Raw genomic sequence first — 108,298 nt, forward strand, 5'->3', positions numbered from 1 at the left:
CAAAACCAATAAGAGCGCTCCTAGCCGAAAATTCCTAAACTTATAAATAGTTAAATCAATAAATGGTCGTTTACTTCTAAGCTGAATAGTGATAAAAATAGTTAGTAATAAAACAATAGTTGCGAAGCAAGTCCAAATACGTATACTATCAAACCAGTCGTAATATTGACCATACAAAATCACATAAGCAATTAAAATTAACACTGTAGTGTAAATCAAAAAACTCCTCCAATCTAAATTAAATAAAGGCAGTCTTTTAGTAAGCAAACGCATGTTTCTTTTTAGACAAAGAAAAAGCAATAAAACCCCAGGAATTTGAATGTAAATAATCGCTAAATACAGTACATTAAAATCAAAATTTTGAAATATATAAGCATTAAGCAAATAGGTAAAAGCATTTGCAATTAATAATGTTCCGTAAAAAACAGCATAGCCCAAAACTCGCGATCTTTCAGAGTGGTATTGTGCGAAAATTAAATTTAGAGAAACACTAATTAAAGCAACAGTAACGGCTCCTCCTAGATATCTAAAAAGCATAAAAACCATTACATTATCAGTAAAATACAGCGTTAGGTTTATTGCCGTAAACAACAAGACACTCATTAAAAAATACGACTTAGAAGCAAAATAGCTAAAAAAACGCCTTTCTAAAGGAAAAAAACTCGCAATCCCAATGTAATACAAAACAATTGAAAATTGAATATCAGTAGGATCCAAACCATAATAACTCGCAGCACTATTGATTCCGCCAATATATCCTGCCAGCATTGCAACTGCAGGCAAAATTGTCAAAAAAATAATAGCTTTGATGCTCCACCTAGGAACCCAACTTTTAAATATGCTTGAAACTTGATCCATTTATAGTTATAATTTAGGGACCAATACCTCAGCATTCATTCCTGCGCGAAGGTTTTTTGTTTTTGCGACAGCATCAGTCAAAAGTATTCTTACTGGAAATCGCTGAATAATTTTTACAAAATTACCTGTAGCATTATCTGGAGGTAAAAGTGAAAAACGAGATCCTGTAGCGGGAGCAAGCGATTGTATTTTACCATGAAAAGTTTCATTTGAGTATGCATCTACATTAATTTCTACCTCCTGCCCTTCTTTCATATTGGCGATTTGAGTTTCCTTAAAATTAGCTACAATCCATTTTCCTTGATCTTGGTCTACAATAAAGCCTAAAGTTTGTCCTTTTTGAATTAATTGTCCCACTTGTAACGTCTTATCACCCATAATTCCGTCAGCAGGAGCAGTAATTACGGCATATGTTAAATTGAGTTTTATACTGGCTACAATAGCTTCTCTTTGTTGCACGGTGGCTTTGGCTACAGCCAATTGAGAATCGGCGTCATTAATTTTTCCTTTAGCTGTTTTATACGAGTTTTGAACCGCTTTATATTCGGCTTTTGCAATGTCAAAACTGGTTTTTATAGCTTCAAAATGTTGTGGCGTAACTGCTTCCTCAGCTAATAATTTTTTGTAACGATTGTACTCTTGTTCTTGCTGCCATAGTTTTGCTTTGGCACCAGCAATACTTGCTTCACTAACTGATGCGCTACTTGTAGTAGTCACCGTATTACTTTCTAAAACTAGCAAAGATGCTTTTGCGGAACTCAACGTCGCTTCTGCTTCTTGCAATTGCATTAAGGTTTCATTTTTATCAATTACTAATAAGGTATCTCCTTTTTGCACTTTTTGATGGTCTCTAAATTTAATTTCTTGGACAAAACCAGTTGTTCTGCTAAGTATTGGATTAATATACTCTTCTACTTGCGCATCATTTGTTTCTTCATAACGATACATTTTTACCAATGTAAAAGCGCCGTAAACCAATAATAAAAGCAATACTACAGCAGCTACACTGTATGTTATTTTTACCGTTATTCTATCAATGCGTTCGTGTCTTTCTGTTTTTGTAGCCATGATTATAGGTTTCCTGTATTTTTTTGTAATTGGTAATAATGTAATTGCTCTGAGATTCTGGCTGAAATAAGTTCAAATTGTGCTTGTAATAATTGCGTATCGGCGTCAAGTAAATCAGTTATCAAGGAAAGTTGATTAAAATAAGTCTGGTTGAGAATGCGGTAATTCTCTGTAGCTTGTTTTATATTCAGCTCTAATTCTTCAATTTTTTCTTGATCTTCCTGATAGCGTTTGTAGGCTTTATTAATGTCTTTTCGCAAATTATCCTGTACATTCTCTTGTGCTAATTTTTGTTCTTCATACAGTATTTTTGCCTCTTCCTCTTTATGGAAATCATGATAAATCGATGAGATATCATACGACAATTTTACCCCTACAACACCTAATAAGTAAGGCGCATTTGCATAAGGATACAGCTTGATTTGCGGATAAGAATAACTATAATCTCCAAACAAACCAATTCTTGGTAATTTATCGGCTTTTAATCCTTCTATATTTAATTTGCTCAAGGTTACTTTTTGCTTTTCTATTTTCTGCAAAGGCGATTTATTTAGTGCATCATCAATAAATTCCTCATAGCTAAGGAGCTTATGGCTGTCTTGAAAACCTATTTCATCAGTAGGCTTCAAGAGTTGCTCATCAGGGTCACCCATAAAAATATTTAATTCCTGCATGGTTAATTGTTCATTATTACAAATAGCGGTCAAAGCCGTTTTTTGTTTAGACAATTGCAGTTGTGCTCTAAGCACATCACTTTTTAAAACTACACCTCCATTATAAAGTTTTTGGATTAGTTTTAAACGTTCTTCGTTTTGATGAATATTCTGCTTTACTAACTTCTCAAATTGTAAGTACAGTTGTAACTTTAAATATGATTCGGCAACCTGATAATGAATAGTCTCTATAGTTTCCTCTTCTATATACTGAGACAGTTCTTGTTTTACAGCTTCTTTTTTAATGTTTGTTTTAAGCTTATGTCCGTTATAAATTTCAAAATAAGCATCTATAGTAGCCCCATAAATAGAATGGTCTTCTAGCGGGATAAAGTCGGCTTTATTTAAAATTCCGTTAGTGAAAACCGGAATATTCGCTAGTTTGCCGTAATTAGCATTAAAACCAATTTCTGGTAACTGCTTGCTTTTTGCATTTTTAATAGCTTCGACACCAGAGGCTGTGTGCAAATGATTGATTTTAATTTCTTTACTATTTGCAGCTGCTTTTTCCCAGACTTCTTTTAAAGTAATAGGAATACTATCCTGAACAACTTCTTGATTTTGGGCTACGGTAGACGATAGCGCAAATAAGAAGGAAGGAACTACCATTTTATAACAACTAAGGTGCATATTTTTCTCTTAAATTAAAAAGCAAAATTGCGATATATTTTTAAGTCTTATTTTACTAAATAAGCCATATATTTGTCAATATGAGCCAGAAACAAAATCATCCAAAATTAGCGCTTCAAGAGTTATCTTTTTTAGAGAAAGTAGATCAATTTCCAAGATCTAGCTATGTATATCACAGTAATGTAGAAGTACGACTAGAAATGCATAGTCACACTAAACATCAATTAACGTATATAGAAGGAGGAGTGGCTTACTTACAAACTAAGGAGAACTCCTATTTCTTGCCTGCACGCCACTTTGTATGGATTCCAGCGGGATTAGAACATTTTATCGAATTACGAACATCGATTACCATGATGCGCAATATTTATATTCCTAATCAGGCTTTGATGCCAAATAATTTTTATTCAAAAATGGGTATTTACCCCGTATCTACTCTAGTTTTAGAGATGATTTCGTTTACCGAAAACTGGAGTGAAAACATCACAAAAAAAGAACCTGAAAAGTATTTGTACATGAAAACCCTAGGTAATGTGATCGCATCAGCTACTAAAACAGCACTAGCAGTTGTGTTACCTACAACTACAAACATTAAGTTGCGTCCTATCCTTAGACATATTTACTTTAATGTAGATCAAACCTTGCAGTTAAAAGATATTGCTGCAAAATTCAGTTTGAGTAGTCGCAGTTTATCACGCCTATTTAGAGAAAATCTAGACATTTCATTTTTACAATACGTCAAGCTTACCCGCATTATATTAAGTATGGAAAAGCTATTGCAAACCGATCTATCAATTAGCGAAATAGCCTATGCCTCTGGATACAATAGTTTAGCCACGTTTAGCAATACTTTCTTCGAAATTGCAAAAGTGCGTCCAAGTGATTTTAGAAAAAAAAACAGAGAAAAGTCAAATTAAGTTGAATAGTTAACTCAAGTATTTTGTCATTAACTGGATTGTAAAAAACAATTATACACTTAAAATAAAACATTTTATTACTACTTGTCTGCTAAAATTTGAGTAAATTTGATAGAGCACATTTCCTTCTAGATGAACATACATTGAGTAGCAAAATATGCAATTAAATAATTATAAAAAAAAATGTAAACATGGCATTTATAGATTATTACAAAGTCCTTGGAGTAGACAAAAAAGCAACAGAGACTGAAATTAAAAAGGCCTACCGCAAAATGGCCCGAAAACACCATCCTGATTTAAACCCAAATGACAAGCAAGCCGAATTAAAGTTTAAAGAACTTAACGAAGCTAATGAAGTATTGAGCAATCCTGAGAATAGAAAAAAGTATGATCAGTATGGTGAAAACTGGGAACATGGCGAAGAATACGAAAAATCAAGACAACAGCAGCAAAGACAACATCAAGGTAATGGCCAACAAGGAGGCTTTAATGGCTTTGGAGGAGGCGATTATTCTGATTTTTTTGAATCAATGTTCAATCAATCTGGTGGTGGAGGTGGTCAACGTCGCAGTCCACAATATAAAGGACAAGATTTTAACGCTGAATTACACCTTGATCTAAAAGACGTATATACTACTCATAAAAGAACACTAACAGTTAATGGTAAAAATATTCGACTTACTATTGCTGCTGGTGTAGAAAACGGACAAGTAATTAAAATTCCAGGACATGGCGCTGAAGGTGCTTCTGGTGGACCAAAAGGAGATTTATACATTACTTTTTCGATTGATAATCATACTGATTTTAAGAGAGACAAAGAAAATCTTTATTCAACAGTTGCTTTAGACTTATATACTGCTGTGCTAGGTGGAGAAATTACTGTAGCTACGTTTGACGGAAAAGTAAAATTAAAAATCGCCGCTGGAACACAAAATGATACCAAAGTAAAATTGAAAGGAAAAGGTTTTCCCGTTTATAAAAAAGAGGGACAATTTGGAGATTTATATATCAGCTATCAAGTATCGATTCCAACCGAGCTATCTGATAAAGAAAAAGAATTATTCACTGAACTTTCTAAACTAAGAACAACATGAATACCGAAAACCTGATAACAGTACATACATTAAGCACTCATTATCAAGTAGAAGTTGCTTTTTTTAATAATTTAGACGAAATAGGACTTATAGAAATTCTAAATATTGATGAGACCCACTACGTACATAACGATGCTATTTATAAAATCGAAAAAATAATACGAATTCATCAAGACTTAGATGTAAATATTGAAGGTGTTGCTATTATTTTAAACTTGCTTCAAAAAATAGATTCCTTAGAACAAGAATTAACAACTGTTAAAAATAGTTTAAGGATCTATGACAATTAATTTTTAGCTATAATGACACTTCATTTAAGTGTCATTATAGCTTTTATTTTTTTTTATATAACACTACAAACATTGTGAAAACAAGTTATTTAAATAGTTTTCATGTTTTAAACCATATAAACTCTTAAAATGTGGTATATTACGCTCATTTACCACACATTAAGCAACATTAGTCGCAATTAAAACTTTAATTAAGGCACGATCTCTTTGCTTTAAACCAAGTTTAAGATTATGAATTACCTAAAAGATGAACTTTACGAATTACTAAAAGAAGATGTTTCAATTTTTGATTTTATTCAAGAATATGCCATTAACGGTATTTCATTTTCTGATTTAGAAAATCCTGAAAAATCATGGATGAATGCCCCCTTTTTTACAATGTTAGGTTATGATTCTAAAAGTTTCGAAAGAAGTCAATTAACACTCCCAAGCTTAATTATATCCGAAAAAAAGTCATCAAATGAAATTGATAAAAATTATATCAATCAAAAAATTATATTTAAAAACAAAGAAGGAAATAACATTATAACCGAATGCAAAGCAATTTATATAAAAAATAAGCTAGGTAACAACAGCCATATTTTAAAAGCATATAAAAAATGTAATATTGTAAGTGAAGCTGCAATATTAAATGAAGAATTAAAAAAGGAATTTGAAAAACTTAAAAAACAAGATGCTTTCTTAGACCAATGCAATCAGGCTGCAAATATTGGATATTGGGAAATTGATTTGGTTAGTCAAAAATTAAATTGGAGTAGTATGACTAAAGTTATTCATGAGACCCCTTTTGACTATATCCCGAATATAGAAACTGCTATTGACTTTTATAAAGAAGGTGAGAATAGAGATCTTATAGAAAAATCTTTTAAAGAAGCTGTTGCAAAAGGGACTCCTTTTAATCATGAACTTCAAATAATAACACTAAAAGGAAATACTAAGTGGGTGAGATCAATAGGTCAAGCCGCATTTTCTGACGGAGTGTGCACACGAGTATATGGAACTTTTCAAGATATAACCGTTGTCAAAGAAGCGAATATCGCTTTAACTACTGAAAAAGAAAAGTTAATAAGTGTTTTAAAGGGAACCAATACAGGAACCTGGGAGTGGAATATTCAAACAGAAGAAACACATCACAGCGAAATTTGGGCTGAAATAATAGGCTATCCCTTAGCTGAATTACAACCAATAAGTTCTAAAAAATGGGAAAAACTAGTACATCCCGATGATTTATTAATTACCAAACAAAAACTAGAAGAATACTTCAATAAAAAAACAGAATATTATAATGCCGAATACCGTATTAGACATAAAAACGGGCATTGGATATGGGTGTTAGATAAAGGAAAAGTAATTAGCTGGACTGAGAACAACAAACCATTAGTGATGTTTGGTACACATTATGACATTACAGAACAGAAGAAAATTAATCAACGGAACATTCATTTTATAGAACAAACACCCACAGCAATCGCTATGTTTGATAATCAAATGAACTATTTAGCTTCCTCAGAAAAATGGAAAAGCGATTACCAATTAAATGATGAAAAAATCATTGGTAAATGTCACTATGATATATTTCCAGAAATAAAACAAGAATGGAAAGCAATTCATCAAAAATGCTTGATGGGTATTCCTGATCATCGTGAAGAAGATGTTTTTATTAGAAAAGATGGAAGTATTCAATGGTTAAAATGGGAAATAAAACCTTGGCATAATGACAATGGATCTATAGGTGGTTTAATTATGTACACTGCTGATATTACGGTAAGGAAACAATTTCAAGAAAAACTTCGTATCAGCGAAGAAGCGTTTAGAGGTAATTTTGAAAATGCCGCTATTGGTATGGGCTTATTAAATACAACCGGACAATGGCTTAAGGTAAATACTAGCCTATGTAAGTTATTGGGATTTCCTGAAGAAGAAATGGTTACCCAAAATTTTCAAAAAATAACGCATCCAGATGATTTACAAGCCGATCTAAACTTATTAGATGAACTTATAAAAGGGAGACGCTCTTTTTATCATCTTGAGAAAAGATTTATATGTAAAAATGAGCGCGTCATAACCACCATCCTTTCAGCTTCACTAGTACGAGATGAGAATCAAGAACCGCTCTATTTTATTGTACAAATCATTGATATCACTGCTCAAAAAAAGGCAGAGTTACAATTAGCCGATACAATTGCAAAAACTCAGGGACTTATTGAAGCTAGTACACGTGTTGCAATTATAGAAACTAGTTTAGATGGAATAATACGGACTTTTAACAAAGGTGCCGAAAATTTATTAGGTTATAAAAAAGAAGAAATTATAGGTATTGCAACTCCTTTATTGATTCATGTAAAAGACGAAATACAAACCCGTACACAAGAATTAACTGTTAAATACAACCAACCTATTGAAGAGTTTCAAGTTTTCACTTTACCCACTGACAAAGGTGATTATGATACTAATGAATGGACCTACATTAGGAAAGACGGCTCTCAATTTCCCGTACAATTAACGATTACAGCAATTAAAAAAAATGAGGTGATTACGGGTTACTTAGGTATAGCAGTTGATATTACTTATATAAAAGAAACTGAAAAAGAAATACAGTCACTACTTACTGTTACTAAAGATCAAAATGAAAGGTTGAAAAACTTTGCTCATATTGTCTCTCATAATTTAAGATCCCATTCTGGTAATATCACGATGATGATGGATTTATTACTTTACGAACAACCTGAAATAGCAGACAATGAAATTGTAAATTTATTAAAAACAGCTTCGGTTAATTTACAAGAAACAATTAAACATCTTAATGAAGTTGTTTTAATGAATAGCGCTATAAATGAAAACCTACAATGTTTAAACTTGCACGATTATGTGGAACTGACAATAGAGAATACTCGTTCCTTAATATTTAACACAAATATTAAAATAATTAATGAGATCCTTACAGAAACGACCATTTTAGCATTACCCGCTTATTTAGAAAGTATTTTACTTAATTTAATTACAAACGCGATAAAATACAAGTCAGAAGAACGAGACAGTATGATTAAAATAAGTAGCACCCAAAAAGAAAAGTTCGTCATTTTAGAAATTGAAGATAACGGAATAGGAATAGACATGAAAAAAAATAGCTCTAAAATTTTTGGAATGTATAAAACATTTCATGATAATAAAGATGCGCGAGGTATAGGACTTTTCATAACTAAAAACCAAGTCGAAGCATTAGAAGGTAAAATTGAAGTAATAAGCAAAGAAAATATAGGAACAACTTTTAAAATATATTTTAAATATGAAAAAAATTGATATAACCTGTATCATAGATGATGATCCAATTTTCATCTTTGGCACCAAAAGAATCATGCAGTCCGTAAATTTTTGCAAAGAATACATGGTTTTTAGTAATGGCAAAGAGGCCTACGACAACCTTAAAAAAATCATACTTAATGATGAGAAACAGCCCGATGTCATTCTTCTTGATTTAAACATGCCTATTTGGGATGGATGGGAGTTTCTAGATGAGTTCATCAAGATACCAAATGAAAAAAAAATTCACATCTACATTATCACAAGTTCAATTGACCCAGCTGACATAGAAAGAGCAAAAGCGTATGATTTTATAAGCAATTATATTGTTAAACCAATTACAATGGATGAACTCAAAAAAATGATGTTCTAATTATACAATCTCAACGTTTTTTTTAAAGTTACCAAAATACACATCTTTTTTAAGCAATTTGATTTTACCCCAAACCAATTTATTTACCTAATCTAAAAATGAGTAGCTATTAAGATAACTCTAGTGACTTTTAATGCTTTATATTTTTATATAATTAAAAGTAAAACAGGTACTTAAAATTAAAGAAACGAAATTCTTTTAATCACGTCTACATTATCAGGATTAAACTTTAATTATAATAAAACTAAAAACTGCAACTTTACTTTTATAAAGCAATTACAATTGCTAAATTTAACGCGGTATAATTCTTTACAAAACAAAAATCTTTTGTATTTTAACAACCAAATGTATTACCTTACATCCCCTACTTTCTAGTAATTCAGTAGAAACAGGAGATAAAATTTTAAAAAAATAAACCATACAATATGACCATCATAATTTCACTTTGTCTACTATTGTTAGTCGCCTATTTGTTTGATCTTACAGCATCAAAGACAAAAATACCTTCTGTAATCTTACTCCTTATATTAGGTTGGTTAGTTAGAGAAGTTACCGTTTTAGTAGATATAGAAATACCTGACTTAACCTCAACACTTCCTATTTTAGGAACTATTGGATTGATTCTTATCGTATTAGAGGGTTCTCTAGAATTAGAACTCAATAAATCTAAAATTGGATTAATTAAAAAATCTTCTATTGGTGCATTTTTACCTCTAATTGTTTTGGCCTTTTCGCTTGCCTATTTATTACATTATTATGGTGGTTATTCTTTTAAAGACAGTCTTACTAACGCTATTCCGTTTTGTGTTATTAGTAGTGCTATTGCCATTCCTAGTGTACGAAATTTAAGCTCAAGCCAAAAAGAATTTATTATCTACGAGAGTAGTTTATCAGATATTTTTGGTGTCGTTTTCTTTAATTTCATTGCTTTTAACACTAGTTTTGGACTTGAAACCTTCGGATATTTCTGTCTTGAAATTTTAATTATTATTGTAATTTCAGTCGTAGCAACCATATTGCTTTCCTTTTTATTGAATAAAATTGACCATCATATTAAATTCGTACCTATCATTTTACTGATTATTTTAATTTATGAAGTGTCTAAAATTTACCATTTACCAGCTTTAATATTCATACTGGTATTTGGATTATCAATTGGGAATTTAGACGAACTAAACCATTTTAAATGGGCGCAAAGATTTAGGTTAGACTTATTGAACAAAGAGGTACATAAATTCAAAGAGCTTATTGTTGAGGCTACATTTTTAGTTCGTGCCTTGTTCTTTATGCTTTTTGGATATTTGATTCAAACCTCCGAAATTATAAACACTGATACTTTAGTATGGGCAGTTGGTATTGTAATTATTTTATTTATTTTACGCTATTTACAGCTCAAATTATCTAAAATCCCAATGTTTCCATTACTTTTTGTTGCACCAAGAGGATTAATTACCATTCTATTATTTTTATCCATAACACCAGAACATACCATTCTTATTGTAAACAAATCGCTCATTATTCAAGTAATTTTATTAACAGCAATAATAATGATGGTGGGACTAATGGTGACAGCAAAACAGCAAGAAGCTATTTTAGAAGAAAAAAGAAAGGCAAAAGAAAAAGCGCTTAAAGAGACGCCAATCACATAATCGACAACTATTTTCACAAAGCACAAAAGCCAGTAGTTACTACAAACTACGGGCTTTTTTTAAATTTAAAAGCTACTTTTTAATTAAATAAAAAAACTCGACTACTTTTTAATTTATAAAGTAGTCGAGTTTGATTCTAAAATTTAATTTGCATTAATCTCATAAGTTTTATGTTCTAAAATAAAAACATGGAGCGCTTTTGAGTAATTTAATAAATAAGAAACGACGTCTTTTTCAGGCTTCATTTCCTTAACAACTAATGATTTTTTAGAGTAAATTTTTGCCATGTTGTATGAATTAATATACCACAATAACGCACTAAACCCTTATATATTGTTAGTTAGTCAAAACAATTTGATGTTTGTCTATTACTTTTCTTAAGTTCAATAAAGCATAACGCATTCTTCCCAAAGATGTATTAATACTAACACCAGTAATTTCTGATATTTCTTTAAAGCTCATATCTTGATACATACGCATAATAAGCACTTCTTTTTGGTCAATAGGTAATTCTTCTAAAAGCTTCCTAATATCAATTTCCACTTGTGCTGAAATCATTTTGCTTTCAATAGTAGGTTCGTTATCTGACATTATAGAAAAAATAGAAAATTCTTCTGTTTCTCTATATAATGGCATTTTTTTGTTACGTCTAAAGTGATCAATAATTAAATTATGAGCAATTCGCATTACCCAAGGTAAAAATTTACCTTCTTCATTATAAGAATTAGATTTTAATGTTTTTATTACTTTGATAAATGTATCTTGAAAAATATCATTAGATACATCTCTATCAGCAACTTTAGAATATATAAATCCATAAATACGAGATTCATGTCTTTTAATCAATATTGCTAAACAATTTTCATTTCCAGCAATGTAGTTTTGTACTAATAAAGCATCTGGGAGTTCTATATTAACCATAGTTATACCTTTTATTTTTGATTAAATTTTGGAGTAATTTTCTCTAAAAAAAGTAATTTTGTGGTATAGGCTAATTGTAATTTATTGTTAATATTGAATTTCAAAAATAGTAAAAAATTTAACTAGCAAGCAAGTAATTTTAACAAAATTTTACAAATAATTTAATTATTCTAAGCAATCCCGCAATTTTAAAGAGCAAACAGCGTTTTAGTAATCTGTAATTTAGGTTCTTTTATGTACTTTATTGGTACACTTTTATATAATCAACAACAAATTCTTGCGGAAAAATTGCATCATTTACATCTGGCCCTCCAAAATTCCCTCCAATAGCCATATTAATTAGAAAATAAAATGGTTGATCAAATGGCCAAACAGCTTCCTTTTTTTCTTCTGGATCAAAACTATATAAAATTTTATTGTCTACATAGAAATCAATTTTTTCATTACTCCAATCAATCCCATAAATATGAAATCCATTTTCTATACCTTCAAGTTCAGTTTTCTTACTATTAATCGTATTTCCATGGCTATCTTCTGTATGTAAAGAGTTATAAACAGTATTTCGTTCTTTCCCTACATATTCTATAATATCAATTTCACCACATTTAGGCCATCCCACTTCATTAATATTAGAGCCTAGCATCCAGAAAGCAGGCCAAACACCTTTACCTATCGGTAATTTAGCTTTAGTCTCAAAATAACCATATTTGAATTCTTTTTTACCTTTTGTACTAATGCGTGTTGATGTATACTTATCACCCTCTTTCTTTGCGGTAATAACTAATTTGCCCTTAATAATTTCATGATTGCCATTCGTATAAAGCTGCCTTTCATTATTGCCCCAACCACAGTTGGGGCAACCATCTCCTAATTGAATGTTCCAAGTTTTCTCGTCAAGTTTTTTTCCAGTAAAGTTTTCTTCCCATACTAATTTTCGTTCTGCTTGTTGTGCAAAACCAAAAGAACTGACTAACAATATTAACATCCATTTTTTCATCTCTTTAATTTTTAGAATATGTAAAATTAGCTTCTAACGTCTTATCAGAACTACCGCCGACAAAAACATTAAAATCACCAGCTTCAGCTTCCCAAACATTATTTGCTGTGTAGTAAGTAAGGGTACTTTTGTCAATATCAAAAAGCACTTCTTTCATTTCATCAGCTTGTAATTCAATCATTTCAAATCCTTTTAGTTCTTTTACAGGACGTGTAACACTACCTATTAAATCCCTAATGTAAAGTTGTACTACTTCTTTACCAGCCACTTTACTATTGTTTTTGACTTGAATGCTTACTGTGATTTTTCCGCTTTTAGTAAAAGTGTCGCTACTTAATTTAAGATTTGAATATTCAAATTTAGAATAGCTTAAGCCAAATCCAAAAGCAAACTGAGGACTATTTTTTTCATCGATATAATGCGACCAAAAAACACTTTCTGGCGCATTCATTGTTGGCCTACCGGTGTTTTTATAATTATAATACATTGGTAACTGCCCTACATTTCTAGGAAAAGTCATAGGCAACTTACCACTAGGGTTGTAATCACCATATAAAACTTGAGCAATTGCATTACCACTTTGTGTACCTAGCTGCCAAGCTTCTACAATTGCTGGGATATTTTCGGCAGCCCATGGGATTGCTAGAGGACGACCATTATTTAAAACTAAAACAATATTTTTATTGAATTTATAAACCTCCTCTAACAATTCTTGCTGTACACCAGGCAAACCAATATCAGTTCTACTTCTACCCTCGCCAGATTGTAGTCCATGCTCACCTAGAACCATTATAACAACATCCGCATCTGTTGCAGCAGCTATAGCAGCAGCAAATTCGCTTTTGTCATTTTTATTAATTTTAGTTTCACTTATAAACTGTGTTTTACCTATTGCCACATCAGCTCCTTTTTTATAAGTAATTTGGTTCCCTACATATTTGTTCATCCCTTCAAGAACTGAAACTGCTGTATTGTCATCAGCTGCTATACGCCAACTGCCTAAAGGGCTTGTTTTATCATTTGCTAATGCACCAATAATGGTAATCTTTTGTCCCGATTTTTTTAAAGGCAGTAAATCATTTTCATTTTTCAATAAAACAATAGATTTTTTTGCCATATCTAAAACAGCCTCTTGAAAGGCTGGCTTACCTACCGCTTCTTTTTCGCGTGCTTCATCACAATATTTGTACGGATTATCAAACAAACCCAATTCAAATTTTACTTTCAAGATGCGTCTTGCAGCATCGTCAATTAAATGCACATCAACCTTTCCTTCTTGCACTAATGCCACTAGATGCGTAACATAAGCACTTGATTCCATATCCATGTCTGATCCAGCATTTATTGCAATTTCAGCGGCATGTTTACTATCTTTTGCAAAACCATGTGACACCATTTCATTGATTGATCCCCAGTCAGAGACGATAAATCCATCAAATTTCCAATCTCTTTTTAAAATATCTCTTTGCAAGTACTTACTTCCAGTTGCAGGAATTCCGTTTAATTCATTGAATGAATTCATGAAGGTACGCACACCCGCATCTGCAGCTGCTTTAAAAGGAGGTAAAATAATATTTTGCAATATTGATTCACTTACATCTACTGTATTGTAGTCTCTCCCTGATTCTGCAAAAGCATAGCCAGCAAAATGTTTTGCGCAAGCCAAAATAGTATTAGTAGCTGATAAATCTTGCCCTTGAAAACCCTGTACTCTTGCTACTGCAATTTTACTTCCTAAAAAGGGATCTTCACCTGCACCTTCCATTACTCTACCCCATCTAGCATCTCTAGCAACGTCAACCATAGGAGCAAAAGTCCAGTTTAAACCTACTGCAGAAGCTTCTTCTGCAGCTACTGCAGCTGATTTTTTAATGGCCACTAAGTCCCAACTTGCCGCTTCTGCTAGAGGTATAGGACTTATCGTTTTAAAGCCATGAATAACATCAAAGCCAAAGATTAACGGAATTCCAAGACGCGTTTCTTCAACAGCTATTTTCTGTAGTGCTTTCACGTCCTTTACCCCTTTTACATTTAGCATAGATCCTACTAAACCTTTTTTCAGGTCCTCATATTTTTTAGCCGCTTGTCCTTCCTTTGGTACGGGTCCAGTAATTTCCCAAAAACCATTGTATTGATTTAACTGACCTACTTTTTCTTCTAATGTCATTAATTTTAAAACCGAATCTACCTTTTTGTCCAGCATACTCGTAGTAGAAATTGAAGTCATAGGTGCAATTATCTTTTGGCTGCAGCCAATAAAAAGCACAACAGACATTGTTAATGACGTAAATAAAATTTTATTTCTCATTTGCTCCATTTATATTTAATAAGTAAAAGGCCGGATAAACCGACCTTTACTATATGATTTATTTATTGATACACTCTAATGTAATCGACCTCCATAGAAGACTGTGTAAAGCCACTATCAATTGCTCCTCCAAACGTTCCACCCATTGCTACATTCATAATCAAGAAAAAATCTTTATTGAATGGTAACGAGCTAGTGTTTGTAACAGTATGAAACAACACATCATCAACATATAGTTTTACTGATGCAGGACTCCATATTGCTTTATAAACATGAAATTCAGTTGCAGCATTAGCAATTGTAGTAGACCCACCGTTACCATTACCACCTGAATTTCCAGGATAATGTAACGTACCGTAAATGGTTGTAGGTTGGCTACCCTTGTATTCCATAATATCAATCTCACCACAACCTGGCCAAGTATTCGTAGCATAATCTTCTCCTAGCATCCACAAGGCTGGCCAAGTTCCTGCACCGGTAGTAAGCTTTGCTTTGATTTCAATTTTACCATAAGTAAATTCAAATTTATTTTCTGATTTCAGTCTAGCAGAAGTATAACCTGAGCCTACTTTTTTAGCAATAATTTTTAAGCTTCCGCCAGAAACAATCACATTATCTGAAGTATTAGTATAAATTTGCTCCTCAGAATTTCCCCAACCATTGTCACCAGTTCCTAAATCGTATCCCCACTTTGTAGCATCTGGAGCTCCATCAGTGTTGAACTCATCTGAGAAAACTAAATTTGTATAATCAGCAGTTGTACTTGATTGAACTGGTTTAGTAGTTGTAAACACGTGGTACCAAGCAGCACCGGCATCATTACCCATAACAGCCCTTACGACCATTCTGTTTTCAGTAAGCGATAAAATTTCATAAGTGCTCTGACCTATATAATAGCCCATAAAACCACCTTCAGAAAAAGTCATCAAAGTACTCCTTGTTTGCGTTGCTGCATTAGTATTTTTTGTTATCACAGATTCTGACAGACTCAATGAAACTGATTTTGTTCCAGTAGCCACATAATCTAAACAAGAATCATCACTCCCTGAACCGCCACCAACACTTAAGTAAGTCGCATTAAAGAACGTTTTTCCTCCATTATCTAAATTAAATTTTAGCTCCCCTGCCACTTCTGAGAAAGTCAATACGTTATCATACAAACAACTACTGCTTGCAGCTCCAGCTTTTTCAAAAGCAACTGCTTGATACCAATAACCAAAATAGTTTTGTTCAGGATTATCATTATTTGGACCAACAGCTAAATGTCCTTTTTCTGAAGCAGAAAAGTACCATTTTTTAGAACTTCCTCCTGATAATAGTTCTTTAGCTTGGTCATCATTAAAAGTACTTAATACGGTAACATCAACAGTAGTATTTGTAGCCAGACCTCCTTTACCAGATGCAATAACAGTCACTGTATAAGTATGAACTCCTACTTTAGTAAAAAGTTTTTGGTATTCACCACTAGGAGAGTTTTCAGAAGTTCCGTCAGGAAAAATGAATTTATACGAGATAGCGTCATCAGCTTTTACGGCAAATTTCACTTTTCCAGATCCATCACCATCTGGCAAATCTGCCGTTTTACCAATTAACTCATACTGTACTTCAAAATTAGAAGGAGCTGTTAACGCCCCAAAAGAGTAATCATCTTTAGAACAATTTACCATCAATAGCAAAGTAAAAATGGTAATTGTATTAAATAGTTTCTTTTTCATCTTGTATATTTTTAGTTAGATTGTTTTATATCATCAAAATAGTAGGTCGTTCCATTACCACCGACATTAAAATCAGGAAATAAAATCACATTATCATAAGCGTTACTCGCACTATAAACACCTCTAGTTGGGTTTGAAAGATCAAACGTAAGTACTTCCCATGAATTGGCAACTGTTGTAGTAGCTTCTACTTCTGCAAAAATACTTGGGTTTCCGTTAACTATTGGTGAAGTAGATACTTCTGTCTTAAATAAAATTTTCGCTCCTACTTTTGGAGACCAAACAGTAACTTTTATAGTTGTACCTTTAGTAAGATCAATATTTCCGTCTAAAGCTAAACTTGCTCCCGCCCATACTTGTGCTCCAGATGGTTTTTCTATTTTCACCACATTGTTCGATACATTACTTCCTGTTTTATCAGGATTTGTAACTACAGAAACTGGTATAGCGCCAAAATCTGATGTGCCAAAACCAACCCAAGGGTATGTTAATGCGGAAGACTCAAAATCAAGAGGCATTTCTATTAAAGCAGTAGGAGTTTTATAAAAATAGATGTTATCAATAAAAACACTTCCTGTAGCCCATGGAGTACCAACAAATTTTAATTGTATAAGATCAGCAACTGTTAAACCTTGGCTTGTAAATGCCGAAATTGGAATATCAATACTATTCCATTGATTGGCAATTAAGCTTTTTACTACTGGTTTTTCGCCATTAGTTTTATTGATTAACGAAGTTTCAATTTGTTCTAAATCTGCAGTCCACACATCCATGTGAATGAATTCCATTCCAGATACATCAATTGTAGTATTTTCAGCTAACGCAATTCCTTGATAACTAAGTTTGATATAGTTTAGCATTTTATCGCCATTTAAATCAAATTCAGTCCAACTGCTTCCTTGTCCCCCTTGTGACCAGTCTGGAAAGTAATTGGTACCAGCAACATTAGTATATTTAGATCCATAAATAGAAATAACATCTGATGCTTGTCTATTAGGTGGTGTCGCGGCAGATGTAAAAGGCTTGCTCACAACAGTTACTGTAAACTCTTTACTATATTCAGTTGTTTTAATAGCAGCACTTTTTGAAACTACTCTAATGGTATACACACCAGGATTTGCATAAGTGTAGGATAATGTTTCTCCATTATTGGCTGCAATAGGGTCCGGTTTTCCTATTTCTCCAAAATAAACCTCATAAAACAATGCATAATCAGCAGTTGCTGTGACATTTACCTGTTTTGATACAGCCAAATCATTTACAATTGTCACTACTAAGTTTTCAGGTGCCTTGAATGAAACTTCTACATTTTGAATCACTTCAGTTGTTTTTCCGTTAAGTGTAGTTCCTATAATTTTGGCATCATAGATTCCTTCTTTATAAACATGCGTTACAGTTCCTCCAGGAGCCACGTATGCAGGTTCAGTCGTTTCATCACCAAAATAAATTTCGTACTGTGTCACGCCTTCTCCACGAGGCAAAAAAGTCACATTTCCAGTATTGTCTTGGGTTACGGTGGTCAATGCAGAAATATTAGTAGGTGCTCCAAGTGTATCTATATCAACTAGATCATTCTCAGATGAGCAACTAAAAACTAACGCTGCCACGATAAGGCTTGTTATGTATTTTATATTTTTCATAATATTTTTTTTTAGTATCCAGGGTTTTGTGTCCAGTTGCCGCTTGCAAATTGAATTTCTTCAATAGGAATAGGGAACAATTCATTTTTATTTGGATTAAATCCTGGAATTTCATTTGTTTTACCTGTACGAACTAAATCAAAGAAACGAATCCCTTCTCCTGCTAATTCTACTCTTCTTTCTTCTAGAATTTTATCATATAATGCCGCTCCAGAAGCCGTAATATCGTGGTTATTATCTCCAAAAGCTCTTGCTCTTACTTCATTTAAATATGTTCTAGCAATACCGTCGTTAGGAGTTGTGCTCTTATTATGTGCCTCGGCGGCCATTAAAAGCACATCAGCATAACGAATTGCTCTATAATTATTTGGACTGGTTAACTTAACATCACCTGCAGCTTCTGATCTTCTTGTTCTAGGAATGTATTTTCTATTAAAATAACCTGTATCTTGATTTTGTTTAGTATACTTAGTTCCTGGGTTTTGAGCAATCCAAGCCACCATGTCTAAAATAGTTACTGCTTTCCTACTATCTCCAGCTTCAAATGCACTAACAATTTTAGGAGTTGGTAGATTAAAGTTGTTTCCATCGGCAAAAACAGGACCTTCGTAACCAAAGGGTCCTGAAAAACCTACAGCCACATTCCCTTCTATTCCTTGCATATAACCATAAGATCCTCCTTCTACATCAGTATATTGAATTTCAAAAACAGATTCTGGACCATTTTCTCCTTCTGCTTCAAAGATGCTTCCAAAAGGAGATAATCCCGCAGTTATTTGTTGAGCAGTTAAATCACTACTTTTAATCAAATGATAATTTCCTGTTTGTATTAATTTATCAAATGTACTAGCTGCTTTATCAAACTTTTTATCATATAAATACGCTTTTCCTAATAATGCTAAAGCTGAACCGCTAGTTGCTCTCCCTTGTTGAGAAGCTGTAGCTGATAAATTTTGTGAAGCATAAATTAAATCTTCTTGAATAGCTGCATAAACTTCAGCAACAGAAGAACGTGGAATTGATTTCTCGTCACCTGTAGAGAATCTAACATCTCCTTTCATGGGAATCCCACCAAACCATTTTACTAATTCAAACTGGTAATAAGCTCTTAAAAAACGTGTTTCAGCGAGTACTTGCGTTTTACCTTCAAAGTCGGTTTTATCTTTAAATTCAAGTATGTAATTGCACCTTTGCACACCCGCAAACATCCAATCCCACAATTTCTTTGTCTCAGCATTCACGGGCGAGTGTGTCATTTGATCCACTTGCTGATATCCAATTACATCTGTAGGGTTATTTCCTCCTGCAAAAGTATTATCAGAAGCGATCTCTCCCATTAAAACATTAACAAATGTAGTTTGTAAAAGGTCATACGCCCCAATTAAAGCATCGTCATAATCCGATTTAGAATTAAAATAATTCTCAGAATCAATTGAATAAGCTACAGGACGATCTACAAAATCATCGCTACAAGAAGTAGCAAATAAAGTAAAGAGTGCTGCACTAGCTATCGTAACAAATATATATTTTTTCATGTTAGTTCAATTTAAAAGTTAATGTTTAAACCTAATAAGTATGTTCTAGGATTAGGATAGAAACCATCATCAATTCCTGACCCAATAACCGATTGAGAAACATTATCGGCATTTGTAGGACCGTAAGATGCACCGGGGTCAAAACCTTTATATTTTGTAAAAGTGTATAAATTATTTACCCCTACATAAAGACGAAGCTTAGTTATCTTAGCTAGTTCAGAAATCTTAGGATTTATAGTGTACCCTAATTGAATGTTTTGAATTCTCAAATACGAAGCATCTTCAACAAAATAATCAGAGAATAATTTATTTGTTGTCGCTGCCGTTGTTACTCTTGGAACCGAATTACTAGTTCCTTCACCTGTCCATCTATCAAGCACATAAGTCAAACGATTGGCATCTGGTGAAACACTTTCATAGTTACGTACCATATTGTTTCCAACAGAAGCAAATGTGTACATAGAGAAATCTAAGTTTTTATAATTTAACTGAACATTAAAACCCATTGTAGCTTCAGGAATTGGATCTCCAATATTAGTACGGTCATTAAAATCAATTTTACCATCACCATTTACATCCACAAAACGAATATCTCCAGGTGATGCTTTTGTTCCTAAAATGGATTGATCAGGTGCATCAGCAACTTCTACTTGATTTTGAAAAACGCCATCTGTTTTTAATCCGTAAAAATAACCAATTGGATTTCCTACTTGCATTCTTGATGGTGCGAGTTGTCCTATTCCAAAGGAACCTCCTTCAATAAAATCAGCCCCATTTATTGCTGTAACTTCATTTTTCAAAAAAGTAACGTTGTATCCAAGACTCATACTGAAATTATCTGAGAATTTATTTTTGTAGTTTACAGCAAACTCAAATCCTGTATTCCTTACTGTTCCTGCATTTATAGTAGGATTAGAAGCTCCTGGAGCTTGACCTCCAAATATACCCGATACAGGAATACTCGGAATTAATAAGTCACTTCTTGTATCTATAAAATAATCAGCAACGATAGTTATTTTATTATTGAATAGATTCATATCTAAACCAACGTCAAATTTCTTAGCCTCTTCCCATTTAAGTAAAGGATTAGGGATTTGTCCAATGGCACGACCATTGGTCAACTCATTATCAAACACGTAGGTAGCTTCTCCTGTTAATTGAGAAATATAACCGTTATTAGGTATTTTATCATTTCCAACTATTCCATAACTTCCTCTTAATTTCAAGAAGTTTATTACTGAGGATTCTCCAAAAAAACCTTCATCTGAAACAATCCAACCAGCTGTTATAGAGGGGAAATACCCTACTTTATTCCCAGGTCCAAATTTTGTAGAAGCATCACGACGAATCATTCCTGAAAACAGGTATTTCCCTTTAAAGTCATATTGAACTCTTCCAAAATAAGACAGTCTTCTCTCGTCATAATTATAATTTGCAACAGGAATTGTTCCTGCTGCAGGAGCTCCATTTGCTAGAGAAATATCTGCAAAATCCCATGAATTATTAGGAACATCAAAACCTGTTGCAGTCAGGCCGTTGCCATATTCTTTAAAAATAGTATTACCAATTACCCCAACAAACTTATGGTCTTTAGCAATTGTTTTAGTATAAGTACCATAAATATCAAAAGAGTAATTATTATCATTTATAGCCCTTTGAGTAACTGAACTTCTAGTGGTATTAAATACTTTTCCGCTACCGTAATCAAGTATTTTTGCAAAAGATCTAGATTCACTATTAGCCGATTTAAAACCAATAGAACTGGTTATAACAAATGCTGCTGTTAATTTATAATCCAAACCAAAATTCCCGCTTATTTGCTTAAAATTAAAATCATTGTATGTATTTTGAGTTTGAGCCAATGGATTAATCATTTCATTACCCAAAGAACCTCCTGGAAACAAGGTATAATTTCCATCAGCATCATAAGTACTAAGTGTAGATGGCGCATTTACCGCATTTAAAAGCACAGAGGCATTACCATTTTCTGGTAATGTTTTTCTATCAAAATAAGTATAAATTACATTTGTTTTTAATTTCAACTTATCTGAGACATCAGCGCCTAAAGATACTCTAGCTGTATTTCTTAAAAATCCAGATTTTGACTCTCCTACGATTCCTTCTTGATCCAAGTGTGAACCACTAACAGAATACGTAATTTTATCAGATCCTCCTGAAAAATTCAAATCGTGACTAATAATTGGAACCCCTTTACTAATGACTTCCTTTTGCCAGTCTGTTCCTTTTCCTAATCCGTTTACAATTGTATAAGGAATAGCGTTGCCGTTATTAGCATAACTTTCATTTAACAGTAAGGCATATTCAGTAGCATTTAATGTGGGTAAAGTTTTTGAGGCTTCTTGAAAACCAAGATATGAATTAAAAGAGACTCTAGTTTTAGAATTCTTTTTTCCCATTTTTGTTGTCACTAAAATAACTCCATTTGCTGCAGCAGAACCATAAATAGCCGCTTGAGCATCTTTTAAAACAGTAATCGTTTCAACATCGTTCGGATTAAGTAACCCTAACTCACCTATGTAACCATCTATTATAGTAAGAGGTGAACTATCTCCATTTGTAGCAATACCACGTATTTTAATATCTAATGCTGCTCCTGGAGAACCTGACTGTGTAGTAACATTCACACCAGATACAGTTCCTTGAAGGGCTTGTTCAATTTTAAGTGGTTTTAAAATTTCAAGTGTTTTACTATCAACTACAGCTACTGAACCTGTTATTTCCTTTTTTTTCTGACCTCCATATCCAATCACAACAACTTCATCTAACGTTTTCGCATCTTCAACAAGCGCAATGTTAATGTTGCTATTTGCACCAGTTACTTTATATTCAAAATTTTTATAACCTATATAAGAGAATATGAGCGTAGTCCCTGAAGTTACTTTCTTTAGAGAAAAAGCACCATCAAAATCAGTGATTGTAGCAATGTTCGAATTCTTAATTTGAATATTCGCTCCTGGTATTGGTAAACCTGAACCTTTCTCCTTTACAAACCCTCCAACATCATAACTTTGGGCAAAACCAAAAGTCGAGAAAAAAAGGAAAATAATTAATAGATAATTTGATTTCATAATTTGTGTTTTTTGTGAATTATAAAATTACAGCACTCACACTAAAGATTCACTAAAAAGAACCTTTACAAAAAACATACAATGCAAAAAAAAGCATCATTAATTCACAATATTATAATAAAACTAAGAAAACAGCTTGTTAAATATGCAGATAAATATTAGCAGTAAACAAAAAAACCACAACAATAACGTTAATGTTGTGGTAATGTATAGGTAATACATCGTAATTGTTACAATACTATACAGACAGAATGTACTCAACAAGTCCTTGTTCGTGCACTAATTCCATTTTTTTACGCAAGCGATACCTTTTAATCTCTACACTTCGTATTGATATATTTAACATAGGTGCAATCTCTTTTGAACTAAGATTAAGCCTTAAATAGGCACATAATCTTAAATCATTAGAAGTCAAAGAGGGGTGCAATACTTTCAATTTTTTAAAGAAGTCTTTATCTGTACTTTCAAAAGCTTCTTTAAAAACACTCCAAGAATCATTTCCTGTAATGTTTTTATTTATGGTAGAAATAACCGATTTGATACTTCTATTTTCATCATTGTTTGTCTTTTTTAAATCTTCTCTTATAAATTCAAGTAATTCATTTTTACTATTTAAATTCATGGTTGATGCCGCTAATTCTCTACTTTTTATATCTACGTCATGGGAGAGTTGTTCGTTTGTTAAACGCATTAATTGTTGCTCATTTTCTAGTTCTTTTATTTCTAATAAAAGGTTATTTTCCTCTATTAGTTTCGCATTTTGTTTTTGATAATACTTTTTATACTCCTTATGAATAATACTAGCTATTATTAAAATAAGAATAAAGTAAATCAATAATGCTAGATTAGTTTTGTACCATGGTTTTTCAATTATAAAATTATATAACACAATTTTTTCGAGTGCTGTATTTGCAAATCTAGCTCTCACTTTAAAATTGTAATCACCAGAAGGAAGATTTTTAAAATTCACTGTTGGTTTTGCACTCCAATCACTCCAATCCTCTTCAAAACCTGTTAATAAATACTGATATTCGGCATTAATATATTTATTGTATTCTGGCACCGAGTAACTAAAAGTGATATTATTTTCATTATAATTAAAAAAACCCTCAGTTGTTATTGCAACATTTTTAGGCTGTTCATTTAATTCATTGATGGTAATACTGAATAAAGAAACCCCATAATCACTAAAGCTTAGCTCATTAATATTCATAATATAATAGCCATCTGTAGTACCAAAAAGATAATCAGAATTTGACATTTGAGCAATATTTTCATAACCCAACATAGAATTTGTCAAAGAAACAGGTATAGGAATACTATTTTTCTTGAGCTGGCTACTCAATTTACTAGAAGAAAAGTAGCTAATATAATTTTTAGAAAATAACCAAATTTTATTAGTTTCATCAACAATCATTTTTCCTGATGTATAGTCATCATTTTCAAAAACGGAGCTTAGTAACGTATCTTTTACAAATTGTTTTGTTTTATTATTCAACTTAAAAACGCCCTCCTTATAAGCGTAATAAATGGCGTTATTGAACTTTATCAAGCATGCATTTTTTCCTTTTTTAGGATCTGCATATCTTTTAATTGCCTTTATATTCTTCAATTTTTGATCACAAACTAAGCGATATACCCCTTTATATTCATGGCTAACATATATTTCATTGCCTTTACTTATTTCAAAATATTTTGAGGAATAATCAAACCCTTTTATTTTATTCTTAAAAACCCACTGATTATTCACTTTCTGCAACACTGAAATTCCGTAATAATTCCCTTGAAGCAATAACGATTTGTCTCCTGGAACTGTTTCAAATTTCCAAGTTCCTGATTTAGAAAAAACAGACTTGGCAGTACCATTTTCGATAATAAAAGTACCTGTATCGTGGCCGCAAAACAAGGTTTTTTCATATTCAAATAACGACCAAACTTGTCCTTTAGTCCCTTTTACAATAGTAAAATTCTCATGAGAATTGTATTTTTTATAAAACAATCCTTGATTTGTACCTACATATATTTTTCCGTTAAAAAGCTTCGCCGAATATACTGTTCCTAATACGCCGGTATCATCTACATAACTCTGTATTGGCGACTGCATGTTGATGCAGTTAATTCCGTTATCTAAACCTACCCATAAATTTTTCTCGGCATCTTCAAATAAAGAAAGTGCGGTATTATTACTCAGTCCTTGATTTTGCGAAATATGATATTTTATTTTTCCTTTATTTGATAAAACAAAAATCCCATTAGAAACAGTTCCTATCGCATAACTACCATCCGATAGCAACTGACTACTATACACGCTACTATTGGCTAGTTGTGCATCAGCCTCAGTAATAAACTTAATAAGTTTAGTTCCTAATATTTTATAAAACCCTTCTGTTTGAGTCTGAATTAAAAGCCCGTCATCTGAAGAAAAAACATTTACTATTCTGTTATTTTTTAAAATTAAACTATTCGAAATCAACTTACTCTTGCCACCTTCTATTTCGAATAAATCCCCAGTAACGGTTTGGAAATAAATAGCATTTTTAGTCCTAAAAGATCTAAATATTCCTGAATCAGGTGTAATAATCTTAAAGGAATTTGTTTGCAGGTCGTAAATATAAATTCGATTTAAGGATTGAAATAAAACCCAATTTTCGTAATTTAATATATTCCAAAACTGTTCATCATCTAGAATTTTATTTTTTATTTTTTGACTCAGTGAATAGTAGTTTAACCTGCCATCAGTATTTCTTTTCCAAAAACCAAACTCCATATAGCAGCCCGTAAAAACTTTTCCTTCAATTACCTTAACTGACCTAATAATGGTTTCGTTTGAAGAAGGGTAAAGTTGCCAGCTAGCACCGTTATATTCTAAAAGTCCTTCATTATTAGCAAAAAAAACATATTGACTGTCATCCTGAGAGATCATCCAATTTTGATTTCCAGCATTATAATTTGTTGGTGTATATTTTACTATTGGCGGCAACTCTTGAGCAAATACAAAAGCAGTCATTAATAGTAATAAGTAGGTTATTTTTGTTTTCAAATGAACTATTTTTTTTTTTAGAATGTGGTAAAAATAAAACTAAAAAGACATAGCTAAAAACAAATTGGAATATAATAAGTATACAAACATAATTTTACAACTATTATCTTAATAAAATGTAAGTATATAACTTAAATTTGTGATTTGTTGAATCCTTTTTCTCTGCGTAAAATTCATTACTTTTGTAGAAATACAATTTTTTATGCAAGTTGAGTTTTCAAAATTAGATCCAAAGAAAAATATCATTATAAAAGGCGCAGAAGTACACAATTTAAAGAGTATAGATGTTGCTATTCCAAGAAATAAACTTGTTGTTATTACAGGACTTTCGGGTTCTGGTAAATCCAGTTTGGCTTTTGACACCCTTTACGCTGAGGGGCAACGTCGTTATGTAGAAAGTTTATCTTCTTATGCAAGACAATTCCTTGGAAGATTAGATAAACCAAAAGTAGAATACATTAAAGGTATCGCTCCCGCAATAGCAATTGAGCAAAAAGTAAATACCACAAATGCCCGTTCAACGGTAGGAACATCTACTGAAATTTACGATTACATCAAGCTTCTATATGCCCGTATTGGAAGAACTTTTTCTCCTGTTTCAGGAAAAGAAGTAAAGAAAAATACCGTAACCGATGTAGTTGCTGATGTTAAAAAATTAGAACTAGACAGCAAATGGCTACTCTTAGCTCCTATTCATCTTGAAAAAGGCCGAAAATTAGAAGACAAACTTAAAGTATTATTACAACAAGGTTTTGCAAGAATTCTTGTTGATAATGAAATGATTCGTTTAGATGATTTGCCAACTGGATTGAATAAAAAAGAACTATTTTTAATCGTGGACCGAATTGTTGTTAAAGAGGAAGAGGAGTTTTATAACAGACTTGCTGATGCTGTACAAACTGCTTTTTTTGAAGGAAAAGGCATTTGCTATTTACAAGAAATAAAAGCTAATGAAAGACACAGTTATTCGAATAACTTTGAGTTGGACGGAATCACTTTTTTAGAGCCCAATGTCCATTTATTTAGTTTCAACAACCCGTACGGAGCCTGTCCAGTTTGTGAAGGGTATGGAAACATAATAGGTATCGATGCTGAATTAGTTGTCCCTAACACTACACTATCTGTTTTTGAAAACGCTATTTATCCTTGGCGTGGAGAAAGCATGAGTTGGTTTCGCGATCAATTAGTTAATAGTGCTTATAAATTTGATTTCCCTATTCACAAACCTTATTTTGAATTAACAGAAGCGCAAAAAGAATTAATTTGGACAGGAAACAGTTATTTTCAAGGTCTGAATGATTTCTTTAAAGAATTAGAAGAAAAAAATTATAAAATACAAAACAGAGTCATGCTTTCTCGTTACCGAGGAAAAACCAAATGCTATTCCTGCAAAGGAAAACGTTTGCGAGTAGAAGCCTCTTATGTGAAAATAAATTCAAAAACAGTCTCTGAATTAGTTGATTTACCTATCAAACACTTAGTTGATTTTTTCAAAAACATAACATTAGATGTTTATGAAAAGCAAATTGCAAAACGTTTGCTAATTGAAATCAATAACCGTCTCTCTTTTTTAACAGAAGTTGGTTTAGATTATCTAACACTAAACCGGAATTCTGCAACTCTCTCTGGTGGTGAGTCACAACGTATAAATCTTGCTACATCATTAGGAAGCAGCCTCGTGGGTTCAATGTATATTTTAGATGAACCAAGTATTGGCTTACATCCCAAAGATACTGAGCGCTTAATTAAAGTATTGCTCTCCTTACGAGATTTAGGAAATACGGTAATTGTAGTAGAACACGATGAAGATATCATGAAAGCAGCCGATATGATTATTGATATTGGCCCAGAAGCAGGTACTTTTGGTGGAGAATTAGTAGCACAAGGAACTTATGATGAAATATTAAAATCGACCTCGCTTACTGCTCAATATTTAAATGGTGATTTAGAAATTGCTGTTCCTAAAAAACGTCGTCCTTTTAAAAACTTCATTGAAATAAAAGGCGCGAGAGAAAACAATCTACAGAACATTGATGTTGTTTTCCCATTAGATGTTTTGACCGTAATCACAGGTGTTTCAGGAAGTGGAAAAAGTACCTTAGTAAAGAAAATTCTTTTTCCAGCCATGCAAAAAAAGTTAGAAAATGCTGGGGAAAAAGCAGGGCAATTTAGCGAATTAACAGGTTCTTTTTCGCAAATAAAACACATTGAATATGTAGATCAAAATCCTATTGGTAGGAGTTCTCGCTCTAACCCAGTAACCTATATCAAAGCGTATGATGATATTAGAGATTTATTTTCTAAAGAAAAACTATCTAAATTAAGAGGGTACTTACCCAAACATTTTTCTTTTAATGTAGATGGAGGAAGGTGCGAAACTTGCAAAGGGGAAGGTACAATTAATGTTGAAATGGTTTTCATGGCCGATGTTCAGCTACCATGTGAAACTTGCAACGGAAAACGATTTAAAAAAGAAATTTTAGAAGTAACGTTTGAAGGTAAAAACATTCATGATATTCTTACGCTAACAATTGATGATGCACTTACTTTTTTTGATAAAAACAAACAAGCTAAAATTACTCAAAAATTAAAACCATTACAAGATGTAGGTTTAGGATATGTACAGTTAGGACAATCTTCATCAACATTATCTGGTGGTGAAGCACAAAGGATTAAACTAGCCTCTTTCTTGGTAAAAGGCGCTACTAAAGACAAAGCATTATTTGTTTTTGATGAACCTACCACAGGATTGCACTTTCACGATATTAAAAAATTATTAGCTTCCTTTGAAGCTTTAATCGAAAAAGGTCATTCTATTTTAGTTATTGAACACAATCTAGACCTAATAAAATGTGCCGATTGGATTATTGAATTAGGTCCTGAAGGTGGCGAAAATGGTGGTAAATTATTAGCTGCAGGAACACCTGAAGCCATTGTAAAAGACAAAAAATCAATCACAGGTTACTATTTAAAAGACAAACTATAATAATATTAATCAACAAGTAAAAAAAAATAGCCTAATACATATTTGTATTAGGCTATTTTTTTTACTTAAAACAGTAAGTATTAGTTGTAACATTTATCTTCAAAGGCGTTTCCGTCTTCATCAAGACCAACTAATATTCTTATTTCTCTTGAAGAAATAAAACTTTTGTAAATCCAAGCAATAGAACCTATTCCTAGGGTAACACATGAAAATACAAAATAGATATTATGATTAATTTTTTGCTTTTTCTTTGACAAAACAGCAAAAGGCAATTTATCATTCCTCTCCTCAATTACAAAACCCTTACTTATTTTATCCCTTAGGATCTTAGAAAATTTCACTGAACTTTCCTCGTTAATAATTAGTTGGCTACTCATAATAATTTGTATTATTTAGTTTCAACATTGTTCTATCTAGTCAAACAGTATTGATATTACAAAATTAAGTTCTTAGTTGGTCTCCCACAATACCCACTTTTAGTGATATTTTAAAAAAAACACTAAATATTTATGAGTAGAAGCTAATTTTCTCAACAAAAATATTAATATACCTTATTATAAGTCTTACACTTTACTATTATAAGTTTATAAAATTACAACTTATGGACTTCTTTAATTAAACTATTACCATAGCTATTTATAAAATAATTATTAATAATAAGTTGTCAATGATTATACTATTTTATTCCAAATTTCTTTATCAGGCCATTTAGAACACCGTTAATTTCCTTAGACACTTTGAACTTATAATTCAAATAAATATAAGCTATAGTTACTAGTATGGATTTAAGACCAATGGCTATTATGGGATACAATGGAAACTCCCAGAAATAGAATGCTAAAAACAAGATAAAAGTGACTATTAAAGAGGTTACAGTCTGTTTTGTAAAAGGATATAAATGCATCCTTTTAACCACAAAAAGCAATTTAGCTAAACTATATAATGTTATAGACAATAATGTCGCAAAAGCTGACCCTAGTATTCCGTACAATGGTATAAAGATCATATTTAAAACTATTGTAATAAACACTAAGAATAGTCCCAAAAACAGCACCATACGATAGTATTTAGAGTTGAATATAATCGCATTATTATTCCCTAAAATTAAATCAAAATACTTAGACATACCAATTAAAAAAACAACTACTATTCCTCCACTATATTCTTTTGGAACTAATTCATATAACTGATTAATATTTACAAAAATGCAAAGCATTACAAAACCACCTACAACTTGAAGATTAATGGATGTCTTTTTATACAAATCATTCAATTCTTCATACTTATTTTCATGCATTAATTTGGCTGTAATTGGGTAGACAATTTGGTGCATGGCACGACTTGGAACCGAAATCACTAGTGCAATATAGGTTGCAACTGAATAATAGGCTATATTCTCAATTACCATGTATTGATTAAGCATTAACTTGTCTCCATCCAAAAGTAAATTAGCCACACTACCTGAAAGGATGATATAAAAAGTATATTCTAAAATTGCTTTTACATTAGACGGAATCGTAAATTGAAATTTAGGTTTCTTGATTTTGAAAGCATAAAACATAGTAATCACTAAGGCTAAGAAATAAATTCCAGATGTTACATAAACAAAATCAATAACAGTCATCCATTTAAAATAAACCCCGATTAAGGCAAACAATGAAAACAAACGCAAACCTACCTCTTTTATAAAATTTCCAAAAACGGAATGCATGTGTACTCTTGCCCAAGCATAAAATATTTCAAAATAGGCCATACACAATCCTGTAAACGGAATCAACCAAATAAATGTCTTTACTATTGGATTTTTTTTAGATACAAAAAAAACCAAATCATCAAAGAAAAAAAGTCCGATAAAAGCTAACGGAATACATAATAATAATGGAAATAACACTGTAAAAGACAAAAACCGTTCTCGATCTTCTTCAGTATTATATTGGGAATAAAATTTAACCAGTGTATTCTGCATACCAATAGCAAAAAGAGGCATGATAACATTAGCCGCAGATAATATATAATTTGTTACAGCGTAATAAGTAGCACCAAGAAAAATTGGATATAAATAAAGTGTATTTATAGCTCCTACACCAAAACCGATGTAAGTTATTATTGTGTTTTTTAAGGACTGATTTAATACTATTCCCATTAGTAATTAGAGTGAGATAAATATCTCTTTATGTTATTTATTAAGCAGTTTAACCAATTCCATAGTTAAGTTTTTTCTAGAATATTGTTGTAATCCTACACCGTTAGACCGTAGCTTACCTTCTAAAAACAGATTGTAATATTCTAGAATCACCTTTTTAAGTTTTTCTTTCTCTGTGTAATCAAAAAACACCCCAGTATTGGTTTGTGTAATAATTTCGGAAAAATCAGAATCTTTAGGTCCTATTGCTACTATTGGTCGGTTAGACACCATGTATTCAAATAATTTTCCAGGAATAATACTTTTTGTATCTCGAGAGTCAATTTCGATAAGTAATAAAACTTGTGATTTTTTTTGGTGTTCAATCGCTTCTGAATGGGAAACATATCCTAAATTATTTAGATAATTATTCAATCCAAACTGCGCTATCGTTGTTAATACTTCCTGACTGATCGCCCCTATTAACTTTATTTGTAAATCATCTTTAAAAGTGGGTATTTCTGCAAGTAATTCTTGAATAGACTCCCATAAAATTATTGGATTTCTATCAGATAAAAAAGACCCAATATGCGCTAGCGAAAACTTAGTATCTAAAGCTTTACTTATCACTGGCTCCACATCATAACCATTAGTAATCACCGTTATTGGTTTAGTAGTAATCGCCTGGAATTCAGTTTTTGTAGTTTTACTCGTTACAATAATCTCATCGGCAGTATTCATTACTTGCTTTTCTAATTGCTTGTGTTTTTTAGCTGCATACTTTGACAACCGCAAAGACTTATGGTATCCAATGGTAGTCCATGGATCCCGAAAATCAGCAAACCACTTAACACCTGTTTTTTGTTTTAATTTAAGTCCAATAAGGTGTAAACTATGTGGTGGTCCTGATGTTATAATGGTATCAATATTATTATCGACAATGTATTTTTCTAAATAAACAACAGATGGTTTTACCCAAAATATCCGAGCATCTGGAATAAACAAATTTCCTCGAATCCAGAGAAAAACTTTGTCTAAAAAGGATTGTTTCTTCTGATTTGGAATTATTCCTGAGCTTATTTTCTTGGTTTTATTTTTCGAAAAAAAAGAAGCCAACTGATACGGCTCGAAAATTTTATGTTTAAGAACAATCGCTTTTTCCGAAACTTGATTCAGCAAATCATTATCTATAATAGGATAAGTAGGGTTTTCAGGAATGTAAACAATGGGTTGGAAATTAAAATCTGGCAAATATTTGACAAATTTCAACCACCGTTGTACACCTGGACCACCTGCTGGCGGCCAATAATAGGTAATTATTAAAATTTTTTTATTTTCAGGTTCCAATTGGGATAATTTATAATGTCAACCACGCACTACTGTGCTTGGTTAACATCCAGTATGATCTATATTTTTTTTTCCTTTCTTTCGAAATAAATACCTCCAACTAAAAGTAATAACATCATTATAGAACTAATTAATGTAATTGTACTTCCTGTTTTTACAACATCTGGCTCAAATTTAAATTCGATTGTATGCTCACCTGCAGGAACCATCATTGCTCTCAATACATAATCTACCGGAAAGTGTGATGTTTTAACACCATCAACATAAGCATTCCAACCATCTTCATAATATATCTCAGAAAAAACGGCTAAACCTTCTTTTTTATTAGTTGAATTGTATTTTATATAATTGGGTTTATAAACCTTTAAAGAAATTGTTCCGCTGTCATCCAAATTTCTTTTTAAACGTGCATTCTTAAATTTATAACCATAAAGATGAATATTAAAAATAGCGGCACGTTTAGTGTCAAATTTATTCAAAAGCTTCATCTCATCATTGGCCTTATTAACCAACTTAACATCTCTTACAAACCAAGCATTTCCATTTGCATCTGGATTTATTACGGGAAAATCTTTTCCTTCTTTATCTTTTTGGATTACGTATTTAACATTCAACATGTTAAGCACTTCTAAGTTATTTTTAGCTAATTGATAATCAAACAATTGCTGTACTCTACGAGGTCTCACAGCGCTATACCCTCCTATTGATTTATGAAAGTAAGATGTTCTTGCTCCCATCAAGTTTTGTACTTCAAAAACCCTGTAAACGGTAGTATCTTGCAAAATTTGATTATCAGCCGGGGTTTCTTGAAAAGGCACTTCTACTTGGCGACTTGAAACAAAATCTTTATCAGAAACATATTTTTTATCCACAAAAAATAAATCTGATACCATAAATAAACCTACCAAGATAATTGCGGTATTTTGGGCAATTTTATTTTTGATAAACAACCACAAAACTCCTGCTACTAATAAAATAAAGAAAGCAGAACGCAATAAATCAGCACTAAACAAACTTTTTCTATCACTTTTTAATGCATCAACAAATTCTGACCCATAGCTCTCCATGTAATAACCATCACTAGATCCTGAGAAGCTAAACATCCCTTTACTTAAAAATAAAATAACGATAATCCCTAAACCTATTGCGCCAGATTGCCACAAAGGTTTCCATTGTTTGTCTTTTTCGAGCTTAAAAAAAGATTGCAAACCCATTACTGCTAGTACTGGGAAACATAATTCTAAAATAACCTGTATTGAGGATACTGCTCTAAACTTATCGTACATAGGAATGTAATCGATAAAAAAATCAGTTAATGCTGGGAAGTTTTTCCCCCACGATAGTAACAATGATGCTATCGCTCCAGAAAGGAACACATATTTAATTTTTCTTTCATCTATGAACAAAGCCAAAATCCCTAAGAAGAAAACTACCACACCAATGTATGCTGGAGCTGCAACAATAGGTTGATCGCCCCAATAAGTTGGCATGCCAGAAACAAAATCAGCTGCTTGGGCTTCAGGAACACCTTTACCCAACATCAGTTCATACATTTCACTGTCTTTCCCTACATTTTCATTGTTAGAACCTCCAAAAATTCTTGGTGCAATCAAATTAAAACTTTCCATCACACCATAACTATATTCGGTAATATAATCTCTGGTCATGGCACTATTTGTAGTATTGGCTGTACCGTCAGGATTGTAAGTTAATTCACTTTTTGATCGAATACTAAAACCCGTATATTCAGCGGTTGCTAATAAGCTAGTTGCATTAGCACCAATGGCTAAAATTCCAGCGATAGCAAGAAAACCAAATGATTTTAAAAGTGATTTATATTGTTTATCCTTAACATTTTTATATATAAAATAAGCTGAAAGTAATAATAAGAAAAGCAACAGATAATAGGTCATCTGAAAGTGGTTTGCATTAATTTCTAATGCAGCTGCAAACATTGTTAGTAATCCCCCAAGTACATACTTCTTTTGAAAAACCAATATAACACCTGCAATTACAAGCGGCATATAAGCAATTGCATGTGCTTTTGCATTGTGTCCTACTCCTAAAATTATAATCATATAAGTAGAAAAACCAAAAGCCAAAGCACCAAAAAAGGCTTTCAAAGGATCTATTTTTAATACTAAAAGCAAACCATAAAAACCTAGAAAATAAAGAAATAAATAATCAGCAGGACGGGGTAAAAATCGCAATGCATCATCAATTGCTCCCACGTAATCATGAGGGTATTTAGCCCCTAATTGATAGGTAGGCATTCCTCCAAAGGAACTATTTGTCCAATAAGGTTCTACATGATCAGATGCTCTAAAGTCATTTTGCTCTTTAGCCATACCTGTATATTGAACAATATCCGACTGAAAAATCTGTTTACCTTGTAGAACAGGATAAAAATAAATTAAAGAAATGATTACAAAACCTAAAACTGCCAGTGCGTGCGGGTAAAACTTATTTAATATTTTCAATTTTAAAGCGTTTTTTAAGAGTATTAATATGTAAACTACGGCAAATTTAATCTATTTCTTCGTAATCTACATAGTCACCTACTTTTTTGGTTTCTTTATAATTTTTAGACGTAGGTGGCTTATAAAAAACCTCCTGCTCAGCTTGAGATTTATTCCAAGAATTGTCCTGAGTATTTTGATGTTGTTGTTTAAAATTAGTTTCCGCTTTTTGCACCACTTTTTTTAACAAAAGAGGTAGAAATAACTTAGCCAAAAACTTAAAAATATAGTAGAAAGCTATGATATAGAATAAGGTTCTTATAAAACCATAAAACGAAGCAGTTTGCATAATCACTTTTTTTTTACAAATTTAACAAATCCAAAGTTCAAAATTAAACTATCATTCTTAAATAAATAATAAAATATAGTACATTTGAAAAGCAATATCACTTTTAACCTTAAAAAACACATGGCAAAACTTAAATTAAAACACCTTCTTGCACTACTAATTTTACCATCAGTACAATATGCACAGCACACTGATATCATCAATTCTAACCGACCTGGAGAAACGATGTCAGCTTACGCAGTAGGAAAATCAGTTATCCAAGCAGAAGTAGGTATTTACGGTATAAAACAACACCATGATTTATTAGATTATGATGCAAATGGTTTTGGCTTAGACGCAACCGTGAGATGGGGTGTATTCAAGGAAAACTTAGAGGTAATTGCTACTTTACAATATCAAAACGAGCAAGTTAGCGCACCGTTTTTTAACACCAATAGATCGGCATTAAAACAAACCATTCTTGGAGCTAAATATTTAATCTACGACCCTTTTAAAAACTATAAAGAAAAAGCAAACATCTACAGCTGGAAAGCCAATCACAGTTTTAAATGGCGTCAATTTATTCCTGCTGTATCAGTATTTGCAGGAGCTAACATTACTTCAAGCAATAACCCTTACGCCTACTCAAACAAAAATCCCTACACTAGTAATTTAAAAGGTGGGCTTTCGCCAAAAATCATGTTGATTACCCAAAATCATTTAGGTAACGGAAGTTGGGTATTTGTAACTAACTTTATCGCTGATTATGTCACTACTGATTATCCTAGTTATGGTTATGTATTAACTCTAACGAAAGGAATTAATAAAAAATGGTCTGGATTTGTAGAAAATCAAGGTTTTAAAAGTGACCTTTACAGCGATGCAATTGTACGTGGTGGGGCGGCTTATTTACTGAGTGACGACATGCAAGTTGATGCGTCACTAAGTTCAAGTTTAAAAAACACGCCTTCTGTTGTTTATGGCGGAATTGGTTTTTCTTGGCGTTACGACGCAAATCATAAAGATGTTATTGTACGTCTTGATAGCGGTAAAAAGAAAGATAAAAAACAAGACAAAGCCGTTGATAAATTAAAGAAAGCCAAAAAGAAAAACAAAAAAAATAAAAAAGAAACCGAGGTCAAAATATAATAAATACCATGATTACAATTAAGGAAGCGAAAACAAAAAAGGAATTAACGACATTCATAAAATTCCCTTTTTCGTTATATAAAGACAATGAATTCTGGGTACCACCTATTATTGCTGATGAATTAGAATCATTTGATAAAACAAAAAACCCTGCTTTTGAAAATGCCGAGGCTTATTTTTACATCGCCTATAGAAATGATGAAATAGTGGGTAGAATTACTGCAATCATCAACTGGAACGAAGTAAATGATCAACAAAAAAAGAAAGTCCGCTTTGGATGGTTTGATGTTATTGATGATATCGAAGTAACTAAAGCATTACTTGATAAAGTTTATGAATTAGGACGTAAAAACAACTTGGAACATGTAGAAGGTCCAATGGGTTTTTCTAACTTAGATAAAGTTGGAGTACTTACTGAAGGGTTTGACCAATTAGGAACCATGATAACTTGGTACAATCCTCCTTATTATGCTACTCATTTTGAAAAACTGGGCTACGTAACCGAAAAGGAATATATCGAAAGTAAATTTCCTTTTAGTAATGTAAAACTTGAAACTTTTGATAAAGCGCAAGAAATAATTAAAAGAAGGTACCAACTTAAACCGTTAAATTTCAAGAAAACTAAAGACGTAATGCCTTACGTAGATAAGATGTTTGATTTATTCAATACCTCTTACGCAAGCTTGTCCTCTTTTGTACCCATTACTAATGTTCAAAAAGAATATTTCAAGAAAAAATACATTAGTTTCATCAATCCTGAATACATCAAATTTGTAGAAGACAAGGACCAGAATTTAGTTGCTTTTGCCATCGTAATGCCTAGTTTTTCTAAGGCATTACAAAAAGCAAATGGTAAACTTTTCCCTTTTGGATTCTACCATTTATTAAATGCCAGAAAAAACAGCAAAGACGTTTGTTTTTACCTTATTGGAGTACATCCTGATTACCAGAGTAAAGGAGCTCACGCAATAATCTTTAAAGAATACCATACTACTTTTACAGAGAAAGGAATAGAAAACTGCATTAGAACACCTGAATTAGCCGATAATCATGCCATTCATGCAATATGGAAAAACTTTGATCCAAAAATTATTTGCCGTAGAAAAACATTTAGAAAAGAGTTGAATTAGATTAAAAACTATTAATTTAAAACATAAAAAGAGATCCATTAGCACAAACTAATGGATCTCTTTTATTTATATTTTTATCAAAAATTATTCTTTACAATCAATTTTATTGTAAACAACATTTCCGTCAAATTTAATTTTGCTTTTATCTTTAAACGTCATTTTCCCGTTAGTTTCTATAATTTCACCGTAGCCTTCTAAATAAGTATTAGCATCTTTTTTAAGAAAAACCAGTTCTCTTACAGCTGTTTTCCCTTCGGACTGAAAAGTATAATCAGCAAAAATAGTATCGCCTGCTACATTTCCTAAAAGCGTACCAAAGCTTTTGTCTTTTTGATAATAAGAATAATCCAACTCCCCTTCAAATTGATTAACCTTATTAACATCAACCGTTAGCGTGATGGTATCCTTTTCAATTATGGCTTGATAGCATTCTTTAGCGGTAGTTTCCAGTGGCGCTTCAACTTGTAATTGAGGAACACTCATAGACTCTTTTTGATTGTCCTTACAAGCAGTAGACAAAGCTACTATTATAATGGTCGAAAATAAATATGCCTTTTTCATAGTTGCTATTATTTATGGTTAATATAAAGGTAAATTTAGCCATAAACACAAAAAACCATTCATATAATGAATGGTTTTTGTTATAACATTCCCATAAAGGAAATTTAAAAAGTAGAATATTTAAGCGTCTAAGTCAACTTTAGTTGTAGAAGCAATCTCTTTATAAGTACCGTTTTCTAATTTCTCACGAATAGCTTCAAATGCTACTAATGTCTCATCAATGTCAGACAAAGTATGAGAAGCAGTAGGAATTACACGCAATAAAATCATTCCTTTTGGAATAACAGGATAAATCACAATAGATAAGAAAATTCCGTAATTCTCTCTCAAATCATTTACCATCACCATCGCTTCAGGTACACTTCCTTCAAGATATACTGGTGTAACACAAGTATTTGTATCACCAATATTAAATCCTTTATTTCTTAAACCACTTTGCAATGCATTTACATTTTCCCAAAGTTTACCTTTCAATTCTGGATGATTACGCAATAACTCTAAACGTTTCAACGAACCTACAGTTTGAATCATAGGCAATGATTTTGCAAACATTTGAGAACGTAAATTGTATTTCAAATAATCAATAATATCTTTATCAGCAGCTACAAATGCACCAATATTAGCCATTGATTTAGCAAAAGTAGAAAAGTAAACATCAATTTCGTCTTGTACACCTTGCTCCTCACCTGCTCCAGCTCCTGTTTTACCAAGCGTACCAAAACCGTGTGCATCATCTACAAGTAAACGAAAATTGTATTTCTTTTTCATTGCTACAATTTCTTTCAACTTACCTTGTTGACCACGCATTCCAAAAACACCTTCAGTTATAAAAAGAATCCCTCCTCCAGTAACTTCAGCTATTTTAGTTGCACGTTGCAGGTTTTTCTCCATGCTTTCAATGTCGTTATGTCTGTATGTAAAACGTTTTCCACTATGTAAACGAACCCCGTCAATAATACAAGCGTGCCCATCAACATCATATACAATTACATCGTTTCTAGTAACCAAAGCATCAATAATAGATACCATCCCTTGGTAACCAAAATTCAATAAATATGCCGATTCTTTCATTACAAAAGCAGCTAACTCATTCTCTAATTGTTCATGGTATTTAGTGTGACCACTCATCATACGTGCTCCCATTGGGGCAGCCGCACCATATTTTAATGCCGCATCAGCATCGGCTTTTCTCACCTCTGGGTGATTCGCTAATCCTAAATAGTCATTCAAACTCCAGTTCAAAACGTCTTTTCCTTGAAATTTCATTCTAGGACCTAATTCTCCTTCTAGTTTTGGAAAAACAAAATAACCTTCAGCTTGTGAAGCCCATTTTCCTAACGGTCCTTTATTGTTTTGAATTCTTTCGAATAAATCCTTTACCATAATATATTTAAGTAATAATTTTAATTTTAAGAGGTTGCAAAAATAATTATTTATATTTTATAAAGGTCTTGAAATTAAAATTATTTTTTCGTAGCTATTCCTGCTATCCACTATATCTTTTACTTTTATAAAAAAAAAGTAAAAGGATGCCGTTCCTATCAGGGCTAAGAGTTCTGTACAACTCCAAATAATTAATTCCTAAAAGAAAGAAAAAACTTTAAATAACGCATTACAACCAACCAAAAGTAATACAAACTTGTCTACTTTTACTAACTATGTACGTTTTAAATACAAAACAACAAATGCAAAACACTTTTATTTAATCTCTAAATAAAGTAAAAGATATCTTTGCAATAAATACTAATTTACTTTAGTAAGAAGTAAATCCTAAACAAAAAACTACAAATATTCCTATATATAATTCTTGTTTTTAACAATATATAAAACTAAAAAGCCGTCAAAACCTTAAACTAAACAATTTGAAAAACATATTATTTGTATGCAGTAGAAATAAATGGAGAAGCTTAACCGCCGAAACTATTTATAAAAACAGCGCTGACTTTTGCGTTAAATCGGCTGGTATCGAAAATTCCGCTCGTATTAAAATCAACTCTAAATTAATCACTTGGGCTGATCAAATTTTTGTTATGGAAAAACACCACAAGCAAAAACTACTACAAAATTTCCCTGTAGAAACAGAAAATACTACTATCCTAATTTTAGAAATTCAAGACAATTATAAATTCATGGACAAGGAACTCATCGAAGAAATAAAAATATCCGTTTCACCTTATTTATAACCTAACCAACATTAACCCACAACAATTAGAGCAGCAATCAATATTATTTCATTCCTCGCAATAATCAAACTTAAAAAAGCTTTGCAAAACAAAATTTTCAATCAATAAAATATTGCTGTATCTTTGAAAAATCACACAATGCAAACAATTATATGTCACAAAATACCCGAGAACTAAAATTAGCAGTCTTAATTGACGCAGACAACGTACCTTATAGCAATGTAAAAGGAATGATGGAGGAAATTACCAAATACGGAACTCCTACCACCAAACGTATTTACGCAGACTGGACGCGTCCTAACGCTAATGGATGGAAAGGGGTTTTATTAGAACATGCCATTACTCCTATCCAACAATACAGTTACACCTCTGGAAAAAACTCTTCGGATTCTGCTTTGATTATTGACGCAATGGATTTGTTATATTCAGGTAAGCTAGATGGTTTTTGTATTGTTTCCAGTGATAGTGATTTTACACGTTTAGCCATTCGGTTGCGTGAATCAGGTATGAAAGTAATTGGAATTGGAGAACAAAAAACACCCAAACCATTTATAAGCGCTTGTGATAGATTTGTGTTTATTGAAGTTTTAGACGGCGCTATTAAGAAAAATGCACCTAAAAGAAATTCAAACACTGAGAACAAGAAAACTGTAGGTAAAACCACTGGCAAAGTTGTAGAAAAAAATATTGCAAAACCATTGAATAAAATCGACGAACCTACAATAGATCTTATTGAAGACTCCATTGACGATATTGCTGATGATAGTGGCTGGGCATTCCTAGGTGATGTAGGAAACTTAATTGTAAAGAAAAAACCCGAATTTGACCCTAGAAATTACGGTTTTGCTAAATTAACTCCTATGCTTAAATCCCTAACTGATATTTTAGAAATTGACGAAAGAGATTCTGATAAAAAAGGGATAAAACACGTTTATGTGAGGTTGCGTTTTAATTAAAAAACCAACTCTTTTACCATTTCATACAACTCTTGCTTCTTAATAGGTTTGGATATATAATTATTCATTCCTATTTGCTCAATTTGTTTTTTTGTCACTTCCATAACATCAGCAGTGACTGCAATAATTGGGATAGCTACATTCTCTAAACCAGCAGCACCGCTACGTATTGCTTGAGTTGCATCATAACCATCCATGACTGGCATTTGCAAGTCCATCAAAACAATATCAATTTTATTCGTTTTAATAACTTCAATACCTTCTTGACCATTATTGGCATAAATAACCGTTGTATTCAACCATTTCTTAGTTATCATTTTAATCACCATTTGATTAATCGAGTTGTCTTCAACCACTAAAATTGTTTTTCCGCCTAAGTCATAAACATCAGGTAAAATATTGTTAGTTGTATTTATTTGCCTCTTGTCAACACCACAATCAACAACTGCTTCATTATCCATTTTTATATTTATTTCTTGCATATTTATTTACTTTTTTTAACATAAATCCCTAACTCATTAAATTAAAGCTTGTTTTTTATTCCTATTATTTTTTAAAAAATCAAATATACATTCTTTTACCTTTTGAAACCTTCTACTGAATTTCAAATTTCTAGTAGCATAAATAATTCCATAGAAAACTAAAATTCAAACTACATGTTATAAAAACAATACAACTAAAACAAAAGAAGCTAAAGCATTATAATGAGTTTTCACGTAGTCAATATTTAAATCACACTATCCTATCAACAATTGTCGTATAATTGTGTAGTGATACTGCGCTAGTAAATCTTTCTAAATTAAAGATAAATTGAGAATATGAATTAATAAAAACTAATAACATCACTATCTTTATTAAATATTTACTTTTGATTTGTATTTTTACAGTTCCTATTTTCTTGGTAAAAATTCACATAACTAACCTAGTGCTAATTGGCTTTATACAAATAGTGTTTAAAATACACTAAATTAAGTATTAACGCTTTGTAAATCAAATTAGTAATTACATTAAAAACAAAATAAACAAGATGAGAAACAAATTTTTTACTTTTGGAATTATAGCTTTAATAATTAGCGTACTCATAAATATATTTTTTCAACACGCTTTCTTTCTAACCATAATTCTAGCTCTTCTTTTATTCATTGGAGTAATAAACACTACGCAACACAAGCACGCAATTTTAAGAAATTTTCCTGTTTTAGGTTATTTCAGGTATTTATTTGAGATGATTGCTCCAGAAATCCAGCAATATTTCATTGAAAGAACCACAGACGGAAAACCATTTTCTAGAAACGAACGCACTATCGTGTACCAAAGAGCAAAAAATATTGATGCTACAACTCCTTTTGGGACACAATTAAACATCAATCAATCAAATTACGAAGGAATAAAACATTCTATTTTTCCAGCAAAAGTAAATGAGGAATTGCCACGTATTATTGTGGGAGGACCTGATTGCAAACAACCCTATTCTGCTTCATTATTGAATATCTCAGCAATGAGTTTTGGCTCACTGAGCGAAAACGCGATTAAAGCATTAAACATTGGAGCAAAAAAAGGAGGATTTTATCACAATACTGGAGAAGGAGGATTAACTGAATTCCATTTACAAGGAGGAGACATTACTTGGCAAATAGGAACGGGTTACTTTGGATGCCGAAATGCCGAAGGGAATTTTGATGCCGCTAAATTCTCTGATAAGTCGAATAATCCTTCGGTAAAAATGATCGAAATTAAACTATCCCAAGGAGCAAAACCTGGGCATGGAGGCGTTTTACCCGCTAGTAAAAACACAGAACAAATAGCAAAAATACGTGGTGTAGAACCACACACAACCATATTATCCCCTCCAAGTCACACCGCTTTTAGTGACGCGCCTGGATTAATTAAATTCATAGCACAACTACGTGAATTATCTAATGGAAAACCGATTGGTTTTAAACTTTGCATTGGTAAAACCAGTGAATTTGAATTAATCTGCCAAGAGATGATTAACCAAAATTGTTACCCAGATTTCATCACAGTAGATGGTGCAGAAGGTGGTACAGGAGCAGCTCCACTAGAATTTTCTGATGGTGTAGGAATGCCTTTTGAACCTGCGTTAATTTTTGTAAATAAAACATTAATTAGTTTGAACATAAGAGATAAAATTCGTGTAATCTCTAGCGGTAAAATAATTTCAGGCTATTCTATTTTAAGAGCTATAGCCATGGGAGCTGATATTTGCAATAGTGCTAGAGGATTCATGTTCTCCCTAGGATGTATCCAAGCCTTGAGATGCAATAATAACAGTTGCCCCACAGGAGTGGCAACCCAAGACAAAATGCTAATGAAAGGACTGGTAGTAACTGATAAATCTGATCGAGTATATTATTTTCATAAAAACACCTTACATTCGGCTAACGAACTTTTGGCAGCAGCCGGAAAATCAAGCTATAATGAAGTTGATATCAGCGTTTTTATGCGTGGAGATGAGTTTACGAACTTATCAGACCTTTACTTCCCAGACAACTTGACCAATGTTTCTAGACTTTAAACTGAAATAATCAAAATATTTCTTCTAATTATATATTAAGGAGTATTATTCTAAAAAATACAAAATGAAAATAGTTTTTGCTTCAAATAACAAAAATAAGATACAAGAAATTCAGCAATTATTACCAGAAACAATTCAGTTAATGAGCTTAGAAGACATAGGTTGCCATGAAGAAATTCCAGAAACAGCAGCTACAATTGAAGGAAACGCAATTTTAAAAGCAAACTATGTTACTCAAAAATACGGTTACGACTGTTTTGCTGACGATACAGGTCTGGAAATAACAGCGCTCAATGGTGAACCAGGTGTCTATTCGGCGAGATACGCAGGAGAACAACGCAGCTCCGAAGACAATATGAATAAGGTCTTAACAGGATTAGCCACAAAAAACAACAGGCAAGCACAATTTAAAACCGTAATTACATTAAATTACAAAGGAAAACAACATTTATTTACTGGCATCGCTAGAGGAAGTATTACAACCAATAAATCAGGAGACAAAGGTTTTGGTTATGATCCTATTTTTCAACCAGATGGCTACAACCAAACCTTTGCCGAATTACCAATTGAAACAAAAAACAAAATAAGTCACAGAGGTATTGCAGTACAAAAATTAATAGGTTTTTTTAAAAACGACAAATAACTGTTCCTAAAGAAACATTTTTAGTTCATAAATTTGTTAAATCGAGACCTGTTTTGTTGTTGAAAACAAAAAAATAAACTATCGATAATTTTACAAAATCATAACATTCTGATTATCAAACGGTACTAAATCATCAAAACTTAAAATAGCATTAGTTTATCTCAATAATTTAGAGTAATTTTGCACCCTATTTTAAAAATACATATGAATAAATTTGAACAATTAGGATTGAGTGAATCGTTACTGAAGGCGATTTTAGATCTAGGATTTGAAAATCCGACGGACGTACAGGAGAAAGCGATTCCCCTATTATTGGAAAAAGACACAGATATGGTTGCGTTGGCTCAGACAGGGACAGGGAAAACGGCAGCATTTGGATTTCCAGTTATTCAGAAAATTGATGCCAACAACAGAAATACACAAGCATTAATTTTATCTCCAACACGCGAATTGTGTTTGCAGATTACCAACGAGCTTAAAAACTACTCTAAATACGAAAAAGGTATTAATGTGGTAGCAGTTTACGGTGGAGCTAGCATTACAGAACAAGCAAGAGACATTAAAAGAGGAGCACAAATTATTGTGGCTACTCCAGGAAGAATGCAAGACATGATCAATAGAGGATTGGTAAACATTTCTCAAATTAACTTTTGTATTCTAGACGAAGCGGATGAGATGTTGAACATGGGTTTCTACGAAGATATCGTAAACATCCTTTCAACTACACCAGACGAAAAAAACACATGGTTGTTCTCTGCAACAATGCCTGCTGAAGTAGCACGTATTGGAAAACAATTCATGAAAGACCCTATTGAAATTACAGTTGGTACAAAGAACTCTGGTTCTTCAACAGTATCTCATGAGTTTTACTTAGTAAATGCACGTGATCGCTACGAAGCATTAAAACGTTTAGCTGATGCTAACCCTGATATTTTCTCAGTAGTTTTTTGTAGAACAAAACGTGATACACAAGCTGTTGCTGAGAAACTAGTTGAAGATGGATATAGTGCTGCTGCATTGCATGGAGATTTATCTCAAGCGCAACGTGATGGTGTTATGAAATCTTTTAGAGGAAGACAAATTCAAATGCTTGTAGCTACTGATGTTGCTGCACGTGGAATTGATGTTGATAATATTACTCACGTAGTAAACTACCAACTTCCTGACGAAATAGAAACTTACAATCACCGTTCAGGTCGTACTGGTCGTGCTGGTAAATTAGGTACTTCTATCGTTATTGTAACTAAAAGTGAATTGCGTAAGATTTCTTCTATCGAAAGAATCATCAAACAAAAATTTGAAGAGAAAACAATTCCTTCTGGAATTGAGATCTGTGAAATCCAATTATTACACTTAGCTAATAAAATTAAAGATACAGAAGTTGATCACGAAATTGACAACTATTTACCAGCTATCAACAATGTTCTTGAAGATTTATCTAAAGAAGAATTGATTAAGAAAATGGTATCTGTAGAATTTAACCGTTTTATTGCTTACTACAAGAAAAACAGAGACATTTCTAGCCAATCAGGTGAGCGTCGCGAGCGTGATGATAACAGAGAAGGTGCTTCAAGAGGTAATAGTAGTGATGGTGCAACAAGATACTTTGTAAACATTGGTTCTAGAGATAACTTCGATTGGATGTCATTAAAAGATTACTTAAAAGAAACACTAGACCTAGGTCGTGATGATGTCTTTAAAGTAGATGTAAAAGAAGGATTCTCTTTCTTTAACACTGACCCTGAGCACACTGACAAAGTTATGGAAGTATTGAACAACGTACAATTAGAAGGACGTCGTATCAATGTTGAAATTTCTAAAAATGACGGTGGTGGAAGACGTGATCACAACGGAAGAAGTGGTGGCGGTTTCGGCGGAAGAAGTTCTGGCGGTGGCGGAAGAAGAGAAGGAAGCTTTGCTCCAAGGAGAGAAGGTTCTGGAGGTTTCAGAAGCGATAGAAACTCAGCTCCTAGAGAAGGTGGTTTCGGCGGAAGAAGTTCTGCTCCAAGAGAAGGCGGATTTGGCCCAAGAAGTTCATCAAGAAGTGAAGGTTCTTCTGACAGAGCACCAAGACGCTCAGAAAACTCTGGTGATGCACCAAGACCAAGAAGACCAAGAAGAGACTAACAATTAGTTAATTTTCTGATAATAATACTAAGAAACTACAAAATATTTAATCCTGATTTACTACTTTTAAAGTCTTAAACCAGTTTATGAAATATTTTGTAGTTTTCTTTTTTTTAACACTATCCTTAATTACTAAAGCACAGACGGTTAACCCATCTGAAAAAGTATCCGGTTACATCTATAATGACAATACTAAATTGCCGTTGATAAATGTAAACATCATCAATATCAATAAAGTTCGTGGTGCCAGAACAGACTCTAGCGGTTATTTTGAAATTGATGTACAGCCTACTGACACATTACACTTGTCTCTTTTAGGATTTCAATCTTTAAGAGTAAAGGTTACTAATGACTGGATAAAAAATAAAATGGCAAAAATCTACCTTACAGAAAAAGCCATTGCACTTGAAGAAGTGGTCATCAGACCATTTAACCTAACTGGTTACTTAGAAGTCGACTCTAAAACCATCCCTGTTAATGAAAACTTTAGATACAGTATATCTGGACTAACCCATGGTTATGAAGCAGGAGAATATTCCCCTGATGCGTTTGGAAAAGTTCTTGGTTCCATATTTAATCCAGCCGATATGCTCTATAATTTCTTTGGGAAAAATGGAAAAGATCTCAAAAAGCTTAAGGAAATGAAAAAAGACGATACCGTGCGCAATCTTTTGGAATCCAAATTTGACAGAGAAACTATTTCAGTGCTTTTAGGCGTAGATAAAAAAGAAATCGCCGAAATATTACAACGTTGTAATTACTCGGAATCTTTTATACAAACTGCTAATGATTTACAAATTATGGATGCCATAAGCGGTTGTTATGAAGAATACAAAATATTAAAGAAAGGATAAAGTAACTTATTCGTTTCTTATAAAATACAAAGAAGATCATTAATCCTCATGTACAAGTGTATATTGAGGATTTTTATTGCATAAAAAAGCAGTAACATCATAATATTAATTACATTTACTCACACACAATTAACTAATCAAACAATAAATACCTATATCATGGCAAAAAGTCAAGACGCGAAGAAAACCGCAAAGAAAGAGCCTCTTAAAACGGCTAAAGAAAAAAAGGACGAGAAAAGAGAAAAGAAGAACGCTCCTAAAAGAGACTAGTTTCTTTTAAATAAAAAACCCTCGTTTAATAATAAACGAGGGTATTAATTTTTATATACAACTCCGGAACTACTTAACAGGTATATTAGCCAAAATCTCAACTAAGAACTTCCAGAATTTTTGTGAAGATGAAATACTTGCTCTCTCATCTGGCGAGTGCGCTCCGTGAATTGTAGGACCAAACGAAATCATATCCATATCAGGATAATTTGTTCCTAGAATCCCACATTCTAATCCAGCGTGACAAGCCACAACGCGAGGCTTCTCTCCTACTTGTTTCTCATAAATAGGTATCAAAACATCCATAATTTCCGATTCTGAATTTGGAGTCCATCCTGGATAAGAACCCGAAAGCTCTACCTCACAACCCATCAATTCAAAAGCAGAACGCAAACTGTTAGCCAAATCAAATTTAGCCGTTTCAACAGACGAACGCGTTAAACATTGCACCGAAAGATTACCCGCACCCAAAACTACCTTAGCGATGTTGTTAGATGTCTCTACAAGATTATCAAAGTCGGCGCTCATAGCATAAACGCCATTGTGAGCAGCATACATAGCGCGTACAAAATAAAACTGAGCTATTGAAGGCATTACTTTGGCCGGAGCAGCTTCTAGTTTTTCAAAAACAACTTCAAGTTTTGGTTCCGTTGTTTTTAATTCGGTTTTGATCTCGTTTACAATTTGTTGCATGTCATAAACAAACGCCTCATCATAAACGGCTGCAATAACTACTTGCGCCACACTTTCTCTCGGAATCGCGTTACGCAAACTTCCTCCTTGAATTTCAGAAATTTGCAAACCAAAATTATCAAAACCATCAAATAATAAGCGGTTCATAATCTTATTTGCATTCCCTAAACCTTTATGAATATCCATTCCTGAATGTCCACCTTTCAATCCTTTAACGGTAATTTTATATCCTACAGAACCCTCTGGAGCTTCCTCTTCATCATACTCTGCCGTTGCCGTAACATCAATTCCACCTGCACAACCAATGTCGATTTCGTCATCCTCTTCGGTGTCCAAATTCAACAAAATTTGTCCTTGTAGAATTCCGCCTTTCAAGTTCAAAGCACCTGTCATTCCAGTTTCTTCATCAATGGTAAACAACGCTTCAATAGCAGGATGCGCGATATCTGTACTCTCTAAAACTGCCATAATCGCGGCAACACCTAATCCATTATCTGCACCAAGAGTAGTTCCTCTGGCACGAACCCAGTCCTGATCAACATACATATCGATCCCTTGTGTATCAAAATCAAAAACGGTATCTCCATTTTTTTGATGCACCATATCTAGATGTCCTTGCATCACAATCGCCTTACGATTTTCCATTCCTGGAGTCGCAGGTTTGCGAATAATCACATTGCGAATATCATCTTCAAAAGTCTCTAATCCAAGGCTTTTACCAAAGTTTTTCATAAATTCAATTACACGCTCTTCTTTTTTTGAAGGACGAGGAACGGCATTCAAATCGGCAAACTTATTCCAAAGTACTTTTGGTTCTAAATTTCTTATCTCTTGACTCATTTATTATTGTTTGAAGTTTAACATTTTTAAAGCTCAAAGTTACAAAGTTTAAATTCGTTTTCCCCTTTATAAAATAATTTCTCGCTTAAAATTAGTACAATCTTTTGGGCGTGCCACCACTATAAAAAGGGGCATATTCATTTTGCGCTCACAAAGCCCCTTTCTATAGCGCTGTCGGGCTTTCGGCGCTACTTCGGTAGCTTGCCTCAATCCCTCACGCAAGCAACTACAAGTCTAGTCATTGCGATTAACGAAGCAATCCCGCAAACTAAAGCTCGAAAAGGACTTTTATAAACGGTTGCAATAACCATGATTATTTCATTGCCTTCAACGCATCTCACATTGGATTTAATAACAGCCGAGGATTAAATCAATAAAAGCTGTTGGCACCAAATTTAATAAAAGCAACGTCCATAGAATTTGAAACAGCGCTTACTAACAGATAATCATCAAGAGAATAAAGAAACCTTCGGAAAAATGAGATTATATCTTTTCAAATTAATCTAAAATTGCTACTAAAATGTTTTATCACCTTCTTTACATCTCATTTAAAAAAAAAAAACGGGATGTTATGAAAAAATCAAGATATTTTAATCTGTAAAATTATTCTTAAATTAAGTTAAATCAGAATAATTGTAATAGAAATTTAAACAATAAAAATAAGAATCATTTTTTTAAGCTAAGAAACACCGTAACTCACTAAATTTTCTTGCACCACTTGATGACAATATAGGTATTCGTAAATTTGAGAAAAACAATAAACATTCATTTTCTACCTAATATCTAAAGGTGGTTTTGAATTTTGGAATTCAAATTATGCAATCAAATACAACTTCCTATACTAAAAATCCCTACTTACTAGCTTGGTTTTTTGGTTTGATCTTTTACTTTTTAGAATATGCTGTCCGCTCAGCACCAAGCGTCATGATTCCAGAACTTTCACACGCTTTTACAACCTCAACAAAGGGAGTAAGCACTGTTATAGGAATGTATTACTTGACCTATTCTATTACGAGTTTAATTGCTGGAATTGCTCTGGATAAACTTGGAGCAAAATACCCCTTATCAATTGGAACCATCATTGTAGGTCTGGGATGTATTTTATTTGCCGCATCCAGTATTTATGATGGCTATATTGGTAGACTTTTACAAGGGGCAGGTTCAGCAATGGCTTTTCCTGCTTGTGTATATTTAGCTTCTAAAGCTTTTTCACCCCGCAAACTAGCAACTGCTATTGGAGCAACACAATCACTAGGAATGCTTGGCGGCTCAGCTGGACAATTCATCATAGGACCCGCTATTAAAAACGGCTATAGCTTGCTTTTTATATGGATTGGTATGGGAATCTTGATTATTGCAGTTGGTATTTTTATACTTTACATCACACCACAAGACAAAACTGAATTAGCTATTAAAAAAGCTCAAAAAGGCGGACTATTATCACCTTATAAAATTGTTTTTAGTAATTCACAAAGTTATTTATCTGGCGCAATTTCAGGACTCTTGTTTGCCCCTACCACTATTTTTGCAATGACTTGGGGAGTTGCCTTCTTTCAAAAAGACCGTATGATGGATTTTGAATCGGCCACACTCGTGAGCGCTTGTGTCGCCTTAGGATGGGCTGTAGGTTGTCCTTTAATGGGATGGATAGCAGACCAAATAGGCCGAAGAAAGCCTGTTTTAATAACAGGAGCGTTACTGATGATTGCTAATTTATTGCAATTACTTTATTTTCCAGAAATCTACCCTGCCTATATCAGTACATTTCTTTTAGGTGTAGCCTCTGGTGCAGCTATGATTCCGTATTCCATAATCAAAGAAAGTAATCCCGACAGTGTTAAAGGAAGCGCAACTGGAGCTATTAATTTCTTAACCTTTGGTGTCACCTCTTTATTGGGACCATTATTTGGTAATTTGTATGGAAATACTTTGGCGACAGCTGTAGACAAGGAAAGCCATTTTCAATGTGCAGGATTATTTTGGGTAATTGGTATTGGAATTGCGATTGTTTTTGCTTTGCTATTAAAAGAAACCGGTAAGAAAAAACAAGAACTTGTTGCATAAAGCAGCCTTGCTTGAATTTTAAAAGAAGGTCATATTGCAAGGTAGTATAATTTTTAGAGCATGACAACGCTGTTTCACGGAATGACTGCGCTTGAATTGATTTCAAAAAAAGCAGCTTTTAATTAACTGCAAAAGTACTTATATTTACCATTCACAAATCAATAAAATCCTTCTTCGTGAAATCTAAATACCTACTGCCTCTATTTCTTGTTATTCAAATAATTGCTTTACAAATTCTTGCTTATTTTCCAGAAAGTATTGAGGAACATTACAGCAACGGAATCTACCCGATTATCACCTATTTTTCGAGAATTTTATTTGGCTTATTTCCCTTTTCTGTAGGAGATTGTATTTATATTATATTGATTTTCTTTATTTTAAGATGGTTTTGGAACAAAAGAAAATCATGGAAGTTACAATGGAAAAACAACCTACTTACGGTATTGAGTTTCTTCTCGGTTTTTTACTTTCTATTTCATCTCCTTTGGGCTTTGAATTATTACCGCGAGCCGCTATTTGAAAAAATGGAAATCCAAAAAGAATATACTGATGTCGAGTTAATCGGTTTCACTAAAAAACTGATTGCAAAAACAAATGCAATCCACAGTCAAATAACGAAAAACGATAGTCTGAAAGTGGTTTTTCCTTACACGGAAGCTGCGGTTTTTAAAATGAATTTGAATGGCTATGAAAATCTAGCCAAAGAACATGATTATTTTACCTTCACGAACTTGAGCACAAAGAAATCTTTAATTAGCTTGCCTTTATCTTATATGGGATTTAGCGGGTATTTGAATCCGTTTACCAATGAAGCACAGGTAAATAGCTTAATACCTTTGTATGGGTTTCCTACCACAGTAAACCACGAAATGGCACATCAAATGGGTTATGCCAGCGAAAGTGAATGTAATTTTATTGGGTTTATGGCTTCAATAAAAAATGACAATTTATATTTTAAATACTCAGGATATAGTTTTGCCTTGAGCTATTGCTTGAGCAGTATTAGGACACAAAACGAGCAAGTTTTCAAAGAAATTATAAAAACTGTCCATCCAGGAATTCTTAAAAACTATAAAGAAAGTGATCAATTTTGGATCGATTATCAATCTCCAATTGAAAAAGGATTTCACCTCTTTTATGATACTTTTTTAAAAATAAACCAGCAAAAAGAAGGCATTAACAGCTACAGCAAATTTGTCGACTTGATGGTTAATTATTATCACAAAAGGGAATTATAGTCTTAAATAAAACTAAATTCCCAAACCAGTAAAGCTCTTTTCATTTGTTTCTCCCTTATAAAACTTAGCAACTTTGACACTTTAAAAAAAACAAAGCTAAACCTCATCAGTTGTAAAAGTTGTAAAGCTTTTCTTTTTATATGGCCTTATAATTAATCTTCCTTCACGGTCAAAACGAATGTAATTGTACACCCAGTTTAAGAATACAACAGCTTTGTTTTTAAATCCAATTAAAGAAAACAAGTGTACAAACATCCATACAAACCAAGCAAAAACACCGCTAAAATGGTAATGAGGCAAATCAACCACGGCTTTATTACGGCCTATAGTTGCCATAGAACCTTTGTCATTGTATTTAAAAGCTTTCATTGGTTTTTTATTGATCAACCTCACTAGGTTCTCCCCTAGCGCTTTACCCTGCTGCAAAGCAGGCTGGGCCATCATAGGATGTCCTTGCGGATATTCATCTGACTCCATTGAAGCAATATCGCCCACGGCAAAAATATCATCATAACCCTTAACCTGGCTGAATTCATTCACTCTTACGCGCTCAACTCTTTCTACAAGCGAGTCTGCAGTAAGCCCTGCTATCAAAGCACCTTGAACACCTGCTGTCCAAATTAAAGTAGCCGTTTCAAAAGTTAAGTCGGAATTTGTTGTTGCAGTACGTCCGTCATAATTAGTTACCCGAACGTTTTTCCAGATGGTAACTCCTAGGCTTTCTAAAAATTTTTCGGCAGCTAAGGAAGACTTTTCACTCATTGTATTTAAAATTCGGTCTCCACTTTGAATCAGGTTGATTTGCATTCTAGCAATATCTAAGTCGGGGTAATCTTTTTGTAAAATGGCCTTTTTCATTTCGGCTAAAGCTCCTGCAAGCTCTACCCCTGTAGGTCCGCCACCTACAAGTACAAAATTAATCAAGCTGTTTTGCTCAACAGTATCTTTGGTTAGTACTGCTTGCTCAAAATTTTCGAGAATAAGACTTCTAATATTTAGTGACTGCGGTATGGTTTTCATGGCCATACTGTATCGTTTTATATCTCTATTACCAAAATAATTTGTTTTGGATCCTGTAGCAATAACTAGGTAGTCATAAGTAAGATTCCCTATTTCGGTAACGATCTGTTTGTTTTTAGTATCAATTTCCTGAACTGAAGTTAGTCTAAAATAACAGTCGTCATATTCTTGAATTACTTTGCGAATAGGATAAGCAATTGACCCAGCCTCAAGTCCGCCAGTAGCTACTTGATATAGCAGAGGTTGAAATGTATGGTAATTGTGCTTGTCTAAAAGCACGACTTGCACCGCTTGGTTTTTAAGTTGTTTTGCCAATGCGATTCCGGCGAAACCGCCTCCTATAATAACAATTCTTGGTAAAGACGAATCAGGTATGTTCATGTTTGTGTTGCTTCAATATTGCTGCGTTTCAAATATACAATCTTCTTGTTTTATTTGCGCACTCTCTTACATATTAAATATAATTTTTCGTTTTTAAAACTACTCATTGAACCTTTATTTTATAGGAAGTTATAGGAAATAGACGCCGTTAAATAGCCCCGATGGCAATGAAAATCCTCCCGCTTTTTTCGGGAGATTGTAATGTACAGCGGGACAACTGTTCCTATAAATTTTAAATGTGGTGCTCCAAAAAATTAAAAGCGATTTTTTACTCAAAAAAGTAGTTTACCTTGTAACAAAATCAAGCTTTAGGTAACTAACGTATATATGACTGAAAATCTAGAACATTCTTTTGTACAGCAGCTGCAGGAAAATCAGAATATAATCCACAAGATATGTAGGCTATATACTGATTGTGAGGACTCGCACAAAGATTTGTTTCAAGAAGTTACGATTCAGTTATGGAAAGCTTTTCCGAAGTTTAGAGGGGACAGCAAATTTTCTACGTGGGCATATCGTGTTGCGCTAAACACTGCAATTACTTTATACCGAAAAAACAAGCGCTCGATTGCGACAGTTGAATATGAAAGCAGGCAACATTTTACTAAGGAAATTGAATATAATTACGAAGAAGAGGAGCAAATAAAGCTCATGTATAAAGCAGTTTACCAATTAAATGACATTGAAAAAGCGTTGATCTTTATGTATTTAGAAGATAAAGATTATCGTGAAATTGCAGAAACGTTAGGTATTAGCGAGGTTAATGCAAGGGTAAAAATGAATAGAATAAAAGGAAAACTAAAGAAAATATTAAATCCTTAAAGAATTATGAAAGAGCTGGATTTACTAAAAAAAGACTGGAAAAAGAATGAGAATTCTTTTGAGCAGGTATCAGAGATTGACATTTATAAAATGATTCATAAAAAGTCATCTTCTATCGTGAAGTGGATTTTAATAATAAGCATATTAGAGATTTTGTTGTGGACGGCGGTAAACATTTGTTTTGACACAGATCATTATACAAAACCAATAAATGCTCCTGGATTAATGTTTCTATCAAAAAGTTTAAATTATTGTGGGTATGCAATAACATTAGTTTTTGTCTATTTATTTTATAGAAATTATATTAAAATTTCTGCTACAGTATCTACAAAATACTTAATGAAAGATATTTTAAGAACAAGAAAGACTGTACAATATTATGTTATCTATAATTTAGCAATGATCATTATTAACTTTATAATAGCCTTTATTATAAGCTTAAAATATGTACCCGAAATTACGTTGTTAAGTGAAAAAATAGCAAATAATAGTAAGGTTATGTTAATAACAGTAGTGGTAGCAATAATGACTATCGCAGTATTTTTTGGATTTTTCTGGTTGTTCTATAGGTTATTGTATGGAATTTTACTTAGAAGATTGCTTACCAATTATAAAGAATTGAAGAAGATAGACTTGTAGTAGTGGTATTTATTTTTTTCAAATAAAAAACCCAGCAATTTTAATTAGTTGCTGGGTTTGTTTTTTTTTTTATAAAGAATCTAGTTTTTCTTTTCTTTATAACTGTATCTTCTGCGTGAGTTTAATTTTTCTTCTTCCTCTAAAATCTCCTCAGGAATTACTTTTAAAAACGAAGGATGCTGTTCAATAGCATACTCTACTTTCTCTACAATTTCATCAATTGTATCGTTATCATAATCAATTACCAAGGGTTCTTTTATGATGAAAGACTGCAAAATTCCTTTCTTTTTCATGCGTAATCCTTTTTTATCGAATGAGCGTCTAAATCCATCAATAACAATAGGTACAACAATAGGACGGTGTTCTTTTATAATATGAGCCGTTCCTTTACGAACCGGTTTGAATGCTTTTGTAGTTCCTTGCGGAAAAGTGATCACCCAGCCATCATCAAGTGCTAATTTTATACTTTCAGTATCATTAGGATTGACATCTTTTTTATCAACTACATCAACTCCTTTTTCTCTCCACGTTCGCTCTACCGAAATGGCTCCTGCATAAGCCATAATTCTAGGCAATAAACCGGCTTGCATAGTTTCCTTTGCTGCAACGTAGTAAAAATTCATTTTAGGATTCCATAAATAACCCACGTTTATTATGTTGTTTTCTCTCCCTTTTAAACTGGCATTAAAAACATGAAACATAGCCACTACATCAGCAAAATAGGTTTGATGATTGGATATAAAAAGTACATTTCTATCGGGCAAACTTCTGATTATTTCAGAACCTTCAATTTTCAATTCATTAAAACCTCTATAGCGCCTATGAGTTGCTGCACCAAAAATTCTGATCAACCACTTTTTTAAGAACAGGATATGACCAAAAGGATTTCGCTTAAATAATCCCATAAAATTGTGTATTAATTTTCTAAATTAGAGCTACAAACTTACGGAATTTATTTTTATGCTAATTTCCATTTGTGCTCTGAGACTGTTAAAATACGAGAAATAAACTAGTATTAATTACTAAATTACTACTCATTTTAAAACTATTTTCAAAACCTCTTTTAACTCACTCAACATCATTGCTGTAGCTCCCCAAACAATATTTCCGTCAATATCAAATGCAGGAACTTTTATATTATTAGCATACGATGTCGTTAAATTTGTCTCTACCACAATGTTCTCACTAAGAAAAACGGACAACGGTAGTTCAATTATCGCAGCAACTTCGCTAGGTTCTGGAATGAACAAAATTTCCTCAGTACAGATGCCTAGAAAAGGATGTACCATAAAATTACTTGGCGGAATATACATTGGGGTAAATGGTTTTATGATTTGCATTTTATCGGGATGCACTCCAACCTCTTCGTGTGTTTCCCTCAAAGCCGTATTGGTAAAAACCACGTCTTCATCTTCGTATTTCCCTCCCGGAAAAGCAACCTGCGCAGAGTGTACGCCCTTATAGGTATTCCTGACAATTAAAACTAAATGCGTTAGGTCCTCTTTTGGGTAAAACAACATCATTACAGCAGCCACTTTTGGTGCAATTTTAGGCTCTAATTGTTTCAAACTTTCTAACCGTTCAACTGGCGCCATAATAGCATGTGCTGCAGCAGCGGGTAATTGAGCTTGAACCAAATTAGGAACATATTTTAAAAAAGATTGAAAATCCATAATCAAAGTCTATTTTTGCAATTAAAACAACATATAAATATAGTTCAGAAAATAGTCGTGCGCAAATTTTCTACAATCTAAATCAAACTCACCAATGTACAGCAAAGAAGAAACTCAAAAATTAAAAAGAGAATTCTGGGTAACATTCGCAGACAAGTATCCAAGAAAATGGATGCTATACGACACTAAAATTAAAGATTTTTCTTTTAAATTTTACGTCGACAATAAAAAAGCCCAAGTTATCATTGATATAGAACCTCGTAATGACGAAACCCGAAATGCCTACTTTGATAAACTAGTCGCATTAAAAAATATCTTGAACGATGAATTTATAAAAGACCTCGTTTACGAACAAAACTACACCTTAGAAAGCGGAAAAACAATCAGCCGAATTTGGGTTGAAAAACTAGGCGTAGGTGTTAGTAATAGAAATTATTGGGATACAATATTTGAGTTTTTCAATGAAAAGATGAATGCTTTAGAACTTTTTTATCTAGAATATGATGACTTTATCAAAGACATCAATTAATTTTTAAAGAAACATTTTCATTTGTTTTATAAATCAAAAAGAAGCTACCAGAGTATTTACTGACAGCTTCTTTTTTTGGTTTAAACCAATTTTTTTTTACCTTAACACAACAGTCAAAACTACATCGCGCCTTAGTTCTTCATTGATCATTTTTACAATCTTTGCTTTTCCATGGCTTAACTCTTCTCTTAAAACTGATGATGTTAGCTCTACATACAATGTACTCCCTTTTAAAACTACATTTCGGGTATAACTATTTACACCGTTTCCCATCAAGTTGGTCCAAGCATCCTTAACGTCAATTTGATCCATGCCAGGCTGCAATTTATTTACTTTAATAATCTGCTGTAAAACATCCCCCACCGTACTCTGATTATTTAGTCTCTTTGCCATTTCCTGTTAAGTTTATTGGTCCTGCTTTTTTATAATGATATTCTTTTTTCTCTTCGTTTCTAAAAACTAATTCCTTGTCTGAAACTGCTATTAATTCCTCTGTCCATTTTGCATAATCAGTAACATAATCTAAATATACTTTTTCTTTATCAAAACGAACAACAAATTTCTCGTAGGTATCATTCACTAAAAAAGTTCCATCTAATTGTGGCATTACTTTTTTTCTGATTCCTTTGTTATCCGTGATTTTAAAATAATCATAGGATTCATTCATCTTGTAATCCTTATCTTCTCCTTTATCAAAAACGACCTTCTCAATCTCCCAATATCCATTCATTTTACTGATATCAGTAGGTTCGATTTTTTGGTTACAACCTACAAAAAATAGGGAGATTATCAGAATTTTAAACGCGTTTTTCATGGCTATAATTATTTATTCATTAAAATTTAAAAGATAAAGTAAAAAGTAAATTTTCAACAGCAGAATCCTATTTTTTATTCGATTATTCTCCAGATAACTACCGAAGTTTTGAGAGAATCAGAATTAGGAGACTTCGTATTTTATCACTTTCTTTAAGCGCTACAAAGTTAGTTTATAAAAACACAAACCAAACAAAAAAAGCAAATCTCTTAAAGTATTTTCACCTCCTTTAAGCATTAACTTCAACCTGCATAAAAAGATCAAAAAAACCTTATGGTTTATTACTGATTGATAATGCGTTAAACGTAGTAAAAGTAAACCAAAGATGATCTCAACAATTACTTACTTCTTTAAAACTATGGAAAACTAATGGACAACCAAACTAAATAGAAATAAAACAACCAGTAAACAATTATTAGTAAAAGAGTAGATACCAATGCATAGAGTAGTTTAATACTAGCTACATTTGATTATATTATGGTAAAAAAGTAGTGTTTTGCACCAATAAAAAAACACATTTAAAGTGGATTAAATGTGTTCAAAATCTAAATATATTAAAGAAAACAAACGTTACATCTTTTCTTCTAAGCAACTGTCAAAAAACAGAATAACATTAATTTTATAATACCTATAGGCTGAAAAATGACTTTCAATATCAGCTCTAAACTTGGTATGATTGTTTAAATAAAAAGTCTCGCATTGTACGTCTTCACATTCTTTAATCATCTCTAACTTATTGATAAACGAAGTTAAATTAGCGTAATAGGTTTCATTAATATCATTTACATTATTTAAATCCTTAAGCAAATCAACTTTCTTTTGTCGGTCACAATTAAAAATTTTAAAAACTGAGGACGTTAGTATTCGTTTAAAAAAAAGAATTTCAATTCGGATAATCGATACTTCTTCTTTCCAAAATTCAATATCTCTATCCATAAATTTCATCTGGATGTCATCAATCGTTTCATGTTCGTAAATTAGCTCTTTCATACACTTTCTTTTTTAAGTAAACTGTTTTGCTGCTTAACTGCAATTATTTCTATTGTATTCAACCCAGATGGAAATTCCCAAATAATTTTATCTCCTTTGGCATAGCCAAAAAGTGCTAAAGCCATTGGTGATAAAATAGAAATCTTGTTTTGTAGAATATCACTCTTTTCAGGAGCAACAATTTGATAACTTCGTTCTACATTGTAGGGCGTACTGATACTTACTATTGAATTAAATCGTATTACATCATCAGGCATGATTTCATCCTCGATTACTTTTGCGGTAAGCAGTTCTAATTTTAACTTTTTTAGTGATTCTCGATAGATTTTATCTTCCTGACTTCTAGAATCGGCTATACTTCGCATTAGTAAGCTGTATTCCTTTTTATCTACTATTAGTTGGCCGTATTTCATAATTTAGATATAAAATATTAATTATAAACCTTTATAGTAATGGGTATTAACTATAAAGGTTTTTTAAATTAAAAAAAAAAAATGGATCATGGAAAAATACCACGTTGGATATAAGCAGTTTCAATTCTAGTTATGGCTAAAATATAAGCCGCTGTTCTCCAATCAAGCTTACCTTCTATTACAACTCCTTCTACTTTACGAAAAACCTCTGTAATTTTTTTATCAATTTTGATCATGACCTCATCCAGTTGCCAAAGTTCTCCGTTTCTGTTTTGTAACCATTCAAAATAGCTTCCAATCACACCTCCTGAATTACATAAAATATCAGGTATGATGGTAATTCCGTTTTGCAATAAAATTTCTTCTCCCTCAGTATCTATAGGACCATTTGCACCTTCAGCAATGACATTTGCTTTTACTAAATATGCATTTTCAGCTGTTATTTGGTTACCCAAAGCGGCAGGAATAAGAATATCGCAAGCCAAGCCAAAAAAGGCATTAGGATCCATCTCACTAGCTCCTTCAAATCCTTGAATAGAACCTTTTCTTGGTTTAGAATGCTCAAATAGCTCCTCTACTGCTATTCCGTTTTCGTTGATGATGGTAGCGTGAGCATCTTGAACAGCAAGAAGAATTGCACCATCATTTGTTAAAAAATGTGAAGTCCAATACCCTACATTTCCAAAACCTTGTACTATAAATCGCTTACCCGCTAAGCTCTCTCCTTTACTTTTATACAACAATTTAATCGTTAAATACACTCCATAACCTGTAGAACGATTTCTACCTTCTAAACCACCTGAACCGACTGGCTTTCCTGTTACTACATGCTGATTACGAGAGCGCTCTGATGATGATTTTGTAGACATAAAGGTATCAGCCATCCATGCCATTGTTTGTTCATTTGTATTAACATCTGGCGCTGGAATGTCATGCTCAGGTCCTATATTTTCGCCTAAAGCATAAGTAAAACGTCTTGTAATACGCTCCAACTCACCTATTGAATATTCTCTAGGATCGATTTGTATCCCTCCCTTAGCACCTCCATAAGGCAAACCCGCTAAAGAAGTTTTCCAAGTCATCCACATTGCTAATGCCTTAGCATCTTCGACATCTACGGTAGGATGGTAACGCAATCCCCCTTTATAAGGTCCTAATGCATTATTATGTTGCACTCTATAACCCGTAAAAATCTTAACTTCTCCCGTGTCCATTTTTACTGGAAAATGAAGAATAATTTCATTATTAGTTATTGATAAAATATTTCTAATATTTGGATTCAAGTTAATTGCATCTGCCGTTTTATTAAACTGCTGCATTACATTGTCCAACATACTTTTTTTAGTCTCTTCTTTTATAGCTATCATTTTCTTTTATTGATACAGTTCACAAAACATTTTATTACTACGTTGCAACACACAGTGGGTATTGTTATCACAATTAACACACAAACTACCGTTAGATTCATTAACGGAAATCACCTCTCTATTAGTAACCGTCGAGGAATCGTAGTTGACTATCCTTGTTTGCTCCATCACTTTAGTGTTAATTACTATAGGTACATACCCTGGTCCTTGTTTATTTAATACATTCATCTCATATATATTTTATCACTGTTTAAAAAAACAGCTATTTCCTCTCTAATAGACAAATGGTATGCCATTAGCACATTTGACCATACAGCAAAACACAAACCCCTTATAAATAAGGGGTTTTAAATAAAATAGTAGTTATTGTATAAAAAAAACACTGGGGAGATATTCCCCGCAAAGGGCATTATTCCCCAGTTTAAAAAATTTAATTATCAATTTTTAAACGAAGCGTTTTTCGATCTATTTGAAGAATTTCGGCAGCACGGGTTTTATTATTATCTACAGCTGCTAGCACTTTAAGGATGTGTGCTTTTTCAATATCTTTTAAAGATTTAAGTTCCTCTTTTTCAAATGGCATGGGATATTTTAAATATTCGGGCACATCGCTAACCTCAATTTGTTCCCCACTCATGATAATCATTCGCTGGATCACATTTTCAAGTTCTCTAACATTACCTGGCCATGAATGACGCATCAAAACAGTGATTACCTTATCGGAGATAGTTATATTTGGTTTATTATACTCCACTCCATATTTAGCTAAAAAAGTAGTTATAAGTAGTTTTATATCGCTTTTTCTTTGTCGCAAAGGGGGTGTTTCTATATTAACAACATTTAGTCTATAATAAAGATCTTCTCTAAAAGTACCTTTATTAGCCATCTCATAGAGATCATTGTTTGTAGCAGCAATAATTCTCAATTCTATTTTTTGGGTCTTTTGAGAACCCACCATACTCACTTCTTTTTCTTGCAATACACGCAGTAATCGCGTTTGCACAGTAAGTGGCGCTGTGCCTATTTCATCTAAAAAAATAGTTCCTCCTTCGGCTGCTTGAAAAAAGCCCCCTCTAGTTTCATTAGCACCAGTAAAAGCGCCTTTCATATATCCAAAAAGTTCTGATTCCATTAAGTTTTCAGGAATCGCACCACAGTTTACCGCAATAAAAGGTTTTGATGCAAATGCACCTTTGTAATGAATGGCTCTAGCAACTAATTCTTTTCCGGTACCACTTTCTCCTTGAATCAATATTGTAGCTCGATTATCTTTTACACGTTCAATTAAATCAATCAATTGAACCATTTGCTCAGACTGCCCTACAATACCAGCGTATTGAGATATTGTTTCACTAGTTTTAGTTATAACCTCAGTACTTGTAGAGGCTAATTTTTCTTTACTTTCAATTAAATTATGTACCGCTTTTTTAAGTTCTTCATTTGTAAAAGGTTTCGCTAAATAATCTAACGCACCTGATTTTACAGCTTCTATCGCACTGTCTACAGAAGGAAACCCTGTAATAACCAATTTAGGTATGGCAGGAAAGTGCTCCTGAACATATTTTATCAATTCGATTCCGTTGATACCCGGCATCTGCAAGTCGGTTATTAATAAATCAATCTTGCTTAATTTTAAAATTTCAATAGCCTCCACTACTGAAGACGCTTTATAGGTATGAAAATTTTGAGCTTTTAAATTGCGATGTAGCAACTCTAGCATGTCATAATTATCATCTACAATTAAAATATTTTCTTTCTTTAATTTCATCAGGAAGTACTTAGAGGTAATCGAACTTGAAAAACAGTTCCTTTGGGATTATTATCAAAGGTAGTAATATCTCCTTTATGACTTTTTACAATACCGTGTACCACACTTAAGCCTAATCCAGAACCTTCGCCTATTGCTTTTGTAGTGAAAAATGGTTCGAAAATTTTTGATTTAATAGCAGCGTCAATACCGGTACCTTGATCGCTAATTTCGATAAAAAAACTATTCTCAATACAGTATATTTTTAATTTAATAACGCTGTTTTGAGGAGATGCATAAATAGAATTTATCAAAATATTGAATAAAACCTGTGTCAATTGTATGGTATCAAGTTGCGCTTCTAACGCTACATCCTCAAAATCTAATTCATAGCTGAGGCTTGCTTTTTTAAAATTAGGACCTAATAAACTCAAAGCTTCAGATACTATTGGTATGATTTTCACAAACCTCATGTGCTGGGGCATTTCACAGGAAAAGAACATTAATTTTTTAACCACCTCTCTAGAATAAATAGCTGCTTTGATAATTTTAGCACTGTCCATTTGAGATTGTTTTTCCTCAGAACGTTCATTGATAAATTCAGCAAAACCTAAAATATTTCCTAAAGGAGTGTTTAATTCATGCGCAATTCCAGCGGTTATTTCGCCAAGAATCGAAAGTCTATCAACACGCTCAGCACTTCTTTTTAAAAGCTCTTGTTTTCCTTTATTCAAATGTCTTTCATAAAAAACACTTATATCCGAAGAAACTTTGTTTAGTAATTTCTCTTCATCCTCTAAAAAGTGTTTTTCCGTAAATTGGACCGATGGGTAATGCACTTTGACATATCCAAATTCTTCATTAAAAACAGTAATAATTGATTTTTGAAAAACAGTATGCTCGGGAAGTTCAGCTGTACAATGGTAATAAGAATCTAATTTCAACTCTATAATTGAATCATCAGAAAATCGCCAGGCATTTTTTAGAATCGAACAAATTTTATTTAATGTGTCTAAAACAGCACCTTCATGCTGAACGATTACCGTAGAAACATCATATAGACATGATAATTCTTTAATTCGTTCTTGAAGTATTTCTTCTGTAGATATGATTAAACTCATCAATAGTAACTATTAAAAAACTATTTCTCTAGTAAAATAAGCCGCTTTTTTATGTCAATAAATTACTTAGCGCTAATTTTCTTATAGACTCCTAGTAAAAAAATCACTATACCAGCACCTAAAAAAAAACCATAAGCAAAATCAACTTTATCTCTAAGTACATTTGCTAAAACAAAACAAACTAGACTTATAAAATACAAGTATAAAGGGCTAATCTTTTTCATTATTTTTATTCTATTTAAAAAAGCTGTCTACAAATTCGTGTTTATTGAATACTTGTAAATCTTCAATCCCTTCTCCTACTCCAATATACTTTACTGGAATTTTAAATTGATCTGAAATACCAATTACAACACCACCTTTAGCAGTACCGTCTAGTTTTGTTACTGCAAGTGAAGTAACCTCTGTAGCTGCTGTAAATTGTTTTGCTTGTTCAAAAGCATTTTGACCTGTTGAACCATCAAGAACTAACAGTACATCATGTGGTGCATCAATAATTACTTTTTGCATTACACGCTTTACTTTAGTCAATTCATTCATCAAGTTAATCTTGTTGTGCAAACGTCCCGCTGTATCTATAATTACAATATCAGCATCTTGAGCAACTGCTGACTGTAAAGTATCAAAAGCAACCGATGCAGGATCACTCCCCATATTTTGCCTTACAATAGGAACACCTACTCTATCTGCCCAAATTTGTAATTGGTCAATTGCAGCAGCACGAAAAGTATCTGCAGCACCTAGAACAACACTGTATCCTTGTTTTTTAAATTGGTACGCAAGCTTTCCTATAGTCGTAGTTTTCCCAACACCGTTGACACCCACAACCATTAAAACATAAGGTTTGGTATTAATTGGAATTACAAATTCAGTAGCTTCACCAGTATTCGTTTCTGATAATAAACTAGCTATTTCTTCTTGTAGAATAGTATTAAGTTCGTCTGTACCTAAGTATTTATCTTCAGCAACACGAGCCTCAATTCTTTTAATAACCTTTAGAGTAGTATTCACTCCTACATCAGAAGAAATAAGTATTTCTTCTAAATTATCCAGAACGTCATCATCAACTTTTGACTTTCCGGCAACAGCTTTACTTAATTTAGTAAAGAAAGTTGTTTTTGATTTTTCAAGACCTTTATCTAGGGATTCTTTTTTTTCTGATGAAAATATTCTTTTGAAAAAACTCATAGTGTAAACAGTGTTAATTGGAGTATTAGACACAATGAACTAATACCATCTCTAATCGGTAAAGATAGAAAATAAAAAAGCTACTTCCGAATGAAAGTAGCTTTTCTATATAATGCTTGTGTTAATTATTTCTTTTTCAAGAATTCATCAACAGCTTCAGGAGCCATAATAGATTCTACGAATGTATATGCACCAGTTTTTGGAGATTTCACCATTTTGATGGCTTTTGATAATCTCTTAGAAGAAGTCTGTAACGTTGCTACTGTTTTCTTTGCCATGATTTAAATGTTATATGTATTTTAATAAAAACTCTAAATATTGCTATTTGAGAATGTATTTAAATCTCTAATTATTATTTAATTTCTTTGTGAAGAGTCACACGTTTCAAAACTGGATTAAATTTCTTAATCTCTAATCTATCAGGAGTGTTTTTCTTGTTCTTTGTTGTAATGTATCTTGAAGTTCCAGCAACACCAGTTGTTTTGTGTTCTGTACATTCTAAAATTACTTGGATTCTATTACCTTTCTTTGCCATCTTGCTATTTTTTTATATTGGAAAAAGCTTATTTAATAAACCCTTGCGTTTGCGCTTTTTTCAAAACAGCTGCAATTCCATTTTTGTTAATTGTTTTTATCGTAGATGCTGCTACTCTAAGAGTAATCCATCTATCTTCTTCTGGAAGATAAAAACGCTTTTTCACTAAGTTAACAGAAAATTTTCTCTTAGTTTTATTCATAGCGTGAGAAACGTTATTTCCTACCATCGCTCTTTTACCTGTAAGGTCACAAACTCTAGACATTATACTTATTTTTATCGTTATTCAAAATCAGGGTGCAAAGAAAAGAAAAATAAACCTATTACGCAAAATATTTATAGGACATTTTTAAAAATTTCTTTCTGAAGCATTTCTAAACTCTTATACACGGCTCTATCTATCACTTTTTCACGTGGTTGGCCAAAATTAAATTCTTCAACAATTACTTCGCTCGGTGTAGCCAATGCGATAAAAACTGTCCCAATTTCAGCATTTGAAGCTCCTTTTTGCGGTCCAGCGTTTCCAGTAGTCGCAATTGCATAGTCGGTTTTCATCAATCGTTTTACACTCAAAGCCATAGCAGAAGCTACCTCAGCACTAACTACCGTAAATTCGTTGATTAACTCCTCAGAAATTCCCAAAACATCCGTTTTTACTGCCGTCGCGTAGGAAACTATACTTCCTTTGAAATAATTTGATGCTCCAGGAACTGATGCTAACAAGGAAGCAATTGTTCCTCCAGTACAACTTTCGGCAGTTGCAATTGTTTTTTGTTGCTTTTTAAGCATCTCACCTAGCACTACTTCAATCGTTTCGTCTTCTTCAAAGCCCACGATAATATCGTGAATTATAGCATCTAACAAAACTACCTGCTCTTCAATTGCCTTTTCTAGAATTTCCTTATCTGTCCCTCGTGCTGAAATTCGCAAACGCACTCTTCCAGGACTGGGCAAATAAGCTAATTTTAAAAACTCTGGCAAATTGTCTTCCCAAGCTTCTATTCGCTCCGCGACCATACTCTCTCCTTGACCGTAAGTCAAAATCGTTTTGTGAATAATATACGGTCTGCTATATTCTCGAACAACCTTTGGAATAATCTCTTTTTCAACTAAATATTTCATTTCGTAAGGCACTCCTGGCAAAGAAATAAAAACGGTACCTTCCTTTTTCACCCACATTCCTGGAGCCGTCCCTACGGCGTTATGAAGTACCGTACATTTTGAAGGAACTAGTGCTTGATCAATATTCATTTGCGTGATAGGTCTTTTATAAAACCCTTCAATTAACTCGGTAACATGCGCCAATACTTTTTGATCAACAACCAGCTCATCTTCAAAGTAATCACAAAAAGTTTTCTTTGTAACATCATCTTTTGTAGGCCCAAGTCCTCCCGTAACAATCACTAAATCGACTTTGTCTTGAAGCTTTTTAAACGTATCTAAAATATGGTTTTTATCATCGCTTATCGAAATCATCTCACTAATTTCAACACCAATTTTATCTAATGATTTTGCTATAAAACCCGAATTTGTATCAACAATCTGTCCTATTAAAATCTCATCTCCTATGGTAATTATCGTTGCTTTCATTGTGCAATTTTAAATTTAGATTTTTGTTATATAAAGAAAATTCAACCCTCAAAATAATCATGAGCGCTGAATTTTAGCATTTTTTATAACTGTTTTTCTTTATAGATTACTACAAATCGAAGTCTTTTTTAATTTCTTTGATTGCTTCTTTCACTTGTAGTTTTATACTTTTAAAAGTCTCTTCTATGTCTTTCTTTTTTCCCTCTACTTTTGTCCATGCTTCTACCTGAAGAATCTCTTCAAAAGCAACATTAAGACCTAATAAATCAAGCGTTGGTTTTATTTTATGCGCGTAAGCATAAGCATGTTTGTGATCCCTTTTTTTTATCCCTTCTTTGATTTGAGTCAAATCATCCGGTACTTCGGTTACAAATAATGTTAGAATTTCATTTACAAATTCTGGATCGTTGTCTGAAAGTGCGTACACTTTTGAAAGGTTGTAGTTTAAAGCCATTATTTCACTTGTATTCTAAATAGTTTATGTTCTTCTAAAAACCCCTCTAATACATCATCTGGCTTCACAGCAGCTACTCCCGCAGGAGTTCCTGTAAAAATAAGGTCACCAATCTTTAAAGTAAAATATTGAGAAACGTAAGCAATTAGCTCATCTATTTTCCAAAGCATTAAGCTAGAATTCCCTTTTTGAACTGATTTATTATTATTGGTTAATTCAAAAGTAAGATTTTCTAGGGAACTAAATTGCTCTTTTGATAAAAAATCTCCAATTACTGCAGATCCATCAAATGCTTTTGCTTTTTCCCAAGGCAATCCTTTTTCTTTTAATTTTGCTTGTAAATCACGAGCAGTAAAGTCAATCCCTACACTAATTTCCTCATAATATTTATGCGCAAATTTAGGTTCGATGTACTTCCCTACTTTGTTTATTTTTACAACAATTTCAATTTCGTGATGAATATCATTCGAAAACTCTGGAATCACAAAAGGGTGTTGTTTCAATAAAATTGCCGAATCTGGCTTCATAAAAACAACAGGCTCTGTTGGCCTTTCGTTTTGCAACTCAGCTATATGCTCGACATAATTCCTACCAATACAAATTATTTTCATTTTCTTTATAGTGAATAGTAAAAAGTAATTAGTAAGTAGTCTTTTTCACTATTCACCAATCGCTAATTACTTAGTTTTTAGTATTCATTTTTCTCAGCTTAATCGCTGTTAAAACCTTCTTGGTATATAAAGGGAAATCAGCATTTTGAATCCAACTAAAATATCCCGGCTCAGCATCTAAAACCGTTTCAACTTTTGTTCCTTTATGTTTACCAAAAGAAAAAACCTCATTTCCATCTTTATCAAAAGAAATCATTCCTGCAAAATCAGCATTTTTCTTTCTCGTTGAAAATTCAGACAACAACTTCATGTCATTTTCTAAATCAGGGTAACGCTCTAATTGTGCTTTTAAAATCTCATAAGTAGCCATCGTATCTGCTTCTGCAGAATGAGCGTTTTCTAAACTCTTGCCACAGTAAAACTTTAAAGCAGCACTCAAAGTACGTTCTTCTTTTTTATGAAAAATTGTCTGTACATCTACCGAAACTTTATTTTTCATATCAAAATCTACTCCCGCACGAAGCAGCTCCTCTGCAAGTAAAGGGATATCAAAACGATCAGAGTTGAATCCAGCCAAATCACTGTCTTTAATCATGTTATAAACTTGCGAAGCCAACTCATTAAAAGTAGGTTCGTTTGCCACTTTCTCATCAGTAATTCCATGTACAGCAGTTGTTTCAGCTGGAATAGGAATAGTAGGATTTACAAGCCAAGTCTTACTTTCTTTATTTCCGTTAGGAAAAACTTTAAATATTGATATTTCCACAATTCTATCTTTTCCAATATCGATTCCAGTAGTTTCAAGGTCGAAAAAGCAAATTGGTTTACTAAGTTTTAATTCCATTAATTTTATTTTTAAACCAGTAGATGAGTATTATTTCTGCCAGTATCAAGTTAAAAGTCCACCCCAACCACGATACTATTCTATAAGTATCCATTGGCAAGGGATGAAACAAAAATACAATAATGTATTTAAAAAGGCGTAAAGAAATTGCAGATAATGTAAGCGCAAAACTTCTAACCGCATATTTTTTATGTTTAACAAAATCTCCTTTTCTAGCATAATAATAAGCCCCATAAGTCATTACAATCCATAAAACCGATAGTATGATAAAGGATATTTTAGCCACAAGCCCCCCATTTGCATAATAACTCATTATTAAACCCGAAGGACCTGATAAAAAAAGTATCGTTAAAACATAAAACTTACCTATATTTCTATGCAACTGTTTATAATGAGTCCTTAAATAAGTCGAAAACTGCATCCACCCCACAGCAATTAAAAAAATACTAGTATAAACATGGATGAAGAAAGCCCACCTATAATGCAACAACCCTATTTCATCTTGTTTAATCCTTAAGAAAGCAACATCAAAATTTAAAGGGATATATTGAATTGTAATCAAGAATAGCAAATAAGCAAAATAGCCGTAAATCAGTAAGAGCAAAATTTTTAAACATTTTACAATCATTATCTTCCAAATGTATCATAATACTCTTCAGCATTTTTTTCATAACGCAGTAATAGTGCAACATTACTTTTTTCGAGCTTGGACAAATCCTCTTTTACATCTCCAAAAACAGGCATATACCAATCAAAATATTCAAAATAAACACGCAATTGCCTATCTCTAAAAGCATAACCGTGTCTTGCGAAAATAGAATTTCGTAAAATATAAATATCTGCTTTCGTCAAATTAGAAACAAACGCTTTAGTAAGCAATGTTGTTGAGGCATTTTTATCAAATACTTTTTCAGTAGTAGAGTAAAAAGTAGTATCATCATATTCTTCTGGCTCTCCATCAATAGTATCCCTAAAAACTACTAATTTTGATTTATCCTTGTCTCTAAAAGTATATTCTATTTTATTATCTGGATTGTACTCAAATTTCACTTTGTGCAATTCATATTTTCTATGAGGAATTTTAAGTTCTCTAGGAGAGTATCCGCTCCATGTTCCTTTTACAAGTGTATCATTTTTAACAACATTCATCATAAAAAAACCATCATTTTTAGACTTGTTCGGTTCTTTTACTTTTATTTCAAAAGCGTTTTCTTCAAAAATGATCGTTCCTTTAAAAGCGGTAATATTTCCAGAAACTATTGTATGCCCAAAAATAGAATCTGCTTTGATTTTATCAAATGAAAAAGTTACTTTTTTACTTATATCATTATAAAATCTATCTCCAAATTTCTTATATAGTGAGTCGCGTTGCTCATCATTCATATCTGCTTCAAAAACACCCACCCAATACCCCAATAAATCGTTCTCAGAGTTTACTTCTTTTGAGTCGGTAATCTGCGGTTCAGCAAATTGAATTGAATCTAGTTCCTTATTATCTAAATTGCTTGCTTCATTTTTAATTGCCTTTTTACAACTAAAAAGAGAGATCAAAACACCGAGTAGTATAATTTTTTTCATAAAAAAAGTCCAATAGAATTATTGGACTAATTTAACATATTATTTAATATAATTCTTATAAATCTCTATTTACATCAAATGCTTCAAGATATTCTGCTACTCTTTTCACAAAACTTCCTCCTAATGCACCATCTACAACACGGTGGTCATAACTGTGTGATAAGAACATTTTTTGACGAATTCCAATAAAATCTCCATCTGGAGTTTCTATAACTGCAGGCACTTTACGGATGGCTCCAAGAGCTAAAATCCCTACTTGCGGCTGATTGATAATTGGCGTTCCAAAAACGCTTCCAAAAGTACCCACGTTTGTTACCGTATACGTTCCGCCTTGAGTATCGTCTGGTTTTAATTTACCCATTTTAGCGCGGTTTCCTAAATCGTTAACTGCTTTTGCCATTCCTACAAGGTTTAACTGATCTGCGTTTTTAATAACAGGAACAATTAAGTTTCCGTTAGGTAAAGCAGCGGCCATTCCTAGGTTAATATTTTTCTTTTTGATGATATAATCCCCATCCACAGCAATATTAATTCCAGGGAAATCTTTTATTGCTTTTGCAACAGCTTCCATAAAGATTGGTGTGTAAGTCAGCTTCTCCCCTTCTCTTTTTTCGAAAATAGTTTTATTTTTCTCTCTCCATTTTACAATATTGGTCACATCAACCTCTATAAAAGATTGTACGTGTGCCGATGTTTGAATAGAAGCGGTCATGTATCCAGAAATAAGCTTGCGCATTCTATCCATTTCTATAACCTCATCACCACCATTTACAGATATCGGAGCTGCTTTTTGCGCCACTGCTGGTGCTGGAGCCACTCTTGGAGTTTCAACAGCTTTCACCGGAGTAGCCACTGTTTTAGTATCTTTATTTTTTACGTATTCTAAAATATCATTCTTAGTAACGCGACCTTCTTTCCCTGTACCCTCAATTTGTTCTAATTCATTTACAGATACACCTTCTTCCTTAGCAATATTTTTTACTAATGGAGAGAAAAATTTATCGGAATTAGAAAAATCAGCTGGTCCTGAAGATACTGCAGCGACACTTTCTTTAGCAGTTGCTACTGTTTTTGTAACCTCAGCAATAGCCTCAACTGTTGCAGTTTCTTGCGCTGATGTTGTTGCACCATCACCTTCTGTTTCAATAATTGCAATGGTTTGTCCTACCTGAACTAGGTCGTCTTTACCAAATAATTGCTCTACTAATATACCCGAAACTTCACTAGGCACTTCGCTATCCACTTTATCAGTAGCGATTTCAAGTACTGTCTCATCAGCTTCAATCTTGTCACCTACTTCTTTCAACCAGTTTGTAATGGTTGCTTCTGCGACGCTTTCTCCCATTTTTGGAAGTTTTAATTCAAATCTTGCCATATTGTTAACCTAAAAGGTGGTTTTAGTTTTCAGTTTGCGAAATTACTAAATATTTTGAACATAAATTACGTTTACCATAATTTTTCATTCAATTTCCAAAACCTCGCCTCGATCTTTAGAATCATTACTTCCTATGAGAAAGTGACTATTTTTTGGAATAATTTTAAAACTTAACCCCTTGTTTTTCAAAGTGGCTATGCTAGAAATAATTTCTTTAAAAGTAATAGAATGATTATCAAACACTATTTCTGTTTGTTTTTCATACTTATTCGTTGACGAAATTACCGTTTTTTCTGTTTCAAAATCACGAAATAAAACTTTTTTTTGCAGTTTTAACGCTAATTTATGCCTAAAATCAACACTTGTGGCGTATAATACATATTGTTCAGGTATTTTTGAGAATTTATTTGCACGACCTTGGAATATTTTTGCAAAAGAAAATAAGAATGATCCTATTTTCATAAATACTAAAAACAACAAGGGAGTTTTAAAATGTTTTTTGTAAAAATAAAGCATTGCTTCTTCAAAACGTTTTCTATAGACCGTGTCCTTAATTGTACTTTCTCCTTTATAATGTATCACGGTAGTACCTGCAAAATAAAAATTTTCTTTATCCAGTTGCAACGCTCGATATGACAAATCAATATCATCAGCATACATGAAACAATCCTCGTCAAAACCACCTAGCTCTTGATATAAATCTCTTTTAAGCACCATAAAAGCACCTACTAAAATAGCTACTTTAGCTGTTTTATCTTCAGGTACATCTTGTGCGTAATAGCGATTAAACCATTTTGACTTTGGGAAAACTTTATACAAACCTACAATTTTAGTAAAAGCAACCCAAGGAGTTGGAACACCACGCTTACTTTCGGGCAGGAAATTACCCGAACCATCGATTAGCTTTACTCCTAGTATTCCTAAATTGTTTTGCCTTTCGGCGAAAGCCAAAACTGTCTCAAAAGTATCCTCTGCAACAACGGTGTCAGGGTTTAAAATACAAATGTATTTTCCTTTGGCTTGGTCTACACCAATATTATTTCCTTTGGGAAAACCTACATTTTCATTATTTTGAATGAATTTAACGGTTGGGAAACGCACTGTCATCATCGCAGCACTGTCATCAGCAGAGTTATTATCGACAACTATGATCTCGCTTTCGATATTTATAAGCGCACTTTGCACACTTAAAACACAGAGTTCTAAAAAATAGCGAACATTATAATTGAGAATAATAACAGAGAGTTGCATTGAGCAAACTTAATTAGAAAATTTTAATTTATAGCTAATAGATTAGCTACTTAATATTTAATCTTACTGATTTGGATTTTGTTTGTTATTCGAAAAAACAGCAGATCAAACTGAAGCTCTTTTAAAATTGGAAATATAAAAGCAAACCCATTATTGAAGTGATTATATACAAATAGGATACTTAATCATTATTCTCAAATCTTTAAAATAAATCTTCAAAAAAAAGTACTTTTGAATATATGAAAATCATTGCCCTACTCCTATTCCTTTTCTCAATACCAACCTACGCTCAAATAGCTGGTTGCACTGACCCATCATCTAAAAATTACAATCCCTTAGCTACTATCAATAATGGTAGTTGTAAATACCGATCCATTAAATTAAAAGCTTTGTATTCCAACTTACTTCCAGAAAACTTAAAAGAAAGTTCGGGTTTACTATTTTACAATTCTTTGTTATGGACATTCAACGACAATAGTGACAAGGCACTTTATGCGATAGACAGCATTGGAAATAACAAACAAAAAATAAAACTAGAAAAGGTAGTAAATAAAGACTGGGAAGAAATTTCGCAAGACAGCTCCTTTATATACATTGGTGATTTTGGGAACAATGTCTCTGGAAACCGTCAAGATTTACATATTTTAAGAATTAAGAAAAATACGTTCGAATCTACGAGTCCGAAAATAGATACGATTTCGTTTAAATATTCAAATCAAACAGATTTTACAGCTTTAAAACCCAACAAAACCCAATTTGATTGTGAGGCTTTTATTGTCATGAAGGACAGTATTTACCTATTTACAAAACAATGGAAAGACAGCAAAACCAGCGTTTATGTTTTACCTAAAACACCTGGAAAGTATATTGCACAATTCAAAGAAACCTATAATCTCAAAGGATTAATTACTGGTGCAACTTATAGTCCAGAACAACAAACTATTGCTTTATGTGGCTATAGTAAAACCTTGCAGCCTTTTATTTATTTACTCTACGATTATAAAGGATCTAACTTCTTTAGTGGAAATAAAAGAAAAATAAAACTTAAACTTCCTTTTCATCAAGTCGAAGGAATTGCTTCCCAAGATGGTTTGCATTATTACCTCACGAATGAAAAATTTACTAGAAAACCATTTATTGATACCCCACAAAAACTACATCAATTTAACTTGACTTCTTTTCTGTCGCAGTAGCATCATCAATAGTTTTAATATTAATTCTATTATAAAAAAACGGTTCGTTTATCAACTATTCCACAATAATTACTTACATTTCTACTACTTAAAAAGTCTTTTTAAAAATATAACAAAACATGAAAAACAATCTCGGATCGATCTCTTTGCTTATTGCCTTTGGAGGTCTTGTATTTTTTGAGGTACTATTGCGTTTACACATTCTAAACCACCAAGCATGGAAAATTGTTACTGCTGGTTTTGAAGCGGCAACTATAGGCGGGTTTGCAGATTGGTTTGCTGTGAGTGCTCTTTTTCATGAAATCCCGATTCCCTTTGTACGCAAACACACGAATATCATTGCCAAAAACCGAGAAAAACTTACCGAAGGAATTGTGGATTTGGTAACCAATAAATGGCTTTCTCCAGATGTAATTGCCGAAAAATTAAATGAAGTGGATTTAGCTAAAACCATTTTAGACTTCATGCAACAACCTAAAAATCAACAAAACGCGATTATTTTCATTCAAAATATAGTTTCCAAGTTCACTACTGAATTAGATAATCCAAAATTTGCAGCTGCTTTGCAAAAAATACTTCGAGAACAAATTGCCACGATTGATCTAGCTACTCCACTCGGCAAATGGCTAGAAAAATCCATTAAAAACGGCGATCATCATCAAATTTGGGAGTTAATTATTGACGAAAGTTCAAAATCGATTACTAATCCAGAGACAAAAAAATTATTAATATCAAAACTTAAAGACGCAGCAGACGAATACTCTGATAAAGGATTTTTCAAAAAAGCGACCTTATTTATAGCGGAAAAAAGCGGTGGAATTGATTTAAATTTAATTGCAGATGAACTTCTTGACAAAGCAAAAGAATTAATCTCAGAAGCAAAACTGGATGTCAATCATCCCATTCGAACCAAATTTGACAACTGGATTCTTGAATTTGCTAAAGAATTAAGTACGGGTGATGAGCAATCAACTTCTATGATCCAGAATCTAAAAGAACGTGTAATGCAACATGTAGAAGACGAAAAATTAATAGCTACTTTATTGCTTCGCGCCAAAGAAGCTCTTTCGACCCAGTTAGAAAACAATGACACTTCATTAATGCAATTCTTGATTTCTAACCTAAACAGGATGTTAACCGATTTGCAAGAAGATGTAGCGGCACAAAAAAAAATAAACAGTTGGATACGAGAAACCATTTCAGAAATGTTAGTGAAATTCCATAGCGAAATAGGAAATATGGTTCGCTCCAGCATGATGAAACTCAATAATAAAGAGCTAGTGGAGCAAATTGAGGACAAAGTGGGTAATGATTTGCAATACATTCGTTTGAATGGTGCAGTTGTAGGTGGCTTAGTGGGTATTGTACTTGCTTTACTAAAACTGCTTTAATTTAACATTAAAATGGATTTATTAAAGTTGCTTTTTCTTCTAGAATTTGATCATAGTAACCTAAAAGTCGCTGAATTAGAGAAAGTTCTTCTTTGCAAATAATTTTAACCTAAAAATAATAAACTACCTTTGCACGGTGGTTTTTTTTATGGCGGTATTTAATTAGAAATCTAGTTATAAATCGCTACGTAAAAACCCACCTAATCATAACAAATACAATTAGTTACACGAATGAATTATTTATCAGTTGAAAATATCTCGAAATCATTTGGTGAGAGAACGCTTTTTGAAAACATCTCTTTTGGAATTAGTAAGGACCAAAAAATTGCCTTTATAGCCAAAAATGGCTCGGGAAAAACCACCATAATGAGTATCATTAATGGCTTGGACGAATCGGATACTGGGCAAGTAGTTTTGAGAAAAGGAATCAAAATGGCTTTCTTATCTCAAAACAACAATCTACAGGACGAGCTAACCATTGAGGAAAGTATTTTTGCCTCAGATAATGAAACGTTGAAAGTAATTCAAGCTTACGAAAAAGCATTGGAACACCCAGAAGACGAAGAAGCGTATCAAAAAGCTTTTGACGGAATGGACCAGCACAATGCATGGGATTTTGAAACCCAATACAAGCAAATTTTGTTCAAATTGAAGTTGGAAGATTTCAAATTAAAAGTAAAAAACCTTTCGGGTGGACAACAAAAACGTTTGTCTCTAGCTATTATTTTGATCAACCGTCCAGACTTATTGATTCTGGATGAACCTACGAATCACTTGGATTTAGAGATGATCGAATGGTTAGAAGCTTATTTTGCTAAAGAAAACATTACGCTATTCATGGTAACACACGACCGTTTCTTTTTGGAGCGCGTTTGTAACGAAATCATCGAACTAGACAATGGAAAATTATATTCCTACAAAGGAAACTACTCTTACTATTTAGAGAAAAAAGAAGAACGCATTGCCTCTGAAAATTCAAGTGTTGATAAAGCTCAAAACTTATTTGTAAAAGAATTGGCATGGATGCGCCGTCAACCAAAAGCGAGAACGACGAAATCAAAATCGCGTCAGGATGATTTTTACGACATTAAAGAAAAAGCACAAAGTCGCCGTAAAGAAAACAAGGTCGAACTAGAAATCAACATGGAGCGTATGGGAAGCAAGATTATCGAGCTTCACAAAATCTCTAAGAAATTCAAGGATCATGTGATCATGGATAATTTTAGTTACGACTTTCAACCAGGAGAACGTATTGGAATCATTGGGAAAAACGGAACAGGAAAATCAACTTTTTTGAACCTATTGACTGGAGCGCTTCCGCTTGATGGTGGAAAAGTGGTGATTGGAGAAACCATAAAAGTGGGTTATTATACGCAAAGCGGAATCAATCCAAAACCAGGACAACGCGTTATTGATGTCATTAAAGAATACGGAGAATTTATTCCGTTGATGAAAGGAAGAATGATATCTGCGTCACAATTATTAGAGCGTTTCTTGTTTGACGCTAAAAAACAGTACGACTTTGTGGACCGCTTAAGCGGTGGAGAATTAAAACGTTTGTATTTGTGTACAGTTTTGATTCAAAATCCTAACTTCTTGATTCTGGATGAGCCTACTAATGATTTGGATATTGTTACGCTAAATGTATTAGAAAGTTTCTTATTAGATTACCCAGGTTGTTTATTAGTGGTTTCGCACGATAGGTATTTCATGGATAAAATTGTAGATCACTTGTTCATCTTTAGAGGTGATGGTGCTGTCGAAGATTTCCCTGGAAACTACTCTGACTTTAGAGCGTATGAAGATAGTGCTGATGTTGCTCAAAAAGAAGAAAACAAAGCCGAAAAGAAAGACTGGAAACAAAGCAACCCAACAGGAAATTTAACTTTTAACGAGCAAAAAGAATTTCAAAAACTGGAACGCGAAATAAAAGACTTGGAAGAACAAAAAGCGAAAATTGAGCTTTTATTCTCCGAAGGAAAAGTAGCAGAGGCTGATATTGAGAAAAAAGGAAAGGAATTGCAAAACCTCATCAATAAAATGGAATCTAAAGAAGAACGCTGGTTTGAATTAAGTGCCAAAATGGAAGGATAATTTTTATTTCATAAAGTGGCTTCAACATAAGATACCGAAATTTAAAGCTATTCTTACTTTTAGTTAACTTTAGCTAATAAAATAACAACCCCAACACTTTTAGCAGCAATGCTCGAAATGTTGGGGTTTCTTTTTTTTGTTAAGTAAAACTACTTTGATTCCTATGAAAACTTACAACGAATTAATAAATAATATCACTAAAAGTGGGTATTGCAGTCTTAGTTTATAAAGTGTTTATTTACAAGCACGTAAATAATATCCTAAAACACGAATGTTTTTGCTGTTATTTGCGAGTTAGCTGTAATGTCGCCCGAAAAAAAACGAAAATGGATAAAACCGAATTAAGAAAAGAATGCTCCCGTTTATTTTATTGTAATACAATTAGCGATTGTCAAGAATTATTAAATATTTACGCTGAATTTTTTTTTCAAATAGTTAATAATCATAATCCTGAAATAAAATCTAGAAGTGAATTTGACTCTACAATGGTTTTACAAATGATGATGACTAAAGCACTTCATTTAAGAAATGCAATTTCTGGTATTTCATATGAATCTAATGATGGTAGAAGATTAAATAACATAATTGACCCAACAGTTGTAGCTTCATTAATTAGAAATATTTATGAAACCACAGGAATGTTTAATCTAATTTATAGAACCACTTCAGATCCAGAAGAAAGAAAAATAATTTATCTATTGTGGGTTCACGCGGGATTATCTTATAGACAAAGGTTTAACACAGAAATTACAACAGAAGATAATGCACAAAAAGCTCAAGAAGAGAAAGAGCAAATGTTGACAATCGTAAATAATATTGAAAATAATTCTCTTTACAAAAAATTAGATGAGACTAACCAAAAAAGAATAAAACACCAATTAAAAACAAAAGACTATTTAATAAAGTTTGATGATCTTGAAGTTAAAATTTTAAATTGGAGACAATTAACTGAAACAATGGACATAAAAAATGGAAAACTTGATCACGCTTATGGGTATTTTTCTTTATATTCTCATCCATCAAACGTTTCTGTTTTTCAATTTGCAGATATGTTTGCAAAAGAAAATGAGAGTTTTAGAATGTTGACATTATATAATCTAAAAATTGCATTTTTTATGTTTAGTATATTCATCGCTGATTACATTAATTTATTTCCAGAAACTTTAAAAACATATGAATCACTAGGTTTAGTAGAACAAATTGTAATAAACTTTCATAACAGATCTGCAAGAGGTGTTGAATATTCAATTAACAATTCATATGAAGCAACTCAATAAAGACACTACAGCTAACAGCCGTTACAAGATATTTGGGTATCTGGCTAAATTTAAAGATGGTTTTGTACTTGGAAAACTTGTCATAATGGAAAAATCTCGCATCTTTAATCCCAAACATCTTGTAGCGGCAAGACGTTAACTGCAATCTTAACTCACATAACTATTAAATGAATTTTACTATGGAAAGTAAGACTATAATTAGTCTGATAATGTCAGGATTGTTCGGTATTTATAAAATTTTTAATGCGTCAAAAAATAGATCGTATGCAGAAATTAGCCTGATTGAAAGAAATTGGATACCACTTATTACAACAAATTTTAATGAACTTAGTCAAGCTAATATTGAGCATAAATTACCCTTTGATTCTAACCAATATTATTATCGTGGAACTATCATTAATTCAGGAACAATAGATATTTACAAAACTTTAATATTGAAACCTGTTAAAATTGAATTTGAAAAGGAAATTAAAGTATTGAGTTTTAAATTCTCAGAAAAACACAATGAAATTGAATTAGACTATAAATTAGAGGAAAATAAGGTTGAGATTAATTGGGATATTTTAAAACCTTTAGAAAAATTTTCGTTTGAATTAATTATAGAATCAAAAAATAATTTGAAAATATATGAGTTTAATCAAATTCTTAAGATTAATTGCAGAATAGCAGGAATTGAAAAAATAGAAAAAACGTCATCTTGGTCATTAAAAAATTCTAAAAAACAATTTTTAACAGAAAGTATCCCAACATATTTTTTTCTTTTATTAATGTATGGAATATTTTCTTTCTTAATTTATTCTGGAATAAAATCCTACTATAACCCGACACCAATAATTTCTTATAACGTAATTTCAAAAAACTTAAATGAAAAAATTGAAAATATTAAATACTATGATTCAGCAAAAGTGAAAATTGAAGGTTCCAGCAAAAATAAAATAATTGCTAATTCAGAACTTAAAAATGATTTACAAGTAAAAATTTCAATCAAAAAATATGAAAAAAAATATTGGTTGGTAATCATAGGTGTGTTAGCATTTTTATTAATATCAATAAGAACTGTAAGTTTAATAAGAGAAGACATTCACGATTTTAAGTTAAAAAGAATTTATAAAGCATTAGAATAGTACAAAGACAACCACTAACAGCCATTTTGAACTAGCTGGGATTTAGTGGAATTATCGTTCCGCATCAAGTTTTCGTTCAGCCGAAAATTAAGCGGTTACGAACTTCCAGCCATCTCAAAGTGACATAACGTTGGTAGCAAGCGCCGAGCAGAACGGAAAATTAAACTTGTAACAAATTCTAAAAACATACGTCTATTATTAAAAATAAAATATGAAACCAAAAAATATTTGTCTAGTTGGATTGTCTTTTTTTATAATAAGTTATATAATGTTTTCTCAAAGTTCTAAATTAGAATATTTTAAAAAACCTGTAGATTTTGCACATTGGTTTAACTTAATTGGAGCAGTGTTATTAATTTCATTCAACAAAGTTTTTCCTAAGAATAATCTTAATACTATAGCGTCTTTTTTAACAATTTTAGGTGTTATTGCCCATATAGGTCTTTGTACTATTGACTTCATAATGTGGAGTTTTGGAAATAATGAAATTGCAAAAGCTGAATTAAGCAATCAAATAAGTAATACCCCAGCTATTTTATATCCTTTTGTTATTATTGGTCCATCATTGCTCTTCGTAGGCTTGTCTGCCCACGCATTAAATTTTATCAAAACTAATACAGTAAGTTCTTTAATGGTGATTATTGGAGCCCCTTTAGTAGGTATTTCTTTTTTCATATTAAAGAATGGAAATCTAATGCTTATAAGTTGTGCTGTTTTCGCTTTAGGCTTAGTTTTACTGCTTAATGCAAATGAAAACAGAAAAATAATAATGGAATAAATACCAGCTACCAACAGTCTTTGGCGAGATTGGGGTTTTAGTGGAATTGCCGTTTCGCATCAATTTTTCGTTTTGGCAGAAAATACTTTGCTATAAAGTCCCCAAACTGGCCAAGCGTCAAGACGTTGTGCAACATTATAAACCGAAACGGAGAATTCAAAAAACTAATATAAACAGCTAAAGTTAAAACTACAAAACAAAATTATGCAAGACGAAATAATAAAACATACAAAAAACATACATGGAGCTATGAGTAATAAAAACAAAATGAAAAACATTTTTTTAGGATTAGTAGCTTTAATATTATTATCTAGTTGCGCAGTAAGTCGAAAAGTAAAATATGATGGGTTAAAACTAGACTTATTTGATATAAAAACTAAAAATATTGATTTAGCACTTCTAGATCATAGAGAAGCTGTTATTGATGGTTCAAGAAAACCTGATTTTGTAGGTTATATGAGAAGTAACGTTGGGATAGCTTTTCCTATGGGAACACAAAGCAAAAATAACTTTATGTATGATTTGTCAAATAACATTGTTAATTCATTGAAAAGATTTGACATAGTAGTTACAAATTTAGATACAAAATGGCAAGATGAAGAACAATCTGTAAAAACACAGCTTTTAAGCTTAAATGGAGATAAAAAAGTACTTCTAGTTTTTGATCAATTAAATACTGATGGCTATATGATACAATTTTTATATTATAAAATCAATATGTATGTATACGACAAAAATGGCGTTCTCTTGAAATATAAAGCAATTGACGGTAAAGAGAAATTAGGTGGAAATGTTGCATTTGGAGCAGGTTCATATAAAACTTATATGCCAGATGCAATTTCTAAATTATTTGAAGATATTTTTAAAGATCAAGAAATACTAGAATTAATCAACAAAAATTAAAACATACACGAACCAACACATATCTCCCTAACCCCCTTCGTTAATCGTCTTCACTATAAAACACTGTTCATTTATGAAAACAAAGGTATTCAGTACACTTTTTACCCTTTTGATGGTTCAATTTGGGATTGCTCAAAACATTCGTGCCAAAATTGTTGATGAAGCCACAGGCGATGCGGTTCCGTATGCAAATATAAGAGTCAATGAGTCGGAGAACTTGGTTTCTAATGGTGAAGGCTATTTTTCACTTTCGGAGAATAACAGTCAAGATGAGACGCTACTTACCATCTCTTATCTAGGTTACGTCAATCAGCAATTGACGGTTAATGCATTAAAAAAATCAAATTTCACCATTACACTTACGCCTGGTATTTTTGAACTTAGTGATGTTAATGTATCGAACGAAAAACCAAATCCTTATGAAATCATGGCTAATGTAAAGGCAAATTTGAGTCAGAATTACACCACTGGTGAAAAAGGATCTAAAGACATGATTTTTTATAGAACCTCAGATTATTTTACACCAACGATCATGGATATCGAAATTGATAAATCAACAGGTTTTAGTAAAGAAGGATTAAATAAAGTAAACAAGGATGTGCAAAAATTTGCAAAAAAAATAATTACTAACCCACTAATATCTTTTACAGACGTGCTTTGTAACTATTATTCGGTTAAGACTAAGAAAGAGAATAAGTTTGTTTTTAACTCCAAACTCGATGTTTTAAAAGCAACTATTTTAAAGAGTGAAGGCCAATCGACATCTTTAGACGATCTCGAAAAAAAAGCCAAAGAACTAATGGTACAACATCTTGATACCACTAAATTTTACCGCATAAAAAGCGGTCTTATAGGATCACGGGATACCATCTCGTTTAGTAAAGAGTATAATAAAAAAAATGCTGTGCATACTAATGCAAAAAATGAATTAACGACAACAAAAAGCGAACTTGATGATTTTATGTATCGTAATAATTTTTTAAGTAAAAATAAATTTGATTTTATACAAAAACCGGAGCTATATGACTATACTTTTGAAGGTACGACTTACACTAAACAAAATGAATTTGCTTATGTACTCACATTCAAACCTCGTAAAAGCAAAGCAATGTATGTGGGTAAACTGTATGTCTCAGAAAATGATTATGCAGTTTTACGTGCTGAATATGTACTTGATGAAGGCGAAAAGGTGCATAATATAAACTTGAAATTCTTACTAGGCATTAAAATGTCTGAAAACGTGAGCAAAGGAACCATCATTTACAACAAAAGAGCTGAGGACGATAATTACTACTTACAATATGCCGCAACAGAAAATGGTCATTATATGTATGTAAAGCGTCCTTTAAAATTGATAGAATTGGCTAAAGGTGAGAAAGATGTACTGGCTCTTGATTTTAAAGTAGAAGCCACTACCCGTAAAAAAATAGAATTCCTAAACATGTCTCGTTCGGCTACTACAGTTGCCGCTATTGATAAAATTAAGGAAGAAAACTTTAAATACCTAACGATTAAAGCGTACGACCCAAAAATCTGGAAGGATTATAACGCCATAGAACCTTTGCAAGAAATGAAGCAGTTTAAGGCGGTGAATTAATTTTTTTATCTTTTTCATACCACAGATTTTAAAAATTAGTAACGATTATTTATAAAAACTATTAATACTAATTATCACTGTTTAGAAAATTATTTAGATTATTCGTCTTTACAATTATTAATTGAATCTAATATTAATTTCCGTAGATTTATTAAATATTTTAAATTTGACTAATACGTCGCTAACAAATTAATAGAATAATAGATATAAATTGACTAAAACCCATAACCTATGAAAACTACTTTACCATTTTTAATTGTTTTCATTCTTACGAACATTTTTACAGTACAAAGCCAAAAAAAAGAGTTTTACGCAAATGATAATTTAGAACAAATCAGTAAAACAGAATTCGAAAATAATACAGGCGATGACTATTTAAAATTGAAATTTGACGTTGATTCAGTGTTTGTAAATATTAGCACTAAAAGAATTAAAAAAGGAAAAATTAATGAAATTCAATTAGAAGCTATAAAATCTACTTTAGCATTAAAAGCTACCAATTTTAATGAAAATGATAAAATAGTAATCTATTACTATCCAGGTAAAGATGTTTGTAATAGTGGTGGTGATAAAGAAATGACAAGACAAAACTTTCAATCTTACTTAAAAAAGCTAAAGAAGCATCCCAAAATCAAACAATTCTTTATTTACAAATCAAAAGATGGAACTGAAGAGTATGGCGATATTAAGTGGATAGAAGATGCTAATAAATTAATAGAATCGCTATTTCTTAAGATACATTACCCTTGTAATAGTATTGTTATAATTGATAATAATGGTAACTATTACGCACATCGTGGTGAAAGCAACATTGACGAAGTTTTTGAAGTTTTGAAAAAGAACTTTAAAAACTAGAGTAACACATTTTTCATCATCACTTGTTGATAGCATCAATATCGTTTAAACATAATTCAACAATTTCTTTTTGATTAAACCTTCATAAACCTTTTTAATGCAAATGATCTATAGTCATAAATTTCACCACTTTATTTAATACAACACCGTTTTTACTATCCTTAGGTCTTTTATATGTAAGTAATTTTATATTAATTATTTTTTTGTTTCAAAAAAAAAGTTACTTTTATCCCCTTATAATTAACAAAGCTGTTTTATATGCAATTAAAAAAAACATTACTAATTGTCTCTAAAGTGATATTGGGTTTCTTGGTTTTCATTGCTTTTTATCTTGCGGCTGGCTATTGCTTATCGAGAATTACGGTTGATGCTGAACCTGATACTAAAAAGGAAGTTGCGATATATATATTGACAAATGGAGTGCATACTGACTTAGTTTTCCCTATAAAAAACGAACAGTACAATTGGAGCGAGCAAGTAAAATTCTCAAATGCTACTGCCGTAGATTCAAGTTTTAATTATTTAGCAATGGGTTGGGGAGATAAAGGATTTTATCTGGAAACTCCTGAGTGGTCTGACTTAAAATTCTCTGTTGCTTTCAAAGCTGCTTTTGGTTTAAGTACCACCGCGGTTCACGCCACTTATTACAAAATAATGAAAGAGAGTAGTAGTTGTAAAAAAATTATGATCAGCCAGGAACAGTACACACGTCTGGTAAACTACACGGTTAATAGCTTTAAAAAAGACAAAGACGGATTTTTTATGCACATAAAAACAAATGCAAATTATGGCAAAACCGATGCTTTTTATGAAGCTAACGGAAGCTATAGTATGTTGCACACTTGTAACACATGGGCAAATGAAGCCTTAAAAAAAAGTGGCCAAAGAGCGTGCTTATGGACGCCGTTTGACACCGGAATTTTCTTAAAATACAAATAACTAACAAACTAAAAAGATTAAAAAATGGTTCAAAAAACATCAAATGCATTTGTAGCTGCTTCATGGATAGCACTAGCCGCTGGGATTGTAGGTTACTTAGTAGGACTAGCTAGAGCCGAAATGTTATTAAACGAAAAAGGGTATTATTTTACCGTACTTATGTTTGGGCTTTTTGCGGTGATTTCATTACAAAAAAGTGTTCGCGATAGATTAGAAGGGTATCCTGTAACTGATATCTACTATGGAATTTGCTGGTTTGGAACAATTTTATCAATTGCTCTATTAACTGTTGGATTAGTAAATGCAACTATTTTACCTAGTGAAAAAGGATATTATGCTTTTGCTTTTCTACTGGCTATTTTTGGTGCTATTGCGGTACAAAAAAATACCAGAGACAACCTAGCTCCAGCAACACCTAATTCAAATTAGGAAAAACTACGCTATCATTTTTTTACATTCTCTACTTTTCATGAGAGTATAAATTCCCCAAATAAAGCCATAATAACGCATCATGTTATTGTGGCTTTTATTTTTATCTAAAAATTCAAATTTAGGTTGTTTAAAATATCCTATAATCACTGCAAAATTTAAGACTCAAAAACTAACTTTGAATTTTAACAACGCCATCCTTAATTATGCCTACCGAAAAAACCGTTATAGATTTACTACCAAAGCAATTGAAAGTAATAAAAGAAGCTTTCTACGATAGTAATAAATTGAAAATTACTCAACTTACAATTAATGCTGAAAGTAAGGAATACGAAGCTTGTGCATTTTTACTGAACAACAAAAAGGTTGTTTACCGTCAAGCGAAAATTACGCCAACTAAATCAGGCCAATTCGTTACCATCTGGAAGAGAAACTCGGCTGGAATTACAGCTCCTTTTGACGAAGAAGACAATTTTGATTATTTTGTAATTACCGTTATAAACAATGAAAAAATAGGACAATTTATTTTCCCAAAAACAGTGCTTAACGCCAAAGGAATTATAAGTCATAATAGTAAAACAGGAAAAAGAGGGATGCGTGTTTACGTCCCATCGGATGCTATTTTTAGCAAACAAGCAATACAAACTCAAAAATGGCAAGCTGATTACTTTTATGTATTAACAGAGGAGAATAGCGCAGTTATGAAATCTTTTCGAGAATTATTTTGAGTTATCCTATTTTATCTTTTTGTGAATTCCATTACAATAATACTATTGTAAAATATTATTACTAGACTAGAATTTAGGTCTAAATCTATTTTCAACTTATCTACTCCATTTAATAGCACTCCTTATTATAATTGACGTTTTTTAATAAATTATTACTGATTGCTCAACAACTAAATAATACCCAACTCCCCTGCCCCTGATTGCAGCGTAAAACCCGCAGTATTGCTGGCTTTTGTAACCCTTGCTTGTAAAGAGCGACCGTAGGAAGCTCCTTTATAAGTTTAGGGTTACTGCCAGTAATGCGAGGATTTGTAGCGTAAAGCAGGATGAGGCTCAAATAAAAAACACTTCTTTTTGAAAATATTTCCTAATTTGAATTTATAAAAGTTTACAAACGCTTATTTTTGCGCTATGGGAAGAAAAAATACAGACAAGGTTGTCTTTCATCAAATAAAAGTCCTTGATGCAGGTGCAAAAGGCGTTTCGGTAGCAAAGGCGCCGGATGGTAAGGTAGTGTTCATACCAAATGTGGTACCAGGTGATGTGGTAGATGTGCAAACTTTTAAGAAACGCAAGTCGTTTTATGAAGGAAAAGCAGTGCATTTTCATGAATTATCTGAGCATCGTGTGGAACCAGTTTGCGAGCACTTTGGTGTTTGTGGTGGTTGCAAATGGCAAAACATGAACTACACGCAGCAATTGTATTACAAGCAAAATGAGGTTTTGAACCACTTGCAACGCATTGGAAAAATTGAACTTCCTGATTTTGAACCAATTTTAGGATCAGAGAAAAAGTTTTTTTATAGAAACAAAATGGAATTTTCATTTTCTAACAGCCGCTGGTTGACTGAAGCTGAAATTGCGAGTACCGAAGATTTAGGAAATAGAAACGCATTGGGATTTCATATTCCGAAAATGTGGGATAAAATCTTGGACATTAATAAATGTCATTTACAAGAAGACCCTTCAAACGCAATAAGAAATGAAGTTCGTGATTTTGCTAATGCAAACGGACTAACTTTCTTTAACCCTAGAGAGCATTCTGGATTGTTGCGTACTTTAATGTTGCGTACAGCATCGACTGGAGAAATCATGGTATTGGTTCAGTTCTTTGAAAATGACAAAGCAAATAGAGAATTATTATTAGATCATTTATATGAAAAATTCCCTCAAATTACTTCATTGCAATATGTAGTGAACAGTAAGGCAAACGATACATTATATGATACTGATATTAAACTATACAAAGGTCGTGACTATATCTTGGAAGAGATGGAAGGATTAAAATTCAGCATTAATGCCAAATCTTTTTACCAAACCAACTCAGATCAAGCTTACGAATTATACAAAATCACTAGAGATTTCGCTGGTTTAACCGGAGAAGAAATCGTTTATGATTTATATACAGGAACGGGTACTATTGCTCAGTTTGTTTCTAAAAAAGCAAAAAAAGTTATTGGTGTCGAAAGTGTTCCTGATGCAATTAAAGATGCTAAAGCAAATGCAGTGCGTAATGAAATTACAAATTGTGAGTTCTTTGTAGGAGACATGAAAGTTGTTTTTAATGACAGCTTCATCGCACAACACGGACAGCCAGATGTGATTATTACAGATCCACCAAGAGACGGAATGCATAAAGATGTGATTGAACAAATCATGAAAATTGCTCCTGCAAAAGTGGTTTATGTAAGTTGTAACTCAGCTACGCAAGCGCGTGACCTAGCCTTGATGGATGAGAAATACAAAGTAACACGTGTGCGTCCTGTGGATATGTTTCCGCAAACACATCATGTTGAAAATGTAGTGCTTTTAGAAAGAAGATAGCTAGTAATTAGTAAAAAGTAATTAGTTTCAAATTTGTGCTAATTACTTTTTACTGATTACTATCACTAAAAAACAGATATGAAAAAAACAATTCTTTTAGTACTGGCAATGGCTTTTACTTTCTCTAGTTGTGAGAAAGATGACATTTGTGATGCTGATACAATTACTACGCCTAGATTAGTGATTTCGTTTTATGACTTTGCTAATTCCTCTACTTTGAAGGTGGTTAATAATTTAGCTATTATAAGCGAAGGAAGAACAGACCTAGTGACTTTTAGCGGAAGTACTTCTATTAACGGTAGTACCGTTTCGGTGCCTTTAAAAACCGATGCCGATGTAACTTCTTATCGTTTTATATTGAATTATGGAAGTACTGTTACACCAGTTGAAAACGAAGATGTCATTACATTTAATTATACTCGTGATAATGTTTTTGTTTCTAGAGCTTGTGGTTATAAAACAGAGTTTATTTTAGATCCTGTTACTCCGTTTGTTCATACTGATGTTGCTACGACTGATGGTAAGTGGATTAAATATATTTACGTAAAAAAGAGTACTATAACTAACGAAAATGAAACACACCTTGAAATATATTTTTAGTATTTACCTTGTTTTTTCGATCTTGGTTATGTCAGCACAGGAGACTACTGCTAATAAACCCATTCAGGTGCAAGCCCAAGCAGATACTACTGTAGTTCCAAATAAGAAATACAAAGACATTCGTGAATTACCTGAAGCCGTTAGTAAAGACACTGTAACTACTTTTCAAAAAACAAATAGGTACGGATTGCGCGTAGGTATTGATTTATTTAAAGTAACTCGTGCTTTATATGACAAAGATTATAAAGGAATTGAGTTCACAGGAGATTACCGACTGACGAAGAAATACTTCTTAGCTGCTGAATTAGGGAACGAAAATAAAACTACGGATGATGACCGAGTAAATTTTACCACTAAAGGAAGTTACTTAAAAGCTGGTTTTGACTACAACGCGTATGAAAACTGGCTGGATATGGAAAATATTATCTCCATAGGTTTACGTTATGGCTTTAGCTCTTTTAGTCAACAGCTTAACTCTTATAAAATATACAATTCGACTCCATATTTTGATGAAATTCCTGAAATTGCTTCTGGACAAAAATATAACGGACTAAGTGCTAGTTGGGTTGAAGTCGTTGCTGGAATAAAAGCAAAAGTATTTAATAATGTTTTTGTAGGTTTCAGTTTAAGACTAAATACTTTAGTTACTAATAAAAAACCTGACAACTTTGACAATTTATACATTCCAGGTTTCAACAGAACCTACAATGGAAGTTTTGGCGTTGGTTTCAATTACACCGTTTCTTATTTTATTCCTATTTATAAAAAGAAAGTCTTTCCTGTTTTTGATCCAAAGAAACCAAAACCACCTACTCCCAAAAGATAATTTTAAGTAAGCACAAATTATTAAAGACTTAAACTGCTATTATAAATCCTACTATTTTTAGAAATCAAATACTAGACTAGTTAAAGAAGCTATGTTAAAACACAAAAAAAGGAGCTAATTATAAAATTATAATTATCTCCTTTTTTATTTTTAGTTCAAAAACAGTTACCCTATTTCTTTCACGTCTTTGATTAAAATCCATTTCATAAACAATTTCTCGCCATCATTGGTTTTAACCGCTTTAAACTTAGGTGATAAAAGCGTTCCTACCACAAATGCAGTAAACGGAATCCAGAATCCCGTTAAATGCGTATAACGTTCTACTAAATAACGAACCGATATAAATAATATCGCAAAACAACCTAGTTGGTATAAAAAAGCTCTAATTTGTAATTTTGTCATTGTATAAGTATATTTTAAAAGTTGCTGAATTACTAATTGCTGAGTTGCTAAGTTAAAAAACAATGATTTGTTTATTTATACTAGACATTACCCTACTTCGTCAATCATCCTCTTTGATTTTAATATAAAATAATCTTTTTTCTATATTCTATTATCTCTAAGCTATTCTTTATTTCCGTCCCCTTCAGTTACTTGAAACTTGGTTCTTTTACTTCCTTCATACATTTCGTATTTCACTAAACGTGCTTCGATGCTAGCATTAAAAAGTTTGATTTTCCTAGAAGGTTTTAATCCTACAAATTTCAAAGCATCAAGGTTACCCGTAATAAACCATGCATTTGTACCTGGATAATTTTTCTTTAAAGTATCGCCTATATTTTTATAGAATTCTTCCATATGAATATCTAACCTTTCATCATAAGGTGGATTAAATACCATTTGTAATTTTCCTTCTGTCGTTTTTTCTGTATCAAAAAAGTTTTGCTCTTCTATGGTAATGTACTCCTCAAGATTTGCATTTTTGATATTGTCTTTGGCTTTTTGCACAGCAGATGGCGCTTTATCATATCCTTTAATAGTATGATGAAACTCCCTAACTCTCTTTAGTAAACTATCAACAATATTATCAAATAAATCATTATCCCAGTCTTTCCATTTTTCGAAAGCAAATTCTTTACGATTAATATTCGCAGGAATATTACACGCAATCATAGCCGCCTCAGCAAGGAAAGTCCCAGAACCACACATAGGATCTAGAAAATCAGTTTCACCATCCCAACCAGCAAGTAATAAAACTCCTGCCGCTAGAACCTCATTAATAGGTGCAATATTAGTCGCAGTTCTATACCCACGTTGATGCAATGAATTTCCTGAAGTATCTAATGCTACTGAAACCTGGTCTCTATCAATATGAATATTGATTCTTAAATCTGGATGTGCTTTATCAATGCTTGGGCGCTGTCCAGTACGTTCTCTAAATTGATCCACAATAGCATCTTTACACTTTTGTGAAACAAACTCTGAGTGGTTAAAGTATTCTGAGTGCACTGTAGCATCAATTACAAATGTTTGATTTGCATTAATAAACTTAGACCAGTTCACTCCCGCAACTCCTTTATATAAAGTTTGTTCATTATTTGCTTTAAAAGCATAAATGGGTTTTAAGATTTTTAAAGCCGTACGCAAAGACAAATTAGCCTTATACATAAATCCTTTATCTCCCTTAAAGCTCACCATTCGCACACCTTGCTCTACATTTTGAGCTCCTAGTTGTTGCAATTCCTTTGCCAATATCTCTTCAAAACCAAAAAAGGTTTTGGCTACCATCTTAAAATTATCTTCCATTTTTACGTATCATTTAATATAAGGTTACTTAAAAATAAAGCATGTACTTATAATAAAAATTATATCAATCCGCTTGTATCGTTACGGATTCGTTATTTTTCAGCAAAAATACACTAAATTTGCGGGATAGAATAAATTGAAAAAGAATAAATGTCTGAAGAACAAAAACCCACTACCGTAAATCAAGACCAACCAACTGAAACTTGGTTCAGTTCTTGGTTCGATACACCTTACTATCACATCCTTTACAAGGATAGAAATTATAGAGAAGCGCAGGTTTTCATGGATAATCTTACCCATTATTTAAACCTACCTGAAAAAGCAAAAGTACTTGATCTAGCCTGTGGTAAAGGCCGCCATTCTATTTACTTGAATCAATTAGGATTTAATGTATTAGGAGCCGACTTATCCGAAAACAGTATTGAGCAAGCCAGCAAAAACACTAATGACAGCTTACACTTTGAGGTACACGACATGCGCGAGCCTTTTGAAGAAAAATACGATGCTATTTTTAATTTGTTTACGAGTTTTGGTTATTTCGAAAATGACGAAGACAACCTAACCACACTTAAAGCAATTAAAGAAAGCTTATCAGAGTATGGTTTTGCTGTAATCGACTTCATGAACGTTACACAAGTTATCAATACACTTGTTCCCGAAGAAACGAAAACTGTAGACGGAATTGATTTTCATCTAAAAAGATATTTAAAAGAAGGTCATATTTATAAAGAAATTGATTTTGAAGATCAAGGTCGTAAATTTCATTACATCGAAAAAGTTAGAGCACTGACACTAAATGACTTTGAAGAATTAATGGAAGAAGCAGGGATTTTTCTATTGGATATCTTTGGTGATTATAAATTGAAGAAATTCCATAAAACGGAAAGCGAACGCTTGATTATGATTTTTAAATAGTAATAATCAAACTATAGAACTCCCCTTAAAAGATAACCCAACAACGGTTAAATAAGAAGATGAATTACCTTTTACCCCTATTTTCTGTACTATTAGGATATGTAATTGCTTTGGTTTTAAAACCAAAAAACAAGACAAACCTAAAATTATTATTGGCCTTTAGTGGTTCTTTTTTACTATCACTAACCGTTATGCACCTGTTGCCGGACGTGTATGAAACACATAATCCCAAGATCGGGGTTTTTATCATGGTCGGAATTTTATTCCAAATCATTTTAGAATTCTTCTCTAAAGGTGCTGAGCACGGACACGTACACGGCCAACCTAACATGGCCCACATTCCATGGTTGTTGTTTATAAGTTTGTGTATTCATGCATTTTTAGAAGGCTTTCCTGTAAGTCACCACCATGATTTAGCCGTAGGAATTGCAATACACCACTTACCTATCGCAATTATTTTAACAACTTTTTTCATTAATGCACATCTTAATAAAAAAGCCATCTTTGCGTTCATGATCACCTTTGCTGCAATGACTCCGCTAGGAACCATAGCAGCTGATTTCTTACCACTCTTAAACAATTATCACACTGAGTTAACTGCTGTAGTCATTGGAATATTATTTCATATTTCATCAACCATCATTTTTGAAAGCAGCGAAGGACACAAATTCAACATCGCTAAAGTTTCTATGATTGTTTTAGGAATTGCTTTGGCCTATTTTTTATAACTTTGGGCGTGACCCGTAAAATAAAAAAATACGAACAAACATCACACAATTTACTCCCTCAAAAAACTAGAAAATGACATTTACTAAAACTACAGAACAGTCTTCAAAATACGATCATCTTGAAAAAATGTCAGTACAAGAATTATTGACAAACATAAATCAGGAAGACAAAACAGTTCCTCTAGCTGTAGAAAAAGCATTGCCACAAATTGAAAATTTAGTCACTGTAATAGTGCAAAAAATGAAATTAGGTGGTCGTTTATTTTACATAGGCGCTGGAACTTCTGGACGATTAGGAGTTGTGGATGCTTCAGAGTGTCCGCCTACTTTTGGAGTGCCCTTTGATATGGTTGTAGGGATTATTGCTGGTGGAGATGCTGCAATTCGTCGTGCCGTAGAAAATGCCGAAGACAACACCACACAAGCTTGGAGAGACTTACAAGAGTTTACTATTACCGCTAATGATGTTGTAATAGGAATTGCTGCCTCAGGTACTACTCCTTATGTAATTAATGGTTTAGAAAAATGCAACGCTCATAATATCACAACAGGAAGCATATCCTGCAATGCTGATAGTCCGCTCTCTAAAACTGCTCAATTCCCAATTGATGTTGTTGTAGGACCTGAATTTGTTACCGGTAGCTCTAGAATGAAAGCGGGAACAGCTCAAAAATTAGTGTTGAATATGATTTCAACAACCACAATGATTCAGTTAGGAAAAGTAAAAGGCAACAAGATGGTAGATATGCAACTAAGCAATAGCAAACTTGTAGGCCGCGGAATCAAAATGATCATGGACGAAATTCCAGTAAGTCAAGAAACAGCCGCTACTTTATTAACCCAGCATGGTAGCGTTAGAAAAGCAGTAAACGCTTTTTTAGAAAACAAATAGCAACAATCCTTTTTAGCTTTTCAAGTAATTGATTAACTTTAAAACTTCAAATTAAAATAGCTTACTTATGGCAACTAACAAAGTACTGTTATCCAAAGGAATAAAATATTTAGCTTGGGCATTGCCGTTGCTTTTTATTGGTCCATCCATAATATACAATGCCTTTATAAACAAGCAATCGCTATGGCATTATCTTGTTTTAGCAGTAGGTATTATTGCTTGTATTGGCGCAGTATACCTTATGTTTAAAGGTTTAAAAACAATGGTTAGCGGTTTATTTAACGACTAATGGAAGCACTTATACACATTCAAAAAACTTTTGATAAAATTAATTTTATTGAAAAAAGAGTAAGCAATAGAGAGTTTGAAGATTGCGTTTTTAAAAACTGTGATTTCTCAAATAGCGATTTTTCAAACAATACTTTCATGGACTGCCAATTTATAGATTGCAATCTATCGTTAACAAAGCTTATTGGAACAAATCTAAAAACTGTAGAATTCATTAATAGTAAGTTGATGGGAATTGAATTTCATACCTGTAATGACTTTTTATTTAATGTTAACTTTCAAGATTGCGTAATAGACTATTCGTCCTTTACAAATAAAAAAATGCCAAAAACTAAATTCACCAACTGTTCTTTAAAAGACGTGAACTTTACTGGCTGTAATTTAACCAATACCGTTTTTGATAACTGTAATTTAGAAAACGCTATTTTTAACGAAACTGAACTCAAAGAAGTTAATTTCATTACCGCTTACAACTATAAAATTGATCCTGAATTCAACCCAATGAGAAAGGCGAAATTTTCAACACAAGGAATTCCAGGTCTATTAGAAAAATACGATATAAAAATTCAGTAATACTATGGAAGCAACAACATCCTACCTGATTAGTGTAAACAAACAGTTTTCTTATTATAAAACTTTGGGCGAAAAAGCCCTAGAACAATTGCAACCCGAACAACTTTTTGTTAGTGCTAATGAGGATACAAACAGCATCGCTATCATTATAAAACATATGTCAGGAAACATGCTTTCTCGCTGGACAGATTTCCTTACTACAGATGGAGAAAAAGAATGGCGCAATCGTGATGAAGAATTTGAAAACGACTTAATAACTAAAGAAGATGTTTTAATTGCTTGGAACAAAGGGTGGAATTGTTTGCTTAATGCTTTAGAAAATTTACAGCCTGAACAACTTTCAACTATTATTTATATTAGAAACGAAGGCCACACTGTCATAGAAGCAATTAATAGACAATTAGCCCATTATGCATATCATGTGGGCCAAATTGTTTTTTATGCAAAACTATTAAAAAACACAAACTGGAATAGTTTAACTATTCCTCGAAATAACTCCCATAGTTATAACGAAATGAAATTTGCCAAAGAAAAGAGCGTCCAAAATTTCACAGATGAAGAAATCCGAAGATTAAAATAAAATAGTTATGAAAAAATTGCTTGCACTCCCTTTATTACTTTTAATTGTTTCTTGCTATAATGTAGAACGCGATTGTAAAAGTTTTAAAACAGGAAAATTTAGATTCGATTATGAAATAGATGGCGTAAAGAAAACTACATTTTTTGAACGTAATGACAGTATCGAAATCGAAACCTTTGAAGGAAAAACAGATACCGCATCAGTGAGATGGGTAAACGATTGTGAATATGTATTGAAAAAACTACATCCTAAAAACATGGCAGAAAAAAAATCAATTGACATGAAAATATTAACGACAAAAGACAATACCTATACATTTGAATTTGGTATGGTTGGAGTTCCCCAAAAGCAAAAAGGAACAGTAACCAAACTATCTGATTTATAATTCATTTGAACTAAACACACTATAACTCTTAATTAACTAAAATGGAAGTATTCTTAAACCCCGATGCTTGGATTGCTTTAATAACATTGATTTTTTTAGAAATCGTATTGGGTATTGATAATATTATTTTTATCTCCATTGCCACAGGAAAATTGCCTGCTGAAGATCGCAAAAAAGCAACAAAGTTGGGCATGTTTTTAGCAATGTTCATGAGAATAGGTTTGCTATTAGGTATTTCCTATTTAATTTCATTAGAAGAACCGTGGTTTACTTTAAATTTTAGCTGGATAAGCGCACAAGTTTCTGGACAAAGTATTATTCTTTTATTAGGTGGCTTATTCTTAATCTACAAAAGCACTAATGAGATTAGAGAAAAAGTAGATGAAAAAGGGCATGAAGAAAAAGAATTAGGTAAAGCAGCTACAAAAACATTTAGCAGCGTAATCTTGCAGATAATTTTGATTGATTTAGTTTTTTCATTTGACAGTATATTAACTGCAGTAGGAATGACAAATGGTGTTGATGGTGCGATATACATTATGATAACTGCCGTGGTTATTTCAGTTTTTATTATGATGCAGTTTGCAGTACCTGTAGGTAATTTTGTTAATACACATCCTTCAATACAAATTCTTGGACTTTCATTCTTAATCCTTATCGGATTCATGTTGATCACTGAAAGTGCACATTTAGCTAATGCAGTAATTTTTGGTAGTCACGTAACGGCAGTCCCTAAAGGATATTTATATTTTGCCATCTCTTTTTCACTATTAGTTGAAGTCTTAAATATGAAAGCTACAAAAAAGAAGTAATTTATTAAGGTATCACTATGTTTAAAAAAAAATTATAATACCTGTTTTATTAAGTCATATAAAGTCCAATCATATCAATTGATTGGACTTTATACATTTTAGGAAACTCAGATTCTGAAAATTAATAAATTCGAATTACGTTTAAAAAACTTCCAAGTTCAAAATCCACTTCAATTATCTTAAATTATTTAGATATATAACGATCAAAAGCTAGATAAAAATGCGTTTTTCATTACAAACGCAATCTTTTTTTTTCTATTTTTAACAAATGAAAAAAACTTTATTGATCTTATTTACTTTTTTATCTATAAGTTGTTTTGCACAATTTAGTAAAACGCATTATATCCCACCTTTGACCGCACAAACAAGCATGGCTGAAGATCAATATATTTATATTTCAACACCTAATACTACAGATGTTAATTTCAAAATCATTGAAAACGGTGGAAACATTATTTCTAATGTTGTAAATAAAAACAATCCTTATATTTATTATGTTGGTAATGGGAATTCAACACAACTTTTTACCCCTAAAACAAGTATTCAAAAGGTAATTAATAAAGGTTACGTAATCGAAGCCGAAGATTTAGTTTACGTAAGCGTACGAGTGAGTTCTAGCCGAAATTCTGATGGTACTTATAATCATGCTGGAGGTTTAGTCTCAAAAGGGAATAGCGCTTTAGGTAAAGAGTTTAGACTTGGAGCCATGCTTAACCCAATGTATGATTTTACGGTGTTAAATTTCGCATCTATTTTGTCCACTGAAAACGGTACAAACATAACCATTTCTAATATTCCTATTGGTACAATTCTTTCTGACGGAACAATTATTAATGGTCCAATAAATATTAGCTTAAATAAAAATGAAAGCTATATTCTCGCCCTAGAAAACACCGATTATGCCATTCAGTCAAATAGTTCTAAAATGATTGGGGCCTTGGTAATGTCTGATAAAGCAGTGGTAGTTAACTCAGGGTCTTTTTGCGGAAGCAATAGCACAGTTCAATACTTGCAAACTAATGGTGTTTTGTTTCCTACAGGAAGAGATGTAGGTTTTGACCAAATTGTTCCTGTAGAAAAAACAGGGAAGGAATACATTTTCGTAAAAGGAAATATTGCTTCAATTAGTCCTGAACTAGAGCGCGTTTTATTGATTGCACATAAACCCAATACACTTATCTATATAAATGGAAACTCTTCACCTTACAGTACCCTTATAAATTCCGGAGATTACATCGATATTGATGGAAGTAACTTTGTCAATGGAAATTTATACGTCACGACATCTGAAAATGTTTTTGCCTACCAATCCACATCTGGATCCGATGAACCAGCAAATCAAAACCTATTTTTTGTACCACCATTAAATTGTTCTACTCCAAATACGGTAGATAATATACCTCAAATACAATCAATAGGAAGCATCACTTATAGCGGTGGTTTAAATATTGTTACTGAGACAGGGGCTAGCGTATTAATTAACAATATCCCTATAAGTTCTTCTCCAGTTGCTATCACTGGAAACCCTAATTTTGTTAGATATTCTGTAAATACGCTTTCTGGAAATATTGCTGTAAAATCTACTAGACAAGTTTATGTTTCTTATTATGGAACAAATGGAGCCGCAACTTACGGTGGCTACTACTCCGGTTTTGATACTAAACCTGAAATTGTAATGGATAAAATAGCCGTTTCTAGTTCCACTTGCATACCTAACGTAATATTAAAAATCAATACATTATCCTCATATGATGCTTTTCAGTGGTATGTAAATGACGTAAAAATACCTGGCGAAACTACCAATTCCTATCGTCCTACAACTCCCGGTTATTATCAAGTAAAAGGCAGCATTACTAATTGTCCAAGTACCGTTCCTCTCTTTTCAGATAAAATACCGGTAAGCTATTGCCCTACCAATATTGATAACGATTTGGTGAATGACAATATTGACATTGATACCGATAACGATGGTATTACAAATTGTACCGAATCGTATGGAAATCAAGACATAAACCTCTCCAATTTAAATTCGGGTACGATTTCAATAGGTACTTATTCCAATAACTTTACTGGATCACAATTAAATGCTACTACAACAAGTACAACTCCTTTCACAGGAAATAGTGATGGGAGCTTTATATCAGATGTTCCTGCTGGAAAAAGTAATTATGTGTCATATCTAATGACATTTGCAACACCTATAAGTTTAGGAATGGAATACATAACAACTGCCAATGCAGCAGACCTGCTAAACGCAAATGCGGAATACATAATAAATTCAGATGTAGACAAAACAATTACCGTTTTAAACCCGACGGATCAATTATTAATCGATACTAATTATGATGGGATTTATGAAAGCGGAATAACTGAATTCTCTTCATTTGAAATTCATTTTAGATTAAAAAGCGCTACATCATTAGCTGCAGGAACTGGAGATTTTAAATTTTTATCTCACCTTACAAGTACTATCCGCTTCACTCATAAAAACCTATCAGATGACAGTCCAAGTAAATCTTCTTTAAAGTTTTTTGCTGTCTGTGTACCTAAAGATAGCGATCAAGACGGAATTCCCGACCAACTAGATCTAGATAGTGACAATGATGGCATTCCTGATACTATAGAGGCTCAAGGAGCAATGGTTATTGCATATACTGCTATTGATGTAAACAAAGACGGACTTAGTGATGCTTTTGGCTCAGGTTTAACTCCAATAGATACCGATGGAGATGTAACCATTGGTGGTGTTCCAGATTATTTAGACTTAGACAGTGACAACGACGGAATATATGATGCTTACGAATCCGGAAGTAGCGCAATAGACGTTAACAATGATGGTTATATAGACGGTGCCAAAAATACTTTTGGAAATAATGGACTTTCTTCTTCAGTAGAAACTGCTATCGACTCTGGCGTTATAAACTATTCCCTTCGTGACACAGACACAGATGGCCGACCAAATTATATTGAATTAGACAGTGATAATGATTTATGTCTAGATGTCATAGAAGCTGGATTTACAGACAATAATAACGATGGAATATTAGGGAACAATCCAGTTACCGTAAATTCAGCGGGAATTGTAACTAGTGGAACAAATGGCTATACCGCACCAAACAACAACTACCTCATTGCTGCACCAATTGTTATTACTAACCAACCACAAAATCAAGCACAATGTGAATTGCAAACAACTTCATTTTCAGTTCAAACAAATGCAGTAAACGCATACCAATGGCAGGTATCTATTGATGGAATGATCTGGAATGACATATCAAACAATACAACTTATTCTGGTGCAACTACAAATAAAATAACTATAAACAGCATTACTACTAGCATGAATGGTTATAACTACAGGGTTCTTTTAACTAAAATAGGTAATACATGCGGACTACTTTCCAATTCAGCAACGCTAACTGTTTATTCATTGCCAGTGGTAGCTACACCAATTGAATTAAAACAATGTGATGATGACTTAGATGGCTTCTCTATTTTTAATATTACCAAAAAAAACAGTTTTATTTTAGCTAATTATTCGAATGAAACCTTTACTTATTTCACCACTTTCAATGGTGCTAATACAAATGACGCTTCTGTACAAATAAACAATCCTGTCAGCTATAGAAGCAACAATTCTACTATTTGGGCGAGGATAGAAAATGCAAATGGTTGCTTTAGTGTATCACAGTTGAATTTAGTTGTTTCATCTACACAAATACCATCCACTTTTAGTCGCTCATTTGAAACTTGTGACGACTACATTGATGTTATTCAAAGTGATACCGATGGAATAACTACCTTTGACTTTAGCTCAGCAACCACTGACATAATCGCTTTGCTACCTTCTTCAGGTTCAGTATACGCCATAAAATATTACGAGACTGAAACTGACGCATTATCGGAAATTAACGAAATATCAAATACAGCCAATTTTAGAAACACAGCTTCTCCATTTTATCAAGAAATTTGGGTTCGCGTAGAAAACACATTAGATAATGCCTGCTATGGTCTTGGTCCACACGTAAAACTTACAGTAAATACTAAGCCTGCTATAAATACAAATGAAGATCATAGTGAGGACAAGTTAGTATGCACTAATCTTCCTGACTACTTTGTACAATTAAACGCAGGACTATTAGAAGGTTCACCTACGTCAAACTACACTTATATTTGGCTAAAAGACGATCAAATTATAAACGGAAGTACTGCATATACATTAAATGTTAACGCGATAGGCATGTATACTGTAATAGTAACAAATACTTCAGGATGTAGTAGAACAAGAAAAATTAATGTAACAGCATCAGATATTGCTCTTATTGAAATGATCGATATCGTAGACCTTAATGACTCTAACACTATTACCATCACAGTTTCTGGAACAGGAAATTATGAATACAGCTTGGACGAAAACACAGGGCCATTTCAAACATCAAATATATTTGAGAACATTGCTGCAGGAATTCATGACGTTTTTATAAATGATCAAAACGGATGCGGGCTCGTTCAAAAAACAGTTGCAGTTATAGGAGTACCTAAGTTTTTTACTCCAAACGGGGATGGTTATAACGATTATTGGAATTTAAAAGGTGTTAACAACACTTTGAATTCAAAGTCCATCATTTATATTTTTGATCGATATGGTAAACTACTGAAGGAATTAAATCCTAATAGTTCAGGTTGGAATGGCACGTTTAACGGAAAACCATTGCAATCTGATGATTATTGGTACACCATAAAACTCGAAGACAACAGAGAAGTAAAAGGACATTTTAGTCTAAAGAGATAGCTGTTATTTTGGGCACAATCCGAATGAAAATCAGATCGCACTAAAATTCAAACCAGGTCCATCATTAAAACTGCCATGAAAATATATAATAAGTCAAGAAAACCATCAACTCACAATTAGAATATTCTAAAAAAAGTACTAAAATCACTAATGTTGCTTGACTACTTTTAAATTCAAATACACTAAAAAATAAAAACTAATTTAAAAACTTTAATGCTATTATATTAAACAAAAAAAGCCATTTCTTACGAAATGGCTTTTTTGATATACTTGTGATAGTATTAGATTTTAAATCTTTTTCTATCAGTTTCAGTCAAATAGATTTTTCTCAAACGAATAGATTTTGGAGTAACCTCTACATACTCATCTTTTTGAATATATTCTAATGCTTCTTCTAAAGAGAAAATGATTGGAGGAATAATTCTTGCTTTCTCATCATTTCCTGAAGAACGAACGTTAGATTGTTTTTTCTCTTTTGTTACGTTTACACACATATCATCTGCACGTGAATTTTCTCCAATTACCTGACCTTCGTAAATTTCAGTATTTGGTTCAACAAAAAACTTACCACGATCTTGTAATTTATCAATAGAGTAAGGAATTGCTTTTCCTTTTTCCATAGAAATTAATGAACCTTTGTTACGTCCAGCAATTTCTCCTTTGTAAGGCTCATATCCAATAAAACGGTGTGCCATAATGGCCTCACCAGCTGTTGCAGTAAGAAGTTGATTACGCAATCCAATAATTCCACGAGATGGAATATTAAATTTCACAATCATACGTTCTCCTTTAGTTTCCATGCTTAACATTTCACCTTTACGCATAGTAACAAATTCTACCGCTCTTCCAGAAAGTGTTTCTGGTAAATCGATTGTCAATTCTTCAATTGGCTCACATTTTTTACCATCAATTTCTTTAATGATAACTTGTGGTTGACCGATTTGTAACTCATACCCTTCTCTTCTCATTGTTTCAATAAGAACAGACAAGTGAAGTACACCACGACCGAAAACCATGAATTTATCAGCAGAGTCTGTTTCACCCATTTTCATGGCTAAATTTTTCTCTAATTCTTTTGTTAATCTTTCACGAATATGACGAGAAGTTACAAATTTACCCTCTTTTCCAAAGAAAGGAGAATCGTTAATTGTAAACAACATACTCATTGTTGGCTCATCAATAGCGATAGATTTTAATCCTTCTGGATTTTCAGCATCAGCGATTGTATCACCAATTTCAAAACCTTCAACACCAATGATTGCACAAATATCTCCAGCAATTACTTCAGTTACTTTTTTACGACCAAGACCTTCAAAAGTATGTAGTTCCTTGATACGTGATTTAGATATTGTACCATCTCTTTTGACTAATGAGATAGGCATTCCTTCTTTCAATACTCCTCTTTCAAGACGTCCAATAGCTATACGACCTGTAAAAGCTGAAAAATCTAAAGATGTAATTAACATTTGTGGAGTTCCTTCAGAAACTTTAGGAGCTGGTACATTTTCGATTACCATATCTAATAATGCTTCCACATTATCAGTTACGTTTTCCCAATGGTCAGACATCCAGTTATTTTTAGCTGAACCATAAACTGTTGGGAAATCCAACTGCCATTCTTCAGCACCTAATTCAAACATTAAGTCAAAAACTTTTTCATGAACTTCTTCAGGAGTACAGTTTTCTTTATCAACTTTATTGATTACAACACATGGCTTTAGCCCTAAGTCAATCGCTTTCTGTAATACAAAACGCGTTTGTGGCATTGGCCCTTCAAAAGCATCTACCAGTAAACAAACACCATCAGCCATATTCAATACACGTTCTACCTCACCACCGAAATCGGCGTGACCAGGAGTATCGATAATGTTGATTTTTGTTCCTTTATACTGAACCGAAACATTCTTTGAAGTAATAGTAATACCTCTTTCACGCTCTAAGTCGTTATTATCAAGGATTAAGTCACCTGTGTTTTCGTTGTCACGAAATAACTGACAGTGATACATGATTTTATCAACCAAAGTTGTTTTACCGTGATCGACGTGGGCAATAATTGCAATATTTCTAATAGATTCCATCTGTGATTTTTAATGAGTGCAAAGGTACACTTTATTTTGATAAAACAAATATTTATCCAATACTTTACATACACTTAACTAATTAGGAACATTTAATCCTAAAAACACTATGCAAATAAAAATTAAAGCATATTTTATTATTGATAATATTTAATTACATTTGAGTAATGAAAAACAAATCTAACCAAATAGCACTAATATACCTCCTCATCGCGATGTTTGCTGCTATAGTTTTTCATAAAATATCACTAAGATACTTATACAGTAGCAATTATCAATTATATAATTTTACCAAAGATATTTTTTTGGTTTTCTTTACAGCTATTTCCTTACGATTTGTTTTGTCTAAAAATGATGGGCGAAATGGCTCTTATTACAATAGACTTCAAAAAATAAACGAAGAAATAAAAGAATCGAAAGAAAAATATGACATTGTAGCCAAAGCAACAAGTGACACCATAAGAGATTGGAAAATACAAGATGACAATCTAATATGGAGCAAAGGGCTTGAAACAATATTTGGTTATAATGAAAATCAAGTTGGTAAAACATCCAAATGGTGGTTTGATAATATCCACCCTGAGGATAGCATAAAAATGTCTATTAAATTGTACTCTTTCTTAGAAGAAAAAACAGATAAATGGCAAGATGAATACCGTTTCAAATGCGCTGATAATACTTATAAATACGTTCTAGATAGGGGATTCATATTGAAAGATCAAAAAGGCAAACCTGTTAGGATGATAAGTGCAATACAAGATATCACAAAACAAAAAGAAGAAGAACTTAGGCTTAGATTACTCGAAACTGTTATTTTACAAACAAAGGATTCTATTGTAATCACTGAAGCCGACTTCAACAGCAACCAACTCCCAAAGATTGTCTATGTAAATCCAGCCTTCACAAAAATGACGGGATATGAATCTCAGAATATAATAGGCCAATCACCAGATATTTTTAATGGCGAAAACACCGATCCAAAAATCATAAAAAAAATCATCTCTTCGATCAAAAAAAGAGAAGAAAATGTACTTGAAATTCTTTGTTATAAAAAAAACAAAGAATCCTTTTGGCTTCGTTTTACAATGATCCCAATTCATAGTTATGAAAATGAAGTTTCACATTGGGTTTCTATACAAAGAGACGTAACCGAAGAAAAAAGACAAGAAAGAGAAAAAGAACACTTAATAAGAGAACTTACCCAAACAAATAAAGATTTAAAACAATTCTCATATATAACCTCTCACAACTTAAGAGCACCATTATCCAATTTAATTGGACTTCTTAATTTAGTAGATGACATAGAAATTCAAGACACCGAACTTAAGGAAATCCTTAATGGACTCGATAAATCAACGCATCTTTTAAACGACACAATAAACGATCTTACAAAAATAATGGTCATTAAAGATAGCCCCTCAATTCAAAAAGAATCTGTATCATTGAATGAAGTATTTCAAAATGTATCCAACCAAATAACTTTTCAAATTGAAAAGTACAAACCCTTAATAAACACGGATTTCAATAAAGCTCCTAACTTATTAATAAATAAATCTTACATTGAAAGCATTCTTCTCAATTTATTAACAAATTCAATAAAATATCGATCGCCAGACAAAACCTTAGAAATATCAATGACATCGCATCGGATTGACAACAATGTGATATTAACATTTAAAGACAACGGTATCGGAATTGATTTAATAAGAAATAAAGAAAAAATATTTGGTTTATACCAAAGGTTTCACGATCATCCTGAAAGTAAAGGGTTAGGACTGTATTTGGTTAAATCTCAAGTTGAAGCAATGGGAGGCAATATAACAATAGAAAGTCAAGTCAACAAGGGAACCACCTTTGTTATAACATTTAAATTATAATCTAAATGCTAGACAAAATCCTCTTTATTGATGACGACCCTATAACACTAATGTTATGTGAAAAAGTAATCGCTCGTGCATCATTTTCTAAAACTATCATTACTGCTAAAAACGGACAAGAAGCATTGTCACTATTTAACGAATTAAGAAACAATCATAACCTAGACGATATTCCTCAATTAATATTTTTAGATTTAAATATGCCCGTAATGGGTGGATGGGAATTTTTAGAAAGTTTCAGCACTCCATATTATGAAACATTTCATACTATAAAAGTCGTAGTATTATCTTCAACAATTGACCCCGAAGACTTAGAAAAAGCAAAAAAATATCCAATGGTAATTGATTTTTTACCAAAACCAATTAATCTATCCATGTTAAACTATTTAATTAAGAAAGTATAAAAAAAACTTGAATTAACTTTTAACCGTATAGCTTCTTTTGAACAATATTAAACACTTTTTAATAAAATTAATTACAACATAATAACTATTTATAAAAAATATGGCGTGACCCAAAAAGGTCGAGCTAACAATTATATCTTTTATGTAATACCAATAGCTATCGGGACAAAATAAAAGGATGCCTTTACTATCTCTCACGCAATTAAATCTTATTAAGACATTAATCAAAATAAGACTATCATATTCAATTGATGGTAAAGTAATAGAATTTCGATAACAAAGAACCTCAATAGATTATACAATCTTGATTGAAATATTGTAGCATAAGGAATTTGTATGACGCAAGAATTTGACACTTTTTTTTAAAAAAATTAATTGATAAAACACTCATTAATTGTCATGTAATTGGAGTTTTATTTGGTGTTGATGGTAAAAAAGATTCAAAGACAATATAAAAAAGCATCTTAGTCCTTTTAGCGCTTGGGAACCTAGGGAGCATGCACATCAATGGATTATTTACCCCGAAAATACAGGAACTCATTTGGCTACAGATGAAGTAGTCTTATCTCAAGGATAACTTCAAAGTATTGTCACTAATAAAAACGCTAAATGAAAAAATTTTCCATAGTATCAATTGTTGCTGGCACTAATACATAACAAGTAATTAAACACCTGAGTAAAATTTACTTTAAAAAAAGGCAAACAGTTATAGAAATTACATTAGATATGGCTAATTCTATGAAGTTGATAGCTAAAAAATATTTTCAAAGGCTATACAGTTAACAGATCGTTTCCATGTACAAAAACTAGTTTAAAGCTTTTCAAGAAATTAGAATCAAGTACCAATGGGAAGCAATGGGAAGCAAAGGACAGAGAAAATCAGGCGATAGCACAAGCTAAATCAGAAAACAAAACATATACTTCCCAACTTTTAAATAATGGAGCTAATGCAAAACAATTATTAGTCCGAAGTCGCTACTTACTTTATAAATCCCGCGACAAATGGAGGAACAACCAAAAAGAGAGAAAGCTGCTATTATTCGAATTGTATCCTGACCTAAAAAAGTATATACTTTATCACAGCAATTACGAATTATCTACAACAATAATAATGGTAAAATATCGCTATTTTGAAATTAGCACACTAGTATAGAAAAATGGTAGAATCGGGCTTTGAAAACTTCAATATCATACTTAATACAATAACGGTCAATTATAATTCAACACTAAGCCACTTCGATAACCGTAGCACAAATGCTTCGGCAGAATCTTTTAATGCTAAAATAAAAGCATTCAGAAATCAATTTAGAGGAGTAGGAAAAGTGGATTTCTTTCTCTTTAGATTAACTAAATTATTTGCCTAATCCCCAACTTTTGTTCTTGATCCAACTTTTGCGCTTGATTCTATAATCCTCAAATTATATTATTGATCAAAGAAAAAGCTCCATTTAGAATTAACTAAATGAAGCTTACTGTACTCAGAGCGGGACTTGAACCCGCACGAACATTGCTGTTCACTGGATTTTAAGTCCAGCGTGTCTACCAATTTCACCATCCGAGCATTATAGTGGTACCTCCAGGGATCGAACCAGGGACACATGGATTTTCAGTCCATTGCTCTACCATCTGAGCTAAGGTACCATTAATTTTACTAAAGTAAAATTATTATCTAATAAAATAGAATATCAATATGCTATCTTTATTAAAAAGAAAGGCGACGACATACTCTCCCACATAACTGCAGTACCATCTGCGCAGGCGGGCTTAACTACTCTGTTCGGGATGGGAAGAGGTGAGCCCCGCCGCAATAACCACCTTAAGGTCTTGCTTAGGGACTAGCAATTAGCCATAAGGCATTAGCTAGCATCTAATTTAGTAAGTAGTTTTAGACTTTGCCTAATCACTAATTAACTAATAATATCTTAACATACTGAGATAAAGAAAAAAGTATTAATCTTGACTTGCACTGAGCGAAGTCGAAGGGAGAAAGTTTCCCCAGTGCGCCTTAGCGCACTGGAAAGGGTGTACATAAGCTTACGGATTATTAGTACTACTCGACTATGACATTACTGCCTTTACATCTATAGCCTATCAACGTGGTCATC

The 108,298-nt window shown here is 32.5% G+C and carries 95 protein-coding genes, 2 tRNA genes and 1 rRNA gene (1 of these 98 cut by a window edge); 47 read left to right on the forward strand and 51 right to left on the reverse strand.

The window, feature by feature from the left end:
- The 3 genes in view from HNP99_RS09945 to HNP99_RS09955 are tightly spaced (at most 6 nt apart) and all read right to left on the reverse strand, a layout consistent with a single transcriptional unit that may run on beyond the window.
- A protein-coding gene (locus HNP99_RS09945; RefSeq protein ID WP_173853226.1) for an MFS transporter crosses the window boundary here: on the reverse strand, positions 1-858 show its 5' portion. Its footprint begins 735 nt before the window's first position; the window shows 858 of its 1,593 coding nt (coding positions 1-858); its start codon is at positions 856-858; its stop codon lies off the left edge, out of view.
- Positions 859-864: 6 nt separating this feature from the next.
- A complete protein-coding gene (locus HNP99_RS09950) occupies positions 865-1,926 on the reverse strand; it encodes an HlyD family secretion protein (protein WP_173853227.1) in 1,062 nt (353 codons plus the stop codon).
- Positions 1,927-1,928: 2 nt separating this feature from the next.
- Positions 1,929-3,248, reverse strand: a complete 1,320-nt coding sequence (locus HNP99_RS09955; protein ID WP_173853228.1) for a TolC family protein — start codon at positions 3,246-3,248, stop codon at positions 1,929-1,931.
- A 101-nt stretch (positions 3,249-3,349) separates the two neighbouring features.
- On the opposite strand from HNP99_RS09955, the gene HNP99_RS09960 reads away from it, so the two are divergent.
- From HNP99_RS09960 to HNP99_RS09985, 6 genes are all read left to right on the forward strand, one after another.
- Positions 3,350-4,186: an AraC family transcriptional regulator gene (locus HNP99_RS09960; protein ID WP_173853229.1), complete on the forward strand. Its 837-nt coding sequence runs from the start codon at positions 3,350-3,352 to the stop codon at positions 4,184-4,186.
- A gap of 191 nt (positions 4,187-4,377) precedes the next feature.
- On the forward strand, positions 4,378-5,280 hold the full coding sequence (locus HNP99_RS09965) for a DnaJ C-terminal domain-containing protein (protein WP_173853230.1): 903 nt from the start codon (positions 4,378-4,380) through the stop codon (positions 5,278-5,280).
- Positions 5,277-5,570 (forward strand): chaperone modulator CbpM, encoded by a 294-nt coding sequence (locus tag HNP99_RS09970; RefSeq protein WP_173853231.1) that lies wholly within the window; start codon positions 5,277-5,279, stop codon positions 5,568-5,570. The genes HNP99_RS09965 and HNP99_RS09970 overlap by 4 nt, the downstream gene beginning before the upstream one ends.
- Positions 5,571-5,801: 231 nt before the next feature.
- Positions 5,802-8,870, forward strand: coding sequence for a PAS domain S-box protein (locus HNP99_RS09975; RefSeq protein WP_173853232.1), 3,069 nt, complete (start codon positions 5,802-5,804; stop codon positions 8,868-8,870).
- Entirely contained in the window at positions 8,857-9,243 is a 387-nt protein-coding gene (locus tag HNP99_RS09980; RefSeq protein ID WP_173853233.1) for a response regulator, read from the forward strand. The genes HNP99_RS09975 and HNP99_RS09980 overlap by 14 nt, the downstream gene beginning before the upstream one ends.
- 425 nt (positions 9,244-9,668) lie before the next feature.
- Positions 9,669-10,892 (forward strand): cation:proton antiporter, encoded by a 1,224-nt coding sequence (locus tag HNP99_RS09985; RefSeq protein ID WP_173853234.1) that lies wholly within the window; start codon positions 9,669-9,671, stop codon positions 10,890-10,892.
- A 143-nt stretch (positions 10,893-11,035) separates the two neighbouring features.
- Here HNP99_RS09985 and HNP99_RS09990 read toward each other — a convergent pair whose 3' ends face one another.
- The 9 genes from HNP99_RS09990 to HNP99_RS10030 all read right to left on the reverse strand — a co-directional run bounded on the left by HNP99_RS09990 (position 11,036) and on the right by HNP99_RS10030 (position 26,137).
- Positions 11,036-11,179 (reverse strand): hypothetical protein, encoded by a 144-nt coding sequence (locus tag HNP99_RS09990; protein ID WP_173853235.1) that lies wholly within the window; start codon positions 11,177-11,179, stop codon positions 11,036-11,038.
- Between the two features lie 49 nt (positions 11,180-11,228).
- Positions 11,229-11,813, reverse strand: a complete 585-nt coding sequence (locus HNP99_RS09995) for an RNA polymerase sigma factor (protein WP_173853236.1) — start codon at positions 11,811-11,813, stop codon at positions 11,229-11,231.
- A gap of 241 nt (positions 11,814-12,054) precedes the next feature.
- Positions 12,055-12,810 (reverse strand): glycoside hydrolase family 16 protein, encoded by a 756-nt coding sequence (locus HNP99_RS10000; protein WP_173853237.1) that lies wholly within the window; start codon positions 12,808-12,810, stop codon positions 12,055-12,057.
- 4 nt (positions 12,811-12,814) lie between these two features.
- A complete protein-coding gene (gene bglX / locus HNP99_RS10005; RefSeq protein WP_173853238.1) occupies positions 12,815-15,118 on the reverse strand; it encodes a beta-glucosidase BglX in 2,304 nt (767 codons plus the stop codon).
- Between the two features lie 62 nt (positions 15,119-15,180).
- Entirely contained in the window at positions 15,181-16,833 is a 1,653-nt protein-coding gene (locus tag HNP99_RS10010) for a glycoside hydrolase family 16 protein (protein WP_173853239.1), read from the reverse strand.
- An 11-nt stretch (positions 16,834-16,844) separates the two neighbouring features.
- Positions 16,845-18,473 carry a hypothetical protein gene (locus tag HNP99_RS10015; protein WP_173853240.1) on the reverse strand — a complete coding sequence of 543 codons (1,629 nt, stop codon included), beginning with the start codon at positions 18,471-18,473 and terminating at the stop codon, positions 16,845-16,847.
- 11 nt (positions 18,474-18,484) lie between these two features.
- Positions 18,485-20,008 carry a RagB/SusD family nutrient uptake outer membrane protein gene (locus HNP99_RS10020; protein WP_173853241.1) on the reverse strand — a complete coding sequence of 508 codons (1,524 nt, stop codon included), beginning with the start codon at positions 20,006-20,008 and terminating at the stop codon, positions 18,485-18,487.
- 11 nt (positions 20,009-20,019) lie between these two features.
- A complete protein-coding gene (locus HNP99_RS10025) occupies positions 20,020-23,097 on the reverse strand; it encodes a SusC/RagA family TonB-linked outer membrane protein (protein WP_173853242.1) in 3,078 nt (1,025 codons plus the stop codon).
- Between the two features lie 238 nt (positions 23,098-23,335).
- Entirely contained in the window at positions 23,336-26,137 is a 2,802-nt protein-coding gene (locus tag HNP99_RS10030) for a helix-turn-helix and ligand-binding sensor domain-containing protein (RefSeq protein ID WP_305798037.1), read from the reverse strand.
- Positions 26,138-26,339: 202 nt separating this feature from the next.
- Between HNP99_RS10030 and uvrA the strand changes: the two genes are divergently transcribed.
- On the forward strand, positions 26,340-29,123 hold the full coding sequence (gene uvrA, locus HNP99_RS10035) for an excinuclease ABC subunit UvrA (protein WP_173853243.1): 2,784 nt from the start codon (positions 26,340-26,342) through the stop codon (positions 29,121-29,123).
- Positions 29,124-29,203: 80 nt separating this feature from the next.
- Here uvrA and HNP99_RS10040 read toward each other — a convergent pair whose 3' ends face one another.
- From HNP99_RS10040 to HNP99_RS10060, 5 genes are all read right to left on the reverse strand, one after another.
- Positions 29,204-29,500, reverse strand: a complete 297-nt coding sequence (locus tag HNP99_RS10040; protein WP_173853244.1) for a hypothetical protein — start codon at positions 29,498-29,500, stop codon at positions 29,204-29,206.
- Positions 29,501-29,799: 299 nt separating this feature from the next.
- Positions 29,800-31,266: an oligosaccharide flippase family protein gene (locus tag HNP99_RS10045; protein WP_173853245.1), complete on the reverse strand. Its 1,467-nt coding sequence runs from the start codon at positions 31,264-31,266 to the stop codon at positions 29,800-29,802.
- 33 nt (positions 31,267-31,299) lie between these two features.
- Complete coding sequence (locus tag HNP99_RS10050) at positions 31,300-32,592, reverse strand: glycosyltransferase family 4 protein (protein ID WP_173853246.1); 1,293 nt, start codon at positions 32,590-32,592, stop codon at positions 31,300-31,302.
- A 59-nt stretch (positions 32,593-32,651) separates the two neighbouring features.
- Positions 32,652-35,072, reverse strand: a complete 2,421-nt coding sequence (locus HNP99_RS10055) for a YfhO family protein (protein WP_173853247.1) — start codon at positions 35,070-35,072, stop codon at positions 32,652-32,654.
- A 46-nt stretch (positions 35,073-35,118) separates the two neighbouring features.
- The gene (locus tag HNP99_RS10060; RefSeq protein ID WP_173853248.1) at positions 35,119-35,400 is read right to left on the reverse strand and encodes a DUF4834 family protein; all 282 of its coding nucleotides are present in this window, start codon (positions 35,398-35,400) and stop codon (positions 35,119-35,121) included.
- A 120-nt stretch (positions 35,401-35,520) separates the two neighbouring features.
- On the opposite strand from HNP99_RS10060, the gene HNP99_RS10065 reads away from it, so the two are divergent.
- On the forward strand, positions 35,521-36,528 hold the full coding sequence (locus tag HNP99_RS10065) for a transporter (protein ID WP_173853249.1): 1,008 nt from the start codon (positions 35,521-35,523) through the stop codon (positions 36,526-36,528).
- Positions 36,529-36,536: 8 nt separating this feature from the next.
- Positions 36,537-37,658 carry a GTP cyclohydrolase gene (locus HNP99_RS10070; RefSeq protein WP_173853250.1) on the forward strand — a complete coding sequence of 374 codons (1,122 nt, stop codon included), beginning with the start codon at positions 36,537-36,539 and terminating at the stop codon, positions 37,656-37,658.
- Between the two features lie 84 nt (positions 37,659-37,742).
- Here HNP99_RS10070 and HNP99_RS10075 read toward each other — a convergent pair whose 3' ends face one another.
- Both HNP99_RS10075 and HNP99_RS10080 read right to left on the reverse strand, forming a co-directional pair.
- A complete protein-coding gene (locus HNP99_RS10075) occupies positions 37,743-38,219 on the reverse strand; it encodes a hypothetical protein (protein WP_173853251.1) in 477 nt (158 codons plus the stop codon).
- Between the two features lie 120 nt (positions 38,220-38,339).
- Positions 38,340-39,602, reverse strand: a complete 1,263-nt coding sequence (locus HNP99_RS10080; protein ID WP_173853252.1) for an aminotransferase class I/II-fold pyridoxal phosphate-dependent enzyme — start codon at positions 39,600-39,602, stop codon at positions 38,340-38,342.
- 479 nt (positions 39,603-40,081) lie between these two features.
- Here HNP99_RS10080 and HNP99_RS10085 point away from each other — a divergent pair, with 479 nt between their 5' ends.
- A complete protein-coding gene (locus HNP99_RS10085) occupies positions 40,082-40,402 on the forward strand; it encodes a low molecular weight protein tyrosine phosphatase family protein (protein ID WP_173853253.1) in 321 nt (106 codons plus the stop codon).
- Between the two features lie 152 nt (positions 40,403-40,554).
- Positions 40,555-41,358, forward strand: a complete 804-nt coding sequence (locus tag HNP99_RS10090; RefSeq protein WP_173853254.1) for an NYN domain-containing protein — start codon at positions 40,555-40,557, stop codon at positions 41,356-41,358.
- On the opposite strand, the gene HNP99_RS10095 is transcribed toward HNP99_RS10090, so the two are convergent.
- Positions 41,355-41,840 carry a response regulator gene (locus HNP99_RS10095; protein WP_173853255.1) on the reverse strand — a complete coding sequence of 162 codons (486 nt, stop codon included), beginning with the start codon at positions 41,838-41,840 and terminating at the stop codon, positions 41,355-41,357. The genes HNP99_RS10090 and HNP99_RS10095 overlap by 4 nt on opposite strands.
- 545 nt (positions 41,841-42,385) lie before the next feature.
- Between HNP99_RS10095 and HNP99_RS10100 the strand changes: the two genes are divergently transcribed.
- The 4 genes from HNP99_RS10100 to HNP99_RS10115 all read left to right on the forward strand — a co-directional run bounded on the left by HNP99_RS10100 (position 42,386) and on the right by HNP99_RS10115 (position 47,518).
- On the forward strand, positions 42,386-43,894 hold the full coding sequence (locus HNP99_RS10100; protein WP_173853256.1) for an FMN-binding glutamate synthase family protein: 1,509 nt from the start codon (positions 42,386-42,388) through the stop codon (positions 43,892-43,894).
- 64 nt (positions 43,895-43,958) lie between these two features.
- Positions 43,959-44,537, forward strand: coding sequence for a non-canonical purine NTP diphosphatase (locus HNP99_RS10105; protein ID WP_173853257.1), 579 nt, complete (start codon positions 43,959-43,961; stop codon positions 44,535-44,537).
- Between the two features lie 204 nt (positions 44,538-44,741).
- Positions 44,742-46,664: a DEAD/DEAH box helicase gene (locus HNP99_RS10110; protein ID WP_173853258.1), complete on the forward strand. Its 1,923-nt coding sequence runs from the start codon at positions 44,742-44,744 to the stop codon at positions 46,662-46,664.
- An 86-nt stretch (positions 46,665-46,750) separates the two neighbouring features.
- A complete protein-coding gene (locus HNP99_RS10115; RefSeq protein ID WP_173853259.1) occupies positions 46,751-47,518 on the forward strand; it encodes a carboxypeptidase-like regulatory domain-containing protein in 768 nt (255 codons plus the stop codon).
- Between the two features lie 339 nt (positions 47,519-47,857).
- Here the strand turns inward: HNP99_RS10115 and HNP99_RS10120 are convergent, their stop codons facing one another.
- Positions 47,858-49,321, reverse strand: a complete 1,464-nt coding sequence (locus tag HNP99_RS10120) for an aminoacyl-histidine dipeptidase (protein WP_173853260.1) — start codon at positions 49,319-49,321, stop codon at positions 47,858-47,860.
- Between the two features lie 816 nt (positions 49,322-50,137).
- On the opposite strand from HNP99_RS10120, the gene HNP99_RS10125 reads away from it, so the two are divergent.
- Both HNP99_RS10125 and HNP99_RS10130 read left to right on the forward strand, forming a co-directional pair.
- Positions 50,138-51,385, forward strand: coding sequence for an MFS transporter (locus tag HNP99_RS10125; RefSeq protein WP_173853261.1), 1,248 nt, complete (start codon positions 50,138-50,140; stop codon positions 51,383-51,385).
- A gap of 176 nt (positions 51,386-51,561) precedes the next feature.
- Positions 51,562-52,623 (forward strand): DUF3810 domain-containing protein, encoded by a 1,062-nt coding sequence (locus tag HNP99_RS10130; RefSeq protein WP_173853262.1) that lies wholly within the window; start codon positions 51,562-51,564, stop codon positions 52,621-52,623.
- A gap of 96 nt (positions 52,624-52,719) precedes the next feature.
- Here HNP99_RS10130 and HNP99_RS10135 read toward each other — a convergent pair whose 3' ends face one another.
- Complete coding sequence (locus HNP99_RS10135; protein WP_173853263.1) at positions 52,720-54,024, reverse strand: NAD(P)/FAD-dependent oxidoreductase; 1,305 nt, start codon at positions 54,022-54,024, stop codon at positions 52,720-52,722.
- Positions 54,025-54,351: 327 nt separating this feature from the next.
- Between HNP99_RS10135 and HNP99_RS10140 the strand changes: the two genes are divergently transcribed.
- Positions 54,352-54,846 carry an RNA polymerase sigma factor gene (locus HNP99_RS10140; RefSeq protein WP_173853264.1) on the forward strand — a complete coding sequence of 165 codons (495 nt, stop codon included), beginning with the start codon at positions 54,352-54,354 and terminating at the stop codon, positions 54,844-54,846.
- A gap of 6 nt (positions 54,847-54,852) precedes the next feature.
- Positions 54,853-55,485, forward strand: a complete 633-nt coding sequence (locus HNP99_RS10145) for a hypothetical protein (RefSeq protein ID WP_173853265.1) — start codon at positions 54,853-54,855, stop codon at positions 55,483-55,485.
- Between the two features lie 80 nt (positions 55,486-55,565).
- Here HNP99_RS10145 and HNP99_RS10150 read toward each other — a convergent pair whose 3' ends face one another.
- Both HNP99_RS10150 and HNP99_RS10155 read right to left on the reverse strand, forming a co-directional pair.
- Entirely contained in the window at positions 55,566-56,390 is an 825-nt protein-coding gene (locus HNP99_RS10150; protein WP_173853266.1) for a lysophospholipid acyltransferase family protein, read from the reverse strand.
- Between the two features lie 129 nt (positions 56,391-56,519).
- A complete protein-coding gene (locus HNP99_RS10155; RefSeq protein WP_173853267.1) occupies positions 56,520-57,158 on the reverse strand; it encodes an NUDIX hydrolase in 639 nt (212 codons plus the stop codon).
- Positions 57,159-57,252: 94 nt separating this feature from the next.
- Here HNP99_RS10155 and HNP99_RS10160 point away from each other — a divergent pair, with 94 nt between their 5' ends.
- Positions 57,253-57,687 carry a DUF4268 domain-containing protein gene (locus HNP99_RS10160; protein ID WP_173853268.1) on the forward strand — a complete coding sequence of 145 codons (435 nt, stop codon included), beginning with the start codon at positions 57,253-57,255 and terminating at the stop codon, positions 57,685-57,687.
- Between the two features lie 96 nt (positions 57,688-57,783).
- On the opposite strand, the gene HNP99_RS10165 is transcribed toward HNP99_RS10160, so the two are convergent.
- The 21 genes from HNP99_RS10165 to HNP99_RS10265 form a co-directional block, all read right to left on the reverse strand.
- The gene (locus HNP99_RS10165; RefSeq protein WP_173853269.1) at positions 57,784-58,080 is read right to left on the reverse strand and encodes a DciA family protein; all 297 of its coding nucleotides are present in this window, start codon (positions 58,078-58,080) and stop codon (positions 57,784-57,786) included.
- Positions 58,061-58,501, reverse strand: a complete 441-nt coding sequence (locus HNP99_RS10170) for a lipocalin family protein (protein WP_173853270.1) — start codon at positions 58,499-58,501, stop codon at positions 58,061-58,063. The genes HNP99_RS10165 and HNP99_RS10170 overlap by 20 nt, the downstream gene beginning before the upstream one ends.
- 570 nt (positions 58,502-59,071) lie before the next feature.
- Positions 59,072-59,491: a hypothetical protein gene (locus HNP99_RS10175; RefSeq protein ID WP_173853271.1), complete on the reverse strand. Its 420-nt coding sequence runs from the start codon at positions 59,489-59,491 to the stop codon at positions 59,072-59,074.
- Positions 59,488-59,904 carry a GreA/GreB family elongation factor gene (locus tag HNP99_RS10180; RefSeq protein ID WP_254596846.1) on the reverse strand — a complete coding sequence of 139 codons (417 nt, stop codon included), beginning with the start codon at positions 59,902-59,904 and terminating at the stop codon, positions 59,488-59,490. The genes HNP99_RS10175 and HNP99_RS10180 overlap by 4 nt, the downstream gene beginning before the upstream one ends.
- A gap of 86 nt (positions 59,905-59,990) precedes the next feature.
- Positions 59,991-61,271 (reverse strand): Glu/Leu/Phe/Val family dehydrogenase, encoded by a 1,281-nt coding sequence (locus HNP99_RS10185; RefSeq protein WP_173853272.1) that lies wholly within the window; start codon positions 61,269-61,271, stop codon positions 59,991-59,993.
- 6 nt (positions 61,272-61,277) lie between these two features.
- Positions 61,278-61,499 (reverse strand): hypothetical protein, encoded by a 222-nt coding sequence (locus tag HNP99_RS10190; protein ID WP_173853273.1) that lies wholly within the window; start codon positions 61,497-61,499, stop codon positions 61,278-61,280.
- Between the two features lie 202 nt (positions 61,500-61,701).
- A complete protein-coding gene (locus tag HNP99_RS10195; RefSeq protein WP_173853274.1) occupies positions 61,702-63,039 on the reverse strand; it encodes a sigma-54-dependent transcriptional regulator in 1,338 nt (445 codons plus the stop codon).
- Positions 63,039-64,139 (reverse strand): sensor histidine kinase, encoded by a 1,101-nt coding sequence (locus HNP99_RS10200; RefSeq protein WP_173853275.1) that lies wholly within the window; start codon positions 64,137-64,139, stop codon positions 63,039-63,041. Before HNP99_RS10200 ends, HNP99_RS10195 begins: the two co-directional genes overlap by 1 nt.
- Before the next feature lie 62 nt (positions 64,140-64,201).
- Positions 64,202-64,363: a hypothetical protein gene (locus HNP99_RS10205; protein ID WP_173853276.1), complete on the reverse strand. Its 162-nt coding sequence runs from the start codon at positions 64,361-64,363 to the stop codon at positions 64,202-64,204.
- A gap of 10 nt (positions 64,364-64,373) precedes the next feature.
- A complete protein-coding gene (gene ftsY / locus HNP99_RS10210) occupies positions 64,374-65,327 on the reverse strand; it encodes a signal recognition particle-docking protein FtsY (protein WP_173853277.1) in 954 nt (317 codons plus the stop codon).
- A gap of 125 nt (positions 65,328-65,452) precedes the next feature.
- Positions 65,453-65,605 (reverse strand): DUF4295 domain-containing protein, encoded by a 153-nt coding sequence (locus HNP99_RS10215; protein ID WP_173853278.1) that lies wholly within the window; start codon positions 65,603-65,605, stop codon positions 65,453-65,455.
- A 74-nt stretch (positions 65,606-65,679) separates the two neighbouring features.
- Positions 65,680-65,862 carry a 50S ribosomal protein L33 gene (rpmG, locus tag HNP99_RS10220; RefSeq protein ID WP_026708184.1) on the reverse strand — a complete coding sequence of 61 codons (183 nt, stop codon included), beginning with the start codon at positions 65,860-65,862 and terminating at the stop codon, positions 65,680-65,682.
- A 28-nt stretch (positions 65,863-65,890) separates the two neighbouring features.
- The gene (gene rpmB / locus HNP99_RS10225) at positions 65,891-66,127 is read right to left on the reverse strand and encodes a 50S ribosomal protein L28 (protein WP_026708183.1); all 237 of its coding nucleotides are present in this window, start codon (positions 66,125-66,127) and stop codon (positions 65,891-65,893) included.
- A 71-nt stretch (positions 66,128-66,198) separates the two neighbouring features.
- Positions 66,199-67,452 carry a CinA family nicotinamide mononucleotide deamidase-related protein gene (locus tag HNP99_RS10230; RefSeq protein ID WP_173853279.1) on the reverse strand — a complete coding sequence of 418 codons (1,254 nt, stop codon included), beginning with the start codon at positions 67,450-67,452 and terminating at the stop codon, positions 66,199-66,201.
- 109 nt (positions 67,453-67,561) lie between these two features.
- Entirely contained in the window at positions 67,562-67,906 is a 345-nt protein-coding gene (locus HNP99_RS10235) for an Hpt domain-containing protein (protein WP_173853280.1), read from the reverse strand.
- Positions 67,906-68,517, reverse strand: coding sequence for a fumarylacetoacetate hydrolase family protein (locus tag HNP99_RS10240; protein ID WP_173853281.1), 612 nt, complete (start codon positions 68,515-68,517; stop codon positions 67,906-67,908). The genes HNP99_RS10235 and HNP99_RS10240 overlap by 1 nt, the downstream gene beginning before the upstream one ends.
- A gap of 70 nt (positions 68,518-68,587) precedes the next feature.
- Complete coding sequence (locus tag HNP99_RS10245) at positions 68,588-69,361, reverse strand: 3'-5' exonuclease (protein WP_173853282.1); 774 nt, start codon at positions 69,359-69,361, stop codon at positions 68,588-68,590.
- The gene (locus HNP99_RS10250) at positions 69,345-69,965 is read right to left on the reverse strand and encodes a DUF2306 domain-containing protein (protein WP_254596847.1); all 621 of its coding nucleotides are present in this window, start codon (positions 69,963-69,965) and stop codon (positions 69,345-69,347) included. The genes HNP99_RS10245 and HNP99_RS10250 overlap by 17 nt, the downstream gene beginning before the upstream one ends.
- A gap of 23 nt (positions 69,966-69,988) precedes the next feature.
- Positions 69,989-70,939: a YARHG domain-containing protein gene (locus HNP99_RS10255; RefSeq protein ID WP_173853284.1), complete on the reverse strand. Its 951-nt coding sequence runs from the start codon at positions 70,937-70,939 to the stop codon at positions 69,989-69,991.
- Positions 70,940-70,994: 55 nt separating this feature from the next.
- Positions 70,995-72,314, reverse strand: coding sequence for a dihydrolipoamide acetyltransferase family protein (locus tag HNP99_RS10260; RefSeq protein ID WP_173853285.1), 1,320 nt, complete (start codon positions 72,312-72,314; stop codon positions 70,995-70,997).
- Positions 72,315-72,398: 84 nt separating this feature from the next.
- Complete coding sequence (locus HNP99_RS10265; RefSeq protein ID WP_173853286.1) at positions 72,399-73,565, reverse strand: glycosyltransferase family 2 protein; 1,167 nt, start codon at positions 73,563-73,565, stop codon at positions 72,399-72,401.
- A gap of 239 nt (positions 73,566-73,804) precedes the next feature.
- On the opposite strand from HNP99_RS10265, the gene HNP99_RS10270 reads away from it, so the two are divergent.
- The 15 genes from HNP99_RS10270 to HNP99_RS10340 all read left to right on the forward strand — a co-directional run bounded on the left by HNP99_RS10270 (position 73,805) and on the right by HNP99_RS10340 (position 90,123).
- A complete protein-coding gene (locus HNP99_RS10270; RefSeq protein ID WP_173853287.1) occupies positions 73,805-74,758 on the forward strand; it encodes a T9SS C-terminal target domain-containing protein in 954 nt (317 codons plus the stop codon).
- A 119-nt stretch (positions 74,759-74,877) separates the two neighbouring features.
- Entirely contained in the window at positions 74,878-76,149 is a 1,272-nt protein-coding gene (locus HNP99_RS10275) for a DUF445 domain-containing protein (protein ID WP_173853288.1), read from the forward strand.
- Positions 76,150-76,380: 231 nt separating this feature from the next.
- A complete protein-coding gene (locus HNP99_RS10280; RefSeq protein WP_173853289.1) occupies positions 76,381-78,243 on the forward strand; it encodes an ABC-F family ATP-binding cassette domain-containing protein in 1,863 nt (620 codons plus the stop codon).
- A gap of 326 nt (positions 78,244-78,569) precedes the next feature.
- A complete protein-coding gene (locus HNP99_RS10285; RefSeq protein ID WP_173853290.1) occupies positions 78,570-79,520 on the forward strand; it encodes a hypothetical protein in 951 nt (316 codons plus the stop codon).
- A 179-nt stretch (positions 79,521-79,699) separates the two neighbouring features.
- The gene (locus tag HNP99_RS10290) at positions 79,700-80,644 is read left to right on the forward strand and encodes a hypothetical protein (RefSeq protein ID WP_173853291.1); all 945 of its coding nucleotides are present in this window, start codon (positions 79,700-79,702) and stop codon (positions 80,642-80,644) included.
- Positions 80,645-80,855: 211 nt separating this feature from the next.
- Positions 80,856-81,422: a hypothetical protein gene (locus tag HNP99_RS10295; protein WP_173853292.1), complete on the forward strand. Its 567-nt coding sequence runs from the start codon at positions 80,856-80,858 to the stop codon at positions 81,420-81,422.
- 204 nt (positions 81,423-81,626) lie between these two features.
- A complete protein-coding gene (locus HNP99_RS10300; RefSeq protein WP_173853293.1) occupies positions 81,627-82,325 on the forward strand; it encodes a hypothetical protein in 699 nt (232 codons plus the stop codon).
- Between the two features lie 73 nt (positions 82,326-82,398).
- Positions 82,399-83,922: a carboxypeptidase-like regulatory domain-containing protein gene (locus tag HNP99_RS10305; protein WP_173853294.1), complete on the forward strand. Its 1,524-nt coding sequence runs from the start codon at positions 82,399-82,401 to the stop codon at positions 83,920-83,922.
- A 231-nt stretch (positions 83,923-84,153) separates the two neighbouring features.
- A complete protein-coding gene (locus HNP99_RS10310) occupies positions 84,154-84,777 on the forward strand; it encodes a hypothetical protein (RefSeq protein ID WP_173853295.1) in 624 nt (207 codons plus the stop codon).
- Between the two features lie 258 nt (positions 84,778-85,035).
- Positions 85,036-85,716 (forward strand): TIGR02117 family protein, encoded by a 681-nt coding sequence (locus tag HNP99_RS10315; RefSeq protein ID WP_173853296.1) that lies wholly within the window; start codon positions 85,036-85,038, stop codon positions 85,714-85,716.
- A gap of 24 nt (positions 85,717-85,740) precedes the next feature.
- Positions 85,741-86,145, forward strand: coding sequence for an inner membrane protein YiaA (gene yiaA / locus HNP99_RS10320; RefSeq protein WP_173853297.1), 405 nt, complete (start codon positions 85,741-85,743; stop codon positions 86,143-86,145).
- A gap of 206 nt (positions 86,146-86,351) precedes the next feature.
- On the forward strand, positions 86,352-86,873 hold the full coding sequence (locus HNP99_RS10325) for a MepB family protein (protein ID WP_173853298.1): 522 nt from the start codon (positions 86,352-86,354) through the stop codon (positions 86,871-86,873).
- Positions 86,874-87,284: 411 nt separating this feature from the next.
- Complete coding sequence (gene rlmD / locus HNP99_RS10330) at positions 87,285-88,697, forward strand: 23S rRNA (uracil(1939)-C(5))-methyltransferase RlmD (RefSeq protein ID WP_173853299.1); 1,413 nt, start codon at positions 87,285-87,287, stop codon at positions 88,695-88,697.
- A 78-nt stretch (positions 88,698-88,775) separates the two neighbouring features.
- On the forward strand, positions 88,776-89,297 hold the full coding sequence (locus tag HNP99_RS10335) for a DUF6452 family protein (protein ID WP_173853300.1): 522 nt from the start codon (positions 88,776-88,778) through the stop codon (positions 89,295-89,297).
- A complete protein-coding gene (locus tag HNP99_RS10340) occupies positions 89,269-90,123 on the forward strand; it encodes a DUF6048 family protein (protein ID WP_173853301.1) in 855 nt (284 codons plus the stop codon). The genes HNP99_RS10335 and HNP99_RS10340 overlap by 29 nt, the downstream gene beginning before the upstream one ends.
- A 165-nt stretch (positions 90,124-90,288) precedes the next feature.
- On the opposite strand, the gene HNP99_RS10345 is transcribed toward HNP99_RS10340, so the two are convergent.
- Both HNP99_RS10345 and HNP99_RS10350 read right to left on the reverse strand, forming a co-directional pair.
- The gene (locus HNP99_RS10345) at positions 90,289-90,525 is read right to left on the reverse strand and encodes a hypothetical protein (protein ID WP_173853302.1); all 237 of its coding nucleotides are present in this window, start codon (positions 90,523-90,525) and stop codon (positions 90,289-90,291) included.
- Positions 90,526-90,687: 162 nt separating this feature from the next.
- A complete protein-coding gene (locus tag HNP99_RS10350; protein WP_173853303.1) occupies positions 90,688-91,869 on the reverse strand; it encodes a THUMP domain-containing class I SAM-dependent RNA methyltransferase in 1,182 nt (393 codons plus the stop codon).
- Positions 91,870-92,019: 150 nt separating this feature from the next.
- Here HNP99_RS10350 and HNP99_RS10355 point away from each other — a divergent pair, with 150 nt between their 5' ends.
- From HNP99_RS10355 to HNP99_RS10395, 9 genes are all read left to right on the forward strand, one after another.
- Positions 92,020-92,784, forward strand: a complete 765-nt coding sequence (locus HNP99_RS10355; protein WP_173853304.1) for a class I SAM-dependent methyltransferase — start codon at positions 92,020-92,022, stop codon at positions 92,782-92,784.
- A gap of 59 nt (positions 92,785-92,843) precedes the next feature.
- Complete coding sequence (locus HNP99_RS10360) at positions 92,844-93,512, forward strand: ZIP family metal transporter (RefSeq protein ID WP_173853305.1); 669 nt, start codon at positions 92,844-92,846, stop codon at positions 93,510-93,512.
- A 73-nt stretch (positions 93,513-93,585) separates the two neighbouring features.
- The gene (gene murQ, locus HNP99_RS10365) at positions 93,586-94,404 is read left to right on the forward strand and encodes an N-acetylmuramic acid 6-phosphate etherase (RefSeq protein WP_173853306.1); all 819 of its coding nucleotides are present in this window, start codon (positions 93,586-93,588) and stop codon (positions 94,402-94,404) included.
- Positions 94,405-94,471: 67 nt separating this feature from the next.
- Entirely contained in the window at positions 94,472-94,693 is a 222-nt protein-coding gene (locus tag HNP99_RS10370) for a DUF6095 family protein (protein ID WP_173853307.1), read from the forward strand.
- On the forward strand, positions 94,693-95,265 hold the full coding sequence (locus HNP99_RS10375; protein WP_173853308.1) for a pentapeptide repeat-containing protein: 573 nt from the start codon (positions 94,693-94,695) through the stop codon (positions 95,263-95,265). Before HNP99_RS10370 ends, HNP99_RS10375 begins: the two co-directional genes overlap by 1 nt.
- Positions 95,266-95,269: 4 nt before the next feature.
- Positions 95,270-95,845 carry a DUF1572 family protein gene (locus HNP99_RS10380; RefSeq protein ID WP_173853309.1) on the forward strand — a complete coding sequence of 192 codons (576 nt, stop codon included), beginning with the start codon at positions 95,270-95,272 and terminating at the stop codon, positions 95,843-95,845.
- Positions 95,846-95,852: 7 nt separating this feature from the next.
- Positions 95,853-96,230 (forward strand): DNA topoisomerase IV, encoded by a 378-nt coding sequence (locus tag HNP99_RS10385; protein WP_173853310.1) that lies wholly within the window; start codon positions 95,853-95,855, stop codon positions 96,228-96,230.
- 41 nt (positions 96,231-96,271) lie between these two features.
- Positions 96,272-97,042 carry a TerC family protein gene (locus tag HNP99_RS10390; RefSeq protein ID WP_173853311.1) on the forward strand — a complete coding sequence of 257 codons (771 nt, stop codon included), beginning with the start codon at positions 96,272-96,274 and terminating at the stop codon, positions 97,040-97,042.
- A gap of 268 nt (positions 97,043-97,310) precedes the next feature.
- On the forward strand, positions 97,311-101,834 hold the full coding sequence (locus HNP99_RS10395) for a T9SS type B sorting domain-containing protein (protein WP_173853312.1): 4,524 nt from the start codon (positions 97,311-97,313) through the stop codon (positions 101,832-101,834).
- Positions 101,835-102,115: 281 nt separating this feature from the next.
- Here HNP99_RS10395 and typA read toward each other — a convergent pair whose 3' ends face one another.
- Positions 102,116-103,912 (reverse strand): translational GTPase TypA, encoded by a 1,797-nt coding sequence (typA, locus tag HNP99_RS10400; RefSeq protein ID WP_173853313.1) that lies wholly within the window; start codon positions 103,910-103,912, stop codon positions 102,116-102,118.
- A 167-nt stretch (positions 103,913-104,079) separates the two neighbouring features.
- Here typA and HNP99_RS10405 point away from each other — a divergent pair, with 167 nt between their 5' ends.
- From HNP99_RS10405 to HNP99_RS17700, 3 genes are all read left to right on the forward strand, one after another.
- A complete protein-coding gene (locus HNP99_RS10405) occupies positions 104,080-105,789 on the forward strand; it encodes a sensor histidine kinase (protein WP_173853314.1) in 1,710 nt (569 codons plus the stop codon).
- A 5-nt stretch (positions 105,790-105,794) separates the two neighbouring features.
- Positions 105,795-106,193: a response regulator gene (locus HNP99_RS10410; RefSeq protein WP_173853315.1), complete on the forward strand. Its 399-nt coding sequence runs from the start codon at positions 105,795-105,797 to the stop codon at positions 106,191-106,193.
- 1,157 nt (positions 106,194-107,350) lie between these two features.
- Positions 107,351-107,557 carry a transposase gene (locus HNP99_RS17700; protein ID WP_254596848.1) on the forward strand — a complete coding sequence of 69 codons (207 nt, stop codon included), beginning with the start codon at positions 107,351-107,353 and terminating at the stop codon, positions 107,555-107,557.
- A gap of 111 nt (positions 107,558-107,668) precedes the next feature.
- Here HNP99_RS17700 and HNP99_RS10420 read toward each other — a convergent pair.
- From HNP99_RS10420 to rrf, 3 genes are all read right to left on the reverse strand, one after another.
- Positions 107,669-107,754 (reverse strand) — tRNA-Leu (locus HNP99_RS10420).
- Positions 107,755-107,761: 7 nt separating this feature from the next.
- A tRNA-Phe gene (locus HNP99_RS10425) sits at positions 107,762-107,834 on the reverse strand.
- Between the two features lie 68 nt (positions 107,835-107,902).
- A 5S ribosomal RNA gene (gene rrf, locus HNP99_RS10430) occupies positions 107,903-108,012 on the reverse strand.
- Positions 108,013-108,298 lie beyond the last annotated feature (286 nt).

This window comes from Flavobacterium gelidicaeli (genome assembly GCF_013294005.1).
GTDB lineage: Bacteria > Bacteroidota > Bacteroidia > Flavobacteriales > Flavobacteriaceae > Flavobacterium.

What these genes read in the sequence shown, in the direction of transcription:
- HNP99_RS09950 (WP_173853227.1), bottom strand. Translation starts at nt 1,926, where the DNA reads ATGGCTACAAAAACAGAAAGACACGAACGCATTGATAGAATAACGGTA.
- HNP99_RS09955 (WP_173853228.1), bottom strand. Translation starts at nt 3,248, where the DNA reads ATGGTAGTTCCTTCCTTCTTATTTGCGCTATCGTCTACCGTAGCCCAA.
- HNP99_RS09960 (WP_173853229.1), top strand. Translation starts at nt 3,350, where the DNA reads ATGAGCCAGAAACAAAATCATCCAAAATTAGCGCTTCAAGAGTTATCT.
- HNP99_RS09965 (WP_173853230.1), top strand. Translation starts at nt 4,378, where the DNA reads ATGGCATTTATAGATTATTACAAAGTCCTTGGAGTAGACAAAAAAGCA.
- HNP99_RS09970 (WP_173853231.1), top strand. Translation starts at nt 5,277, where the DNA reads ATGAATACCGAAAACCTGATAACAGTACATACATTAAGCACTCATTAT.
- HNP99_RS09975 (WP_173853232.1), top strand. Translation starts at nt 5,802, where the DNA reads ATGAATTACCTAAAAGATGAACTTTACGAATTACTAAAAGAAGATGTT.
- HNP99_RS09980 (WP_173853233.1), top strand. Translation starts at nt 8,857, where the DNA reads ATGAAAAAAATTGATATAACCTGTATCATAGATGATGATCCAATTTTC.
- HNP99_RS09985 (WP_173853234.1), top strand. Translation starts at nt 9,669, where the DNA reads ATGACCATCATAATTTCACTTTGTCTACTATTGTTAGTCGCCTATTTG.
- HNP99_RS09990 (WP_173853235.1), bottom strand. Translation starts at nt 11,179, where the DNA reads ATGGCAAAAATTTACTCTAAAAAATCATTAGTTGTTAAGGAAATGAAG.
- HNP99_RS09995 (WP_173853236.1), bottom strand. Translation starts at nt 11,813, where the DNA reads ATGGTTAATATAGAACTCCCAGATGCTTTATTAGTACAAAACTACATT.
- HNP99_RS10000 (WP_173853237.1), bottom strand. Translation starts at nt 12,810, where the DNA reads ATGAAAAAATGGATGTTAATATTGTTAGTCAGTTCTTTTGGTTTTGCA.
- bglX (WP_173853238.1), bottom strand. Translation starts at nt 15,118, where the DNA reads ATGAGAAATAAAATTTTATTTACGTCATTAACAATGTCTGTTGTGCTT.
- HNP99_RS10010 (WP_173853239.1), bottom strand. Translation starts at nt 16,833, where the DNA reads ATGAAAAAGAAACTATTTAATACAATTACCATTTTTACTTTGCTATTG.
- HNP99_RS10015 (WP_173853240.1), bottom strand. Translation starts at nt 18,473, where the DNA reads ATGAAAAATATAAAATACATAACAAGCCTTATCGTGGCAGCGTTAGTT.
- HNP99_RS10020 (WP_173853241.1), bottom strand. Translation starts at nt 20,008, where the DNA reads ATGAAAAAATATATATTTGTTACGATAGCTAGTGCAGCACTCTTTACT.
- HNP99_RS10025 (WP_173853242.1), bottom strand. Translation starts at nt 23,097, where the DNA reads ATGAAATCAAATTATCTATTAATTATTTTCCTTTTTTTCTCGACTTTT.
- uvrA (WP_173853243.1), top strand. Translation starts at nt 26,340, where the DNA reads ATGCAAGTTGAGTTTTCAAAATTAGATCCAAAGAAAAATATCATTATA.
- HNP99_RS10040 (WP_173853244.1), bottom strand. Translation starts at nt 29,500, where the DNA reads ATGAGTAGCCAACTAATTATTAACGAGGAAAGTTCAGTGAAATTTTCT.
- HNP99_RS10045 (WP_173853245.1), bottom strand. Translation starts at nt 31,266, where the DNA reads ATGGGAATAGTATTAAATCAGTCCTTAAAAAACACAATAATAACTTAC.
- HNP99_RS10060 (WP_173853248.1), bottom strand. Translation starts at nt 35,400, where the DNA reads ATGCAAACTGCTTCGTTTTATGGTTTTATAAGAACCTTATTCTATATC.
- HNP99_RS10065 (WP_173853249.1), top strand. Translation starts at nt 35,521, where the DNA reads ATGGCAAAACTTAAATTAAAACACCTTCTTGCACTACTAATTTTACCA.
- HNP99_RS10070 (WP_173853250.1), top strand. Translation starts at nt 36,537, where the DNA reads ATGATTACAATTAAGGAAGCGAAAACAAAAAAGGAATTAACGACATTC.
- HNP99_RS10075 (WP_173853251.1), bottom strand. Translation starts at nt 38,219, where the DNA reads ATGAAAAAGGCATATTTATTTTCGACCATTATAATAGTAGCTTTGTCT.
- HNP99_RS10080 (WP_173853252.1), bottom strand. Translation starts at nt 39,602, where the DNA reads ATGGTAAAGGATTTATTCGAAAGAATTCAAAACAATAAAGGACCGTTA.
- HNP99_RS10090 (WP_173853254.1), top strand. Translation starts at nt 40,555, where the DNA reads ATGTCACAAAATACCCGAGAACTAAAATTAGCAGTCTTAATTGACGCA.
- HNP99_RS10095 (WP_173853255.1), bottom strand. Translation starts at nt 41,840, where the DNA reads ATGCAAGAAATAAATATAAAAATGGATAATGAAGCAGTTGTTGATTGT.
- HNP99_RS10100 (WP_173853256.1), top strand. Translation starts at nt 42,386, where the DNA reads ATGAGAAACAAATTTTTTACTTTTGGAATTATAGCTTTAATAATTAGC.
- HNP99_RS10105 (WP_173853257.1), top strand. Translation starts at nt 43,959, where the DNA reads ATGAAAATAGTTTTTGCTTCAAATAACAAAAATAAGATACAAGAAATT.
- HNP99_RS10110 (WP_173853258.1), top strand. Translation starts at nt 44,742, where the DNA reads ATGAATAAATTTGAACAATTAGGATTGAGTGAATCGTTACTGAAGGCG.
- HNP99_RS10115 (WP_173853259.1), top strand. Translation starts at nt 46,751, where the DNA reads ATGAAATATTTTGTAGTTTTCTTTTTTTTAACACTATCCTTAATTACT.
- HNP99_RS10120 (WP_173853260.1), bottom strand. Translation starts at nt 49,321, where the DNA reads ATGAGTCAAGAGATAAGAAATTTAGAACCAAAAGTACTTTGGAATAAG.
- HNP99_RS10125 (WP_173853261.1), top strand. Translation starts at nt 50,138, where the DNA reads ATGCAATCAAATACAACTTCCTATACTAAAAATCCCTACTTACTAGCT.
- HNP99_RS10135 (WP_173853263.1), bottom strand. Translation starts at nt 54,024, where the DNA reads ATGAACATACCTGATTCGTCTTTACCAAGAATTGTTATTATAGGAGGC.
- HNP99_RS10140 (WP_173853264.1), top strand. Translation starts at nt 54,352, where the DNA reads ATGACTGAAAATCTAGAACATTCTTTTGTACAGCAGCTGCAGGAAAAT.
- HNP99_RS10145 (WP_173853265.1), top strand. Translation starts at nt 54,853, where the DNA reads ATGAAAGAGCTGGATTTACTAAAAAAAGACTGGAAAAAGAATGAGAAT.
- HNP99_RS10150 (WP_173853266.1), bottom strand. Translation starts at nt 56,390, where the DNA reads ATGGGATTATTTAAGCGAAATCCTTTTGGTCATATCCTGTTCTTAAAA.
- HNP99_RS10155 (WP_173853267.1), bottom strand. Translation starts at nt 57,158, where the DNA reads ATGGATTTTCAATCTTTTTTAAAATATGTTCCTAATTTGGTTCAAGCT.
- HNP99_RS10160 (WP_173853268.1), top strand. Translation starts at nt 57,253, where the DNA reads ATGTACAGCAAAGAAGAAACTCAAAAATTAAAAAGAGAATTCTGGGTA.
- HNP99_RS10165 (WP_173853269.1), bottom strand. Translation starts at nt 58,080, where the DNA reads ATGGCAAAGAGACTAAATAATCAGAGTACGGTGGGGGATGTTTTACAG.
- HNP99_RS10170 (WP_173853270.1), bottom strand. Translation starts at nt 58,501, where the DNA reads ATGAAAAACGCGTTTAAAATTCTGATAATCTCCCTATTTTTTGTAGGT.
- HNP99_RS10175 (WP_173853271.1), bottom strand. Translation starts at nt 59,491, where the DNA reads ATGAAAGAGCTAATTTACGAACATGAAACGATTGATGACATCCAGATG.
- HNP99_RS10180 (WP_254596846.1), bottom strand. Translation starts at nt 59,904, where the DNA reads ATGAAATACGGCCAACTAATAGTAGATAAAAAGGAATACAGCTTACTA.
- HNP99_RS10185 (WP_173853272.1), bottom strand. Translation starts at nt 61,271, where the DNA reads ATGATAGCTATAAAAGAAGAGACTAAAAAAAGTATGTTGGACAATGTA.
- HNP99_RS10190 (WP_173853273.1), bottom strand. Translation starts at nt 61,499, where the DNA reads ATGAATGTATTAAATAAACAAGGACCAGGGTATGTACCTATAGTAATT.
- HNP99_RS10195 (WP_173853274.1), bottom strand. Translation starts at nt 63,039, where the DNA reads ATGAAATTAAAGAAAGAAAATATTTTAATTGTAGATGATAATTATGAC.
- HNP99_RS10200 (WP_173853275.1), bottom strand. Translation starts at nt 64,139, where the DNA reads ATGAGTTTAATCATATCTACAGAAGAAATACTTCAAGAACGAATTAAA.
- HNP99_RS10205 (WP_173853276.1), bottom strand. Translation starts at nt 64,363, where the DNA reads ATGAAAAAGATTAGCCCTTTATACTTGTATTTTATAAGTCTAGTTTGT.
- ftsY (WP_173853277.1), bottom strand. Translation starts at nt 65,327, where the DNA reads ATGAGTTTTTTCAAAAGAATATTTTCATCAGAAAAAAAAGAATCCCTA.
- HNP99_RS10215 (WP_173853278.1), bottom strand. Translation starts at nt 65,605, where the DNA reads ATGGCAAAGAAAACAGTAGCAACGTTACAGACTTCTTCTAAGAGATTA.
- rpmG (WP_026708184.1), bottom strand. Translation starts at nt 65,862, where the DNA reads ATGGCAAAGAAAGGTAATAGAATCCAAGTAATTTTAGAATGTACAGAA.
- rpmB (WP_026708183.1), bottom strand. Translation starts at nt 66,127, where the DNA reads ATGTCTAGAGTTTGTGACCTTACAGGTAAAAGAGCGATGGTAGGAAAT.
- HNP99_RS10230 (WP_173853279.1), bottom strand. Translation starts at nt 67,452, where the DNA reads ATGAAAGCAACGATAATTACCATAGGAGATGAGATTTTAATAGGACAG.
- HNP99_RS10235 (WP_173853280.1), bottom strand. Translation starts at nt 67,906, where the DNA reads ATGGCTTTAAACTACAACCTTTCAAAAGTGTACGCACTTTCAGACAAC.
- HNP99_RS10240 (WP_173853281.1), bottom strand. Translation starts at nt 68,517, where the DNA reads ATGAAAATAATTTGTATTGGTAGGAATTATGTCGAGCATATAGCTGAG.
- HNP99_RS10245 (WP_173853282.1), bottom strand. Translation starts at nt 69,361, where the DNA reads ATGGAATTAAAACTTAGTAAACCAATTTGCTTTTTCGACCTTGAAACT.
- HNP99_RS10255 (WP_173853284.1), bottom strand. Translation starts at nt 70,939, where the DNA reads ATGAAAAAAATTATACTACTCGGTGTTTTGATCTCTCTTTTTAGTTGT.
- HNP99_RS10260 (WP_173853285.1), bottom strand. Translation starts at nt 72,314, where the DNA reads ATGGCAAGATTTGAATTAAAACTTCCAAAAATGGGAGAAAGCGTCGCA.
- HNP99_RS10265 (WP_173853286.1), bottom strand. Translation starts at nt 73,565, where the DNA reads ATGCAACTCTCTGTTATTATTCTCAATTATAATGTTCGCTATTTTTTA.
- HNP99_RS10270 (WP_173853287.1), top strand. Translation starts at nt 73,805, where the DNA reads ATGAAAATCATTGCCCTACTCCTATTCCTTTTCTCAATACCAACCTAC.
- HNP99_RS10275 (WP_173853288.1), top strand. Translation starts at nt 74,878, where the DNA reads ATGAAAAACAATCTCGGATCGATCTCTTTGCTTATTGCCTTTGGAGGT.
- HNP99_RS10280 (WP_173853289.1), top strand. Translation starts at nt 76,381, where the DNA reads ATGAATTATTTATCAGTTGAAAATATCTCGAAATCATTTGGTGAGAGA.
- HNP99_RS10285 (WP_173853290.1), top strand. Translation starts at nt 78,570, where the DNA reads ATGGATAAAACCGAATTAAGAAAAGAATGCTCCCGTTTATTTTATTGT.
- HNP99_RS10290 (WP_173853291.1), top strand. Translation starts at nt 79,700, where the DNA reads ATGGAAAGTAAGACTATAATTAGTCTGATAATGTCAGGATTGTTCGGT.
- HNP99_RS10295 (WP_173853292.1), top strand. Translation starts at nt 80,856, where the DNA reads ATGAAACCAAAAAATATTTGTCTAGTTGGATTGTCTTTTTTTATAATA.
- HNP99_RS10300 (WP_173853293.1), top strand. Translation starts at nt 81,627, where the DNA reads ATGCAAGACGAAATAATAAAACATACAAAAAACATACATGGAGCTATG.
- HNP99_RS10305 (WP_173853294.1), top strand. Translation starts at nt 82,399, where the DNA reads ATGAAAACAAAGGTATTCAGTACACTTTTTACCCTTTTGATGGTTCAA.
- HNP99_RS10310 (WP_173853295.1), top strand. Translation starts at nt 84,154, where the DNA reads ATGAAAACTACTTTACCATTTTTAATTGTTTTCATTCTTACGAACATT.
- HNP99_RS10315 (WP_173853296.1), top strand. Translation starts at nt 85,036, where the DNA reads ATGCAATTAAAAAAAACATTACTAATTGTCTCTAAAGTGATATTGGGT.
- yiaA (WP_173853297.1), top strand. Translation starts at nt 85,741, where the DNA reads ATGGTTCAAAAAACATCAAATGCATTTGTAGCTGCTTCATGGATAGCA.
- HNP99_RS10325 (WP_173853298.1), top strand. Translation starts at nt 86,352, where the DNA reads ATGCCTACCGAAAAAACCGTTATAGATTTACTACCAAAGCAATTGAAA.
- rlmD (WP_173853299.1), top strand. Translation starts at nt 87,285, where the DNA reads ATGGGAAGAAAAAATACAGACAAGGTTGTCTTTCATCAAATAAAAGTC.
- HNP99_RS10335 (WP_173853300.1), top strand. Translation starts at nt 88,776, where the DNA reads ATGAAAAAAACAATTCTTTTAGTACTGGCAATGGCTTTTACTTTCTCT.
- HNP99_RS10340 (WP_173853301.1), top strand. Translation starts at nt 89,269, where the DNA reads ATGAAACACACCTTGAAATATATTTTTAGTATTTACCTTGTTTTTTCG.
- HNP99_RS10345 (WP_173853302.1), bottom strand. Translation starts at nt 90,525, where the DNA reads ATGACAAAATTACAAATTAGAGCTTTTTTATACCAACTAGGTTGTTTT.
- HNP99_RS10350 (WP_173853303.1), bottom strand. Translation starts at nt 91,869, where the DNA reads ATGGAAGATAATTTTAAGATGGTAGCCAAAACCTTTTTTGGTTTTGAA.
- HNP99_RS10355 (WP_173853304.1), top strand. Translation starts at nt 92,020, where the DNA reads ATGTCTGAAGAACAAAAACCCACTACCGTAAATCAAGACCAACCAACT.
- HNP99_RS10360 (WP_173853305.1), top strand. Translation starts at nt 92,844, where the DNA reads ATGAATTACCTTTTACCCCTATTTTCTGTACTATTAGGATATGTAATT.
- murQ (WP_173853306.1), top strand. Translation starts at nt 93,586, where the DNA reads ATGACATTTACTAAAACTACAGAACAGTCTTCAAAATACGATCATCTT.
- HNP99_RS10370 (WP_173853307.1), top strand. Translation starts at nt 94,472, where the DNA reads ATGGCAACTAACAAAGTACTGTTATCCAAAGGAATAAAATATTTAGCT.
- HNP99_RS10375 (WP_173853308.1), top strand. Translation starts at nt 94,693, where the DNA reads ATGGAAGCACTTATACACATTCAAAAAACTTTTGATAAAATTAATTTT.
- HNP99_RS10380 (WP_173853309.1), top strand. Translation starts at nt 95,270, where the DNA reads ATGGAAGCAACAACATCCTACCTGATTAGTGTAAACAAACAGTTTTCT.
- HNP99_RS10385 (WP_173853310.1), top strand. Translation starts at nt 95,853, where the DNA reads ATGAAAAAATTGCTTGCACTCCCTTTATTACTTTTAATTGTTTCTTGC.
- HNP99_RS10390 (WP_173853311.1), top strand. Translation starts at nt 96,272, where the DNA reads ATGGAAGTATTCTTAAACCCCGATGCTTGGATTGCTTTAATAACATTG.
- HNP99_RS10395 (WP_173853312.1), top strand. Translation starts at nt 97,311, where the DNA reads ATGAAAAAAACTTTATTGATCTTATTTACTTTTTTATCTATAAGTTGT.
- typA (WP_173853313.1), bottom strand. Translation starts at nt 103,912, where the DNA reads ATGGAATCTATTAGAAATATTGCAATTATTGCCCACGTCGATCACGGT.
- HNP99_RS10405 (WP_173853314.1), top strand. Translation starts at nt 104,080, where the DNA reads ATGAAAAACAAATCTAACCAAATAGCACTAATATACCTCCTCATCGCG.
- HNP99_RS10410 (WP_173853315.1), top strand. Translation starts at nt 105,795, where the DNA reads ATGCTAGACAAAATCCTCTTTATTGATGACGACCCTATAACACTAATG.
- HNP99_RS17700 (WP_254596848.1), top strand. Translation starts at nt 107,351, where the DNA reads ATGGTAGAATCGGGCTTTGAAAACTTCAATATCATACTTAATACAATA.